The following is a 115343-nucleotide window of genomic DNA, read 5'->3' on the forward strand; positions in this document are numbered from 1 at the left end:
CATCTCTGAAGCGTTTTTACAGAAACACCTAATAATTCAGCAAAATCTTTTGGTTTATAATTTGTGATATTTGATGTATTCATAATATACCTCCATAAGTACATTTAAACACATTTAATATCTTTTTACAATATATTTAGTTACTTATATCATCCTCCTGCACTCACCCAGCCTCCGAACAGTTCCGGTGCAAGGTCGATCTCACAGGCATCCAGTACATCTTTTAGCTGTGAAGGATTGCTGACACCGGTTACAGGCACAGTCTGGAATGGCTGATGGAAAAAGTATGCCAAAGACAGGGCCTGCAGGCTGTGGCCGGTTTCTTTCTGCAGCTTTAACAGCTTCTGATAGGTACGAAAGTTTGTCTCGTTCCAGTAGGATCTTTTCATACTTTCTGAAAGACCTGTGATCTGTGTTTCCTTCTCCCTCATCCAGGATGCATCCACCTCTGCATCTGTAAAGGAAAGCCCCATTTTCTGAAGTTTTGAAAAAAATCCCATTGCAGTGGAAGAAAACGGAACGGCAGCAGCGCCTGTCTCACAGTGCCACTGATATTCTTCCCTGGAAAACTCCACAAGTGTAGGATCCGGATTTGTATTTCCTCCGGGATTGATTCCTGCAAGACTCCACTGATTGGATACTGCTGTGATCCCTGAAAGATTTCGTTCTCTCAGACACTGAGCAATTTCTTTCAGCCTCTCTGTGCGGTAATTGGAAAATCCATAATAACGGATCCGGCCTTCTTTTTTCAATTCTTCCAGAATATCCACGATTTCCTCCGCCGGTTTCTCCGGATCATCTCTGTGAAGCCAGTAAAAATCCATCTCATCTTTTCCCAGTGTGCGGCAGCTCTCATCCAGGTCCATGCGGATATCTTCTTTGTTCACTCTGCTGCGGCCCGGATCCTCAAAGGAATAGTGCGCGCCCTTCGTTGCCACAATAACTTTTCCCTGCATGCCACTCTCTTTCAGCCATTTTCCTATGATCTGCTCACTGCAGTTTCCATGTCCTTTTAGCCATTTGCAATAGACATTTGCCGTATCAATAAAATTTCCGCCTGCCCATACAAAGGCATTCAGAATCTCAAAGCTTTTTTCCAGGTCTGATTTATCTCCAAATCCTGCTGTTCCGAGGCAGATAGGACTGATGTTCAGCTCTGTATTGTTCAGCTGTATATATTTCATCTACGTAACCTCCCGTATTCATATATATCTTTTTCTATTATAACTTTTTTCCGTAGATCCGAACAGTATATTTCCCAACTATCCATATACTATGGCACAAAAAAATCCTCCGGCACATGCATGCCGGAGGATTTGATATTCCGTTATCTTAACAATATGATTTATTTGTAAAGTGGTCCATAGTTCTTGCAAGCGCGGAAGTCTGCACCCTCTTTTTCCATACCGAATGCGTTCCAAGCTGCCGGACGATAGATATCCTTCTCAGGAACGTTGTGCATGGATACCGGGATTCTCAGCATAGAGCACATTGTGATCAGGTCTGCACCGATGTGTCCGTAGGAGATCGCACCGTGGTTAGCACCCCAGTTGTTCATTACATCGTAAGCTGTTTTGAACGGTCCCTCTTTGCCATCGCATCTTGGAGCGAACCATGTACATGGCCATGTGTAATCTGTACGTTTCCAGAGCTTGTCAGATACCTCTTCCGGAAGGGCTACTGTCCATCCCTCTGCGATCTGAAGAACCGGTCCAAGTCCTTTTACAAGGTTCAGACGGATCATAGTTGCAGGCATCTGAGCACGTGTCTCATAACGGCTGGAGTATCCGCCTCCACGGAAGTATCCGTTGTCGGCCATACACCACTCTGTATTGTCCATGATTGCTTTCTGGTCTGCCTCTGTAACATCCCACCACTGTTTCATAACTGGTGTTCCGTCAGCCTCTTTAGCCTGTCCGTTAGCATCCAGACAAGCAGCACCGGAGTTGATCAGATGAAGGAATCCGCCAGCTTCTTTGGCAACACCCTCAAGGTCATATCCTGTAGCTTTCTTAACTGCCTCCGGGCTCCAGTATGTACGAACATCAGCGAAGATCTGAGCACGTCCTGTAAGAAGTTTCATGAACAGCATTCCAAGTCCGTTGAGAACGTCGTTCTCTGTAGCAAGGATGTACGGCTCACGAGCGCCATTCCAGTCGAAGGATGTGTTCAGCATAGCCTCTGCGAAGTCACCGTTCGGATAGAAGTCTGTCCACTGTCTCTGGCCCTGGAATCCAGCTGCAAGAGCATTGTGTCCGATTGCTTCCTCGGAGAATTCCGGAGCAAGATTATCACAGCCGTTCATCAGCTCTTTGATGATAACTGCCATCTTAACAACAAACTCGAACTGCTCCTCTTTCTTCTCTGGTGAGAACTGAAGCTCTTCCGGGTTCTTGTCCCAGCCGATCTTGCAGGTCTCTTTTGCCCATTTGAGAGCTTTCTCAAACTCTTCGTGATCGTAGATACCCTCTGTCATACGACGGATGATCTCTACCTCATCAACAGACTCAACTCTCATTCCGAGATAGGACTCGATGAAATCAGAATCGATGATAGATCCGCCAATACCCATTGTTACAGAACCGATCTGCAGGTAGGATTTACCTCTCATGGATGCAGCTGCAACTGCTGCACGACCGAATCTTAACAGTTTCTCTTTAACGTCTTCCGGAATGGATGTGTCGTCAGCTTCCTGAACGTCATGTCCGTAGATACCGAATGCTGGAAGGCCCTTCTGTGCATGTGTAGCAAGAACGGATGCCAGATATACAGCACCAGGTCTCTCTGTTCCGTTGAATCCCCATACAGCCTTGATGGTCTGTGGATCCATATCCATGGTCTCAGCTCCGTAGCACCAGCATGGTGTAACTGTAAGAGTGATATCTACACCCTCTTTACGGAATTTATCCGCACATGCAGCGCTCTCACCAACACGTCCGATGGTGGTATCAGCAATAACAACTTTTACAGGCTCACCATTTGAATATTTCAGGTTCTCCTCGAAAAGCTTTGCTGCGGATTTGGCCATGTTCATAGTCTGATCTTCCAGAGATCCTCTTACATCGAGGGCTCCTCTACGTCCGTCGATGGTTGGTCTGATACCGATAACCGGATAGCTGCCTACTAATCTGCTCTTTGCCATAGTAACAATTACCTCCTAAATTTATATTCACTATTATAACTTACTGTTTTTTTACGTTCCAACAACTCCTGTCTGAACTATGCTTTTATTATACGATTGCATCTTTTAAATTACTTGTGTTATAATAGCAAAAAACAGTACAATATTCACTTTTTCATATGAGTTCCTAAAAAAACTATAAAATTTAAGAAAGAAGGGTTGTATTTTGCACGATCTTGGAAGAAATGAGGACAGACTTCGAGGTACCTATGAATTTCCTTTTGAATTCCACCACATTGACAGCAGCCATCCACGCTATGTCATGTCCTACCACTGGCATGTAGAATGTGAAATCATGCGTGTATTACAGGGCACTCTCACCGTCACTTTAGACGAAAAAAGTTTTACAGCAAAAGCCGGAGATGTGATTTTTGTCAATAGTGGAGTTCTGCATTCCGGAATTCCTCAGGATTGTATCTATCAGTGCATTGTTTTTGATATGAACATGTTTCTGAAATTTAATTCCGTCTGCACAGAATATATGCAGAAGATCAGCCACCAGGAGCTGCTGATCTATCACCATTTCACCGAAAAGCAGCCTGATATCCAGAGAGCGGTGAACTCTCTTTTTGATTCTTTCTGGCAGAGGAAGCCAGGATATGAGCTGGTTGTGTTTGGACAATTTTACCACTTTTTCGGATTGGTTTTTGGTAATCATTACTACCTGGAAAGCCTGCGGAAAACCAGACGAGATTACAAGCGCATTGTCCAGCTGAAGCAGGTCGTGGAATTTATTGAAAAGAACTATGCCAGCCCCATTACCCTGCAGGAGCTTTCCGCTTCGGTTTCCATGTCTCCCAAATATTTCTGCCGGTTCTTTTCCGAGATGACGCATCAGACACCAATGGATTACCTCAACCGCCAGAGGATCGAGCAGGCCTGCTGCCAGCTGGCTACCACCGATGATTCCATCACAGAGATTGCCTATCGGAATGGCTTTAATGATCTGAGCTATTTTATCCGTACCTTCAAAAAGTACAAGGGGATCACCCCCGGCAAATATAAAAGACGCTGAAATATTTTTCCACGTCTTAATGGCACATATCAGAGTATTACATGACAAAAAGCAGGATCTCGCACATATTGCGGATATCCTGCTTTTTGAGGAATTGGGCTGTTTTATGTAAATACAGCTTTTTCGGCCTGGCGGAGAACAGTCATGCCGGAACGGATTCCCGTTTTGCAGACGGGCTATGTTCATGTCTTTATGAATACATGCTACTCTTCTGTATGAGAAAAAAAGCCGGCAGGGCAGATTTTCTGCATGAAAAAGCCGACGCAGATCGTGAAGGAGCCTGATCTCTGTTTACGCAGTGACCAGCACCAGATTATGTCTTAATTGAAAGCGGATACGATCATCCACCTCACTGCTTGCTTCTGACCAACGGATATCTCACACAGTCGGTCCATCTACTCGAAGGGATTCCACTGCTGCATAGAACTCTGCTTGCGAAATGCCTGTACGCTGCACCGGAACATGCAGCAGAAATATGATACAGTTAAAAACGATCCGGCCGCATTATAGCCGCCGGATGTTTCCTGCTTGTCTTATTCTAACAAATGCCTCTTTAAAATGCAAGAAATTTCAGAACATTTCGCTCTTCATTTTCCGACGGCAAAAGTCTATTTCCTACAGATTTTTCACCGCGTCTATAAACCTTTTTCCGTATTTTTCGTACTTGTGCCTGCCGACTCCTGTCACATTCAGCATTTCCTCCTCGTTTCCAGGCTTTAGAATGCACATATGGATAAGGGTTTTGTCGGAAAAGACCATATAAGGGGGGATTTTTTCCTCTCTGGCGATTTCCAGGCGAAGAGCACGGAGCTTCTGAAAAAGGGGCTCATCCTGTTCTCCCAGCTCCCCGACTGCAGATTTCGGAAGTCTGCTCCGTTTCTCTTTTTTCTTCGTCTCCAGCTCTTTTGACATTTTCATTGTGAGGATATGCGCCTCCTCCAGAAGTGACCTAGAAGCGGCAGTCAGCTTCACAATCGTATATCCGTCATCCGTCAGATAAAGATATTCCTTCAGTACCAGATAATTAAAGATCTGCCGCAGCCGGTGTGCCGGAATCTTTGCACAGACTCCATATTCCGGATTTCCATCCATCTCATACTGCCGGATCTTCGCCGTAGATGCGCCGCGCAGAGTATCCAGGATCACGTTCACTCCGTATCTCTGACCACTGCTTTCCACGCACCGGATCATTGCCCTGGCCTCCTGGCTCACATCCTGCTCTTCAAACTCGGTCTGGCAGTTCAGGCAGTTTCCGCAGTAGCTTTTTCCGTATTCCCCAAAATATTTCAGGATGTACTCACGCAGACAATCATGGGTAAAGCAGTAAAAGGTCATCTGCTTCAGCCTCTCCCGATCACGCTCCCGGACAAGGCGCCAGGCTGCCGCTTCCATTTCCTGGTTATCCTGTCCTCTCTCGATAAGATACTGATTGGTAACCACATCCTTCCCGCTGTAAAGCAGGATACATTCCGCAGGATCGCCGTCACGGCCCGCACGGCCTGCTTCCTGATAATAGCCTTCCATGTTCTTCGGCATATTATAATGAATGACATAACGCACATCGGACTTGTCGATTCCCATTCCAAATGCATTGGTGGCTACCATCACACGACAGCGGTCATAAATAAAATCATCCTGATTGTTCCGGCGTTCCTCATCAGAAAGTCCTGCATGATATCTGGTGGCCGTGATGCCGTCACGGATCAGCTTTCCGCAGACCTCCTCCACCAGCTTTCTGGTGAGACAGTAGATGATTCCACTGTCGTCCGGATGCTCCAGTATGTAATCGTGTACTTCCTTATATTTATCTTTCGGTGTTTTCACTGCAAAATAAAGGTTTTCCCGATCAAATCCTGTGGTTGTGCAAAAGGGATCCTGAAGCCCCAGAAGTCTTGCAATATCCTCTCTGACCTCCTTCGTGGCTGTAGCTGTAAATGCACCGATCACCGGTCTTTTTGGAAGCTGTGCCACAAACTCTGCGATCTTCAGATAGCTTGGCCGAAAATCCTGTCCCCACTGTGATACACAGTGTGACTCATCCACTGCGATCATGGAAATATCCGCGCTCAGCGCAAAATCCAGAAACGCCTCTGTGGTAAGCCTCTCCGGTGCTACATAGATGATCGGATATCGTCCTGCCTTTGCATAGCGCAAGGCTGTGAAATACTGCCCCTGCGTCAGAGAGCTGTTGAGGTATGCTGCTGAGATGCCGACCTGGTTCAGGCTTCTCACCTGATCCTTCATAAGGGAGATCAACGGTGATATTACCAGTGTGATCCCCTTCATCATCAGTGCCGGTACCTGATAGCAGATGGATTTTCCTGCGCCGGTTGGCATCACTGCCAGAACATCTTTTCCTGCAAGAAGCGCATCGATCACCGCTTCCTGCCCTTCTCTGAATGTATCATACCCGAAATGGGTCTTTAAAAGTTCCTGTTTCGTCATAAATCGACATGATCCTTTCTGTTACGTTCCCATCGGAACTGTAACGCTTCTCTTTTTCATTGTCGAATCGCTGCTGTTTTCCGAATATTTTATTTTAACACATTTACAGATAAATTGCCAATTGATACAAAAAAATCACAATGCACTTCCTACCTGGTTTCCTGTTATAATGATATAAGAGAAAGAGTCTGTTTATACTGTTCCGCAGCAGAGGACCATGAATTCATGGAGTACCCGGGCCTCTGTTCAGTAACAGCCGGTATACTCATAAAAAAAGGAGGGTTTGTTATGTGTAAAAGAAAAATAAAAACCATCGAAACAATTTTTTTCCTGATTCTTTTTTCCTTTATTGTGCTCCTGCTTCCCCAGGATGCTCACGCCAGAGTCCGGGTCGTGACCAAAGGAACCACTTCCACTATCCGTGATACCGACGGTGTGATCGAAGATGAGTCTTCAGACATTAATTTCCCGATCAACATCAAAAATGCAAACTGCCAAAAACGGATCTATGCCGTGACAGTCCGTGTAAGCTTTTATTCACCCAAGGGAGTCATCCCAAAAAGCACCACATTTTCCATCGATGGGATCAATGTGGTTAAGCTGAACACTTCAAATTATACACCGCTGGCATACAAGGAAACCTTTTTCACCTACGATGACAACATAGAGGATGGCTACCTGGAGTTCGATTTCGGCAATAAAGAATGTCCGGTACCGGTAGACTGTGACTATGAGGTCACCATCAAACAGGCAGTACCGGAAATTTTTATCACCAACAACAATTATCTGAACCAGAGCATCCGAACCGGAAAAACCACTTCCATCGGAATTGAGATTTCTGATCCCTACATAAAAACCATCAGCAAATCAAAATTCAAGGTTACTTCTTCCAACAGCTCTGTTCTCAAGGTACAGAGCATCACTCAGGATTCCAAAAAACGCAGCCGTTTCACAGTCACCCTGAAGGCTCTCAAAGCCGGATCCGCAAAGATCACTTTATCCTACCCAAAGGCCACAGCCTGTAAGCTGACCGGAAAAGTAACCTCTCCTTCAAAAACCGTAGCAACCTTCCGCGCTTCCAAGACTACACTCAAGGTTGGCTCCAAAGTCAGCATGCGTTCCCTCATCAATCTGAAGGGCGGTACCAGTCTGACCATCAAAAATGCAAAATCCAGCAAGCCTTCCGTACTTGCCATTTCCGGAAACTATCTTATCCCAAAGAAAAAAGGGTCAGCCACGGTTACCGCAAACTTAAACGGTGTCAATCGTAAGATCACTATTACCGTATCCGCACCGGCCGCCAAACCTACCGTCAAAAATCTGAAGATCAGTGTTGCCGGTATCAAGTATGGCCCCAATGACATGAAGACCTATTATACCTTAAAATTCACCAATACTTCTGCAAAAACCATCACCACCGCAAAAGTACAGATCACCACAGGTTCCGGTATCTATGACCAGATGTACTGGACCAAGAACCTGACACTGAACCTAAAGCCCGGAAAATCCATGACAAAGACCTATTTCATCCAGAACATGGTCCAGGCGCCGGAAAAAAGTGATATTTCCGTTAAATGCCTGAAGATTAGCTGGAAGTAAATAATTCAAAAGGGGCGTGCCGCAGTATTGATTTAAAAATCATCACTGCAACACGTCCCTTTTATTTATTCTCTCTGAGCTGTCTATACGTTTTGTTTTTATCCTGTATCCTACAGTACCTCATTCAGTACCTGCAGTCCATACTCTGCAAGGCTGTTATCCTCTTCGCCGGTACCGCCGCTGATACCGAGACCGCCGATGATGGTGTCTCCAACCTTCAGGGGTACACCGCCTCCGAATATCACAATATTGTCACTCATTTTTCCAAGACCATAAAATGTCTGGCCCGGTTGTGTCAATCTGGAAAGCTCCATGGTGGACATCTTCACTGCAACCGATGTATAAGCCTTCTTCAAAGCCACCTCAAAGCTTACAAGAAAAGATCCATCCATCACATGAACCGCAACCGGATTTCCATCCGGGCTGCATATCGCAATTACAGAAGGCTTGTTTCTTCTCAAAGCTTCCTGCTCGATCTTCTCGATAAGCCTCTTGGCAGAATCCAATGTGATACGCCCCTGGATACCCATACGCTTCAGCACTTCCTGGATCATCGCCGTGTTTGCTGCCATACTGTCATTCTGTGCCATCGCCGTATTTCCTCCCACTGCTGTCGTCACAGTCCCATTCTGCGCATTAAAAGTCTGTACATCCCTTTTCTGCACCATCTGCGAATCCTGTGCTCTTACATCCACCGCTGATGTACCCGCTGCAACATCTGCACTACTTCCAACAGTTCCTACAGCCTCTGCCCCAACATTAGCTACAATCCCAGCAGTTTCTGCTTTCACAGATTTCTGAACACTTTCAGAAATATCTGTCTTCTTCTCTTCAATCTTCGCAACATCCACATACCTTGCCAGCACATAAAAATAATCTGACAGACGGTTCATATATTTCTTGGCTCCGGTATCAGATCCAAACTTCACGCTGACCAGCGCAAGCTCTCTCTCAGCCCTCCGTGCCACAGCTCTTGTCACATCAATCTCAGCCGCAACTCGGGAATCCCCCGGAAGAATCGGAAGCCTCTCTCCGGAAAAAATCTCTTTCATCCGGCCAATCTCCTCCTCCAGAAGCTCCGTCCGGTCTTCACTGACCTTAAACTCCCGATTATAAGGATCAGAAACCCCATCTATGATCTTCTTCAAAGTCTCCGAGATTTTCTCCAGCATCCGGACAACATCCACATCATCAACCAGAACCCGCACAAGCCCAATATGACTCATCAGCTCCTCAACTGACCCCATCAGACAAATCCGATCATCCGACTTTGAAACATTCTTCGTATGGGAAAGATCCGTCATCCCCTTATCACCATACCCGGTATAAACCTCCATCCCAGCTCAACCTCCCAGCAACTCCTGATAAATAATCCCACCCATATCAGACCAATTTTACAATCCTCGAAATGCTACGCATACCACACGTACGTAAACACACACCACAACCATCCCGGCAAACCAAGCGCGGCGTTCACAAACGCGCCAGCCCCTGCCAACAACGTCACACATTCAAGGCGCCCACAGCGCCCCATCGGCACAACGTTCAACCCGGAACAACCGCAGCATACAGGCACAAGTCAATAACCTTTCCGCCCGCCACAGTCAAGCACTCTAAAAAAAGCCCGAGGGGTGTGCAGAGGGGCCGCGGCTTTGCGGCCCCTTTGCGGTTTTCATCTTTTATCAAAAAGACCAAAGTTTAGTATAAATCTTAATAATATCCTCTTTCTTCGGTACACGCGGATTTGCCGCTGTGCAGGCATCCGCAAGTGCCATATCCGCCATCTTATCAACCGCCGCAAAATAAGCATCCGGTGTGATCGTCTTCATCTCTTCGATGGTAAGCGGGATATTCATCTCTTTCTGCATAAACTGGATCCAGTTTACAAGAGATCTTACGCTCATAACTTCGTTATAATTGCTCAGTCCAAGAAGATGTGCAATATTGGAATATCTCTTTACTGCCGGAAGATATTCTTTCTGGCTTCTGCTGCGTTTGTTGATATTTGCATTATATTCAACAATATGCGGCAACAGCATCGCATTAGCTCTTCCGTGAGGAATATGGAAAATAGCACCCAGCTGATGAGCCATACTGTGAGTAATTCCAAGACCTGCTGCATTGAAGGAAAGTCCTGCCAGACAGGACGCTACATGCATCTTCTGTCTTGCATGCATATCATTACCGTCAACATATGCACGATAAAGATATACGCCACAGATCTCGATTGCTTTCTCTGCAAGTGCAGATGTAAACTCATTATGGTTGATGCTGACATAAGACTCAATTGCATGAGTCAGAACATCCATACCTGTATCTGCTGTAATCGCAGGCGGAACACTGCGTACAAGCTCCGCATCCAGAATTGCCTCATCAGCGGTCAGGCTGTCTGAGATCAGCGGATACTTCACATGTGCTTCTGTATCATTTACAACTGCAAAAGAAGTAACCTCGGAACCGGTACCACTTGTTGTAGGAATGGCAACCAGTCCGACTTTTCCGTAATTATTGATCTTCAGGGCAAACTCACGGATTGCCTTGGAAGAGTCGATGGCAGAACCACCACCTACTGCAACAATAGCTTCCGGCTGATACTGAAGGAATTTCTTAACTCCTTCGGCAATTTTTCCAACCGGTGCATCCGGAACAACATCACAGAAAATATCAAATTCTTTTCCACCTGCCTGAAGCGGTTTTGTGATCATATCGATCATTCCGCTTTTTACAACAAACGGGTCTGTGATAACAAGGACTCTTTTGTATGGAATATCTCTCAGTCTTCCCAGGGCATCAGCTCCAAAATGGATGGCTGTTTTCATTTCAAATGTATTCATAGAAACTGCTCCCTCTCGTCAAACCGAAACACAGTTCTCTTTTGTCTGTCTGTGTTCGGATAAAGTAAAGCGGATCTCCGCATTCCGCATACACTGCATGCTCATGAACATAATCGTTTCACAATATATGTTCCGTCTATTTCGGGTAGATGCATTCGATCTTATGCCTGTTGAAATGATCCAACCACTTTTCAGACGGTTTTTTGTCTGTGATGATCGTCTCGATATCCCGCAGCTGTCCTGCCACGGAAAAAGCAGTCTGATCAAATTTCGTGCTGTCTACCACCAGAATACGCATTTTTCCGGAATTGATCATGGCTTTTTTGGTTGTTCCAAAGGCTTCTTTAGATTCCATGATCCCCATATCCTCGTTTAATGCCTTACAGGAAAAGATCACCTTGTCCACATAATAAGAACGGATCACTTCCTCGGTCCTGGCACCAAGAAATGCAAGATATCCTTCCTTCATCACTCCACCGGTGGAAATAATATTCCAGCCGGATACATCCGAGAGCTCCAGAAGGATCTCCATAGAATTGGTAACAACGGTAAGACGTTCCTTTTCTTTCAGAGCCTTGGCTACAAAAACTGCCGTTGTGCTGGCATCCAGAAAAATGTGATCTCCGTCATTCACCATGGAAGCAGCAATCTCCGCCATTTTCTGCTTTCCCTGTACATTCTGGTTTTTACGAACATTAAATGGTAAATCAATACCGACATCTTCGTTGATCACCGCACCGCCATAACTCTTTGTGGCAAGTCCCTCTTTTTCCAGCTTGTCCAGATCACGGCGGATGGTTTCTTCTGAGACACTGTAAAGCTGGCTTAGTTCACTTACAACAACCCTTTTCTCTTCCTGTAATTTCTCGAGAATCAGATTTCTTCTCTCTAATGCTAGCATAAGATGCCTCCTTTTCAGATGTCATTGCAGGGATACCCTTCAAAAGGATATCCCTCAGATATAAAGACAATATTAAAGGATCGTATCGATCATTCTCTTGTCCGGATGAGCGATCACTGAGGAATCCATGTACATTCCTTTTTCAGCTACCAGCTCTTTTGCTCTTTCGATAGAAGCCTCCACTGCAGAAACCTCGCCGGTAAGAAGCATGTATGATTTACCGCACATACCCTTGGCGATACGAAGCTCGATCAGATCAACGATAGCTGTCTTAGCTGCCTGATCTGCCGCCTCGATGATAGATGCTGCATCATAGGTCTCAAGAATTCCCAGGGCACTGATCTCCTCGACCTGTGTGGTTCCGTAGATTGCCGGGAAAATGGACTCATGTGGATTGCCCAGTACAAAACTGTCAATACATTTGTCCTCGTATGTTGTTACAGCTGTGTCTACAGCAGCTTTTACTGCGCTTAAATCTCCGGTGATAATTGCAATATATTTTCCCGGACATACTGTCTGCGCCTCCACGATCTCTACTTCAGATGTCTTAACCATGGCATCTGCTGCAGTGATACCAGCTGGTGTGGTTTTAAACTCAATCATTCCGATTGCTCTACTCATTTTGTGCACGTCCTTTCTAATTTCTTGCAATTACAACATGGCGGTCTGTCACTTCTGTAACCTTACCGCTGATGGTTGCATGGATTCCGACACTTAATCCCTGTGCAGGCTGTGCGATCATCTGGCCTTCTGTTACCATATCGCCTACATTTACGATTGCCTGTGCCGGTGCACCGATATGCTGGCTTAAGAGAACCTTTACCTTCGATACGTTTACAAGTTCTTCCTGAAGCGGTGCATCCTTGTCATATTTGGTAAGTCCCAGACGTGCCATCAGACGCTCCTCAGGAACCTTGCGGTATTCTCTGGACTCCTGAACCGGCTTCGGCTGAACACCCTGAGGTGGTCTGATCCCTGCCTTACGAAGTCCGCCCTTCATATCTGCAAGCAGTGTTCTCGGAGCCAGGCTCTGCGGACACGCATACATCTCGCAGACACCACAGGAGCTGCAGAATGCAGAATTGATATAAGGATTTACATTTCTGAAATCCTGATTGGATGCTGCCATCATGAACATTGCCGGATCGATCGGGTGTCCCAGATTATGTCTCGGGCAAAGATCTGTACATGTATGGCAGTGGCAGCAGATCGATGCTGCTCTCTTCAGATCTATAGAAGAAGTCCGCTGCTTCTTCATGACAATAACATGGTCCTTTGGAAGAACCAGGATTGCATTCGTTGTTTTTGTAACCGGGTCTGAACCATTTCCGATACGTCCCATCATCGGGCCGCCAACGAAATATACAGGATCCTTTACAGTTGTACCGCCTGCCTGGGCAACAACCTCTTCCAGTGTACATCCCAACGGAACCTTCACTGTAACAGGGTTCTCAACCTCAGCAACAACGGAAACATATTTACATGTGACCGGTTTATGTTCTTCTACCGCGCGGTATACATTGTAGAGAGTCTCTACATTAAATACGGCTACTCCCTGCTCGATCGGCAGTCCTCCGGGCCGTACCACACGTCCGGTTGCCTCATAAATAAGAACAACCTCATCACCCATCGGATAAACCTCATCCAGAAGATGGATCTTAACCCTCGGGAATTCTTCAATATGCTGATTTAAAGCATTGATCGTCTGTACATAAGACTTTTTGATTCCGATAATGGCCTGTGAAGCTCCTACCGTCTCCGCAACCATATCGAATGTTTTCATGATCTCGTATGCGTGCTTCTCCAACAACTGTCTGTGAAGTTTCAGTAATGGTTCGCACTCTGCACAGTTCATAAGAATGGTATCCGCTTTGTCTGTCAGTTTCATGTATGTAGGGAAACCTGCTCCACCTGCTCCGACAACACCATTCTCCTGCATAATTTTCTGTAATTCTTTGATATCCATGGCGTTACTCCAATCCTGCACCGTCGTCTACGATACCGACGATGGCGGCATCTACCGGTGCTGTTTCTACGCCGCAGCCAATTCTTGCTGCGCTTCCTTGTGCCACCAATACATATTCGCCGATTCCCGCACCGATGATATCAATAGCGACAATCTGGCTGTGCTCGGCTTTCATATGATGCACCGGCTCCACGATCATGAATTTATTTCCTATGAGTTTTTCACTTTTTCGTGTGGAAACAATACTTCCAACTACTTTGCCTACGATCATATGAGCCTCCGTTTTTCTCTATATCCTCTGCTGGGGATGCCGGAAACGGCATCCCCGAAGGAGGAATATTATTTGATTATGGTAACTGTATTGCCTGTGGCAATTCTTGCTGCATTTGCTTCATCTGTATCAATATGCATTTCCAGTGTAAAGCTGTCATCAACACGGATCTTAACCTGATTAAAGATCGTTCCGCGCTCATTGTCAGCTTTAACGGAAACAACATCACCATCATGTACACCCGCAGCCTGGGCATCCTTCGGAGCCATGTGAATGTGACGCATAGCCACAATACATCCCTCTTTCAGATAAATGGCACCTTTCGGTCCGACGATGGCGATCGGTGCACTTCCTGCAAGATCACCGGACATACGTACCGGAACCTTCATTCCCAGCTTGATCGCATCTGTTGCGGAAACCTCAACCTGTGATTTACTGCGGACAGGTCCGAGGATCCTTACATTCTCGATCGCACGGAGCTTCAGTCCCACAATGGTAACTGTTTCGTTGGATGCAAACTGTCCGCCCATCAGATCCTTTTTCTTTGTGAGCTGATAGCCTTCTCCGAACAGCGCCTCCACATGCTCCTGTGTCAGGTGAATATGTCTTGCGGAAACTCCGATAGGAACAACGAAACCATTGCCCTTGTCTTCGTTTTTGTTGATCGCATCGATCACCATTTTTGTGATCATTTCAATATTATTCGTTTCCAAGAGTACACCTGCTTTCTTTCGGTTTCATGACTGAACTTAACTCAAAACACACCGGCCGGAAGCCTTAATGGCCCTCAGGCCGGTGCGTCTTGGAACTGATCAGTTAGATTATTTAAGAACCGGAAGGATTTTCTCTACGTCTGTATGAGGTCTCGGAATTACGTGTGTAGCTACAAGCTCTCCAAGTCTGGATGCTGCTGCGCTTCCGCTCTCTACTGCAGATTTAACTGCTCCTACATCTCCACGAACCATAACTGTTACAAGACCGGAACCGATCTTCTCTGTTCCTACCAGAGCAATGTTAGCTGCTTTACACATCTGGTCAGCTGCCTCGATAGCTGCTGTAAGTCCTCTTGTCTCAACCATTCCTAATGCTTCCTGTGTCATGATCATATCCTCCTTGTGGATTATAAATGCTTTATTTGTTCTGTTTACTTCTGACTATTTTGGTGCAGCAGCTTATTTTTTGCTGCTGTTTTTGCTTTCCAGTGCTTCTTCCGGATTTTCTTGCTGTCTCTTTTTCCATCGGCTTGCACTCAGCTCAACCAGTTTGACGATTTCCTCGTGGGGATTGGCAATTACCGCATAGCTGGCAGGCTTCTTGATAGCCTGCTCTACTGCTGCGTTGACAGCTGCTGTAACTGCTGATACATCGCCTTGTACGATCAGGGTCACCAGTCGTCCGCCCAGCTTACGCTCCCATGACGCCAGCTCAACGTCTGCCGTTTTGCACATGATGTCCAGGGCATTGATCGCCGCAACTACACCAGTGATTTCTATAAATCCATATGATTTTCCCATGAGCGAACTCCTTAATTAATTTCCGTTCCTCTCAAAGCCTGAATCAGAGCTTTGGAAGGATTTTCTCTACGTCTGTATGAGGTCTCGGGATCACGTGTGTAGCTACAAGCTCTCCAAGTCTGGATGCTGCTGCGCTTCCGCTCTCTACTGCTGCTTTTACAGCGCCTACGTCTCCACGAACCATAACAGTTACAAGACCAGAACCGATCTTCTCTGTTCCTACCAGAGCAACCTCTGCTGCTTTTGTCATTGCATCTGCTGCCTCGATCGCAGCTGTGAGGCCTCTTGTCTCAACCATTCCTAATGCTTCCTGTGCCATGATTCTATCCTCCTGAATCTTATCTTCGTTACATTTTTATCATATATGATTCCGCCACTTTTGTAAAGTGAACTTCGGAATCCTCTTAATCTTTATCCAGGGCGCTGATTTTCAGCATTTTCTGTGTACCTGGTTCCGGGTTGGGGATTATGTAATGCTGTACCACGCCTGTCATGCTCTCTGCGACTTTCATGCCGGCTTCTACCGCTGCCGTGACATCTGACACGCTTCCGCGGTACTTGATGCAGACAAGAAGCGGTACTGGCAGGCTGTCCGCATTCGCCGGTTTATTCTTATCGAATACCTCCAGGTGGACATTTGCAGCCTTGCACCCGGCGTCAGCTGCCACAAAGGCTGTCGCAAGTCCGAAGACCTCCAGAATTCCTACAGCTTCTGCCATGTTGCTTCTCCTTTCCCGTTAAGGTTATTTGTTAACAATCGCGATCTTAAGACCTGTCATTGCCAGGTTTGTCTCAAGTGCCTCGTTGATCTCCTCAAGCGGGAACTTGTGTGTGATCAGCTCAGACATTGGAAGTCCGATTGCTTTTGCTCTCTTAAGGAAATCAAATGTTGTTGCATAGTCTCTGAGGTTGTATACCCAGGAACCAACAAGGTTGATCTCTTTGGAGCAGAGGTCGAAGTGCGGGTTGATGGTAGCGTCTCCACCGTTGATGAAGAAACCAAGCTCGCAAAGACCGCCGCCGTTGCGGATAAATTTGTAGATGTTGGAGTGTGCATGAGGATTTCCAGTACACTGGAAAGCGAAATCTGCAAGATGTCCGCCCTGAGCCTCTTTAACAGCCTCAGTAAGTGCCTCAATGCCCTTGAAGTTCATGAAGTTAACGGTTGTGTTTGCTCCCATTCTCTTGGCAAACTCAAGACGTTTCTCATTTCCGTCTACTGCACAGATATTATGAACGCCCATTGTATGGAGAACTGCGATGCAGATAAGACCGATCGGTCCGCAACCCTGAACAACAACTCTGCTGTTGAATTTCAGGATTCCTGTTGTTTTTGCTCTCTCTACAGCATGTACAAGTACTGCACATGGCTCGATGAGGATACGGGAATCAAGATCCAGGTCACTTACATTAAAGAATGTAGAACCGAATTTTCCGCCTCTGATGAAGATGTAATCAGCGAACCAGCCGTTGAATTTAACGTCGTCATCCGGAAGAAGTCCATATACGTCAGCGCCGCCTACGTTCTTCTTGTTAAGGTCGAACATTGTGATTTCCGGATCATCTTTGAAGATCATACAGGTAACGATCTTGTCGCCGACTTTAACCGGTTTACCAGCTGTATCAACTTTAACGTTTTTACCCATTTTTACGATCTCACCGGTTCCCTCATGTCCGAGAACTACTGGGATAAGACCAAACGGGTCATTTTTGTACTCATGAGCATCTGTTCCGCAGACGCCGCAGCCCTCAACTTTAACGAGGATGTCGTCGTCACCAACTTCTGGAAGATCATACTCCTGAAGCTCAAAATGTTTCTTCTCTGTCATCATTGCTACTCTTGCTTTTTTTGGAATTGTGTTTCCTGCCGGAGCAGCCGGAGCGCTTGTTGCAGCAGCTGCTGCAGGAGCGTTTCCTGTCATGCCGGAGAGAACCTGTTTAACGATTTCTTCGATATTTACATTGTTCATATCCATTGTTTCTGTTCCTCCTGATTAACGAATGCAAAGGCTGTCTGTCATTACGCAGCGTCTTCTCTTTGTGAATGTGCTTGCGCTTGTAAGTCCCTCACCGGTACGGCTTGCAATTGTGAATGTACAGAAACCTTCTCCGCCAAATCCAAGTGCGGAATAGGACGGGCCGTTCTTTACAAGGATTGCGGTATCAATTGCTTTCGCATATTTTGTAATGTTATCAATATTCTTGGAATGAATATGTGCGGAATGACGGTTGCCATGCTCAAGCCATACAGCCTGCTCTACAGCATCGTCAAAATCCTTAGCTCTTACGATTCCGAGGATTGGCATCATAAGCTCTGTTGTGATGAGCGGATGTTCCTTCGGTCCTTCGAAGATAATGCAGCGGGTATTTGCCGGTGCCTGAACTCCGATCATGGAAAGAAGTGTCTTCGCATCACGTCCTACACATTTACGGTTCAGCTTGCCGCCTGCAAGTACAGTCTCAACAAGCTTATCCTGCTCCTCCTTGGATGCAAGGTAGCAGTCATTTTCTGTAAGCATGTAGTGCATTAACTCATCAACTACGGAAGATACTGCAACAACTTCCTTCTCAGCGATACATGGAAGATTGTTATCGAATGTACATCCGTTTACGATATCCTGAGCTGCCTTACGGATATCAGCAGTATCATCAACCAGTGCCGGCGGGTTTCCTGCTCCTGCACCGATTCCTCTCTTACCGGAGGAAAGAACTGCTGTTACAACACCAGGACCTCCTGTTGCTGCGATCAGATGGATATCTTTATGTTTCATCATAATATTGCTTGTCTCAAGAGTTGGTTTCTCAACTGTGACAGCGATATTATCCGGGCCGCCTGATTCCAGGGAAGCCTCATTTAAAAGATTGATTGCGTAAATAGAAGTTTTAACTGCTGCCGGATGTGGGTTGAATACTACTGTATTTCCACCTGCCAGCATACCTATTGTGTTGCAGAGAACTGTTTCACTCGGGTTAGTACATGGTGTGATCGCACCGATAACACCAAACGGTCCCATCTCGATCAGAGTCAGTCCTCTGTCTCCGGACCATGCAGTTGTTGTAATGTCTTCTGTTCCAGGTGTCTTGTCTGCTACCAGGTGATGTTTCAGGATCTTATCTCCTACATTACCCATACCAGTTTCCTCAACACCCATACGTGCCAGTACTTCCGCATTTTCTTTGATCTTCTTGCGGATGCAGGTGATGATCTTTTCTCTCTGGTCCATAGACATTGTCTTAACTACCAACTGAGCCTTCTTGGCTGCTTCGATAGCATCATTCATATCCTTGAAAACGCCATGTTTTCCGGCCGGAGCATCTGCGATCTGCATTTTTGCCATAACTTCCTGTACAATTTCCTGTACCATATTCTCACTTATTGGCATGAGATGTCCTCCTTAATATTCCGTCAAAAAATTATTTCAGGCCAAGCTGAGCCATAACCTGTTTTGTGATCTGAGCAACAAGCTCTGCGTCATTCTTTGCTGTATCTGCTGCAGGAGCTGCATCTTTATCACAATCACAGTCTTTTCCAACGAAATCATACTGATATCCTGGGAACTGTTTGTAGTCCTCGCTGTGGCATGCACCGCCGCAGTTGTGGCAGTTCTTGCCGTCTTTGTTCAGGCAGAGGCTTGCCGGATGTTTTCCAGGCATACCGAATTTACGACGGATCGCATAGAGCTTCTCGATGTTCTCTTTGTCAAATTCCTTCGGTCCGCCAAGGAGCTTGGTCTGATACAGAAGCTGTGCATAGAACTCTACAGACTCCATCTTCATATATGCAGCGTTAAGGTCTGTGCTCCATGTAAGTGCTCCATGGTTCTCAAGAAGTACTGCATCGAAGTATGGAAGGTATTTCTCAAGGTTGTCCGGAATCTCCATTGTGGAAGGTGTGCCGTACTCAGCGATCGGAACACATCCAAGAGCGATAACTGCCTCAGGCATGATCGGCTGTGTAAGCGGGATACCTGCGATTGCGAAAGATGTAGCATAGATTGGATGAGCATGTACAACAGATCCTACGTCCGGTCTCTTCTCATATACTCTCATATGCATCTTGATCTCAGATGATGGTTTGAATCCCGGGTTAGCCTGGATCACATTACCCTTGCCATCTACTTTACAGATGAACTCTGGTGTCATGAATCCTTTGGATACACCAGTTGGTGTGCAAAGATATTCATTCTCAGCTATCTTAACAGAAAAGTTTCCGTCGTTAGCTGCAACCATGTTACGGTTGTAGATTCTCTTACCGATGTCACAAAGCTGTTTTTTGATTTCAAACTCGTTTACCATGCTTAATTTCCTCCTTGAGCATTGGATTGCACTATTTTGTTTCTGAGAACATTTTACCCCATACCACAAAATAAGTCAAGGACAATCCGTTGTTTTATGTTGGTTTCTTGTTGTATTTTGTGTTGTTTTTATTGTTTTTTATATTTTCTGTTTGTAAAGGATCTTTTTTCTGTAATCCTGTATCTCTCAGCCGCCGATCTGGCAGTCCAGGCTGCATACCGCATGCACTGCATTCTTTAACATCTGCATATGTTCTGCTGTAGGCGGAAGGATTCCTTCCATTAAATAGGGTCTGCCAAGTCCTTCATATTTATCCTGCCCCAGTCTGTGGTACGGAAGAAGATGGATCTTGTTTACGCCCGGAAGGGATGCTGCAAATCTTGCGATCGCCTGGATCTCTTCCACAGAATCATTAAATGTGGGGATCACCGGAACGCGGATCACCAGTCTAGTTTTTCCGTAGAGCGCAACCCTTCTTGCATTCTCCAGCATCAGTCCGTTGGCCCGTCCTGTGAATTCTTTATGTTTTTCCTGATCCATATGCTTGATATCCATCAGATATACATCCAGATAGGGAAGTACCTGTTCGATCTTTTCCCATGGGGCACAGGCCATACTTTCTACCGCTGTGTTGATTCCTCTCTCCTTTGCCGCGCGAAGAAGATCTCTGGAAAAGTCCGCCTGGCACATACATTCCCCCCCGGAAAGGGTGATCCCGCCTCCGGAACGGTAATAATAGGCACGGTCTTTTTCCACCTCTTCGATCATCTCACGAACTGTCACGTCGCGGCCGATCACTTTATCTTCTCCCAGAACCTTCATGTTCTGGATCCGGTATTCCTGTGATTCCGGATTACAGCACCAGCGGCAGCGAAGAACGCAGCCCTTCAGGAACACGATGGTACGGATACCCGGTCCATCGTGTACTGAATATTTCTGAACATCAAAGATCCTGCCCTTTGTATCCAAATAGTCCATTCGTTACTCCTTTAGAAGCCCTGCTCAGTACGTCTGATGATATCGTCCTGCAGAGATCTGGAAAGTGTAGTGAACAATGCGCTGTAGCCTGCAACACGTACAACCAGATGTTTGTACTTCTCCGGATGCTTCTGTGCATCCAGAAGTGTTTCTCTGTCAACAACGTTAAACTGCATATGCATACCCTTCTGATCAAAATATCCGCGGATCAGTGCTACGAATTTCTCCAGTCCTTCTCTTCCTGCAAGTGCTGACGGATGGAATTTCTGATTAAACAGTGTTCCGTTGGATACGATAAAATGATCCAGGCGGGATACAGAAGTTGCCGCAGCTGTCGGTCCCTTCACATCCTTGCCGGCTGACGGGGAAACGCCATCTGCTACCGGAGTATGTGCGTAACGGCCATCCGGTGTTGCACCGGTCTGTCCGCCAAGCGGAACGTTTGCAGATACAGGATAAAGTCCTGCCTGATAATGTCCGCCTCTTGGGTTCATATATTTCTGAAGCGGTCTTGTGTAAGTATAAGCCACATCCCTTGCAAAGTAGTCCACATCCGGGATATCATTTCCAAACTTCGGAACCTCCTCGATCATCTTGTGGATCTCTTCGAATCTTGCCTTTTTCTCCGGAGATGGCTCTGTTCCGAGAGCTGCTGTCATAACAGCTGTTGCGGTCTGCTCATTTACGCTGATGCCATTCTCCTGAAGCTTCTGCATAACGATGGTGGTGATATCTGCTGCAGACTGTGCATCGATACCCTTGCCATAGTTCCATGCCAGAGCCTCCTTCAGCTCTTCCATGGTCATCTTCTTTTCTTCATATACAAGCTTGCGGATCGCATACAGAGAATCTGCCATGTTTGCAATACCAAATCCCTGAGGACCTGTAAAGTTATAAACAGCTCCGCCTTCCTGAACGGATTTGCCCCGTTTCAGGCAGTCATCCACCATACAGGAAAGGAATGGAAGCGGACATCTCTCCGCATGTGCCACATCAATGGCATTATCAGCATTTACAAGCAGGGAAATGAAATATTCCATCTGTTTCTTATATGCATCATAGAACTCATCGAAGCTCTTCATCTCTGTGACATCGCCGGTCTGGACACTGATCTGTACCCCTTTGTCCATACCATTAGAGAAAACCATCTCCAGCGGACGGCACATGTTAAAGAACGCAGCGTCATGCCAGCCCTCTGTCTTACCTGCCTTCTGCGGTTCTACACAGCCGATGATGTTATATTCTCTGGCATCTGCAAGAGAAAGGCCGCGGTTCTGCAGTGCAGGAATGATAACCTCATCATTGTAATAAGCCGGAAGTCCGATTCCTGTTCTTGTAAGCTCTGCAGCCTTGATCAGGAATTCATGTGGTGATCCGTTCCATACTCTTACAGAAAGAGACGGTGCCGGAAGGTGCACATGCATAGACGCCTGGATGCACATAAAGGAGAGATCATTGGTCACATCCTCGCCATCCTTGTTCTGACCACCTGCGATCAGGTTCTGGAAAAGGCTGTAGCCTGCAAAGCCTTCTGCAGATGCAGCATCACGGCATTTATTCAGGTCGTTTAATTTTACCCATATGCAGTCCATCAGTTCCTGGGCAAATTCTCTGGTAAGATTGCCTGCTTCCATATCACTCTTGTAATACGGATACATATACTGGTCAAAACGTCCCGGAGAAATAGAATGTCCGCTGCTTTCCATCTGGATCAGCTGCTGTACAAACCAGAAGGACTGGCACGCCTCATAGAAGTTACGGGCGCCCTTCGCCGGTACGCGTGTACAATTGGATGCGATCTGAAGGAGTTCCTGTTTTCTGGTCGGATCCTGACACTGATATGCCATCTGCTCTGCGAGCTCGGCATAGCGATGTGCATAGTCGATAACTGCCTGACAGCTCATGATAACTGCTTCCAGGAAACGAGATTTCTTTGCGTAATCACCATCTCCTACATTACACTCATCCAGTTCCTTCTGAGCTTTGGCAATGATCCCTTCATAACCGATCGCCAGAACTTCTTCATATTTAACGGTTACGTGTCCTACACCATTGTAGAAATAGTTTCCGGGTGTAAAAATATTGTGGTCAATGGCAAGAATCGCTTCCGGTGCCATATAGGAGGTTGCAAGCTCACTGGTAGTCTTGCCTTTCCAGTATTTATGTACCTCACGGAGCTCCGCCTTGGTTTCCTCCGCAATATAAAATGGATCGGCTGTTCTGGTAGCCACTGTATCCAGCTCATCCTCCAGCCACTGGAAAGAATACTCCGGAAACGTCTGACAGCCTCTCGGCGCCAAAGTGCTGCTTCCGACGATCAGCTCCTCATCACGGATGATGATCGGAATGTTGTGCAGGATGTGGGCAAATGCCTTGGCTCTGCGGGTGATGATCGGCTCGTCTTCTGTTGCTTTGTAAGACTCTGTGATCAGTTTTGCTCTGGCAGATTCGATCACCGGCATCTTTGCATAAAGATTATCTACAAGATGTGTGATCCTGTCTGTTTTCGGAACATCTGCTATATGAAATTTCTCCATGATTCTCCTTTCTCATAACCGGTTGTTTCTGGTGATCTGTCTGCCTCTACGCTTCCAGAACCGCTCCTGTCCGGCTATGTGCTCATGTAGTTTTATTATACCTTACCCCTACTTCGATGTCAACGAAATCCAACATGTGTTTCTAGCTGTTTTTGTGGTTTTTATCGGTTGCGCCCTGTTGATTTTATTTGTTTTTTGTATTTTTATGTTTTTCTCTATTGACTTTGTTTTTCTGCTCTGCCATACTTGGATTTATATAGGAATTCCTTTGTTTTTCAGAAAAAATTTATGCAAAGCGGACATTCGTATTCCGCTCTGTCACATGTTCTCAAACAGTAAAAGAGGTGTATTTTTATGTATCTTTCTGATATGCATACCCACTCCATCGCCAGTGGTCACGGCACGGAATGTACCATCACAAACATGGCACGCGCAGCTGCCGAGAAAGGTCTCCGGCTTCTCGGGATCACTGATCACGGTCCCGGCACTCTGGCAGCCGGAACTTCCTCCTATTTCCGCAGCCTTACCTATTCTCCCAAAAAACATTTCGGTGTAGAATTACTCTACGGAATTGAACTGAATATCCTTGACCGCAGCGGAACGGTAGATTTAGATCAGGAATTATTATGTAAACTTGATTACGCCATTGCCAGCATGCATGCCTGGAATTACCGCTGCGGTACCAGAGCCGAAAACACAGAAGCTTTTATCAATGTAATGAAAAACCCCTGTGTAAAGATCCTCGGACATAGTGATAACACTCATTACCCGGTTAATTATGATGCGCTTGCAAGGGCTGCCAGGGAAACCGGCACGATCTTTGAGATCAACGAAGCTTCTCTTGCACCTTATGGCTATCGTGGCGACACAAGAGAAAACTGTTTCGAGATCCTTCGATGCTGCCGCAAATATGATCTGCCGCTGCTTCTTTCCAGTGACAGCCATGGCCCGGAGCATATCGGAGATTTTACCTGTGCTGCTGAGTTTGTTCATCAGGCCATGTTTCCGGAACAGCTGATCCTCAACAACCAGATTCCCAGACTCAAGGTTTTTCTCCAAACCAGAGAATGATCTTCTGTATCTTTTCCGACAGATAACAGATATTGTCCCCTCAAACAAAACAGGCCAGTTCAAACACAGGAATATATATTTCCCTGTATCTGAACTGGCCTGTTTTTTATTTTTCCCGCTGCTTCCGTACAATTTCCGCAAGCTCGCTATATTTACCTGTAACATATCCGAAATTTTCTCTTCTGTGAGGAAGCTTGCATTCGGTGCAGTCTTTGATCCCGCTTTCCGTAAAGCGGAAATTACCACCACATTTATCTCCCAGTGCATATAAAGGACAATAGCAGAACAGACAATTGAAGTTCTCCGGATCTGCCCCTTTATGGCACGGAAAATACTCACAGTTTTTGTGGCTGAAGTAAGAGTATTCTTTGCCTTCCCAGTATGGTTTCTCCATGGCTCTTTTCTCCTCTCCTGACATCCACACATAATTTTTTCCTATAAAAAAGAGGTAGCGATGCCACCCCGGGGTAGAAATATAATCCGTTCATGAGTGCGCGGAGGGAACGAATGTATCCGGAGTAGTATCGCCTGCCATTTAATCATGTATAATTCATATGAACAGGCGCATTCCATAAAAAAATGCCTACTCTCGTAAAAAAGTAGACAACGTCCCAGGGGTGCGGAGTCCCTGAAATGGTTGTTACACTTTACACGGAAGTTTAACCTCGCCATAACAAGCAGGTTTCCTGGCTCCGGGATCATGGCTCCTCTCTCCTTCTCATACATACGTACAATGGACTATGAGATTCGCTCCTCCGTTACAGTGACCGGATCGCTCAGGTTTCACACCTGATTCCCTTTTCTGTGGACTTCTGATAATCAATATATAACTGTCAGCTATCCTCAGCACTTGCTATGTTCAATATGGAATTATACTGACATTATAATAACATCCTGTTAATTATATGTCAATACTGTTTTCAATATTTATACATTTTTGAGCATATTTTATTGCTGTTCAATCCGTTCCATGGGTTTTCAATATTTTTTCCGACGTCAAAAACAGCCCGACAAACTACTGTCGGGCTGCTGTATTTTTATTTTCTGTTGTACGTTCTTATTATACAAGACGTCTTACAGATACAATTGTTCTGTATGTAGCATCATTGCTGATCTTGATCCCGTCCTGAGAGTTCGATGCATGAACGATCTGGCCATTACCCATGTAAATAGCCACGTGTCCGCCATAGCAGATCAGATCTCCCGGCTGTGCATCTGCGTAGGATACTTCTGTACCTGCATTCTGCTGCTCATAGGAGGTTCTCGGAAGGCTGACTCCGAAGTTCGCATAGACACTCTGTACAAATCCGGAGCAGTCTGCACCATTGGTAAGGCTTGTTCCACCCCATACGTAAGGATTTCCCACAAACTGTGTAGCATAATTCACAACAGAAGATCCGGAACCGCTACTGTAAGAAGAACTGTCACTGTCTGAAGATGTATCCTCTGCATTAGATGTGTCCTCTGCACTTTCTTCAGATGCGTCTGTGCTGTTATCGTAATCTGCGTCTGCATTATCCTCTGTATTCTCAGTATCCTCGGACGCATCATCATTCTCACCATTGTCTGCATCTTCATCCACATCCTCGGTGTCATCTTCTGCAGTATCCTCATCTGCATTCTCGATCACGTCGCCGTCCTCATCGTACTGTCCGTCTTCGCTCTCGTCTGCCTCATCCTGCTGTGCTTCCTGCTCTGCCTGGCGTCTTGCTTCCTCTTCTGCCTCAGCCTGTGCTCTCGCTGCTGCTTCAGCCTCGGCCTGACGTCTTGCCTCTTCCTCTGCTGCAATACGCTCAGCCTCTAATCTCTGAAGCTCTGCAGTCTGCTCTGCAAGAAGGTTTGCATAATCTGTAGCCTGCTGCTGTGCGTAGGCGATCTCATTATCATAATCTGCGGATGTGGCACGCTTCTCATCCAGCTGTGCCTGCAGGTTCTGGGACTCTGCCTCATATTCCTGCTTCATTCCCTCCAGCTCTGCCTTCTCCTGTGTGTACTGTGCCTCCAGGTTTGCCACCTGCTGGATCGTATTGGAATATTTTTCAAGACTCTTACGGTCCTGCTCATAAGTCTTCTGTGTGTACTCTGCTCTTGTAAGAAGGTCAGACAGGTTCTCTGCATTCAGCATCATCTGGAACCATGCATCGTCTCCACCCTTCTCATAGAGATACTGGATACGTTTCTTCATTGCCTCATACTGTTTCTGCTTGGCATTTTTGGCCTTCTCAAGGTTGGTCTGTGTAGATGCAATGTCGGCTTCCTTATTGGAGATATCTCCCTCCAGTGTCTGGATCGAAACCATCACGTTTACAAGATTGGCATCAAGAGTTGAAATCTCGCCTTCAATCTGTGACTTCTGTGAGGAAAGCTCATCCAATCTGGAATAAGTCGCATTCAGCTGTTCGTTAGTCGCATCCATCTCCTGCTGAAGTGCTGCCTCTTCTTCTCTTGTTGCGCTTACGCTGACTACCTGTGCTCCGCTGATGATGAGCGCCAGTGTCAGACATAATATCCTTTTCTTCATGACTGTTCACCCTCGCAATCTGATTCTAATTTAATACAGCGGATCTGACCATCCGCTTCGTTGGTTTTCTTTGTAATACTTTTGCAATATCTTGTTTCAATCTTTTTATATATTAACACAGTGTTATTTGGATTGCAAGGATTTTCTATTAATTAGTTTAAAACTTTGTAACATTTATTAATGATTTTGACATTAAAAAAGGAGAACCCGGGTTATCTCAGGTTCTCCTCTCACGTTTCTTATTTCTATTTGTTACATACAAATTTCTTTCAGCATATCCTGATCAGAAAAGATCTGCAAGGATCTGATTGGCTGTCTTGTTCAGATATCCGTTGGGATCGGAAAGAGTGCTTCTGTTCCATCTGAAGTATGCACCGTTTCGGATATAGTTACCACTGGATTCATGATAGTCATATTTGCTGGCTCCAGGATACCTGGACATGTAAGTTTCTGCCAGCTTGATCGCCTGGCTTCCGTAAGTTCCGCTTGGTGTCGGTGTTCCGGAAATCTGTACGCCGGCATTCGGTGTACAGTGGAGGATCACGACACTCTTATCGGAACACTGTCCGAGAACGATCCAGGTATGTCCGCTGTTGTATCCGATATCCCCAGGATAAAGCTTCCAGTTTGAGCTTGCCAGCTGAGCCTGGGAAACAACGGTACCCATTCCCTTGCCGGAATACAAAGATCCAAGATTTCCGGAAACATCCGTGTACATAGGTCCACCGGATCTGCTCTGCATGATCTGATATACAGACCATCCTACAAAGCCGGAGCAGTCAAGGCCCTTCTGTTCTGTAGCTTCACTGAGATCCATATAATATCTGTAATTATAGGAGCTGGAATTGCTGTCATACCATTGTTTCCATTTTGGACTGATGCCCTTTCTGGTCGCATCCGACCAGTTGTGGCCGCCGCCCCATACGTAAAGAGTCTTTCCTACCGGAAGTAATGCATTGGCAAGGAAATTCTTGATAGTCCTGGAGCTTGTCGCTGTAGTAGTACTTGGGTTGGTATCCAAGACACCATTGCTGCCAAATGTATACTTCTTGCCATCGATCGTCTTCGTTCCCGTAGCCATGACACCGGTTGACGGATCGAAATAATATTTATATCCTTTTTTGGAATTTGTGACCCAACCGGTAGCCATCACGCCGCTCTTGCTGTAAAAATAATAGGTATCGCTGCCGATCTTCTTGAAGCCCTTATACATAGCTCCCGTGTTTGGATCAAAATAACGCTTCTGCTGTTTCTTATTCGTTGCCCAGCCCTTTGCCATAAAGCATTTGCTGGTAAAATATCTGGTCACATTCTTCTTGTCTGTAAGGAATACACTTCTGGCTGCAGCACCACTGCCTCTGTAAAAATAATATTTCTTATTACTGATCGTGGCCCATTTCGTTGTCATATATCCGCTGGTGGGATTAAAATAGCGGGTATTGTTCTTACTGTCTGTAAGCCAGCCTGTTGCCATATAGCCCTTGGCACCGTTGACATTATAAAAATATCGTTTGCCCTTGGAATCCTTAGCCCAACGCTTCATCTGCACGCCTGTGGATTTATTAAAAAAATATTTCTTCCCGTTCAGTGTAAGCCAGCCTTTTACCTTCTGTCCATTCTGATAATAATAGGACTTTCCTTTTTCTGTTTTAAAGCCGTTTTTGGTCGCAGCCTGTACATCTGTTGCCGTTGTATGTACAGTTGCTCCGGCTGCAAAGAACATCAGAACAAAAAAAAGTCCCCAGAGTTTCCATTTTCTGCTTAATTTTCGCATACATACCTTCCTTTGATAGATAGATCATTGATATTTACTATTTCTTAAGTCCGACTGATCGTAAACGTTACAATTTTGTTACAATTTTACGTCCATATTATATAACATTCTTTACGGTCCGTCAACTCTTTCCTTTTCTTTCAGAAAAATCATCATCCAGGTATTACCAATGTTAATTTTATGCAGAAAAAAGCCCCGAAACATCAGAAATATTCACCGATGCTCCGGGGATATGATCCTTTATGCAGTTTTGCTCCTGTCTGTTACGGATCCTTACAGAAATTTTTTGCGAAGCTCTGCCCCATCAAGGGCACTTAAATATGCAGGTGCAACATCAAATACTGTCTTGCATCCCTTCTGTCCTTCCTGGTTCATGCGGTATGCAGCTCTTGCATAGGCAACGATCACAGAAGATGTGAACTCAGGATTGGAATCCAGCTTCAGGCTGTACTCGATCACATGGCTGTTCTCATTGTTCCAGCCTGTTTTTCCGCTGCGGATCACAAAACCGCCGTGTGGGATACCGCTGTGGTCACGATTCAGCTCTTCCTGGGAAATGAAATGTACCGTTGTATCATACTCGTCAAAGTAGTTCGGCATGGTCTTGATCTCTTCCTCGATGCGTGCAAGATCAGCACCTTCCTCAGCAACTACGAAGCACTCTCTTGTATGTTTCTGGCGTGTAGTAAGCTCCGGATTTTCTCCGTTTCTTACTGCCTCAAGTGCAGCTTCTACCGGAATGGTGTACTGCTTTGCATCCTTTACGCCTTTGATGCGGCGGACTGCATCAGAATGTCCCTGGCTGACACCCTTGCCCCAGAATGTGTAGTCGTTTCCATTTGTAAGGATCGCATTTGCATACATACGGTTCAGAGAAAACATTCCTGGATCCCAGCCTACGGAAATGATTCCTACATGTCCACTCTCTGCTGCTGCCTTGTCAACATTTGCAAAATGCTCCGGGATTTTCTTATGTGTATCAAAGCTGTCCACAACATTGAAATATTTTACATACTCCGGTGTCTGAACAGGAAGATCTGTCGCACTTCCTCCACAGATGATCAGGACATCGATCTCATCCTTCAGCTTCTCCGCATCTTTTACAGAATAAACCTTTGCGGTCTCTGTAAGGATCTTTACAGTCTCTGGATCACGTCTGGTAAATACTGCAACCAGCTCTGTATCCGGATTATGCTTGATGGCGCACTCCACGCCGCGTCCCAGGTTTCCGTAACCTAAAATACCAATTCTTATACTCATAACGATTTCCTCCTCTTTTTCTCTGCAGTATGACATTTTCCGGACAGCATTGTGAATTTCTGTCAGAAAAATCCCTCTGCGATCTATATCGCAAAACGGATCTGCAGGATCCGCCTTACAAACATATGGATATGCTGCCTCAGGATATTCCGATTCTCAATTCCGGGATATCGATGACCGCTTTGTTCCTGCATCAGCAGCAGAAAAAGCCGCCCGGCCAGCACATGAAACAGGCCATGGTCCTGCAGCAGGCATCACACATATCTCCTCCTGCGGTCGGCATTCCCCCAAAGGGATCCTGCCGCTGCTGATACCAGCCGCCACCGCCTTCCATTCTCTGGAGCAGCATACGGTACTGCATATTATCCGGTTCCTGACGGACTGCTTCACGGATCTGATCCAGAGCTGTTACATTATTTCCCATTCCCATATTTGCCATAGCAGCCAGGTAATACCATTCCCCATTTTTCTGACCAAGAGAATCCAGTACATTCATAGCTTCCTGAAAATGACCGCTCTGCACATAATTGGCGGCCGCCCTTCTGCGCATACTTTCCTCATCCTGATAGGCACTGGAACCGGCATTTCCGTAATTTCCAAAACCACCGTAATTTCCGTAGCCGCCATAGCCATTCTGGGAACTACTTCCGTACTCACGCTCTTTCATGATCTGCTCGTAAGCCTGCTGCACTTCTTTGAATTTTTCTTCGGCCTGATCCTTATTCGGATTATTGATATTGGCATCCGGGTGATACTTTCGGCTCAGCTTCCGGTATGCCTTTTTTATTTCATCATCAGATGCGTTTCTGGGAACTCCCAGCACGCTGTATGGATCTAACATTTTTTCTCTTTCTCCCGTTCTTCCCTGCGCTTCTGTCCGATCGCCGCAAAGCGGCACCAGACGCCGGAATATAAAATATTTCGAAGGATATCTCCGTATCGGAGGATCGGCAGCTTTTCAAATTCTCTGCAGCATTCTGCAAGCATCATCATAAGAAGCCGACGTACCTCTTCCTCGAACCCTTCTATCTTATATTTTTCAAGGAAAGGATTGTAATTTCCGTTTTCTGCATCTTTTTCCACATCGTCATAAGCATCCAGGATGTAGATAAATTTTCCGAGATAAAATCCCAGACGGCGCAGGGACGATTCCCAGACATCCTTACGGAAGGCCAGAATCTCTTCCATGATACGTCCGGAACATCCGGCTACACGGTCCACATCGGTTTCCCCCTGTTTTTCCAGGGAAGAAAGCTCCTCTAGTGCGTTTCGGATCCTTTGGATCTTCTCCGGATAAGCGGACATATGCATATTTCCGCAATTCTTCAGAATTCCTGCATATGCATAGCGCAGTGGTTTGTGTTCATCCTGCCAGTCATCCATACATTTGTAATAGGTAAGGATCACATTCATATCCGCACAGTACTCAGTTACTGTATTTTTGCGCACCGGCTGGGGCTTCAGCGGATGGACCACACACCTGGAGGTTCCCTTCTTCGTTGGCGGTTCATAAAGAGCGCTTAAAAGAAGGACCACAAATGTCATATCATAAGTCAGTGAGATCTGTCCCGGTATCCCGTATCTCTCCCGCAATTCTCTGCAAAGACCGCAGTAAAAAGAACGGTACACATCAAAATCCTTGAATTTTATTTCCGGTTTATTAACGGTCACATATCCGAACATGTCAGCTCCTTTTTACGAATTTTGTGTGGCATTTCGGACATTCGATCTCGATCTTGCCCTTTCCCTTTGGAATACGTATCTTCTGTCCGCAGCCCGGACAGCTGTAGATGTGATGGGTCTTTCTCTGCTTCATCAGATCCTTTTCTTTATTAAAGCGAAAACGGAACTTTGACGTCATCTGAAGGAATTTCTGATTTTCGGCATAACGCTGCTGGATATTTCTGGAAAAAATACGTATATATGCATATACGATCGCTGCGACCCCGAGAATGTCAAGGGTGCTGCCGACAGTTCTGCTGAATATATTGGCAAACATTGCCAGAATGATCAGAACCAGTGCGACTCCCATGGTGAACCTGGAAAGATCATCCACTCCATAACGTCCCTGCATAAATTTATTGAATTTGTCTCTCATATGATCTGCATCTCCTTTTCACTGCCATACGGCACTGCCCAAAAATTTCCGTAAAAAAATCCGGATGGCAGTTCCTAACGGTCATTGCATACCTGGAAAATGTAGAATTTCAGATAATAGGACTCATCTGCTGACCAGAGGATCGGATGATCCGGTGCCTGTGTACGGTACTCTACCTGGCGCAGTCTCTTATGGACATTCTTCGCTGCCTGACCGATGGTCTGTGTAAACAGCTCATACGTCATAAAATGAGAGCAGGAACAGGTTGCGAGAAATCCGCCGTCCTTTACAAGACGCATTGCACGGAGATTGATCTCACGGTATCCCTTGATGGCATTTTTTACAGAGCTTCTGGATTTCGTAAATGCCGGAGGATCCAGTACCACAACATCAAATTTCTCTCCCTTCTCCTCAAGCTCGGGAAGAAGTTCAAAAACATCCTCACAGAGGAATTTCACTGTTCCGTCCAGGCCGTTCAGACTGGCGTTTCGTCTTGCCTGCAGGACTGCAGTTTCCGACGCATCCACACCGAGAACACTCTGTGCCCCTGCAATTCCCGCATTCAGGGCAAAAGAGCCGGTATGTGTAAAGCAGTCCAGAACCTTCGCCCCCTTGCAGAGCTTCTGGATAGCAAGACGGTTATATTTCTGATCCAGGAAAAATCCGGTCTTCTGCCCGTCCCTGATATCTACTTCATATTTCACACCGTTCTCTTCAATCTGAACAAGTGTCGGAAATTCTTCTCCGATAAATCCCTTGGTAAGTTCCATTCCTTCCTGGCGGCGTACCTTTGCATCACTCCGCTCATAGACTCCACGGATCCGGATCCCATCCTCAGCAAGGACTTCCTTCAGTGCATCTAGGATCGTTTCTTTAAGACGGTCGATTCCCAGTGCAAGAGACTGTACAACAAGCACATCTGAAAACTTATCCACAACAAGACCCGGAAGAAAGTCTGCTTCTCCGAAGATCACACGGCAGCTTCCGGTATCTACTACCTTCTTACGATACTCCCATGCGTCGCGGACACGTTGTTTCAAAAATTCCGGACTGATCTCTGTACGCTCATCTCTGGTAAGCATACGGACTGTGATCTTGGAATTGGTGTTGATAAATCCTCTTCCCATCGGATATCCGTCAAAGTCCCGGACAAGAACGATATCTCCGTTCACAAAACTTCCCATGATGCTTGCGATCTCATTGTCATATACCCAGAGGCCTCCTGATTTCAGGAATCTGCCTTCGCCTTTTTTTAATGTTACTACTGCCAGGCTCATAAATTCTACCTTTTCCCTTTCTCGTTTCCCTATCACGGTTTGCGATGTATGAGTCCACAAAACCGATTTACGGTCAATTTTATCACAGAAAACTCCATTTTTCCAGTGCTTACACAAATCCTTGTCGTAAATCACAAAATTTTCATGATATCTTTCCGGCACGACAAAAAATACCGCAGCAGAGGTTGTTTTCTCTGCTGCGGTATTTTTTATCTCTTTTTCTGTAAATCTTTTATTCTGCTGCGGATTCCTCAGAAGAGTCCGTGTTCTCGCCGTAAAGACCTGCCAGATATTTCATGGTTTCTTTATAAAGTGTCTGCTTATCTTCCTGGGGAACATCTGCAAGAATAGCTGCTGTCACGTCTGTGGCCTCTGTGTCCTCCTGGGAACTGTCAATACCGAACAGCTTCTTCAGCTTCTGATCCATCATATTCAGCTCTGTACTCTGATATTTTTCTGTACCATCTGCCTCATAGGATTCTGTACCATCCTTCAGGATATCATAATAATCCTTCTCAACAGTTTCTGCCACACTCTTCGCTGTCTGCTCATCCAGTGTTACCGTTGCCACTGCCTCTGTATCCTCCGTTGCAGCGAGAAGGGAATCTGCATCTCCCTCATACTCGCCTTTTACAAAGAGGACAAATTTGTCATAATTGTTCTTTGCTTCTTCGCTGAGCACGGAAGTATCGTTTTCTGCACTGTCTGCCTGGTCTGAGCCGTCTGTACTTTCTGAAGATTCTGTATCTTCTGTTGCCTCCGGGATTCCGGTCTCATCGGATGCAGCCTCGTCAGAAGTGCTTTCATCTGTGCTGCTCTCGTCAGATGCACTATCCTCTGTGCTGTTCTCGTCAGATGCACTTTCGTCTGTACTGCTCTCGTCGGATGCACTTTCATCTGTACTGCTTTCGTCCGAGCTTTCCTCATTGCTATAGGTTCCGTCGTCGGTAGCATCCGGGATTCCGGTCTCATTGCTTGTATCCTGAGAATCTGCTCCTGTTTCTTCCTCAAGACCCGGATCCTCTGTGGAGCTCTGGATCACATCGTCACCAAGAATGCTGTCATTTACATTGTTGACGATATCATCAGAAGAATCTGCATCCACATCTACGGTTTCATCACTGCTCTCGCCATCCAACGTATCATCAGAGGAAGAGGTCTGGCCTGTGGTATTGGCATCTACCTGCTCCAGTGTTTCCTTCACATCATCATAATTGTAATCCTGCTGTGAGATCTGCTTCAGAAGAGACACGATCCTGTCAATATCGTCCTGGCTTACGGAAATATTGTTCTGCTCAGCCACATTGATTACAATATTCTGAATCTCATCTGCATTCTGTACTCCGTTCTGGATCACATCCATCTTGGACTGGTTTACAACTGTTGTCGCCTCATTTTTACCAACCTTATCTGCAAGCTCACCGGTGGTTACGATCTCCTGGTTGGCAAGCTTCGTCTTGGTCTCATCCAGCTTCTCTCCACTGGCCTTCTCATATGCCATCTGGATGCCGGTAAGTGCGCCTGTTCCGGATACTTCCATCGGGCAGGCAGCAACTACTTCACAGTTCTTCACACCGGATGTGGAAAGTGTCGTTGCGATCATATTACCTGTCACCCAGTTCAGATTTGCTGTGCGGACCTTAATCCCGCCGGACTGTGTAGGCTTCACATAGGCACAGCTCAAAGTTCTGGAACCGATCTGGGACTGTGGTGCGATATTATCCAGGTGTTTATGCTCATCCTCATTTGTAATGGTCATCACCTGCACCTGATCGGAGCTTACATTAAAATATTTCATCATTGTCTGCTTCTGAGCATCCGTAAGATCTGCTCCAAGTGTTACTACCTTCGATGCATCTGCAAATACGGGATTTACACTTCCTGCCACAAGGCATGCACTGCAGAGCAGAGCTGCGATCATGTTTCTTTTTTTCATTGATCTTCCCTCCATATATTTTTTCGGATCGATTGTATCTGCTTAACTTTTGCGGTGTAAAGCGGACATTCCTCTTCGTTACTTACATCTCCACGAATGCGAGCGCTTCACGATCTGTCGTTCTTGTCATATTATAACACAGCTGCTGAAATATTTGTAATTTATATTATATAAAAAACGCTGCCGGAAATTATATCGTTACTGTTCACTCCGTTCTCAGCAACACGCTTCGCGATGCACAGGATTTATGCTAATCGCATAAATCCGCGCGGTATGTCTCGGGTTTTCTGTGACCTTCGCTCACAAAAAACACCTCGCGGAATATTACCAGTGAACAGTAACATTATATCACTCATTTCTGACAGCATTTTATTGTTTTTCTCATTTTCCCAGAGAACTTATCTGATCTGGTTTAATTTTCCGGTTTCTTTTGCTTTTTTCAACAATTCCCGGTTTTTTTCATTCATGATACCAAAATCCTTCAGCGGACAGTACACTTTTTCACATTTTCCCATGAACTCCAGTGCTTCTTCAAAGGCAGACTCCGAAATGCATTCAAAAGGCTTCTCCGTGATCACTTTTGCAGCCAGTTCTTTTGCCACCTGATAATCTGCATCATTGGTATGGAGAACTCCGGTCACAAAAGGAATCCCCTGTCGCTGCAGCTTCCGATATACCGGAATCCCACTTCCATTTCCTCCGATCACAAACACCTCCGGTTTTCCGGCCGGAGGTTCCATTTCCACGCAGCCGAATTCTGCATTATAGCTTCCACGGGTGATGCCATAAAGCTTCCGAATATAATCGGAAGTAAAGATTTCCTCCGGTGCACCATATTTCTCAATGTGATCTCCATGAACACAGATCACCTGGTCAGAAATCTTCTGGGCAAGATCCAGCTCGTGAAGGGACATGATCACCGTCATCTGTTTTTCCAATACCATCTTCTTCAAAATGGCAAGAAGCTCCAGCTTATGCCGGATATCCAGGAAGGAGGTCGGTTCATCCAGGATAATGATCTCCGGTTCCTGGCAGATGGCGCGTGCCAGAAGGATACGCTGTCTCTGTCCGTCACTGATAGCTGTAAAATCCCGGTCCTTCAGATCCCAGGCGTGAACCATCTCCATGGCACTTTTAACTTTTTCCTTGTCCTCTGCGGAAAGGATCCCGAGAGTTCCGGTATAGGGATATCGTCCGGTGGATACCACATCCTCACAGGTCATAAGCTCCGGTCGCATGCGCTCGGTAAGTACTACAGCCAGTTTTTTTGACACTTCCCTGTTGGTCATCCGGCTCATCTGTTCCTGTTCCAGATATACCGTTCCGCTGATCAGGGAAAGCTGTCTTGTGATACTCTTCAAAATAGTAGATTTTCCGGCACCGTTGGGACCGATCAGTGTCAGGATTTCTCCTTTATTCAGCTGAATATTGATTTCTTTGATCAGCGGTTTTCCATCATAGCCTACGGTCAGCTGATCTGTATAAAAAAAATATGATTTCATCGTTTATATCCTCTGCTGTCTGCGAATCATGATATAGATAACTACCGGTGCTCCGAAAACTGCTGTCACAGAACTGATGCTCAGCTCCGTCGGTGCAAATACAGTTCTTGCGATCAGGTCACAGAACAGGCAGAACACTGCACCGCCCAGAAAACAGGCCGGGATCACAAGCAGGGGTTTGGCAGTCTTCAGGAGACTTTTTGCAATATGAGGCACAGCGATCCCCACGAAGGAGATCGGCCCTGCAAAAGCAGTCACACAGGCAGAAAGAATACTGGAAAGCAGGATCAGAAGTATCCGGAAAGCCTTGATATTAACTCCCATATTCTGCGCGTAAGTCTCCCCCAGCTGATAGGCGCTGATCGGTTTTGACATAAAAAATACGATCACCATGGTAAGAAGTACCACAGCAGCCATAGTCTGCACATTCCCCCAGGTCATACCGGAAAAGCTACCCAGTGACCAATTGTGAAGATTGACTATGTTGGAATCATCTGCAAAGGTCACCACAAAGTCTGTGATGGCCGAACAGATATAGCCGATCATAACACCACTGATGACCAGCATGGACATGTTGTGGACTTTTTTTGCCACAAGGAGCACAAAGCCCATGGAGATCATTGAGCCTGCAAAAGCAGCCAGGATCATGGCACCGGAACCGATGGACACCGATCTGCTTAAAAAAAAGATCATCAGAAGCGCCACGATCAGCTTGGCACCGGAAGAGATTCCCAATACAAAGGGTCCCGCGATAGGGTTGTTAAAAAAGGTCTGCAGCAAAAATCCGGAAACAGAAAGTGCTCCGCCAAGGATGATCACTGCCAGTATCCTGGGAAGACGGATCTCCCAGACGATATTATAAGAAGTTTCATCTCCCTGATGCCGGAATATGATATTCAGGATCTCCTTCACAGAGAGGTGGATACTTCCGGAATTTACATTCCATATAAATAAAAAGATTAAAAGTACCGCAAGGATCACAAAAGAGATCCCGTATCGGACTGCGCGTTTTCTGTCATTCATTTTTTCTGGTACACTCCTCTTCTGTTTTGTTATCCTGTCCTTTCGTTTCCTGCTCACAGGTGGAAACTGGCAAAGGAGTTAAAGCGAACACTGGAATTTATTTCAGTTTATGCATATAGGTCAGCTCATCCAGAGAATCATCATCTGTAGTCAGCATGGTGTGGATATCCTCGATCATGGTTCCAAGTCCGGTAGTTTCCTGGAAGAGATTTTTACCTGTGCACCAGACATTTCCGTTCTTCACTGCCTTGAAATCTGCAAGAAGCTTACTTTTGGAAAGAAGCTCATCAATGGTCTTAAGTTCCCCGTCGATCGTACTGTTGTAGATGATATAGTCTGCATCCTTCGCCTTGGCATAAAACTCCTCCATCTGCATATTCATGGTGGAAAGAGCATTGTCATTTACTCCCGTATCCTCCGGAACATAATTTCCCCCTGCAAGAGAGATCATTTCTGAAACATAGTCGCCGCTTTTTCTTATATTTACCGCACCTACGGAGTTGATATAAAAGAACGCTACGGTCTTGTCTGTTTTATCTGCTGTGAGAACCTTATCCAGCTTGTCCGTCTGCTCTTTGAAAACCTTTTCTGCTACATCTTCTTTTCCCAGAAGAACTGCGTAAAGCTTCATCCACTCGGTCCTTCCAAGAGGATGACTCTCATAGCTGGAACGCTCTACCATTACAGGGATCCCGAACTGCTCCAGTTTCTCCTGTACCTCCGGATTGTGATGGATCATGGTGGATTCAATGGCAAGGTCACAGCCCTCGTTCAGGATCAGCTCGTAATCCGGAGCATTGTACTTGCCGGCATAGATCATCTTTTTCTGTTCCATGGCGTCCTTTGCTTCCTGGATATACCATCCGTCTTCCTTGGTTCCGGAAAGCTTGATGCTGTCAATCCCGTCGATAGCGCGGAAAAGATCCATGGCCGAGGTTGCTACCAGATAGATATTGTTTATGGGCTGCTGCAGAACCGCAATGTCAGGATCCAGCCCCTCCGGTGCTTTCTTGCCTTCGGGAACTACAAGAAACTGTCCTTCCTGATCAATGGTGAGCAGCGCATAGCCATCGTTGTAGTAATCCACATTAAATTCCTTTGCGTAGGAAAGATCCATACTGTGGTCAAAGGTAAGGCCTGGAATATCCGCAGGCTTATGTTCTGTCTCTGCTGCCTGCACTGCAAAAGCACACCCCAGGATCAGGGTCAGCGTCAGAAATATGTATGAAATTATTTTTTTCATTTTTCTTCCTTTTTCATGCTTGAAGAATCAAAATTCAGGGTATACTCAATCTCGTGAGGAGTACTCATGGCTACAGTATCTGCAGTCACTTCCATTTCTGCGTCAAAGACTGTGACCGGGATCTCAAATGTGGAGTTTCCGTCTTTGTTCACCGGCTCATATTTTTCGCCGTCCACGATCATGTAATCATAATTCGGACTGCTCCAGATGATGGTTGCCGTAGCTTCTTTGCCCTTGATCTCTACTTTAGCTGGAGATTCTACAGATGCTCTTCCTGTTCCGCCTGTAAGGGTTACATCCGTCTCATAGGTTCCGTCCTCCAGCTTCAGCTCTTCCGGTTTTTTCCCTTCGGATTTTTTGTCGTCAGAGGTTTTTACAGGATTCTTTACGCTGACTTTATGGTCGTACCATTTGCCTTTTTCTCCCAGGATCGCCACGTTAAATTCCTCACCAATGGCCGGTACCGGGATATCAAATCCGTAAACCTCCTCTGTATAACCATCGCTGTACTTCACTGTATCTGTGGTCGGCTCAATGATCTCTGCTCCGTCCTTCTGGGCATCCTCGGCAGTTCCCGCAAACAGGTTAACGATCTTCTTGGAAACCAGACTTACGTGGATGGTCATTTTACCATCTTTGACCGTGAGCTCTCCTTTTTTGTCATTGGCCTCATTTACATGAAACATGCTACTGTCTGTCTCAAACTCTGCTGTATAAACGCCATCTTCCAGGGTATCTGCTTTGGCTGCATCTGTATCCTTTTCTTCGGAAGCTTCTGCTTCCTCACCGGACTCTGTTTTTGTTTCATCTGTTTTTGCCATCGCAGGCACAGAGCCCAGCACCAGGACTGATGCACTTGCCATTGCAAGAATTAAGTTTACATAGCGTTTTTTCATGATAATCTTCTCCCTTCCATAGATACAGCAATCTGCCCGGAAAACAGTCTTCCTGATCTTTCCGGGCAGTTACATTGATTTCTTATAGGTATCTGAACTCACTCAGATATTTTTATATTTATTATTCTGCGGACTCCTCAGCAGAATCAGCCTCTGTATCTGCTGCTGCATCAGAATCTGCGGACTCCTCAGTGCTTCCCAGAGAATCGATGGCTGCCTTTGTATGCTCTACATAAAGCTTCTCAACTGCTTCGATTCTTCCAAGACCCTCGATCTGGCAGTCAACCTTATCGAAGTTTCCGGATGCTACAAACTGGCTCTTCCAGGAATCCTCCTCATCACCGGCCATATCGTTATTTGCATGGTCTCCGGCAACAACCATCAGCGGACGAAGAACAACGTTCTTGTATCCTGCTTCTTTTACCTTCTCGATAACCTTGTCGCAGGCTGTATCTTCCGGCTTACCCTCTACAGTACCGATGAATGCGTTCTTCAATCCAAGGTTTTCCATCTGTGTCTGCATCTGATCGTATGTAACGTTAGCTGTATGAGATGTTCCATGTCCCATGAATACGAATGCTGTGCCAGCCTCAGCTGCTGCATCCATGCTGTCAAATCCGGCCTCTTTGCAAGCCGTATCTGTGATTGCCTGAGCAACGGCTTTCTTGTCATCATTGATCACAGTTGCATCGTCTCCAACCTCACCGAGCATTGGCTCTGCGATAGCTACAGACTCGAATTTATCTTTATAGCCATTGATCGCTTCTGTCATCTCATCGTACTCAGCACCATGCATCAGATGGGTAGGCTGTACAACCAGATTCTTAACACCATTCTCTACTGCACGGTCAAGAGCCTGCTGCATGTTATCGATCACTTCATCATCTCTTGCCTCTACATGGTTGATGATGATCTGTGCTGTAAATGCTCTTCTTACAGACCAGTCCGGATAAGCTTCTGCAAGAGCATCCTCGATTCCCTTGACATCCTCTGCACGGCTGTCATTGAAGGAAGTACCAAAGCTTACAACAAGAAGTTCATTCTCGCCGATCTCATCCTGGTTACGCGGATCGTCCTTGGAAGCATCTCCTGTGTCACGTCCGAAATAATCCGGATCTGCATTCTCACCCTCTACCAGTTCTTTCTGAGCATCTGTCAGAGCATCCCATGCTTCTTTGGCTGCCTTGCAGTCCTCATCTGTTGTGTCGTTTCTTTCCTGTACATAGATCTTGTCGATCAGAGCTGCTACATTATCTGCTGCTTCCTGATCTGCATCAGAAGCCTCTGTGGTATCAGCTGCCTCAGCGTTCTCTTCTGTAGCAGAATCCTCTGCTGCCATTGCTGTTGTAGCCGCACCCATAGAGCATGTCATGGAAACTGCGAGCATCAGAGCTAACATTGTTTTTCTTTTCATTTCTCATTGTCCTCTTTTCATGTATTTCCAGAATACTGATATGTACAAAAAAGCAGCAGCTCTCTGCGGCCGCCTGCTCACACATGATTCTCTGCGCAATACAAATACATAAAAAGAAGTTCTGTATTGTTATGGAGAATACCGATTCGTAAACCGCGAATCCCTGAATCTCACAATAAGGCAGTTCTCCTGACTTGGTTCCACGCTGCTTTCCCTTCCCGGTCTCCCAGTGGTTGTAAAAGCAGCTCCCCTTTCACAGTGACGGTATCGTTCCGGATTCTCACCGGATTCTCTTTTGCACATCCGACTGGATGCAACCTTATCATTATAACATTTGCACATATTTTCTTTTACCTGGTTATTTAACTTTTACCACAAACTCATAAATTTGTCAAGATTGATGTCAGACGATTCACGGTTTTCTGTGATCTTCGCTCACAAAAAACACCTCGCGAAATATTACCAGTGAACAGTAACCGGTTTTCTCCCTGTATCTGTCAGTTATTATCAGAATACTTTCTCCAATATTCATGCACATCCTGCATAAAAAACAGCCCCTTTCTGTCATCACCCTGATATCAGAAAAGGACTGTCTTACACTGGATATTCGCAATCCGCTTCGCTACTTGCTCATAACAGATAAACTGCTTTGCAGTTTATCTGTTAAAATACTCCTGCTCCAGGTATCTGGCTACGTAGATTCCGCTGGCAGATGCATGGGAAAGAGAGTGTGTCACGCCGCTGCAGTCTCCGATAACAAAAAGACCCTTGTGGCAGGTTTCCAGATTTTCGTCGATCTCAACCTCCATGTTGTAGAATTTAACCTCCACGCCATAAAGCAAAGTATCGTCATCTGCGGTTCCCGGTGCGATCTTGTCCAGGGCATAGATCATCTCGATGATGCCATCCAGGATACGTTTCGGCATAACAAGACTTAAATCTCCCGGTGTCGCAGAAAGTGTAGGTGTTACGAAACTTTCCTCAATACGGGCTTTTGTGCTTCGTCTTCCGCGGATCAGATCTCCAAACCGCTGTACCATAACACCACCGCCAAGCATATTGGAAAGTCTTGCAATGCTCTCACCGTATCCGTTGCTGTCATGGAACGGCTCTGAGAAATGCTTGGATACCAGAAGGGCAAAGTTTGTATTGTTGGTATGCTTTGCCGGATCTTCGTAGCTGTGACCGTTTACTGTGATGATACCGTTGGTATTTTCATTCACGACAACACCTCGCGGGTTCATGCAGAAGGTACGGACCATATCCTCAAACTTCTCAGTTCTGTAAACGATCTTGCTCTCATAAAGCTCATCTGTCAGACGGCTGAAAACCTCTGCCGGAAGCTCCACACGGACTCCAATGTCCACACGGTTGGAAAGAGTCGGGATCTTAAGCTCTGTACATACCGTCTCCATCCATTTACTTCCGCTTCGTCCTGCGGAGATGATACAGTAAGTTCCCTCGTAACGCTCATCTCCTACAAAAACTGCATAACCGTCTTCAGTTTTTTCTACTTTGTCAACAGATGCGTCAAAATAGAAGTCCACATGGTCTTTCATTTTTTCATAGAGGTTCTGAAGCACCACATAGTTGATATCTGTTCCCAGATGGCGGACTGATGCATCCAAAAGATGCAGGCCGTTCTGAAGGCAGAGCTTACGGATCTCGCTGTTTGTGGTAGAATAAAGTTTGGTTCCCTCACCGCCATGCATCAGGTTCAGTTTATCTACATATTCCATCAGCTCTGTGGCTGTATCCTTGCCGATATGCTGGTACAGAGTTCCGCCAAACTGATTGGTGATATTATATTTTCCGTCGGAGAAAGCGCCTGCACCGCCAAATCCCTTCATGATCGCACAGGTTTTGCAGTGGATACAGGATTTTACTTTCTTTCCGTCGATGGGACATTTTCTTTTTTCCAGAGGATGACCAGCTTCAAAAACCGCGATCTTTTTCTCCGGATCATTATTCATCAGTTCATAGGCCGCAAAGATTCCACCGGGACCTGCTCCTACGATCAGTACATCATATTTCATAAATAAAAACTCCTTATCTTGTATTGCACATTTTCAGTACTTTGTTTTTGCATAAACCCTGTCTATTCTACAACAAGTGTGTTCAAAAGTCACCTGTTTTTTCGGAACCTTCCGATCTTAAGCTTTTTTCCATCTGTTTCCACGGTAATAGCACCGTTTTTCATGGTGTATTCCACCTGACTTCCGGCCGCTTTAAGCCGCTCTACGGTTTCCGGTGACGGATGTCCGTAGGTATTAGTGAGCGAACAGGAAATGATCGCCACTTCCGGCTTTATTTTCTCAAGAAATGCTTCTGTGGTAGAATAACGGGAACCGTGATGTCCCACCTTCAGACAGTCAACATCCTCAAGTCCCCCGGCTGCCAGAAGCTTTTTCTCCGTATCTGCACCGATATCTCCGGTAAAAAGCATCTGAAAATCTCCAAAAGACAACTCCATCACCATAGCTTCCTCATTCACATCTTTTCCTGTGGCATTTTTCTCCGGCCACAGAACAGAAAAAGATACTTTTCCGCAAGGCAGCTCATCCCCTTTTCCTGCTGTCATGACCTTAACTCCGGCTGTTTTTGCTGCCTCTGCAAGCTCCCTCCACGCATCTGGTCTTTCCGCCCAGGCAGGCAGTATCAGATATCCGGCCCGGATGGTTGTAAGACCTTTTCCCATATATTCCAGAAGCTCCTTCACACCGTTGATGTGATCCTGATCTGTATGGGAAATAAAAATCCCATCCAGCCAGGAAATCCCCCGACTTTTCAATGCCGGCAAAAGGCAGTATCTTCCAAGCTCCGACTGGCTGCTGCTTCCTCCGTCGATCAGAAAATGGTGATCTTCCGGGGTCTCCACAAGGATACCGTCACCTTGTCCTACATCCAGGCAGATCACCTTCAGACTTCCTGTTGGATGATATTCCAGTATCAGGATTCCGACTGCCAGAAAAATACCGGCTGTTATCCGGATAGCATATAGCTTCCAACAACCTGCTTCCGCCCGCTCCTCTGCTAGCTCCGTTTCCTCACAGACTGCTTTTTTCTTCCGGAGCTGTTCTTTTATATACTGTCCCATAAATAGAACTGTGATCAAAAAGCCATAATATACCAGGATCTGCCATATTTCCGGCTCCCCTCCGATCCAGGTACTCCATCCTGATCTTCCTGCCAGACTGCAGAGATATTCATAAAAAAGCAACAGTACCCTTGCCGGCAGGATTACCAGTTTTGCCGCAGGAATACTGAGAATTCCCAGCAGCAGCGCCGCCATTCCTCCAGTCAGCACTACCCCCACACTTGGAAGCACCAACAGATTCAGGATAAATCCGGCAATAGAGACTTCTCCGAAAAACTTCAGCATCACCGGCAGAGTCACAAGCTGAAGAGCTATAGGACTTACCAGTGCCTTTGTCCATTTTTTCTCCGCTCCTGCAAGGGCACAGATCTTTTCCGCAGCGAGCCCCATTCCCAGAACACAGCCAAAGGACAGAAGAAATCCACTGTCCAGGAGATAGGCCGGAGATTCCACAAGGATCATCATGGCAGTTACGGAAAGAGCACTCATCATATCATAGATCCGTCCGGTGATCCTGGCTCCCATGGCGATCAAAAACATAGTTACTGCACGCATGGTGGAAACACTCCCTCCGGTCATGATCCCATACTGCAGCATCACTCCCAGAGAAAAAATCCCGGCAGGCCAGATTCCCAGTCCCATCTTCTTTAGAAGGTTGTAAAGCCCCATTCCAAGAATACTGATATGAAGTCCGCTGATGGCAAGGATATGTATGATTCCGGCCAGCTGATAGCGCATCTGTGTTTCCGGATCCAGTTCCTGTTTGTCTCCAAGCGTTATGGCACAAAAAACAGGCGCATCTTTTCCTGCAGCTTCCTTCAGGATCTGTCTGCAGCTTTCTTTTATCTCCAAAAGGAGCTGCCTGTAGCCGGAATACACTGCTGTTTTCTTTTGGAGCACAGCGTTCTTCATAAAATAATAAATATGACGACAGGCATAAAAGTGTTGGCTGTCAAAGCCCCCCGGATTCGCAGGACCTTCCACTCTTTTCAGCGTTCCCTTGACCAGGATCCGCATTCCCGGTTTCAGATCTTCTTCTTTTTTGAGAAATATTCTTACATTTTCAATTGGAAATTTTTTTGACTGATGGATAAGATATGTTTTTTTCAGATAAACAGACTGGGAAAATTCTGTGTTTTCATACTGTTCCACCTCCCCGCAGATCATGGAACCAGGGTGCGCTTCGATCTGCTCCTGCACATTTAACGGAAGGGGATTCCCCTTGATCAGAGGAATCCCCATAAGCTCCAGTACGCAAAGACTCAGCACCATAAGAAAACACAAAAGACACATCGGCCTTTTCGCCATAAATGTTCTCCCGTTTTCTGATATTTTGAAATGTTTTATTTTTTCTATTCTTTTTTAGCCTTTGTGTGTGCCAGCAAGCTGTCGTTCCATTCATAGAACTTATAAAGCTGCATATTCTGGCCAAAGGTCACTTCCTTGTTTCCTTCGATGGAAATCTCAACTTTGTCCACATCCGTTGCCGCGATCAGCGTATTTACCACCGAATACACGGCAATCTGTTCCGAAACATCCAGCGCATAATCCTGAAATACGGAATTATAATCCACATAGCAGATTCCGTTTGCTCTCGTCAGGGAAAGTACCTCTGAATTCTCCGGTATTGTAGGATAATGTCCTTTTTCCAGCGGACCTCTTGCAAGCTGCTCCAAAACCACCGTAGCCTTCGGAAGATTTCGTCTGTAGCGGACACTTCTCTGTTCCGCTACCAGTTTATCTCCGTTTTTATTTGTGAAATACAAAGTAAAGGTGTCATAGCTGTACACATCCCCATCGGACCCGGAAAACTCCACAAAGGTGTCGTTGTTCATGGCTCCCACTTCTTCACCCCTGGTATCTGTCAGCGGCTTTTTACCCACATAGATTTCCACAGAATCTACTCCTGGAACCTGTAAAAAGATCTTCACTATACCTGCCCGCACCAGAAGTTCCCTGGTACGTGACATTTTATCATAGGCCTCATTGAATTCTACGTTCAGGACTCCATCCTGTATAGAATAAGAAGAAATCTTTACCCCATCCGGAAAAAGTGAGATTCCGTCTTCCCGGGTCTCACGGTTATTCAGACTCTCGGAAAAATTGCGCAGCATCACTTCTGTTGTTTCCTTCTCCGGAGTATATTTTTCTTCTTTCAGTCTCGTTTCATCGCTGTTGATATAATAAAATCTATACTGCTGTTCTTCGTTTTTATTTCTTCCCGACAAACCTATGAAAGCAACCAGACCAAAAAGGATGCAGGCAGCGGCCACACAGATGATCAAAATCGTTTTTTTCATGCTGTACCTCCTAGGACGGGATATAGGACAGCGGGATCTTCACGGTAAATGTGGTTCCCTCGCCCTCTTTGCTGGATACCTTGATGATCCCATGATGCATGGCTATAGAACTTCTTGTAATAGCAAGTCCAAGACCGGTTCCGCCGATTTCTCTGGAATGGGATTTATCCACACGATAAAAACGCTCAAAGATCCGTTCAATGGAATCTTCCGGTATTCCCAGGCCGGAATCTGCAACCGTCACATAGAAATCCTTATGATCCGCATCCAGTGTTACGCGGACCCATCCCTCATCTACATTGTATTTGATACCATTTTCGACCAGGTTACTGATGGCAAGGGTAAATTTCACCTCATCCACATCTGCGGTTACCGGTCGGAACGAATCCAGGATCAGGTCAATCCTTCTCTGATCTGCAATAGGACGGAGACGCTTCAGAATATTCTCCAGCAGCTCATTGATATTCATATTGCTGATATTCATATCTGCTGCTTTTTTGTCCATTTTTACCAGGGAGAGCAGATCGGTGATGATCTTGTTCTCTCTGTCAATCTCTTCTGTGATATCAGAAAGAAATTCCTGATACAGTTCCTCCGGAACCCCCTGCTGTCCTACCAGCGAATCCGCCAGAACCTTCATTGAAGTCATAGGTGTCTTCAGCTCATGAGACACATTGGATACAAACTCCTGTCTGGATTCATCCAACGTCTTCATTCTGGAAAGCATCTTGTTAAATGCATCTGTGATCAAAGCTGTCTCTGTATAATCCGGTACCGAGATCTCCTCATTCTGATATCCGTCTGTAAGGTCCTCGATTGCTTTCGTTACCCTGGCAAATGGCTTCACCAGGATCGTGGAAAGAATATACCCCAGAAAAATGGCCAGCACTACAATGATACCGATGATCAGAATCCCTTTCTGCTCCAGTTCATGGATAGTTGCTGTCACCTCACTGGAAGATGCCATGATCATCATGGCACCCTGCACCTGTTTTACATCCGGACTTTTTACCGGAACTGCCAGGATCAGCTTCTGGCTGTCAGAATCATATTGGTAAGCATCTTCTCCTTTAAAACAGTTCAATACTTTCTGGGAAACCAGAGTCCTGCCCTCATCCACGCCATAGGTATCCTTGATGATCCTGAAATCCCTGTCTACAATGAGAATCCTGCCACCATAGCTGTTGGACAGTAATTCCAGCTTGCTGTTCACCGTCTGAGAGCTGGTGTCATTCAGATAATTCTCCTTGATCAGCAGGTCGCACATGATGTCACAGATGTTCTCCATGCTCTGCACACGGTTGGCAATGGCACGATCTTCATAGTTGGCAATGACCATTTCCGTTACGATGACACTCGGTACGATTCCCAGTATGATCAGGATGATCAGAATACGAAAGCGGAGACTTTTGAAAAATTTGCCGTTCTTTTTGAACTTCACAGGTTATGCCTGGAAATAGTAGCCCACACCCCATTTGGTGTGTACATATTTCGGCTCACTGGGATTGGCCTCGATCTTTTCTCTCAGGCGGCGGATATGTACATCTACGGTACGGACATCTCCCGGATATTCATAGCCCCATACGATATTCAGAAGATTTTCTCTGCTGTATACCTTGTTCGGATTGAATACCAGCAGTTCCAGCACATCAAATTCCTTGGCTGTGAGGTTGATCTCTTTTCCGGAGATAAATACGCGGCGTCCTTCGCAGTCCAGCTTCAGTTCTCCGACTTCCACAGTCTTGGCCTTCTCCTGCTTGTCCTGTTTGCTGCCTGCACGGCGGATGATCGCCTTGATGCGGGCTTTGACTTCTAGGATGTTGAAAGGCTTGGTGACATAATCATCAGCTCCGTATTCCAGACCCAGGATCTTATCCATATCTTCTCCTTTTGCTGTAAGCATGATGATCGGAACATTGGAAAATTCACGGATCTGCTGGCATACCTCAAGACCGTCCATTTTTGGAAGCATCAGGTCAAGAAGGATGATATCGTACTCTCCTGCTTTTGCTTTTTCCAGTGCTTCCTCTCCGTCATAGGCACAGTCCACTTCCATTCCGTCCTGCTCCAGACTGAAGCGAAGTCCCTTGACAATCAGTTTCTCATCATCTACTACCAATACTTTCCTGCTCATTTAGCGCTCCTTACTTTATTGCTATTTTATCCTTTATCTTCTCATAGGTTCCTTCTTTGATGCCTGGTACATTCATGATATCCTCTGCTGAAGTAAAGGGACCGTTCTCTTCCCTGTAAGCGATGATCGCCAGGGCCTTGGACTCCCCTACACCTGTGAGAGTAGTAAGCTGGGATACATCAGCGGTGTTCAGATCGATCTTCTGCTCTGTGGAAGATGCAGTCTCGGCTTCACCGGAATCCTCTCCGGCGGATTTCTGTCCGCTCGCCGTTTCGGTACTGTTTTCTGCTGTGACTTCCGATCCATCCTGGGTAGCTGCGATCCGCTGGCTGTCCACTTCCGCCTGGGTAGGCACATAAACCTGCTGTCCATCGGAAAGTCCCTTAGCACGGTTGAGATAGCTTGCCGCAGCTTCCGGAAGATATCCTCCGGCCTGCTCGATAGCCTGAAAAACACGGCTGCCATATGGAAGCTCATAGACTCCCGGGCTGGTCACTGCTCCACATATATCTACATAAATGGTCTGAGGGGTGTCTGAGATCTCCGGCAGCTGTTTTTCAACCTCCGGAGCCGGTTCCTCCGCAGACTCATTCTGTTTCTTCTGTGATATATCTGCCGCAGCCCCTGCGGATGCCTTCCCGGATACTTCACTTTCCGTATCCTTCGGTTCTTCCTGCTCTGCATCCATTCCGGATGCTTCCGTACTTTCTTCCTGCACCAGTTCTTTCTCCAGAAATTCTGTTCCGTCATCCTTACAGCCTGTCAGCCCTGCCAGGATCTGTAACAAAAATATGGAAAAAACAAGCCGAACACTTCTGATATGTGATCTTATTTTCATAGGTAGGCGGTTCACTCCTTTCCGCCGATGTGGCGGCAGGTGCCCCGTTACTCATGCAAAACCATACCTTATTTTAACGAAGTATTACAAATATTACAATACTTTTATTTCTATTTCCATTTGAAAATAACCACACCTGCAATACAGATCAGCATTCCCAACAGCTTTCTCCACTGAAAATCTGCTCTTTCCACACCGAAAATCCCCAGCAATTCTATAAGATAAGCCACCGCAAGCTGAGAAATGACAATAAGCATAACCGCCCGCGCAGGCCCCAGACTTCCCATACTCCGGATCACTGTGATAGTGATAAATGCACCGATCACTCCTCCGAGTAAATTATATTTATCCTCTACCTGCCACAGCATGCCGATACTTTCTCTGCCTGTGAAAAACCATGCTGCCACACAGACCAAAAATGCAGAAAACTGTACCCAGCCGGTTGAAACCCACAGACTGGTCTGTTTTGTTACATTTGTGTTAAATACCCCTTGAATACTCATCAGTGCACCTGAGATCAGTGCTGACAAAAATCCCCACATAAAAATCCCTCCATATATACTCCATTTCCGGTATTACTGCCGGAAAAAGGCGCTGCATATTTCTGCAACGCCTTTACGGTTTCTTATAATTTAGTTTATGTGATTTTCCTGCAATTATACACACTGCTGCCCTGTTTTCTCATCCGCATAATATTTATATACATGATCACGAAACGCTCTTTATTCCGGAAAATATTTTCTGAGATATATCCTTCCGGAAAACGCAATATGCGGCATCTCATAAAAAATGGCTGTTTTCGGACAGATCGGACGATAGAGTGGGTCTGCCACAATGATCCTGGCTGTTTTCAGCTTTTCTTCCATGGCTTCCTCGCCACAGATGGCTTCATCTCCCTTGCGCAAAAGTCCCTCTGTGATCTCCAGCGGACAGAGCAGCTGAACCTTTTTTCCGTATTTCTGCTCTATGACTGCTGCCAGGGAGCCCATGGTAACCGGTTCTCCGATGATGGTAATGTCCGGTGCGGAAAAAAACACCTCATTTTTGTCGGGCATTTTCCTGCTTTCTCCTGAAAGATCAGATACTGCTGACAGACTGTTCCTTCCCTGAAAATAGATTACCTGCTCCGGAGTTACTTTCCACAGTTCCTCCTGTTTCCCTAAGATCTGCCCTCCGCTTTCCTCTGCGGAGTCATCCTTCTTATTTACCCACTCTCCACAGGAGCTATCCGCGATCCGCTCAAGTGCATCTGAAATCTGCCCCTCATAGCCTTCCACAGGAGTCCCCACGAGAAATGGCGTACCGAATTTTTCTTTCAGCACATTGGCCGCCGGGATTCCCACAGAGGATACCACAAGGTTTACCGCTGCTTCACCGGCACAGGACAAAGCTTCCAGCGTATCCCCCATAGCCCAGGTGGAAAGTATCTCCCAGCCATAGTTTTTCAGACGTTTTTTCATGGCATCTACTGCAGACTGCGGGCCAAAATCAAGGGGTGTTGCTCCAAGAAGATTTAATTTCCTGCTTCTCTTCTCTGTAGATCTTTCCGCAGATCCTGTGGGTGCTTCTGAACACCTTCCGGTTTTCTCTGCAGCTCCTGTGAAATGTCCGGCGATCTCTGCCAGCGCCAGCCCTGCTCCGTATACATAGTCATGCATGCCGCTGGTCGGAACCGAAAATACCGGAATTTCGGTCCTTGCTGTAAGTGCACGGGCCAGTCCCTGAAAATCTGTTCCGTTCATAAAGGGGATCGGTGAACTTGCAAGTGCAATAAATTTCGGTTTCAGCTCCTTTGCCGCCTCTTCGATATCTTGAAGAAATTTCTCATCATTTCCCATAATGGCATCGATATCCGTAAGACCTGAGATAAAGATCAGACTGTCCTGGTCGTACCACCGGATCTCATCATGGGTATTATAGGTAGAATTACAGCCGGAGGGATCATGCATCACTGTCATTCCTCCAAGCTCATACAACGCGGAGCAGACACCAGACACGTCTGCCGTGTAGATTGGTATGATCCGATATGCCTGTCTCATATGCAGCTTTCGCACCCCCATCCCTTTCGAACGATCAGATCCTCCGGAGCTTTTTCCTCATTAAATGCCTCCAGCATCAGCTGTGCAGTACGTCTGATCCCGTCAAAGCCCCAAAGCCCGCCACCCTGTACCATATTGACAAAATTCCGGCTTCCGGTAAACCAGGCTGCTTTTTGTCCGACGGCAAGGATTTTTCCGGAATGCTGCCGTGGCCGCACTCTCATCTCCGGACGGACAGTCGAAATCAACATGAGTTCCGGGTAATTCTCCTGAAGCCAGAAAAATACTTCTTTTTCTTCCGGGCTGATACTGTCCATAAAAACGGACTGTACCTGAAATCCATGGGTAAGGAGAAGCTTTGCAAGTCCCAGAGGTCTTGGATGAAAAAGATAATCCACAGCTATGGGAGTGTCACCGATGATCTGGTGTGCATGGGAAAGAGCCTCCTCGCATTTTCGGATCTCCGTTTTGATATCCAGGCCATTTTTACCGCAGCTGTGCTGATCCAGCAGCTCCAGCAAATGCTTTTCCTGTGTCTCTATCTCCTCATAGTCAAAGCTTCCGGGCAGGTATAAAAACGGCCTTCCAAGTCTCTCCGCCTGCTGCTGTACTCCGAATTTTCCTGCCGGATAACAGTTAAGGATCAGGCTTCCCTCTCCCAGGCTCTGATAATCCTCCCAGGTCTTACAGGCCGGTGCTTCACGGAGACGGATTCCGTTCTTTTTCAGGATCCGGCAGATATCTGCACTCTCATCCAACACAAAATCACTGCCCAGGACTGTGACACATTCCGGATCAGCTTTCCTCTCCGGTACTGCATCATACATGGCACGGCGCAGCTTCTGATCCGGAGTCGGACCTGTTTTCTGCATGACAGGATCCATAAAGCATCGCATAAAAAAGATCTCCGGAAATCTTTCTTCCAGTTCTCCGTAGATGCGGTCCAGATCACTTCCCAGAAAATGATGAAGACACACGGTAAAAAGCAGGACTGCCTTTGGCTTCTCATCCAGCCGGTTCAGAATATCCGTCACTCCTTCAATGGTCACATCCTCCAGATTTCCGCCCAGAAGATCCTTTTCCTCCACGATCACAAAGGAAAAACGGTCTGCCGCATTCATCTCTGCGGCAGTCAGCACAACGCCACGCATGCAGTTATCCGCACAGACGTAGATCTGCCTTGCTTCCGGAACCAGCATTCCCGTATGTACGATATTCCAGTTTCCATGGACTGGTGAATTAAATTCCAGCCCCGGCTGAAAGGGAACCGGAAAAGAGGCTTCCTTTATAAATATTTCTGTTTTTCCCGAAAGCTCTCTGTTACCAACTCTTTTTAACATGAGTCTTCCTCCCTGCATGCATTCAGGATCTGCTCGGCCAGTGTCCGGTACTCCTCTGCCATCTCACAATCCGGATAAGCTTCCAAAAGAGTTTTTCCTCGATTCTCTGCTTCCAGGACCAGTTCACTTCTGGAAAGCGTTCCCACTACCCGCGTATGAAAATCCTCTGCCAGCTCCCGGACTTTTTCTTCCTCTCCCGGCACGTTCCGCCGGTTCAGGATCACGCCGCCAAGAGATGCATATCCTCTGTTTCTGAAATTATCCACTGCCATGGCAATATTTGCCCCTGCATGGATGGCCATGTTTTCTCCGGAGGTGATGATAAATACCTTATCTGCATACCCCTTTCGCATGGGCATGGAAAATCCACCGCAGACAACATCTCCCAGTACGTCATAAAAAACAATGTCCGGTTTATAGGTCTCATAGGCTCCGTTTTCCTTAAGCTTCTCGAGAGCAGTAATGATACCTCTTCCCGCACATCCAAGCCCCGGTGCAGGACCGCCGGCTTCCACACAGACTACACCCCCATATCCGATCTGCACCATATCCGTAAGCTTCAGCTCCTGGCGTTTTTCGTTATACAGCTCCAGCACTGTGGGAACCTTTTTTCCATGCCTGAGAAGGATCGTGGAATCTGCCTTGGGATCACAGCCAATCTGCATCACTTTCATTCCTTTTTCCGCAAGGGCTACTGCCACATTGGAAACCGTAGTAGATTTTCCGATGCCGCCCTTTCCGTATACCGCAACTTTTATCATTTTCTGTCCTCCGCTTTTGTGATCACATTGGAATATGCCGTTTTGGCGGAAACTCCACTGAGGTGGCCGATCTTTCCGGATAAGGAGCTGATCACATCCTGTGGTGCGTCAATGGCAATACTGATGATATTGATGCCTTTTTCCCGGTAAGGGATCCCCATTCTCCCGATAATATATTTTCCCGCTTCATGAAGAAAACGGTTGATATCATCGATCACGTCATTGTTTTCCACAATGATCGAGATCAATGCCACTCTTGTCTCCATAAGATCTGACTCTCCTTTCCGATATTATCAGCAGATCCTCGGCAGAAGCTCTCCTCCCGGCTGCGGAAGAAGTGCCTGCGTTCCGATCTCCGTAGTCATGACAACCTTTCCCGGCTGGTCTTCCGTAACTTCACCGATAATGGCTGCGTCCCTGGAATAAGGACATTTACGCAGTGCTTCCACGATCCTTCCTGCCTCTTCCTTTGGTGCCATGATCACCATTCGTCCCTCACATGCCAGATAAAGCGGCTCCAGGCCAAGCATGCCGCAAACACCCTTTACCTCCGGAGCTACCGGAACAGCTGCTGCATCCAGGCGGATCCCTACGTTACTCTGTCCTGCGATCTCGTAAAGAACCGTTCCGACACCACCTCTTGTGGCATCACGGATCACATGAATGTTATGGGTGGCATCCAGTACATCTTTTACAGCTCCCCACAGCGGTGCGCAGTCACTTGTCACATCTGCGTCAATGCCGAAATCCTCTCTTGCCAGAAGAATGGTGCATCCATGTCTTCCCACATCACCGGTTACAATAATGGCATCTCCCGGTTTTGCCAGCTCACCGCCTACCTGAACGCCCTCCTGGATCTCACCCATTCCGGTTGTTGTGATAAACACACCGTCAACCTGACCTTTTCCTGCCACCTTAGTATCTCCGGAAACAATACGCACTCCGGCTTCTTTTGCTGTTTTTTCCATGGCTGCGGCGATCTCCTCCAGCTTCTCCATGGGAAAACCCTCCTCAATGACAAAAGCGCAGGTAAGATACATCGGTTTTGCTCCCATACAGGCAAGGTCATTAACGGTTCCGCAGATGGAAAGCTTGCCGATATTTCCCCCCGAAAAAAATGCCGGAGAAACAATAAATCCATCGGTGGATACTGCCATTTTTCCTGCAGGCGGAACCAGCACGGCCGCATCATCGGCTGTGAGATCCGGGTTTGCAAAATGCGCTTTGAATACTTCATCGATCAGTTCTGAGGTCTGACGGCCTCCGGCACCGTGTGCCATGGTCACTGTTTTATTTTCCATAATATTATCTTCTTTCTATGCTGGGTCAAAGGAATTTCATATCGGTTTCATCCTGTCAGATTTTCCGGATACGATCCTTCGTTTGTACTATATGTAATGTATCATGTTTCGCAGTCCATTAAAGCGGACATCAGTTTCCGTACATAAAATATGCGGAACATGCTCCTTCATTGGATACCATACAGGCACCTACCGGATGCTGCGGGGTACAGACCTTTCCGAATACCTTACAATCTGATGGCCTGCATTTTCCCTGAAGCACATCCCCACAGCGACAGGCCGGATTTGGCCTGCCCTGGATCGACGGCACTGCATATTTTTTTCTGGCATCAAAGGCTTCCCACTCCTTCCGGAGCACCAGCCCGGACCCCGGGATCACACCCAGACCGCGCCATTCAGAATCGCAGGGCTCCATCAGTTCATCGATCAGCTTCTGTGCCTCCGGGCTTCCCTCACTTTTTACCACACGGGGATAGCAATTCACAAAGAACGGTTTTCCTTCCTGAAAACGTACCAGTGCAACAGCCAGTGCCGTAAGCAGCTCCTTCGCTGTAAAGCCTGCCACCACACCACTGATGCCTTCCTCTGCCAGATGCTCGCAGAGCGCAGTTCCTGTGATCGCATTGACATGTCCGGGATAAAGGAACACATCCGCACTGCTCTTTAATGCCTGATAAGCCTGGGGCATGGTCTTGTTTGCCACAAGGAGCGAATAATTGGAAAGTCCGTCCTCTCCGGCCTTTTTCACGGAAAGACAGCCAGCAGGCGTGGTGGTCTCAAAGCCAACGGAAAGAAATACCACCTGCTCTTTTGGATGCTCTTTCGCATATTTTTCTGCATCTGCCGGTGAATAGACGATCCGTATCCTGGCGCCTTCTGCCCTGGCATCTGCAAGGCTTTTCTTTGTTCCCGGTACGCGGACAAGATCACCGAATGTGCAGATCGTCACCTGTTTTTCCAGAGCAAGATAAACGGCCTCGTCAATAAACCCTACCGGTGTTACACAGACCGGACATCCCGGTCCTGAGATCAGCTCCACCTGCGGCGGCAGAAGCTTGCGGATCCCCAGACGGAAGATCTCGTGGGTATGTGTTCCGCAGACCTCCATGATCCGCACCGGCGGCCCCTGATATCCTTCTATGATCTCTCTTGCTGTTTTTTTCCTCTCTTCCATCACAGCAGTTCCTCCATCAGCTGGTCTGTCTCTTCCTCGTCATCATCGGTGATCTTTGCAATGGCAACACCTGCATGCACCATCACATAATCCCCCGGCTCCAGGTCTCCCAGGAGCTGGGCGGAAACCTCTCTCTTTGCGCCGCCTGCATCCACCACTGCTGTTCCGTCACTGATCTTTACTACTTTTGCTGATAATCCTACACACATATCTGTGCCTCCCATCCTGCATTTCTGCTGTATGCTCCATGCGTTATCATAAAACATTTTTGATCCGTATCTGCATGATCTCGTCTATATTTATCTGTGCCGCTGCACATAAGCCATCCCATACACCGCCTGTCCCAGTGCGATCCCTCCGTCATTCGGCGGGATCAGGCTGTGCTTCAGAACTTTAAACCCCATTTCCGTAAGGCCGTCATCTACCAGCTCCAGAAGCAGCCGGTTCTGAAAGACACCGCCACTTAATGCCACTTTCCGGATTCCGGTCTGCCTCTCTGCTTCCTCACAAGCTGCAAGGATCTTATCTGCCAGTGCCCGGTGAAATCCATAAGCCAGCTTCCCGGGATCCTCTCCTGCAAGCCTTGCCCGGACCAGATATGCAACGATCTCACCTGTATTTAAAATAAATTTTCGTTCATCTTCAGACGCTTCTGAGATGCCTGTGCCTTCCGGAATGTCTTCCTTTTCTGACATCCGTATCTTCAGATTTTCTTCCGGATTTTTCTTCTGCATCTCCCGCTGCTTTCTCCAGGCCTCCGCCGCAAATTCCAGTGCTGTGGACGCTTCTCCCTCAAAGGTGGACGCTCTCCGGATCCCCAGGATCGCACTGACTCCGTCAAAAAGTCTTCCTGCACTGGTGGAAGTCACGGCATTGATCTTCCGCTGTGCCATAGTCACCAGTACCTTTGCTTCCTGACCTGTGCAAAGTCCCAGTTTACGGACAGTGTCCAGGGTTTTTTCCAGATTTCCCGTATTCTGCCAGATCAGGGAAACGGCGATCCGCCAGCCTTCTTTTGCGGAAATATCTCCGCCAACCTGGACAAAGGGTTCTATACTTCCAAGCCTTGTAAATCCTTGACAGTCTGCAACCAGGAGCTCTCCGCCCCAGATGGTTCCATCGGTTCCATAGCCTGTTCCGTCAAAGGAAACCCCTATCACCTTTTCTTCGCAGTCATTTTCTGCCATGCAGGATAAAATGTGTGCATAATGATGCTGCACCCTCAGAACCGGAAGCCCTAACTCCTCTGCCACCACTGTGGAATTATATTTAGGGTGAAGATCACAGACCACTACCTCCGGCTGCACCTCCAGAAGTGTTTCCAGCCGCCCGATCGTTTCCTTCAGGGCTTTTACCGTTCGAAGATCCTCAAGATCTCCCACATAAGGGGAAGGATAAAAACGGTTATCCACACCAATGCAGAAGGTGTTCTTAAGTTCTCCACCTGCTGCGATCACCTGGCCCTTCCAGGGTGTGGAGACCATAAACGGAAGAGGCGCATACCCGCGGGAACGGCGGATCATATAGGGTTCACCCTTATAGAAATCCATCACCGAATCGTCGGCCCGGATACGTATCTTCCTGTTGTGGGAAAGAATGCAGTCACAGAGATGGGAAAGCTCCTCTGCCGCCTCCTCATCATCTCTGCAGATCGGCGCCCCGGAAGTATTTCCGCTGGTCATTACCAGAAGCCCGGGCATCCGGATCCCATCATCGTAATGAAAAAGAAGCAGCTGAACCGGTGCATAGGGAAGCATGACACCCACCTTGGGATTCCCGGGTGCAATGCTCTCACAAAGCCCCGTTTCTCCCGGCAGCTTATCCAACAGCAGGATCGGCTTTAGATGACCGGTAAGGATCTTCTCCTGTTCCTCGCTGACCTTACAGATCTTCTTCACAGCTTCCATATCCTGTGCCATCACTGCAAAAGGCTTCACCGGACGCCGTTTCCGCTGCCGCAGCCGCTGTACAGCCTCCTCACTGGTAGCATCACAGCAAAGGTGAAAACCACCGATCCCTTTGATGGCCACGATCCCACCGGAAGCAATGATCTTCCTTGTATAAGTGATAGCCTCCCGTCCCCGTTCCTCTCTTCCCGCCAGGTATACCTCAGGGCCGCAGTCATTACAGCACACCGGCTGGGCATCATAGCGTCTGGTATCCGGGTTATGGTACTCATCCGCACAGGAGGGACACATAGGAAATTCCTTCATACTGGTCCGTTCACGGTCATAAGGAAGTGAATCCAGGATCGTCAGTCTGGGACCGCAGCAGGTACAGTTGATAAAGGGATGCAGATACCGCCTGTTTTCCGGATCAAACATCTCCGCCTTACATTCATCGCAGATCGCGATATCCGGGGAGACAAAGATTTCCCCCTTTGTCTTCTCACTTTCGATGATATCAAACTGTGTAAATTTCTCCGGCTCCTCCACCGGTTCTTCAAGAAGCTTCAGGATAGCTGCACGCTTCGGTGGCTTATTCCCGATATCTGCGATAAAGGCATCCACATCCTGCTGCTTACCCTGAGCAAAAATCTCCACATAGGGTCCTTTATTGGATACACTGCCACGGATTCCTCTTGCCATAGCATGACGACTCACCGTAGGGCGAAATCCCACTCCCTGTACGATCCCGTAAACACGGATCATTTTCGTAATTTCCCGCTCCATATGTTTCTCCATTCCCTGCAGCTGTTTCCACTGATCCGGCTGCAGCATGCATGTAACTTTATATCCTGCCCTTATGGACTACCTGCATTTTCCGGATACCGCAAAATGCACTGTATCCACAAACACTCCTGAAAAAGCCTTTGTCATCCGCTTCATACATGGATCTGCAAAGATCACGTCATATCCGCCCTTCTCTGCCAGTTCCATGTAATCTTCCTCATCCCTTAATGACACATCGCCCTCCTCCAGGAGATTTTTTTCCATGGAAAACCAGCTTGCCACGGTGAGCTCTCCGTCCGCACCACGTTTCCGTAGCTCCTCTCTTATGGAACCGGCCATCACCTGCTGCTGCACGATGAGAATCTTTTTTCCTGTATAATCCATATCAGGAACCAGCTCTTCCGCCAGAGGATATCCCACCTCATAAGGTGTTCCGAAGGTTTTCTCCAGATATCTGGCACATTCCAGTGCCGCAGGAGAAACCACGATATTTTTTTCCGCAGAGGAGGCTTTTTTTACCTCATCAAGCCCGTCTCCCATTCCGTAGCAGACTGCTCTCTGTCCTCTGGCACGGAATTTTTCACGGATCTTGTCTGCTGCTTTCAGGTCACTGACATCCTGAGGTGTCATTCCGAGAATTCCTGTCTTACCAGCCTCCACAGGCAGCTTTTCCCGGGCAAAGGCTTTAAAAAGCTCCAGATAAGCCTTCCGCTCTCCCGCATCATAAAGCTCCATTCCGTTGGTATTTACTGCAAGCACCGGAAGATCTGTTTTCTTCTCGCACATCCGCCGCAGTGCCTGATGATCCGTTCCGATCACAGCAGGTACCGGTGTTCCGATAATGGCTGCAAAGCCTGCCTCCACCTTTTCTGCTGCATCCACAAGCTTGGCAACCAGGCGGTCATCCCGTCCCAGGATGGCATCCATATCCCGAAGTCCTGCGCTGAATACCGCACTTTTCTGTTCAAACCATCTCGGTTCATCAAAGCCGCAGACATTTCCCGCACATCCTCCTGCATCACAGATCACGATGATCCCGCCAAGCTCATACAGCACTGACACGGCTCCAGACTGATCCGGCGCAAAGGGTGTCAGATATTTCCGAAGTCCTCTCATACCTTTTCTCCCTTCTGCAAAACTTTCTCTGTCAGTGTTTCAAACAGCCTGCGTACCCCCGCATAGCCATAGGGCTGCCGGTCCTGATTCCACACGGCATTTGGCTGATCCCGGTGATAATATCCTGCATCCTTTCCTATAGTAAGGTTCACTCCACTCCCGGACGGATCGTAATACAGCATGGTGGGTTCCATATTGGAAAAAACCTTTGTATCCGGACTCAATTCCGCAAGATGCCGTATGTATACAAAATTCTCGGCTGTGATAGTTCCGTAGATCTCCGGCACCTGGAAACCATACCGCACCAGGGCCAGGGCCAGCTCAAAGGGATCTCCGTTCATGCACTCCCCTACTGCAAAGGACGCATCCGGACAGACCTCCCGGAATCTCTCCACTGCCTCTTCTGCTGCTTTTTTATACACTTCCTGGTCAAAAGAGACTCCAAGAACCTGTCCCAAGGCACGATACTGATTTTCGATCTTATCTGTCTGGTAGAGCCTCCGAAGCTCAATAAAAGGAATCTTCAGCCGGTCATGAAAATCCTCCGCTGCAAACCTTGCTTCCGGATGAAGCACCAGATTAAAATTGGCCTGTGACATGGTCTGATATTCTTCATAATCCTTACATCTTGAGATCTCATGGATGGTCTTTACGCCTGCCTGCTGCAGCAGCTCATACATCTCGCAGTCATCAACCAGCGGCGAAAAAAATCCCAGAAGATTGACCACATTTCCCTTTTTCTTCTGTGGCTCAAGGAGGGAGTATAAGGACTGGCGTACATGGACCATAGGCGGCTTTCTGCCCTCACGTGTCAGTGCGTACATGTAACAGGGACGCACCGGAATATCCACCTTTTCCTCTGCCTTCCGGCAGACACGTTCCATATCCGTTCCCAGAAGTGCATCCACACAGGTGATACAGATCATCACCACAGACGGCTTCTTCTCACAGCAGTCGCAGATCTCTTTTACCGCTTTCGGGATCTTTTTCAGGTGACGGCCTGTAACAATATCCGTCTCGTCCATCATCAGATAAAAAAATCGATCATTGTACTCCGGCATGGAGCTGATAAGAGAAGTATTTCTTCCGCAACATCCCGGTGCCACGATCAGCATAATGGAATCCGGCACTGCAAGCCCGGCCCGCTTTACGCCAAAGCCCTCCGCTCCCGGAGAGTTAAATGCCAGAGTTGCCGGAGAGCTATAGATCAGATGCTTCCCGGAGATCATCTGCGGAGGGATCGCTTCCAGCCCGCCCCGGGCCAGTTCTTCTGCAGTTGCAAAATATGCTTCCTTTTTCATATATCCTCCTTCTCCGCTTCTTCACTTTCCAATAGCTTCCTCGCCAGTGCAAAAAATTTCTCACTGATCTCAGAATTCTCGTCTCCCTCGATTACCGTTTTGCCCTGATCCTCCCATCGGATGATCTCGTCACTTCTCGGGATCTCACCCACGATCGGGATATTATTTTTTTCTGCAAAAGCATTTACTTTTTCCGTTTCATTCTCCACATTCCTGTGATTCAGCACGATCCCGAAGATTCTCGCATAGCTTCGATCCTCAAAATTCCGCACAGCACTGGAAATATTATTGGCTGCATAGAGTGCCATTTTCTCTCCGGATGTGACAATGAGTACTTTTTCCGCATAGCCCTCCCGGATCGGTGCCGCAAAACCGCCGCATACTACATCTCCAAGAACATCGTAAAGCACTACATCCGGCTTCCAGGTCTCAAAAAGCTTCAGATCCTCCAGAAGCTGAAAGGTTGCGATGATACCTCTGCCTGCACAGCCAAGTCCCGGCGTGGGGCCGCCGGTCTCAATGCAAAGGACTCCACCAAAGCCCTCCTTTGAAATATCCTCCAGCTTTTCCGGCTCCTCATCCTCTTCCCGCATATAATTCATTACCGGCCGCAGAGGTTCTCCCCCAAGAAGATTGATGGTGGAATCCGCCTTGGGATCACAACCGATCTGGATCACTCTCTTCCCCATGGCTGCAAAAGCCGCCGCCAGGTTGGACGTCACTGTAGACTTTCCGATACCGCCCTTTCCGTATACTGCTACCTTCAGCATAAAATCCTCCCTAATTCATTCTGTTCGCTCCCGCAGGTATTTTTCATAAAAAAAGCTCTTTCACGCACAAGGTGAAAGAGTCCCGTATTCCGCTCACAAAACAAAGTCAAGCGGATATTCGCGATCCGCATTTGCTGCTTGTTCATAACCGAATAACTGCTTCGCAGCTGATTCGGTTAAGCTGTGCCGGATGAACAACGATTCCTGCTCGGATATTCCTTGCCGTCAAAGTCTGTTTCCTGCTGTATTTTGTTTTAATGCCTCATCCGGATAGAAAGAAAATATTTCGTTCCGTCTGAATTTTTCTATTTTTATTATACAATGGTGTACATTAGTGAGTCAATTGCAACTCTGACTTTTTATACAAAAAAAGGCCCCAAGGCGAAATATTTTTAAGCATTTCGCCGAGAAGTCTCTTCTCTGATCTGCCGGCTCAGAAGCCGCGGCAAAGTTATTCTTATGATAAAGCTTTACTGGATAGAAACTACGTGATATCCTCTGTCTTCCACTACTTTCTTAAGCTCTTCGTTGGAGATCTCTCTGTCGTAGGAAACCACTGCCTCACCTTTTTTCAGGCTTACTTTTGCTGCCGCACCGTCAATGCGGTTGATCGCTCTTGTGACGCTGGCCACACAGTTCTCACAGTGCATGCCTGTGATCTTCATGGTTTTCTCACCCAGCTTGGTTCCATCCAGCTTCTTCTTCGGGATCTCCGGCTTGCTGCCGCCTCCGCAGCAGGCGCCTTCGCCCTTCAGATGTTTATATGCGCCTTTTCCGGCAAACAGCATAATGATGATAACAACGATGACAACAATTGCATTTGCCATGATTTCTTTCCCTCCTGGTTACTTATGCATTCCACTACAGCCGGAGCAGCCGGAACAATGACCGGAGCAGCTGCCGCCACAGCCACCTGTATGTGTGTTACCGGCACAGCCGACACAGCTGAGCCCCTGTTTCTTTCTTGAATAGAGATAACTGATCACAAATACGCCATATGCGATCACCAGTGCCAGTACAATAATATCCGCTATCATACTCATATCTGTCACCCTTTCTTTCGCTGTACAGCCTGTGAACTGCTGCCAGCCTCTGATGAATACTTTTGTAAAAAAACTTCCATATTTCTTCAGGCTTATTATAGCACAGAAGACCAGGTATTTACATCCCCGGTCTCCTGCATTTCTTATCATTTCAACTGTTCTTACAGCATCATTTCAAAGCTATCATATGTACCGGATCGTTACTGTATGACCGGTTTTCAATTACTCTGCTGCCTGTACAGATCTCTTTGTAACATCGTTCTGGTTCTTGTACGGATCTGGTCTGAACAGAAGGAAGAGCAGGATCGCTGCAAGGATCAGCGCTACGATCGTTCCAATTCCGAAGGAACCGGCACCTGTGACAACAAGACCGATCTGGTATACACAAAGTGTTACAACATAAGCAAAAATGTTCTGGAAGAGAATTGCAAACCAGAACCATTTTCTGGACTGCATCTCATGTGCCATTGTAGAAATAGCTGCAAGGCACGGAGAGTCAAGCAGGTTGAACAGCAGGAAAGAAAATGCTGCTACTGCTGTCGGGAACCATGCTTTGATCGCTGCACCAACGATCATGGTATCCTCTGCATCATCACCAGCTACGTTTGCAAGAACACCCATTGTACTTACGATGGACTCTTTTGCGGAGAATCCGGAGATGGAGGCTGCAACCGGCTGCCATTTGCCAAATCCAAGAGGAGCAAAGATCGGAGCAAGGATACCACCAAGGATAGCCATGATACTGTCGTTGCTGTCCTCAACAAATCCGATTCCGCTTCCTGTATTTCCGATGCTGGAAAGGATCCACATGATAACAGTTGCAAGGAAAAGAATGGTACCGGCTTTGATGATGAAGCCTTTCAGTCTCTCCCAAACGTGAAGCAGAACTGTCTTTGCAGACGGAATATGGTACTGCGGAAGCTCCATTACGAACGGAGCAGGTTTACCGGAGAACGGTTTTGTTTTCTTCAGGATGATCGCAGATACAAGAACTGCTACAACACCGATGAAGTACATCAGTGGTGTGATGAAACCAGCAGCTACATAGTCACCGGTTGCATAAGCAGTCATGATACCGCCCATAAGAGCGATAACCGGAAGCTTGGCACCACATGGGATAAATGTTGCTGTCATGATCGTCAGACGACGGTCATTATCTGCCTCGATCGTTTTGGAAGCCATGATTCCAGGGATTCCACAGCCGGAGGAGATAAGAAGCGGGATAAAGCTCTTTCCGGAAAGTCCGAAATGACGGAATACACGGTCCATGACGAACGCGATACGAACCATGTAACCGCAATCCTCAAGGATGGAAAGGAACAGGAACAGGATCGCCATCTGCGGAACGAATCCAAGCACTGCACCAAGACCACCGATGATACCATCTGATACAAGGCTCACCAGCCAGTCAGCAACACCGGCATTGCCGAGTCCATCCGACACAACACTCTGGATGGTTCCCACAAAGCTGTCGTTTGTCCAGTCTGTTACCATGGTACCAACTGTTGTTACCGATACATAATAAACGATGAACATGGTAAGGATAAAGATCGGAAGACCGAGAACACGGTTTGTTACGATACGGTCGATCTTATCGGAAACTGTCATCTTATTTCCGCTTCTCTTAACGTTTGCAGAAACAACCTTCTGGATGTACTGATATCTTCCATCCGTTACGATACTCTCTGTATCATCATCCTCTGCCTTCTCAAGGCCAGAAGCAATCTCCTCGATCCTAGACTGTGCAGAAGCCGGAAGGTTCAGACCTTCTTTTACCTTGCTGTCTCTCTCAAGAAGCTTTACTGCATACCATCTCTTGTTCTCCTCAGCGATGTTTGCAGGAACAAATCCCTCGATCTCATTTACAGCTTTTTCTACTGCTTTCGGAAATTCCATCTGCTTCGATGGTACTCTGTGCTGGTTCGCACATTTGATTGCCTCATCAACAACCTCTTTAAGGCCTGTTCCTTTAAGAGCAGAGGTCTCAACGATCGGGCATCCAAGCGCGGAGCTTAAGCCTTTTACATTGATATGGATGTTGTTCTTTTTCAGAAGATCCACCATATTAAGAGCGATAACAACCGGGATACCGATTTCAAGAAGCTGGGTTGCAAGATACAGGTTTCTCTCGATGTTTGTTGCATCCACAAGATCGATGATCACATCCGGTTTCTCTTTCAGAAGGTAATCACGGCTGACAACCTCCTCAAGTGTATACGGGGAAAGTGAATAGATACCCGGAAGGTCTGTTACCGTTACATCCTTCTGGTTTTTCAGCTTACCCTCTTTTTTCTCTACAGTAACACCTGGCCAGTTACCAACGTACTGGTTTGCGCCTGTAAGAGCATTGAACATTGTAGTCTTACCACAGTTCGGGTTTCCGGCAAGAGCTATTGTTACAGACATTTTGTATCCTCCTTTTTTCAGGTCAGAGCCTGACGCTCTGTCATTTTTCGAAGCGTATTTACTTTACTTCCACACATGCTGCGTCATGCTTACGCAGGGAAAGCTCATAACCTCTGATGGTGATCTCAACCGGATCTCCAAGAGGAGCTACCTTTCGGATATAAACCTCGCTGCCTTTTGTGATTCCCATATCCATGATACGGCGCTTGTAAGCCGGGTCGCCGGTGATCTTGGAAACAACTACTGTAGAACCTACTGCTGCATCACGTAAAGTCATTTCTCTTTTCCTCCCTGTTCATATTCCAATTCCTAATCTATCCTCAACTGCGCCTTCCGCAGTTTGGGGCAAATCCACTACCGGTCACTGCCGCACAGTCCGGTCACACCATAATGTGTCTGGCCATTTCCTTATTGACTGCTACTCTGGAATCCTTGACATTTACGATCAGATTGCCGTCAAACTGAGAAATAACTGTCACTTCCGCATTCTCAACAAAACCAAGGCCTGCAAGAAATCTTCTTGTATCCTCCGCTCCGGAAATACGCTTGATCGTGCCAGTATCACCTGACTGTAAAAATAAAATCGGCTGCATGGAATCCCTCCGTTTCTTTCTATTAATTAACTCAGTCTAATTAGTCAGCCCTAACTCATAGGTTAGTTTATACTAAGTTTTTTCGAATGTCAATCCCCTAAATGAAAAAAGTTAATCAAGATTAAGTTTTTATAAACAACATATAAAAAAAGTTCCTGCATTCTGAGGTATTTCTGTCTGGCAGAAGGTTACCTCAGAATGCAGGAACTCTGTTCTGATTCTTTTTCTGTTTGCAGCCTGTTAAGCTAAAAACCCCTTCCGGAACTTTTTCTTTCTTCCGTGCTGCTCATATTTTTATCTCTTAGTGGATCTGATCATTCAAAAGCTTCAGGATCAGATTCTCCGTTTCATTGATTCCGTAGCTTGCACTGTTGATACAAAGATCGTAGTTATCCGGCTTGCCCCACTGAGCTCCGCCGTAAAAATTGTAATACCGTCTGTGCTGGCTGTCCATCTTCTTCAGGAAACGGACTGCCTGCTTCATATTCATCTTCCGTACATCCATAACATGCTGCACACGGATAGCAAAAGGAGCTGTGATAAACAGACTGATATGCGGAATGTGGTTGTTCTTGAGGATCGCATCCGCACACCTTCCCATAATGATGCAGTCCTCTTTTGAGGCCAGATCGCAGATCAGGTCACTCATGTTAAAGAATACCGCATCCTGTTTCGGAAGACCATGGTAACGGTTGAATTCCCGGAACCAGCCCTTGGGATCAAATTTATGCTTCTTCTCATATTTATTGAAATCCGCAAAATATTCCGCATCGTTGACCGCGCCCTTTTCCGCCTCAAGACGCCTTAATACCTGATCAAAGATCTCCACATCATAATAGTTGATCCGAAGCTTGTCTGCCAGTCCGAAACCGATATCATTACCGGCACTTCCCTGTGTACGGCTGATGCAGATGACCAGATGGTCATTCTCAGAGATTTTTTCCCTGTGCTTGATCATATGATTCAGCGCCACACGTTCCTTATCCATGATATCCGTAGCAACAAAAGTCTCCGGCAGCGTCAGGATCTCCTGAAAGATCTCATCATATTTCTTCATGAGACGGCTTTTTTCTTCTTTATCCTTGATGGTCCTGGCCATGTTGCTGATCAGTGCCATCTCGCTTCGAAGAAGATGTCCGTCCGGTTTGGTATACATCAGAGCACTTAAGTTCCGGATAGTGCCTTCTCTGTCACCGGTGAAGGTACGTCCAAGGGAAGATCCTACGCTTTCATAAACCTCGCCATCCAGTTCATAAAGCCTGGTGGCAAGCTCTCTGCATTTCTCTCGAATGTTATTATCCTGCATATTGATCCTCCTCCCTTATAAAAAGAATACCAGCATATCGATGATGAACACCGGTACCAGGAAACAAATGGACCATGCCATATATCCGAAGAAGGACGGCATGTTGATACCATTTTCGTCAGAAAGTGTCTTGACCATAAAGTTCGGAGCATTGCCGATATATGTATTGGCGCCCATAAATACAGCACCGCAGGAAATCGCAGAAAGCAGCTTTACAGGAACCGTTCCCAGCGTTGTTGCGATTCCGTTTGTAAATCCAAGAGTTCCTGCTGTTGTCAGAAATACCAGATAGGTCGGCGTATTATCCAGGAAGCTGGACAAAGCTCCGGTCGCCCAGAACATCTGGTACGGCTCGGTGATACCAAGATTCGGTCCTACTGCTTTCAGAAGCATCAGGGCCGGCTGCATGGTGATAAAAATACCGATGAAAAGTACTGCAACCTCCTTGATCGCACCCCAGGTAAAATGGTTCCGCACACGGATCCTTTTATCCGTTGTCTTAAAGGACAGAAATGCAGCTGCCAGGATCAGGACGATCTCAATGATCGACGGGAAGCTTAAAGTAACCTCACCGAAAATATGAATCCCCTTTACATTTCCGGCTGCATCCTGGAATACAGGCATACCTGGAAGCATTCCGCTTAAGATAACACCCACAACGATCATCACAAGGAAGATGATATTATGAAGACCCTCGATCTTAAACTCGGTACCCGGTTTGCTGATATCCGGTTTACGTCCCTCTGCGATATCCTTCTTGTAAGAGCGCATATCCAGATGATAGAACACAAACAGAAGAATCACCATATTAAGGATCAGTACCGGAAAAAGATGAAGACTCCAGAAGAACGGAACTCCTCGCATGAAGCCCATCAGAAGCGGCGGATCACCGATCGGTGTCAGGCAGCCCCCCATGTTGGATACCATAAAGATGAAAAAGATCATAATATGACCTTTTCTTTTTCTCCAGGAATTCATTTTGATCACCGGACGGACCATCAGCATGCTGGCTCCGGTAGTTCCGATGCAGCTGGAAAGCAGGGTTCCCAGTGCAAGAAGTCCTACATTTACTCTTGGTGAGCCCGCAAAATCACCCTCAACTGTAATGTTACCGGATACACAGAACAGTCCGAATAACAGGATGATAAATGTAAGATAGTCATTGATCACGCACTCCAGTACTGTTTCCGCAGTTTTTCCGGCACCGTAAACAACTGCAAACGGAATGATCATAAGAACGATCCAGAATGCAACCACAACGGGCTGATGTGACTCCCACCACTCACCCTTTACCAGCGGCATCACTGCAACACACAGAAGAAGACCCGCAAAAGGGATACAAAGCCACACCGGCACACCAGATCCTGTCCCACCGTTTCCGGCTGCCCATACACCCACAGGACATGCCAGAAATACTGTCAGAAAAGTACACATGACGGTTAATAATTTTTTCAAAATTTTCACCCCTCACATAAATTTTTTTACCAGTGAAATTATAACATATGGCGTTCTAAAATCAACTGTGTAGATGTGCAATTTATACTCGAACCCCCTCTCTTTTTTGTGCATTTTGTCGGTGTATCATAGCAGTTTTTGTTTGTTTTCAAACACACGACCAGATTTTCGGATACTGTTTTCTATATCTGTTATATAATTTATATACATTGTCTCTCTGAAAAAAAAGCAGCCGTATTCTCCATCGGCACACTACCCTTTCCGGAAAATACTGCTGCTTTTGTATCTGTTATTTTTTTATTATTCCATACACTCGTCAAGAATCTCTGCCATCTTGTCGATATCCTCTTTTGTGATCACAAGAGGTGGAACAAGGCGGAGAACATCACTTCCTGCTGAGATCACCAGAAGGCCCTTTGCAAGAGCTTTTTTCACCACGTCTCCTACCGGACGCCCCTTGATCACGATACCCTGCATGAAACCTTTGCCTCTTCTTGTTTCTGCACAGTCATGCTTTGCAACCAGTTCGTCCAGCTTCTCCTCAAAATACGGAGTAAGTCCCTGCACATGGGAAAGGATCTGATCTTTTTCAAAAATGTCAAATACCTTGCTGACTGCTGCACATACGAAGGGATTTCCACCGTAAGTGGTTCCGTGGTCGCCTGGCTTCAGGGAAGCTGCAGCTGCTTTTTTGTTCAGCACAAAAGCACCTACCGGAACACCACAGCCAAGTGCTTTGGCACAGGTCATGATATCCGGCTGTACTCCATATGCCTGCCATGCAAAATAATGTCCGGTACGTCCCATACCGCACTGGATCTCGTCCAGGATCAGGATGATATCCTTCTCATCACAAAGCTTACGTAAGCCTTCCAGGAACTCTTTTGTAGCCGGATAAATACCTCCTTCTCCCTGTACGGTCTCGGTGATGATGGCACAGGTCTTATCTGTGATCTGAGCCTTTACACTCTCAAGATCATTGAAATCTGCAAATTTCACCCCACCCATCAGAGGCTCAAAGGGTTCTCTGTAATGTGCATTGCCTGTCACGGAAAGAGCGCCGATGCTGCGGCCGTGGAAGGAATGGTTCATGGCAATGATCTCATGGTCTGCATGGCCATCTCTTTCGTAGGCATATTTCTTGGCAGCCTTCAGAGCACCCTCAATGGCCTCTGTACCACTGTTTGTGAAGAAGGCCTTTTCCATATGGCTTGCCTGTACAAGTTTGGCACCTGCCTCAATGATCGGCTCATTGTAGTACAGGTTGGAAATATGCATCAGCTTGTCGATCTGGGATTTCAGTGCTTCGTCATAGCCCGGATAATGATAGCCCAGGGCATTTACTGCGATACCTGCCGCAAAATCCAGATATTCCTTTCCTTCGGAATCATAGAGGTAACAACCCTCGCCTTTTTCAAAAACTACCGGAAAACGGTTATATGTATGAAGAATACTGGCTTCAGATTCTTCCATCTGTTCATTCATGCTCATTGTAATATTTCTCCCCATCATCTTTTAAAATTGCAGTACCAATACCTTTGTTTGTAAAGATCTCAAGCAGTAAGCTGTGCGGGATCCTTCCATCCAGGATATGGACTCTGTTTACACCATGCTCGATAGCGTCGATACAGTTTTTCAGCTTCGGGATCATACCGCCGCCCACAGTACCATCTGAGATCAGATTCTCAGCCTCATCTACACGAAGCTCGGAGATCAGAGTGGAGGGATCATCTGCATCCCTGTAAACGCCCTCAATATCGGACAGGAAGGCAAGCTTCTCTGCCTCAACTGCCTCTGCAATGGCGCAGGCTGCATCGTCCGCATTGATATTGTAGGAATCAAAATTTTCATCAAAGCCGATTGGGAATACGATCGGAAGGAAATCTCTTTCCAGAAGGTCATGAAGGATCTTCGGATTAACCTTTGTAACCTCACCTACGTAGCCGATGTCTTCGCCTTTGGAAAGCTTCTTTTTGCACTGGAGAAGACCGCCGTCCTTACCGCTGACACCTACAGCCTGTACGCCGAGAGATTCTACCAGAGTAACAAGCTCCTTGTTTACTTTTGCAAGAACCATCTCTGCGATCTCCATAGTGTCTTTGTCCGTTACACGGAGACCGTTTACAAAATGCGGCTCCATGCCGACTTTACCGACCCAGCGACTGATTTCCTTGCCGCCGCCGTGAACAATGATCGGTTTGAAACCGACTAATTTCAGAAGGACTGCGTCCTTGATGACGTTACGCTTTAATTCTTCATCAAGCATGGCGCTTCCGCCGTATTTGATGACTACGATCTTGCGGTTGAACCGCTGGATGTATGGCAGGGCTTCTATGAGAACCTCTGCTTTGTCAAGATATTTCTGATTTACCATGTGGGTGTCTCCTTTTTTTGAAAAATGATATGGATTGAAAAAGGTTTTGTTGTTGTATGTTGGAGGGATTTCTTTTTTATTATAATTTTGTCTCAGCTGACAGCTGTGGATTTGCGAGGAGGGGAGGCACTCGGAGTTCCGAAGGCCGTTTCCCCTCCTCGCGCTCCTCCCCTCCGGCCACGGGGAACGGGCTGTTGCCCGCGTTGCGGGCAAAGCGCCTGCTGCGGACAGGCTGTCGCAGACAGCCGCTTCCGACGCGCTTTCGCCGAAGGCGAACAGCTCGTCAGTCTGCCTTCAGCGACTGACGTCTAACCCGACATAACTTCCGGGCTCCCGCTCTGAGGTTTCTCACGTTCGTCACTCAGTCTTCGTCGACTGAAGTTCTACATGCCACAGCCAAGCGTGCCCAACGGAGGGGGTTCTTAGGGGGAGCGTGCGGGCTTCGCAACTTTGAGCTCGCTCCCCCTAAGGGTTTTCTCAGCTTACAAACTGAAACAAAACTACAACTAAAATCCACCATAAAAAACATTCTACAAAGCTCTTACATCAAGAACGATAATCCGCATTGATCTTTATGTAATCATAGGTGAGGTCGCATCCCCACGCAGTTGCGGATGCATCTCCCATCTTCATATCCGCGATGGCTGTCACTGCCTCTTCTGAGAGGATCTTAGTTGCTTCCTCTTCGCTGTAGCCTGTAGAAACTCCATTTTCAATGATCTTGATCTTTCCTGCTTTGCTCTCAAAGTAGAGATCTACCTTTTCCGGATCGAACTGGACGCCGGAGTAGCCGAGGGCGCAGAGGATTCTTCCCCAGTTTGCGTCGTGGCCGTAGATGGCTGCCTTTGTTAAGGAAGAGGTTACTACGGATTTACTTAAGGTTACGGCTTCTGCCTTGGTGGCTGCGCCGATGACCTTGACCTCGAAGAGTGCAGTTGCGCCTTCTCCGTCACCTGCGATCTTTTTGGCGAGGGTTGTGTTTACGTAGTTAAGAGCTTTTTTGAACTCTTCATAATCTGCGTTTTTCTCTGTGATCTTCGGATTACCGGCCTGGCCGTTTGCAAGGAGAAGGACAGTGTCGTTTGTGGAGGTATCTCCGTCAACGGATACCATGTTGTAGGTGTCCTTGATATCCTCGCTGAGTGCTTCCTGAAGAAGTTCCTTTGAGATATCCACATCACTGGTGATAAATCCAAGCATCGTGCACATGTTGGGGTGGATCATTCCGGAGCCCTTGCACATACCGCCTACCGTTACGGTTTTTCCACCAATCTCGATCTCTACCGCTGCCTCTTTCTTCTCGGTGTCTGTTGTCATGATGGCTTTTGCTGCCTCAAGGCCTGCCTCGCGGCTTCCCGCAAGCTTCGGTGCCATGGCTTTTACTCCGTTTGCGATACGGTCGATCGGAAGCTGCATTCCGATGACACCTGTGGATGCTACCAGTACGCTGTCTTCCGGAATCCCAAGGCTTTCGGATGCTGCCTTAGCTGTTTCCCTGCAATAGCCGAATCCTTCCTCACCGGTACATGCGTTGGCGATTCCGCTGTTGCAGATCACAGCTCTTGCACCCGGGTGGTTGTATACAATGTCCTGATCCCATCTTACAGGAGCTGCTTTTACCACATTGGTCGTGAAGGTTCCTGCAGCCACACAGGGAACCTCACTGAATACCATGGCCATATCGGTACGGCCTTTATATTTGATCTCTGCTGCAGTTGACGCTGCCTTAAAACCTCTTGCGGCTGTAACGCCGCCGTCGATGATCTTCATATTATATATCTCCTCTCAATGGTGATGCCAGATCGAATATCGCAGTTCATTCGTTTAAAGTCCTTCGGCATCCCCCATATTTTATTTGTGATCTGCCTGTTTTACGGACACATCGGAATCTGTTTCAGTCCTTCGTTCTCGTCAAATCCAAACATCAGGTTCATGTTCTGAACAGCCTGTCCTGCTGCACCCTTTACCAGGTTGTCAATAGCGCCCATCATGATGACTCTCTTTGTTCTCGGATCGATCTTGAAGTTCACGTCCACAAAATTGCTGCCTTCTACATTTCTTGTCTGCGGGCATACATCCTTGTTCAGGACACGTACAAAGAACTCGTCTTTATAATATTTGTCATAGGCTGCTTTTACTTCCTCATAGGTAACATCCTTGGTCAGGGAGGCATATGCTGTTACCAGGATTCCACGGTTCATCGGAACAAGATGCGGGGTAAAGTTGATCATCACTTCCTGTCCGCATGCATATCCAAGCTGATCCTCGATCTCCGGTGTATGTCTGTGTGTGGCAACACCGTAAGCTTTGATGCTCTCGTTTACCTCACAGTAGAGATTCGGAACCTTGGCTCCTCTTCCTGCTCCGGAGGTTCCGGACTTGGCATCAATGATAATGGTATTCGGATCAATGAGGCCTTCCTTTAACAGCGGATAAATAGACAGTGTGGAGCATGTCGGATAGCATCCCGGGTTGGCGATCAGCCTTGCATTCTTAATATCCTCACGGTTGATCTCGCAGAGACCATAAACAGCTTCCTCGATAAACTGCGGAGCCTTATGCTCGATTCCGTACCACTTCTCATATTTTTTCACATCTTTAATACGGAAATCTGCGCTTAAGTCGATCACCTTACATTTGGAAAGGATTTCTTCATTAATAAGGGATGCACAAAGGCCCTGTGGTGTTGCGGTAAAGATCACATCCACCTCATCTGCAAGTGCAGCCATGTTGTCATCCATACATTTGGCATCCACCAGCCTGAAAAAATTCTGATAAATATCTGCATACTGCTGATCTATGTAGCTTCGGGAGCCGAACCATTTGATCTCAACGTCCTTGTGTCCAAGAAGAAGTCTTACGATCTCATTTCCTGCGTATCCTGTCGCACCGATAATTCCTGCTTTAATCATCTTTCACATTCCTCCTCTGCCGTTTTTTCTACGGCTTAATACACCCTGCAGAAGCGCTTGCTATTCTTATTTATGCCTCTTTTTTATGTCTTCTGATATCTGAACCTTCTGCCCAGGTCAGACGGACATCTTAAACCTGTCTGTACTGCCAGCTCATATGTCCATCTTATCAATGGATAGATTATACATCTTCTCTGCATATTATGCAATAGTCATTTTCTTTGATTTTTCACGGTCTTTTCTGTTTTTCCTGTATTTTCTTATAATACCGCCTACTTTTAGATGTATTTTTATGCAAATTTTTTTTCATATTTTTCAAATTATCTCTTGCATATTTATAAAATCTGGTGTATATTAAGCCATGTCGACAGGACAGCCGAAAATTTTGTTTTGTTGTACATGAATATTTATTCACTCTGGTAAAGTTATAAAACAGCATAATTTTTTTCCAGATAACGTAAAAAAATTCACCGTCCCGGAAATGTCCGGAGCGATACAAAATCAAAAAAATCCCAGGAGGACATATATTATGAAAGAAAAAGTTGTTTTAGCGTATTCCGGTGGTCTTGATACCACAGCCCTTATCCCGTGGCTGAAAGAAACCTTTGATTATGACGTTGTCTGCTGCTGTGTAAACTGCGGACAGGGAAACGAGCTGGACGGTCTTGAAGAGAGAGCAAAAATGTCCGGTGCTTCCAAATTATATATCGAGGATATCGTCGATGAGTTCTGCGATGATTTCATCATGCCGTGTGTAGAGGCTGGTGCTGTATACGAGCATTCCTATCTTCTCGGAACTTCCATGGCTCGTCCGGTCATTGCCAAGAAGCTGGTTGAGATCGCACGTAAAGAGGGTGCCGTTGCTATCTGCCATGGTGCTACCGGTAAAGGAAATGACCAGATCCGTTTCGAGCTTGGCATCAAGGCTCTCGCTCCGGACATCAAGATCATTGCTCCATGGCGTATGACAGATCTGTGGACCATGCAGTCCCGTGAAGATGAGATCGAGTTCTGTAAGGCTCATGGCATCACTCTTCCATTTGATGCAAGCCACAGCTACAGCCGCGACAGAAACCTCTGGCACATCAGCCATGAGGGACTTGAGCTTGAGGATCCATCCCAGGCTCCGAACTATGATGACATGCTTGTATTAAGTGTAACACCTGAGAAGGCTCCGGATAAAGAAACTGAGATCACCATGACATTCGAGCAGGGTGTTCCGAAAACACTCAACGGAAAAGCAATGAAGGTTTCCGAGATCATCACAGAGCTGAACAAGCTTGGCGGTGAGAACGGCATCGGTATCGTTGATATTGTTGAGAACCGTGTTGTTGGTATGAAATCCCGTGGCGTTTATGAAACTCCTGGCGGAACGATCCTGATGGCAGCACATGACCAGCTTGAGGAGCTGATCCTTGACCGTGAGACAATGGAAGCCAAGAAAAAGCTTGGCAGCCAGTTTGCACAGGTTGTTTACGAAGGAAAATGGTACACACCTCTCCGTGAGGCTATCCAGGCATTTGTTGAGTCCACTCAGAAATATGTTACCGGTGAGGTTAAATTCAAGCTTTACAAAGGAAACATCATCAAGAATGGTACAACCTCTCCGTACAGCCTTTACAATGAGTCTCTTGCTTCCTTCACAACCGGTGATATGTATGATCATCATGATGCAGACGGATTCATCACTCTGTTCGGTCTGCCGCTGAAGGTTCGTGCCATGAAGCTTGCAGAAGTTAAGAATAACCAGAATCAGAACTAATTTTGTTGGACATTGTTCCGACAGATCATAAGAATGCCCCGGGAAGCTATATAAGTTCCCCGGGGTCTTTTGTTATATACTTCTTTGATCACATAATACCTAATAAACGAAAGGATTTTTTATCATGAACTCACAGAAAATGCCTCTGAAAAATTCTCTCTGCCTGCTTCTGGCCGCAACGATCTGGGGAATCGCCTTTGTTGCCCAGAGTGTGGGCATGGAATATGTTGGCCCCTTCACCTTCAACGGCGTCCGTTCCCTGATCGGCGCCGCTGTCCTGGTTCCGGTGCTCTTTATCCTGAACCGTTCCGGAAATAAATCCTCTGCTGCCACAGACTCCGCAATACCGGAATCCTCATCAACACCTTCAGAAAAAGCTGTATCCCCCACGCCATATAACAGCCGTGACCTGTGGCTGGGCGGCATTGCCTGCGGATTTGCTCTTTTTGCTGCCAGCAGCTTCCAGCAGTTTGGCATCCAGTACACAACAGTAGGAAAAGCCGGCTTCATCACCGCCTGTTACATTGTCATCGTCCCGATCATCGGAATTTTCCTGAAAAAGAAATGCAGTCCCTTTATATGGGCAGCCGTTGTCATGGCACTGGTCGGACTTTATCTTCTCTGCATCACAGACGGATTTTCCATTGGCCTCGGAGATATTCTGGTGCTGGTATGTGCTTTTCTCTTCTCCCTGCACATTCTGGTGATTGACTATTTTTCCCCGAAGGCAGACGGTGTAAAGCTTTCCTGTATCCAGTTTCTGGTCTGCGGGATCCTGTCCATGATCCCGGCACTTATTCTGGAACATCCGCAGATTTCTTCCATTCTCACTGCCTGGCTGCCGATCCTGTATGCTGGTGTGATGTCCTGCGGTGTTGCCTACACCCTGCAGGTCGTAGGCCAGAAAAATGTGAATCCCACAGTTGCTTCTCTGATCCTTTCTCTTGAATCCTGCATCTCCGTGCTTGCAGGCTGGGTGCTCCTGGATCAGAAGCTTTCCATAAAAGAGCTCCTTGGATGTGTCATCATGTTTGCAGCCATCATCCTGACACAGCTGCCGGAAAAAGAAAAAGATAATAAATAAAAAACAGGCAGCCGGTTTGGTATTTTACCTTCCGGCTGCCTGTCTGCATGTTTCTTAGTCTGCTGTTTCTTCCTTCTTAATAAAGTTATTATAATGTGCCTTGATCTTCTCAAAGCTCTCCTGGCTGATGTCGTGCTCCATCTTGCAGGCATCCTCCATTGCGATCTCTGCCGGAACCCCAAGTCCCTCCAGCATCCTGGCAAGAACAATGTGACGCTCATAAATCTGATTGGCAATCTCTGCCCCCTTCTCCAGAAGTGTCACGGTACCGTAACGGTCCATAGCAATATAACCATCCTCACGAAGAAGCTTCATTGCGTGACTGACGCTTGGCTTGGAAACACCAAGTCTGGTCGCAATATCAATGGAACGGACTCCTCCGCCTTTTTTGGATAAAACCAGAATTGACTCAAGATAATCCTCCGCTGACTGTCTGATTTCCATATAAAATCCTCCCTGCAAAAATTTAACTCTATATAGACCCTCTAAAGGGATCTGAATCCCATTTCTTCCCTGTTCTACAGGCGAATATTAACTTTTAATATACCGCTTAAAGGATGTTGTGTCAAGCATTTCGCACATGTTTATCTTGACATTAAAAATAATTTCCCCGATAATAGTAGCTGAACAATATATCTGTTCTATAGCAGCCCGGAATCCTTTCCAGTAGTGCTGTCTTTTGAACAGTAAAGAAAGGAGATTTTTTATGCTCAAAACCCTTCTGGCCCAGGTCAGGGAGTTTAAAAAGGCATCGTTTCTCACGCCTTTTTTCATGATCCTGGAAGTTCTCTTTGAGACTCTGATCCCCCTGGCCATGGCTTCCATCATTGATAAGGGTGTGGAAGCCGGAAATATCGGCCATATCTATCGGATGGGTGCAGTTATGGTAGCTCTTGCCCTGTGCGGACTCTGGTCCGGCGTCATGGGAGGAAAATACGGAGCACTGGCCTCCACAGGCTTTGCCAGAAACCTCCGAAAAGCCATGTACACCAATATCCAGACCTTTTCTTTTTCCAACATCGACAAATACAGCACTGCCGGCCTGATCACCCGTCTTACCACAGATGTGACCAACCTGCAGAACGCCTATCAGATGATCCTTCGTATGTGTACCCGTGCACCGGCCAGTCTGATCTGTGCCATGGTCATGGCATTTCTTATCAATGCAAAGCTTGCAAGCATCTACCTTGTCGCTGTTATCTTCCTGGGAGGCTGTCTGATCTTTATCATGAGAAAAGCAACGGTATATTTTCAGGCCGTATTCCGTAAATATGACGACCTGAACGCAAGTGTCCAGGAAAACATCGGCGCTGTACGCGTGGTCAAGGCCTATGTCCGCGAAGACTACGAGATCAGCAAATTCCAGAAAGCCTGCAACAAAGTATACGAAATGTTCTTAAGTGCTGAGAAGATCGTTGTCATGAACATGCCCCTGATGCAGTTTACCGTTTATGCCTGTATCCTGGGGATCAGCTGGCTCGGCGCCAAAATGATCGTAGGCAGCGCCCTTACTACCGGTGAGCTTATGAGCCTTCTCACCTACTGCATGAACATTCTCATGAGCCTTATGATGCTTTCCATGGTTTTTGTTATGGTAACAATGAGTATTGCCAGCGCAGAGCGTGTTACGGAAGTCATCAATGATACTGCTGACATCACAGATCCGGAAGATCCAGTAACAGATGTCCCGGACGGAAGTATCGTCTTCGATCATGTAAATTTCAGCTATAAGAAAGACAGTCAGGAACCCGTTCTGAAGGATATCAATCTCTCGATCCGCTCCGGCGAGACCATAGGGATCATCGGCGGTACCGGAAGTGCAAAATCCAGCCTTGTCAACCTGATCAGCCGTCTTTATGACGTAACGGATGGTTCTGTTTCCGTAGGAGGCATTGATGTCCGTAAATACCATCTGGAATCTCTCAGAAATCAGGTTTCCGTTGTTCTTCAGAAGAATGTACTCTTCTCAGGAACCATTCTGGAAAACCTCCGATGGGGTGACAAAAATGCCACTGAGGAGGAATGCCGCCGCGCATGCCAGCTTGCCTGTGCCGATGATTTCATCGAAAAAATGCCTGACAAATACAATACCTTCATTGAACAGGGCGGCTCCAACGTTTCCGGAGGTCAGAAACAGCGTCTCTGTATCGCACGTGCCCTTCTGAAGAAACCTAAGATCTTGATCCTGGATGACTCCACCAGTGCGGTAGATACCGCCACAGATGCAAGGATCCGCCGTGCTTTTGCCGAAGAGATCCCGGATACCACCAAGCTGATCATTGCTCAGCGTATTTCCAGTATCCAGAACGCTGACCGAATCATTGTCATGGATAACGGTGAGATCAACGGCTTTGGCACTCATGAGGAACTTGTTAAGACCAACGCCATCTATCAGGATGTATTTAATTCACAGACCGGCGGTGCCGGTGATTTTGACGAGGGAGGTGATCCGGCTTGAAAAAACAGAACATGAAAGGTCCGGGTGGTCCTGGACCGAAAGGCATGGGAGCGCCGGAACAGCCAGGAAAACTTCTGGGACGCCTTTCCCGTTATATTTTTAAGAACTACAGTATCCATATCGTGATCGTGGTGATCTGCATTTTTGTCAGCGTTCTTGCCAATGTACAGGGAACCATGTTCATGAAAACCCTGATTGACCAGTATATCACGCCTCTTCTTAAGGCAGATACACCGGACTTCGGGCCTTTAACTGCTGCAATCGCACGTGTGGCATGTTTTTACGCCATCGGTGTTATTGCCACCTATACTTATAACCGTATCATGATCAATGTTTCCCAGGGAACTTTACGTAACCTCCGAAACGACATGTTTGCAAAAATGGAAACACTTCCCATCAAATATTTTGATACCCACGCACACGGTGATATCATGTCCATCTACACCAACGACATTGATACCCTGCGCCAGATGATCAGCCAGAGTTTCCCACAGCTGCTTTCCAGTGTGATCACCATTGTCAGTGTTCTTGTAAGTATGCTGATCCTCAACGTTCCGCTTACTTTCGTGACTCTGCTTATGGTTGCCATTATGCTGACTGCCAGCCGGAAACTTGCGGGCCTGAGCGGAAAATATTTCCTGGAACAGCAGACAAACCTTGGTATTGTCAACGGCTATATCGAAGAGATGATGGAAGGACAGAAAGTTGTCAAAGTCTTCTGCCATGAGGACGAAAGCATCCAGAAATTCGATGAGCTGAACGACCAGCTTTTTGCCAGCGCAGACAACGCCAACCGTTTTGCCAACATCCTGATGCCTGTAGTTGCCCAGCTTGGAAACGTCAGCTACGTGATCTGTGCCATGGTTGGCGGTATCCTTGCCATCAATGGCATCGGAAACTTCACTCTTGGCGGACTTGCCAGCTTCCTGACTTTCAACAAGAGTTTTAACATGCCCATCAATCAGGTCAGCCAGCAGTTCAACAGTATTGTTATGGCCCTTGCAGGTGCCAAACGTATCTTTGATCTTCTGGATGAGAAATCCGAAGTGGACGAAGGCTACGTTACTCTTGTCAACGCAAAAGAGGAAAACGGCGTTCTCACCGAATCCGAGAAACGTACCGGCCGCTGGGCATGGAAACATTTCCATAAAGCTGAGGGTATCACGGATTATATCGAGCTGAAAGGTGACATGGTTCTGGAGGATGTGGATTTTGGTTATAGCTCCAACAAGATCGTTCTTCATGACATCAACATGTATGCACAGCCGGGCCAGAAGATCGCTTTTGTAGGATCTACCGGCGCCGGAAAAACCACCATCACCAACCTTCTGAACCGTTTTTACGACATTCAGAAAGGTAAGATCCGTTACGACGGCATCAATATCACCAAGATCAAAAAAGACGATCTTCGCCGTTCCATGGGCATCGTTCTTCAGGATACCAACCTGTTCACGGCAACCGTTATGGAAAACATCCGCTACGGAAAACTGGATGCCACAGATGAAGAGGTCATCGCCGCAGCAAAACTTGCCAACGCTGACGGTTTTATCCGCAGGCTTCCACAGGGTTATAACACCCTTCTCCGTGGAAACGGTGCAAACTTGAGCCAGGGCCAGAGACAGCTTCTCTCCATCGCCCGTGCAGCTGTTGCAGATCCGCCTGTCCTGATCCTGGACGAAGCCACCAGTTCCATTGATACCCGTACCGAAAAACTGGTACAGGATGGTATGGATAAGCTGATGGAAGGCAGGACAACCTTCGTGATCGCCCACAGACTTTCCACAGTACGCAACAGTGACTGTATCATGGTCCTGGAGCAGGGACGTATCATCGAGCGTGGTTCCCATGAGGAGCTGCTTGCTCAGAAGGGCCGGTATTATCAGCTGTATAATGGCTGATCCTGGCTCACAGTTATTTTCGATCTAAAATATTCAATACCAAAAACATGCAGGGTGTATCTTTTCTGATAGTCCTGCATGTTTTTTTATGCTATAATCTTTGATTGAAATCTATTTTTCCGGAAAGGAGTCTCCGTATTTTTATATATGAAACAAACTGAAGAATATTACTACGGCAAAATGTCGAAAGATAAACAAAACGTGTACCGTGCAATGCTTCACGGGCTTATGGAGCTTTCCGACGAGTTCCTGATCCCGCAGGTACCAACCACCGATGGAAACTGGCTCTATGATGTATTTTTCCAGCTTCGTCTGGATCACCCGGAGATTTTCTGGGCTGTGGGGTTTAAATACCGTTATTACAAGGACTCGCCAAATCTGATACTGATTCCTGAATATATCTTCGACAAAAATAAAATCCGGGAGCATCAGAAAGCCCTGGGAGCCCGCGTAGACAAGCTTGTGCGCACCGCCATGAAGTTTTCCGAGTGGGATAAGGAAAAATATGTCCATGACTTCATCTGCGAAAATATCCGCTACGACAAACTGAAAAAGCCATATTCCCACGAGATCATCGGGCCTCTGGGCCATGGTGTCGGTGTCTGCGAGGGAATCGCCAAATCCGTAAAGGTCCTCTGTGATGCCCTTGGTGTATGGTGTATTATCGCCATCTGCGGGAACAATCCGGAAAAAGGGATCAAATACCGTCATACCTGGAACATCGTCCGGATCAACGGACAGTACTATCATCTGGATGCCACCTTCGATAATACTCTGGGCAAAAACGAAGACGGCTTAACCAGTATCCGTTACGATTATTTTAATCTGGATGACAAAAACATCTTCCGTGACCATGAACCACTGATCGCTCCGGCACCTCCCTGCCCGGATGGAAACCACTTTTATTACCGCGAGAAAAAGCTGTCCTTCACCAAATTGGAAGACGTATACAAACGTGCCCTCCAGGCCGCAAAAAAAGGCCGCGAATTCACCTTCCACTGGCGAGGCGGATATCTCACCCGCGAAGTCCTCGCAGACCTTGTAGATCAGATCCAGGCCGCAGGAAAGACACGGGACAAAAAAGCCATCATCACACTCAACTGGCCTCAGGCTGTACTGCGATTTCATTTTGCGGAACAGCAGGCGGAAGGGAAGGTGTTTATTGAGGAAGTGAATGAAGGGGAGAAACTGTAACGTCATTTAAGAAATTCGATAGAGTCAAAATGCCACATATCATTATGCATATGTGGCATTTTTCTGTGAATATAATTCTAAAAATTAAAAGACTTTCCATAAATCAGATTTATAGAAAGCCTCTTAAGCACTGCGGATAACAGGACTTGAACCTGCACGGTTGCCCACTGGTACCTAAAACCAGCGCGTCTGCCAATTCCGCCATATCCGCATATTCAATTATATTTTCATCCTGTCTGATGATAAAAAAATAACGGAAAGCAAATGCTTTCCGCTAATGAGGCATCGGGGATTCGAACCCCGGACAACTTGATTAAAAGTCAAGTGCTCTACCGACTGAGCTAATACCCCATAAAAAGGACTGGGCTAGCTGGATTCGAACCAGCGAATGCAGCAGTCAAAGTGCTGTGCCTTACCGCTTGGCGATAGCCCAATGGGCGAAGGGTGGATACAGGGATTCGAACCCTGGGCCTCCAGAGCCACAATCTGGCGCGCTAACCAACTGCGCTATACCCACCACAACGTGCCTGAAGGGATTCGAACCCCCGACCCACGGCTTAGAAGGCCGTTGCTCTATCCAGCTGAGCTACAGACACATGCTCTCTTCTCAGAGAAGCGGGTGATGGGAATCGAACCCACGTATCCAGCTTGGAAGGCTGGTGTTCTACCATTGAACTACACCCGCATGCTTGCGGTAATAAGTTTACAGCAGTCGGGGTGACAGGATTCGAACCTGCGGCCTCCTGGTCCCAAACCAGGCGCTCTAGCCAAACTGAGCCACACCCCGATGTACCATTTACTTATGGTTTTTATTAAGTTGTTGTCGTCTTCGTTTGTGTTTCGTTTTCGTTTCCTGCCTGACGACAAGTGATATTATATTATAGCAATCTACAAATGTCAACACCTTTTTTGAATTTTTTTAAAAAAACTTTTTTTCACGTTTTTTCCGCCTATTTAAAGGTTTTCTTGTCATTTGCGACTGGCTTATGGTATCATGAAACCATAATTAAAGTCAAGAAAAAAAGCAAATAATAAGGAGATGTTTTTATATGGATATAAAATTATTTCAGCAGAAGCTTAATGACATCTGTGCCATCGCTGAGGAAAACAATAAGCAGCTCTCCCAGCAGCAGATCCGTGATCATTTCGATGAATCGGATCTGAGCACTTCACAGCTTGTAAAGATCCTGCAGTATCTCAAATTAAAGGGGATCACCATCGAAGGCGCCGATGAAGCTGCCGGCGCTGCCAGAGCAGATGCTGTTTCATCCGAATCCAGCGACAAGGACGAGCTTCCGGGTACCCGTGCTGCTCTTACTGCCGAAGAACAGGCTTATCTCAGTGACTATATGGAAAGCTTTTCCCCGGAAGGACTTGATCCGGATGATCTTGCGTCCCTCTTTCATGCCTTTGCAAAGGGTGACACTGCTGCCGAAGGTGCACTGACACAGTTCTACATGGCTCAGGCAGCCCAGATGGCCGCTGAACTGAACTGTGAGGAAATCCACCTGGCCGATCTCATTCAGGAGGCAAATCTGGCCCTTCTGGCGTCTCTCAAAGAAACTGCCCCACAGGAGAAAAACGATACCTGGATGCGTGGTCGTATCCGCAGTGGGATCCTTCATGCCATTGAGGAACAGACACAGCAGAAATTCCGTGACGACTATCTGGTATCCAAGGTAGAAAACCTGGAGGCTGCGGTTAAAGAACTCACAGACGATGATGACGCCACCAAATTCACCATTGATGAGCTTGCCGTGATCCTGGATATGAATGTGGATGAGATCCGGGATGTACTTCGCCTTACCGGAGATGATAAATAAAGCTTTCTTCATATTCTTCACAAAAACGGGTCTGACATAGCTTGTCAGACCCGTAATCTTAATATTCTTTATGCTTTTTCTTCCCGTTTCAGCTCCGCCGGTTCTGCCAGATGGATCTTTCCTTCCCGAAATATGTGGATAAATACCTCCGCCATATCCGGATCGAACTGTTTTCCTTCCTCTTCTCTTATGATCCGAAGAGCTTTTTCCACTGGCATCAGTTCCTTATAACAACGTTTGGATGTCATGGCATCAAAGGAATCTGCGATGCAGAGGATCCTTGCAGATGCCGGGATATCTTCTCCCGCGATCCTCCTTGGATAGCCGTTTCCGTCATAACGTTCGTGATGACCGATAACCGCAGGGATAACATAATCCAGCGACGGAAGGTGACGGATGATCCCGATGGACGCCTCCACATGACCTTTCATGATCTCATACTCTTCATCCGTAAGCTTGCCTTCCTTGTTCAGGATATGCTCCGGGATCCCGATCTTTCCAACATCATGAAGAAGCGCCGCCTGACGGATGATCTCCACCATTTCCGTTGTATAGTTCAGCGCCTTCGCAAGACTTGTTGCGTAATAAGCCACATTGTTGGAATGTCCGAAGGTATAATGATCTTTGGTATCAATGGCTGCAGTCAGCGCATAGATCGTGGATTCATAGGACTGATAAATATGTTCATGATCGGATTTCTTACCCGCATTTTCTTCATCCAGGCTTTCCTTCAGCATGGTGTCAAAAATCTCGATGCCGTTTTTACCGCTGCGCTTTACATGATATACTGCCAGGTCCGCATTATCCAAGAGCTCCTTTGCTGAGCGTGCCGCATAAGGCGCCGCACTGATCCCCACGCTTACCGTAAGGATCTTCAGCTTGTAGTCTGCAGAATCGTTGCGCATATGCAGGATCTGCTTCTGTATGGATTCTGCCAGATTTCTGGCGGAAAAAATATCGTAATTTGGCATCAGGACCGCAAATTCCTTGGCACTGTGACGTGCCACATATCCCTGTTCTCCCACACTTGCCTGGATGATATCTGCCACCTTTCGAAGTGCAACATCTCCCTGCTGATTTCCGTACAGCTGATTGTACAGCTTGAAATCATCAATATTGAACAGGATCAGTGCAAGCGAACCCTCTTTATTTTTTTCGTATTCCTCATCCAGGATCTCATAAAAATATTTCCGGTTCAGAAGGCCCGTCAGTTCATCGGTCCTTGCCTCAGTCCATGCCGCCTCATAAAGTCTGGCATTTTTGATGGCAATGGAAGCTACCGAACTGACCGAAGACAGCATGGCCAGATCATTATGGTTCAGATTTCTGTGTCCGTCACCGGAAATCGCAATAATCCCGGCCAGATCATCATTCTGGCGAAGACCTGCACAGTATTCGATACCCAGCTCTGAAAACATATGTTTTTCCGACTCCCACATGGATTTGTAGGCTGTGGAAGAACGAAAATCCCGGATCACCACACAGTCCTCATTTCTGGTAAGCCAGGTGACCACCGGATTATCCGCTTTCAGTGAAAAGGTCAGATCGTTCAACGGACGGTTGCTGTAAACAGCCTGATATTCCCCTGATTTTTTGTCTCTCAGACAAATATAGATCCGTCCTGCATTGGTAGTTTCCTTCAACACATTTACCGTATTGCGCAGGATCTCTCCTACCCGGAGTGTCCTGGATACTGACTGGCTAAAATCTTTCAGCTCCTGAGACTGCTGGATCTCTTTTTTGATAAAAACATTGTTCATCAGACATTTCCACAGCACTGTGACCAGCCATGCAGATATAAGAAAAACGAAAGAAAAGATCAGCACATGATACTCACTGGCTGCAGGGAGCAGCATTCGGATATAACTCATCAGGTACGGTGAAAGATTGATAAACAGTACTACCGTCAGGACCACGCCCACACCAAAGCAAACCCCATCTGACGCAAGACGGCGCATCTGGAACAGCCGTCTTCTGGTCAGTGCATAAAGCATCAGGACAGCATTGATCAGACCGCTGATAATATCGATGGGGAATCCGGAAAATACCGGCACTGCCAGCGCAAGGTTTCCCACAAAAATGATCAGTATCCCCACAAGGATCGGTTCGATCTGTTTGCGGTATCCGGGATGTCTCCGGCATCCGCGGTACATGGTGATAAAGATCTGAATAATGGTGATTCCTGCCACCACAAAGAACAGAAGGAACCAGGGTGTGATCTTATAAACAAAATGCGCACCACCGTTTTTACGGATCAGATCCGGCCAGCGCAGGATGATCCCGCCCGGGATGTTGATTGCAAAAAGCAGCAGCATCAAAAGCAATGGGATCTTGCTTTTTCTGCCCATACGCACTCCCATGAATTCACTGATGAACACATAGTAAAAATATGGCAGAAACAGGATTCCGGCCAGAGACACATAATACCACAGGATGTAAGAGGGTCCTGCCTCCATACGCATCAGAAAAGAGCCCAACGTCCAGCAGAGCATTCCTCCCAGCACACACATGAAACTGTTGATGATCCGGCTGCGCTTACCAGCCAGAAGAGTCAGTATCATAAATGTATAGAAAAAAACTGAAATGATTGAAAATGATATATAGCTTTCCATAGTTACTTCCTCATATTCCCGAATCCGATTTCATCCTGCAGTCTCAAAAGTTCCGCCACCTCATAATAAGGAGTGCTCATATGCCGTGGTTTCCGTCCTTTTCTGGACTCATACAGATGAAAGGTACCACAGCGCAGGATGGTCACCACAAGGGGATCCATTCCCAGGATTTTCTTCAGATCCCGGTAATCCTGATCGATATATTTGAAATACGTGGTCAGAAGTTCTTTCAGAATATCCGTGCTCATAGCCTGATACATCAGCGCTTCTTTTTTTACTTCTATATAAAGATGCAGATATGGGCGTTTTTTCTCATTATATTCTTTCACTGCGATCCAATCCGTAACCGGCTGCCCGGACAGCTGGATCACACTTTTGATACCATTTTCCGAAATCCTGGTAAAGCCTGCGATATCAATGATCCACGGAACACGGTCTATGTACTCAAATCTTGGGATCTGTGTCCGATCCTCCTGGTTGGTAAGACCCACGCATCGATACATATCTCCCACACGGTACCTGGCAAAGGCTCCGCCCTTCAGCACAGTGATCACAAGCTCATATTTCTCCCCGGGAACAACCTCATCCATAAGATAGGTCGGAGGAGTGAACGTGGGATCCTCATAATTATGGAGCATATCCTTTTCGGTGATAAATTCATAAAAGCAGGTATCCGGGAAAAAGTACATTCCGTTCCTGGTCCAGGTCTCGGTTCCTATAATGGAAGGTTCCGTTCCTGCAAAAAGCTCCATGGGCCGAACTCCCCACATTTCCTCCAGATCATCCTTATAGCACTGGTTGTCGGTTCCTGCCACCATAAATCCCTTCAGGTGAAAAAGGTCTTTCGGAAGAAGCTCCCGTTTCTCCTTCTTACAGATCTTTTTGGCATTCAGGATCCTTTTCAGCATCTTTGGTTTATACTGCAGAAGTTCCGAAAAGGAGGTTTTGCTTTTTCCTGATGATACGCTTCCGGTGAGGCTCTGGCTTACTGCATAGGCCACACTTCCAAGTCCGAAGAAAAATTCCACGTCCTGTTTCATGGCCATCTTGAAGCCCTCTTTGTTCCGCTCACCAAAGCTCATATTTACCGCATCTTCCACTTCCGGAAGAAAACGGATGTCGATATCCTCTTTCAGCGCCAGTGGAAAAAGGCCGGTAGCAAAAGGCAACGGTGCCAGTCCGTAAAGGATCTTGTCCGTTTCCTCCACATCAAATTTGCCCTTTTCACGGCTTGTAGCTAATATGAGGCAGGCAACTACATTGTTCCTGTAGGTATCCAGCATACTTCTTGTGTATGGTGCTACCTTTATCGGATGGCGTCCGCCTTCCCAGGTCGTCTGTATCCAGATGATCGGATTCCCCGGAAGAGTTTCACTTCTCTTCTGGAGGAGCATATCCGCATAATCCTCATAAGTGGTAAGAGGTACCAGCCGACGGAACTCGTCGATCCCGGACGGTCTCCTGCCCTTCAGAATGCTTTTGCCCAGTTCACAGTCTGACCAGAGCTGGATCTGCTCTTCCATCAGACGATTCTGGATCTTCATGTAATCCTGCATTGTCAGATCAAGAAATCCGCAATATTCTTTCCAGATAGCATCATACTGCTGTTTTCGAAGCTTTTCGCCAAGACTCACCGCCTTTTCCCCCCTTTTCGCCATGTTTTTATGCAGGCAGCTGTACTGTTTCGGTCTGGGATCAGAAAGGGAGTTGTCTGCTGATACGCTCCGTAATTACTGAATGTTTCCGGAAACACGATCCTGTCCTGGTAAAAAATGTACAATATGTTCCACACAATAAGGACCCCAAAAGCCCCCATTGCCTTCCCGGATCCCAGAAATCCGGCCAGGCAAAAATAAAATCCGGCGAACCACAGAACGCCAGGATGTCGGCAGAGTGCATAAACACCCTCTGTATAGGCCAGCCTTTCATGATTTTCTTTGACATATGTCTCATCAAAGGGCAGCGCAAAAAACAATGTATAGATCAACAGTCCCAGAAACAGGATCGCTGCTGTCAGAAAAACAGCAGAAATAAAAAAAGAACTTCCCCGCCGCGGCCAGCAGCTCCGGATCACCAGACCTGTTGACACTGCGATCAGGAAACATCCTATGCTAAAAAACGGATGAAGAAAGCTTTTTTTCAATCGGATACTGTTATGATCATACAGGAAGCAGCATAAAAAGCCGATACTTCCTATAATAACCGCAGTCATGCGTATTTTCCCCCTTCATTTATGTAAAGCGGACCTTCTCATTCCGCTCTGCTGCATTCTCAGGAACGAGACCCATTCATGGTCAGTACCCTAAAGAATGCTCTATATTACTAGAAAACAACTACTTGTTCATTATATAGCACATAGCTGACTTTCGCAATCGTTTTTGACTAATATATGCTGAATATTGGCACAAATTTTATCAATTATGACAGTTTATTTGTTTTTTCTGCCGGAATCAGAGGTAACGGATCTCTACGTGCATTTCGCCCTTTCCATCTGTCTCCATTACTGCATAGCTTGGACGGCGTCCCCGTTGTCTGGGATAAGCCAGACTTCCGGGATTTACCAGAAGCACACCTGCTTCCTTTTCAACAACCGGTACGTGGATATGTCCGAAAAAAGCCGCATTGCATCCCCTTGAGCGGGCAGCTTCTGCCAGCTGATCAAAGGCCATAGATACACCGTAGTAATGACCGTGAGTTACCAGAATCTTATTTTCCTCGACCTCGATCACATCTTCTCTCGGAAGATCCGAGAAAAAATCATTATTTCCGGACACAATACTGCAGGGACATTCTGCAAGGGCTTCGATATAAAATTCTCTGCCTTCCACATCGCCGCAATGTACCAGCATGTCAAAAGGAACCTCCCGGTTTACCGCGATCTCCAGGTTTTCATCTCTTCCGTGGGTATCGCTTACGATCAGCACCTTCATACAAGCTCTTCCTTTATAAGGCAAAGAGCTTTTCCACGATGGCTGATCCTGTTCTTTTCTTCCATGGAAAGCTCTGCGGAAGTACAGCCATATTCCGGAAGATAAAAGATCGGGTCATAGCCAAAGCCATTCTCCCCTTTTTCCTCGTAGCCGATGCGGCCTTCCATGGCAGCACGGACTGTCTTTCTTCTGCCATCTGGGAAAGCTGCCGCAATAGCACATACAAAACGTGCAGTACGTTTCTCATCGGGTACACCTTCCAGACGCTGGATCAGGTTTGCGTTTTTAATATGATAAGAAGTATCCTCACCCATATAGCGTGCGGAATAGATTCCCGGCTCTTTGTTCAGATAGTCGATCTCCAGACCAGAATCATCTGCCAGAACGATCTCGCCAGTCATTTTACTGATTGCTTCTGCCTTGATCATGGCATTTTCTTCAAAGCTTTTTCCATTTTCATCAATATCCGCATGGATCCCGGCATCCTTCAGGGAAAGGATCTCCAGAGAAGGATCCGCAAGTATCCTTCGGATCTCCTTCATTTTATCCTCATTTCCGGTAGCAAAAATGATCTTTTTCATTCTTTAATACTTCCTTTCTTCGGCGGACGTGGTCCAAGAAACTGGTAATAGTAGGTTTTCATCATTCCGTTATAGATCTTACGGTTTTTATCTGCTTTTCGGCCGATGTCATTCTCTGCCTTGTCATAGGCAGTGATCAGATACATGGACCAGCGATCCAGCCCCTTATAGCTTTCACCGATCTCACGGTACAGTGCAGGGAGATTGGATTTTTCTTCGATCCGTTCACCATATGGCGGATTTGTCACGATAAAACCAAAGGGTTTGGAATGGCGGAGTTCACTGACCGGGCGCTGCTGGAAATGGATCAGTCTGTCCACTCCTGCCATTTTTGCGTTGGCGCGTGCTGCCTTGATGGCAGCTGCATCGATATCAAAGCCCTGGATATCGGTTTCAATATCAAGATTTACACGTTCTCTGGCTTCTTCTCTTGCATCCTCCCAGCATTCCTTCGGGATCAGATGCTCCCAGCTCTCGGCCAGAAAATGACGGTTCAGTCCCGGCGCCATATCCGCTGCCATCATTGCCGCCTCAATAGGAAAGGTGCCGCTTCCGCAGAACGGATCGACAAGAATACGATCCTTTTTCCAGGGGGTGAGCATCAAAAGAGCGCTGGCAAGAGTCTCGGTGATAGGTGCCTTGACAGTCATCTGGCGATACCCTCTCTTATGGAGGGATACTCCTGAAGTGTCGATTCCGATCAGAGCTACGTCTTTCATAAAGGCCACACGGATAGGAAATTCCGGACCATCTTCCGGAAACCAGGAAATCCCGTAGATGCCTTTGAGACGCTCTACAATGGCTTTTTTCATAATGGACTGGATATCAGATGGACTGAAAAGCTTACTTTTGATGGAGTTTGCCTTGGCTACCCAGAATTTACCGTTTTTCGGTATGTAATTCTCCCATGGGAGGGCCTTGGTCTTTTCAAAAAGCTCATCAAAAGTCTCGGCCTTTACTTCGCCTACTTTCAGAAGCACACGTTCTGTGGTACGAAGGAACAGATTGGCGTCTGCCACACCCTGGGCATCAGCCTCAAAGGTTACTCTTCCGTCTTCCACCCTGGTCACTTCATAGCCAAGATCCAGTATTTCACGTTTCAGCACCGCCTCTGTTCCAAAATGACAGGGCGCCGTTAATTCCCACAGATTCATAAAGTGATCTCCCGTACTGTATTTCCTTCAAAATCTTTAATGGTAAAAATTCCGTTCTCAAGGATTGCATAGGTCGGCGGGTTACCTTCCTTTGGAATGGATACGGAACCTGGGTTCAGAAGGATATAATTCCCCATATTTTCTGCCTTCAGCACATGTGTATGGCCGTGGATCAGAATGTCTCCGTCCATCATCGGCGGAAGATTATCCTTATTATAGATATGACCGTGTGTGGCGTACATCGTTTTTCCTTCGATGGCAAGGATACAGTAATCTGCCATAACCGGGAAGTCCAGGACCATCTGATCCACCTCTGCCTCACAGTTTCCGCGTACTGCATAGATCTGGTTTTTTCTCTCATTTAAAAGGCGGATGACTTCCTTTGGTGCGTATTCCTTCGGAAGGTCATTTCTTGGTCCGTGATAAAGCAGATCTCCCAGAAGCACCAGTCTCTCCGCCTTCTCCTTGTCATATGCTTCCAGCATTTTCCGGCAGTAATATGCCGAACCATGTACATCGGACGCAAACATATATTTCATAAGCTTTTCTCCTTGTAATTTGTGTTGGTTTTTATCTCTGTTCTTTACATTATCATGATTTCCTTTAAAATACAAGATTTGTTACAGATATGCATTCGCAATCTGATTTGATATTGTCCGTTTTTTTTATCCGCGTACAAGATTTCTCCCTCTGTAGGCTGCAAATCCACCAATCACGGACCTGGTACGACAGCCCTGTCTTGCCAGGCTCCGGGCAGCCTGCATGCTGGCGCCGCCGCGGTCGCAGTAAAATATCAGCAGCTTATCTTTGGGAAAACGATATTTCTGATCCTGTTTTTTCTCAAGATATTCCTCCAGCTCTCTGTATGGAATATTTACCGCGTTCCGGACATGTCCCCTTCTGTAGGCGGCAGAATCCCGGAGATCTATGATAACAGCGTCGCTGCGCTCCACATAATAATCCAGCATTTTTGCAGAGATAGTTTCGATCTGAAACATGGAAAAAATCTCCTCTTTTTGGTATATTATATGGAAGCTTCCGGGTGAATGTTCCCTTATATGTATTTAAGCGGGAAAAGCCATCTCTGACTTTTCCCGCTTTTCTTATCCTTTAATATCTGTCAGAGCCTCTGTCCTTCTCAGAATCATATTCATCGGAAATTTTGTTTCCGTAGCTGCTTTTGGAACTGTTTCTGGAAGAATTTCCCAAACTGTTCTTAGAGCTGTTTTTTCCGCAGTTTCTGGAAGCACTTTCCCCGTGATTTTTTCCTGCATAATTAGACTCATTTCTGTCTGTTTCGTAATTTTTCGCCATTTGAATTACCTCCTGATGAAGTTGATTTTACGGCTTTCCGAAGCTTTCTGCCGCTTTTTATTACAGGAAATAGTATCCCAAAAAGTTTGGAGATTATTCGCCAAAATCATATTGCTTTTTTTTCCAGTTTATATTATAATCATTCTTGTAAAAAGAATTTACCCTTCAAAAATTTTTTTTACATAACCCCTTATTTAATTATTTATACTCCCCTCGAAACACCCGGTAGCTCCCCTACCGGGTGTTTCTCTATACAAAAACAAGCCGCCGGATTGACGATCACAGTCGCTCCGGCAGCTTGTTTTTTATCCGTTGATCGGATTTACATGCACCATACAGTGCTTTACATCTTTGAATTTATTCTCGATCGTATGATGTACATTTTCCGCAATATCATGTGCATCAAAAAGGGAAATATTTCCATCTGCTGCGATTTCGATATCCACATACATCTTGGATCCGAAAAGACGGGTTTTAAGAAGGTCTACTCTTCTGACGCCCGGTACCTTGAGGATCTCTCTCTTCATGGATTCCTCAGTTTTTGCATCACAGGAATGATCTACCATCTTGTCAATGGCATCCCTGAAAATGTCGATCGATGCCTTGGCGATCATAACGCAGATCACGATACTGGCGATCGGGTCCAGGATCGGGTATCCCAGTCTTGCACCTAAAATACCGACAAACGCTCCGATAGATGAAAGTGCATCTGAACGATGGTGCCATGCATCTGCCATCAGGGCTCCTGAATTGATCTTCTTTGCAGCACCTCTTGTATACCAGAACATCCACTCTTTTACCACAATGGATACCACTGCTGCAATCAGTGCAAGTGTTCCCGGAATGGCAATGGTTCCGCCGGATGTGCTTTTTACGATATCACGGGCACCGGTAATTCCGATCCCGAGACCAGTGACAAGCAGCATTCCTGCAAGGACAATGGAAGAAACACACTCCATTCTTTCATGTCCGTACTGGTGCTCTTTGTCCGATTTCTTTGTAGAAAGACGGACACCGATGATCACGATGAAGGTGCTTCCCACATCTGATGCAGAATGAATGGCATCCGAGATCATCGCTCCTGAATGTGCCACAATACCTGCGATCAGTTTAAATACAGATAATAAAAGGTTTACCAGAATACTGATCCCGGATACCTTCATTGCTGTCTGCTGTTCCCATGAAGCTGTTTTTTCTGTATCATGTATAATTGTTTTGTTTTCTGTGTGTTCCATAAACAGAATCTCCTTTTAAATATATGATCAGGTTCTTCTTATGGCACAACATTTTCCGTGAAAAAACCGGCGGTTCCTTCACTACTCGCTACAGTGCGATTTTCCGCCGGTGTTCTTTCTTTTCTGTATAGGGATATCCCAGCTTCTACCTTCTGTTCCATCCATATTTTGCAGTAAAAAAGACATACCTGCGAAACATACACTGTCCCGCAGATATGTCTGAAAGCAAAGTCACATTCTGCTTCACCTCATATTCCGTGAATGCAGGTTCTTTGCAATTACGTTTAAATCCATATCCGCTGCCGCTTCCTGCGGCCCGGCCCCATGCCTTCGATAAATATTTTCGATTCCGAAAAGCATCGCCTGCTCAGTTTGTACTGTTGATCTCGCATCCTGTTCGAATGTAATGCAGTGCAAAGAGAATTTTTACAGTCTTACGGGTCTCCCGCTTAACTTCTCAGAAAGGATACACCATGTGCCCTCTGTTAGTCAAGCCAAAGTTTTTTATTTTACAGGTAGATATCTTCAACTTTCTGTTTATTCCATGTCCGGAAACATGCTTCGCACTGCACAGTTCTATATCAAATAATAGATCCTCAGTTGTTTGTCAAAAAACCGGGAGCGGATAAATCCGCTCCCGGTTAAATCTACGATCTGTATTCAGTTGGAATGACTGATTATGCCTGCGGGCCGGCTGCAACGAGTGCTTTACCAGCTGCATTTCCTTCATATTTAGCAAAGTTCTTAACGAATCTTGCAGCAAGATCTTTAGCCTTTGTCTCCCACTCTGCAGCATCTGCATATGTGTCACGTGGGTCAAGGATTGCAGGATCTACGCCCGGAAGCTCTGTCGGAACCTCGAAGTTGAAGAATGGGATCTTCTTTGTCGGAGCTTTAAGGATAGATCCGTCAAGGATAGCATCGATGATACCACGAGTATCTTTGATGGAGATACGTTTTCCAGTTCCATTCCATCCTGTGTTAACGAGGTATGCTTTCGCACCGCTCTTCTCCATTCTCTTAACGAGCTCCTCAGCATATTTTGTCGGATGAAGCTCAAGGAATGCCTGTCCGAAGCATGCGGAGAATGTAGGAGTAGGCTCTGTGATTCCACGCTCTGTACCAGCAAGCTTAGCTGTGAATCCGGAAAGGAAGTAGTACTGTGTCTGCTCCGGTGTCAGGATAGATACTGGAGGAAGTACGCCGAATGCATCTGCGGACAGGAAGATAACCTCTTTCGCTGCCGGTGCAGAAGATACAGGGCGAACAATGTTCTCGATGTGGTTGATCGGATAAGAAACACGTGTGTTCTCTGTTACGCTCTTGTCAGCGAAGTCGATCTTGCCCTCAGCATCAAGTGTTACGTTCTCAAGAAGAGCGTTTCTCTTGATCGCATTGTAGATGTCCGGCTCAGACTCTTTGTCAAGGTTGATAACCTTAGCGTAGCATCCACCCTCGAAGTTGAATACTCCGTTGTCATCCCAGCCATGCTCGTCATCACCGATCAGAAGACGCTTAGGATCTGTGGAAAGTGTTGTCTTACCTGTTCCGGAAAGACCGAAGAAGATTGCTGTGTTCTCTCCGTTAAGGTCTGTGTTTGCAGAGCAGTGCATGGAAGCGATGCCCTTCAGCGGCAGATAGTAGTTCATCATGGAGAACATACCTTTCTTCATCTCTCCGCCGTACCATGTATTAACGATAACCTGCTCACGGCTTGTAATGTTGAACATTACAGCTGTCTCAGAGTTAAGTCCTAATTCTTTGTAGTTCTCAACTTTAGCCTTGGATGCGTTGTAAACAACGAAATCCGGCTCAAAGTTCTCAAGCTCCTCAGCTGTCGGCTGAATGAACATGTTTGTTACGAAGTGTGCCTGCCATGCAACCTCAACGATGAAACGGATAGCCATACGTGTGTCTTTGTTAGCTCCGCAGAATGCATCTACTACGAAAAGTTTCTTGTTGGAAAGCTCCTTCTTGGCAAGATCTTTAACTGCATTCCATGCTTCCTGAGTTGCCGGATGGTTATCGTTCTTGTACTCATCGGATGTCCACCAAACTGTGTCCTTGGAGTTCTCATCCATAACGATATATTTGTCTTTAGGGGAACGTCCTGTGTAGATACCTGTCATTACATTGACAGCACCAAGCTCACTGACCTGACCCTTCTCAAATCCCTCAAGCTCCGGTTTGGTCTCTTCCTCAAATAATGTCTCGTAGGAAGGATTGTACACGATCTCAGTTGTTCCGGTAATACCATACTTTGTTAAATCGATTTTTGCCATCTTAACATTTACCTCTCTTCTTTAATAGTAATTATGATAGCCACCTACTGCTGCAGGTTTTTGTCATCCTGCCATAGGAATTGGTCATTCCAACATCCCTATCCACAATTATACATAAATTGTACGTAAAAGCAACCAAAAAAATTCATTTTCCGCAAAAAAATGATAAATCTTTAACAGTGACGTTTTAGCACTGTCAGATTTTATTTCATCTACGCTTGACTTTTTCAGAATAATAGCTACAATATATCTGATTATAGTTATTATATATATTTATAATAGCAACTATATGATTTTAATATATAGAAAGAAGTGATTTCTATGTCAGATATTCTGATCAAACGTAATCATATGGAAATCCCCTGGCACAACTACGTAAGTACCAGGAACAGCCAGCCCATTACCGAAGCTTCTCTTTCCGAAAAAGCTTCCCTGATCGGCCGTACAGGCATGATGCTTCTCTCCTGTGGGACCGGTGCCTGGCGGGTACGGAGTTCCATGAATACATTGTCAGAAGCACTTGGTATCACCTGTTCCGCAGATATCGGACTGATGTCTATAAGCTACACCTGCTTTGACGGTGAGAGCAGTTTTTCCCATGCACTTAGTCTGACTACCACCGGCGTAAATACTTCCAGACTGAACAGGCTGGAACATTTTGTCAGTGATTTTCCTGCGGAGGGTATCCATATGAGCGGTGAAGCACTGCACAGTCAGTTAGATGAGATCGAGCGGATCCACGGGCTTTATTCCCCTGCAGCCCTGGGACTGGCTTCTGCACTGGCCTGTGGTGCATTTACTTTTCTTCTGGGCGGTGGCCCGCTGGAAATGATCCTGGCTTTTGCAGGCGCAGGCATCGGAAACGCCATCCGCTGCAAGCTTGGCAAGCATCATTTTACTCTGTTTATGTGCATTGCAGTTTCTGTTTCCTCTGCCTGTCTTGTATATGCAAGCTTCCTGAAACTGGCAGAGCTTCTGTTCCACATTTCCGTCCAGCATGAGGCCGGATACATCTGTTCCATGCTGTTTATCATTCCGGGCTTTCCGTTTATCACAAGCGGGATCGACCTTGCCAAGCTGGATATGCGTTCCGGACTGGAACGACTGGCCTACGCCATTATTGTTGTAATGGTGGCTGCTGTCTCTGCCTGGCTAATGGCACTGCTTCTTCATCTGAAACCTGTGGATTTCCTGCCTTTGGAGCTTTCGGCAGCTCAGAGGATCCTGTTCCGGCTTCTGGCAAGCTTCTGCGGGGTATTCGGCTTTTCGGTCATGTTCAACAGCCCTGTCCGTCTAGCCGCAGCTGCCGCCTTCATCGGCGCACTGTCCAACACTTTACGTCTGGAGCTTGTTGATCTTGCCGGTTTCCCCCCTGCTGCCGCGGCTTTTTTCGGAGCACTGACAGCCGGACTTCTGGCCTCCCTCCTCAAAACAAAAGTGGGATATCCCAGGATTTCCATTACCGTACCATCCATTGTGATCATGGTTCCCGGACTTTATCTCTACCGGGCGATCTACAATCTGGGGATCATGTCCCTGAATGTTTCCGCCTCCTGGTTTGCAGCTGCGATCCTGATCATCGTTGCTCTTCCTCTGGGCCTTATTTTCGCCAGGATCCTTACGGACAAAATGTTCCGCTACTGCACCTGACGGGCATACAAAAAGGACTGCTTTCTGTAGCTTCCGGTCATCAGCTATCCTTCTGATAACCGGAGCAATACAAAAGCAGTCCTTTTTTGTACATTCTATTTCATTACGATCTCATCAGCGATCCCGATCATTTTTTCCAGGCGGTCCGCAAATTTATGGATGGGGAGAAAAACGCCCAGTCCGTCATAACGTTTTCCACCATCCTCCACAGAATCCTGCCCATAATACACAAAAGCTCTTGGAAGCTTCTTCTGAATTGCCATCATGATATCCCATACAGCCGCATAGGCCTGTGCCTCCGTTTCCTTTTCCCTTACGCTGTCCGGAAGCTCATACACCAGCAGCACACCGATATGTTCGCCCATTTTGTACTCTTCTACTTCCATGGTAGCTTCATCATAGGCATGTCGCTTCCGGTAGCCATACGCCAAATACATCTTTACACCCTGCTTCTCCCTGTATATCCTGCGGAACCGGTCGTAATCCCTGTCACTTACATGAATTCCCTTTTCCCGCAGAAAATTTCCTTTTTCATCTGTGAGAAACACCGGATTCTCCTGTCCATCTGCATTGAACCTGAACGGTGCCAGAAAAGAATTTCGCAGAAGATCAAACATACTGTTCTGGCAGATTGCCATAAGGAGAGCTGTCAGATCACGGTTTTTATATGCGTCCAGCAATGCATAGGCGAATTTTTCCGGAGGAAGATATCCGCATTCTATGTCTGTATCCGCATCCATGGATTCATAGAAGGTCTCCGTCAGCCGTCTGCACGCCTCCGGATCCTTCAGGATCTTTTCAAATAAAAGCTCCGCCTTTTCCTCTCTTGGGAATAATGTGCTGTTTTCCACAATTCCTCACCCTTTCTAATCTCTATGTTTACTGGAAAACATCAGAATAAAGCTGATCAGAAGCAAAACATCCGATACCCAGATTGCCGGGATCCCCAGCCTCATGGACAGATTTCCTCCGCCACCGGCTCCAATGGCAAAAAAGAAAATTATTCCGAAATAATAAAGAGCCTGCTTCAGCTGTTCCGGACGTTTTTCACGACAATACACGGACAACGCCGCCGTGCCGCTTCGTAAATTTCCGATGCACATAGTGCTTGCATAGGAATAACCGCCCACCTTCCGGAAGGTCTGTACCTGCATGGCGCAGGAAAAGGATACCAGTACGGTTGCCAGCATATCCAATTCTCCCGGCATAAATCCCACCACAAAAAGGATCAGGATCTCGATCAGCAGGATCATCTGCCTCCAGTGAAGTTTTTTTGCATATTTAAAGGTACTCTGGATCCGCTCCGCCGCTACAACACCAATGGCAAAGGCTAAAACAGGAAACAGATACCTTAAACCGTCTCCCCACTGTCCTGTCATAAAATTATGGCTCATCAGAACCACGTTGCCTGTCTGGGCGTTGGAAAACACCTCATCTCTTGTAAAGTATGTGTAGGCATCCTGAAATCCGCCGGACATTGCCAGAAATACACTTGTGATAAAAGCTTCTGACATCTGCCGGTCCGCATTTTGCAGCTTTCCGCCTCCTGAAACCACTCTAAATCACTCCTGTCATTGATTTTTTTCCTCGGGTGTATTATAGTTTGCTCAGAAGCAAATGTAAAAAGTATTATTAATATCGTAAACATATTAAAATCATATCACAGGATGGAGACAATACATGATCACTTACGACTACTACCGGATCTTTTATTATGTAGCCCAGTATAAGAGCTTTACCAAGGCAGCAAGAGCTCTTCACAACAACCAGCCAAATATCACCCGCTGTATGAACAACCTGGAGCAGGAGCTGAAATGTACGCTCTTTCTCCGCTCCAACAAGGGAATCGCACTTACACCGGAAGGCCGCCAGCTTTATGAACACGTTGCCCTGGCTTTTGAGCAGCTGTCCATCGGCGAGGAGGAAATCCGCCAGAACGGAGAGCTGGAGCATGGTCTGGTTTCCATCGGCGCCAGCGAAAATGCCCTGCGTCTGATCCTTCTGGAAAAGCTGGAGCTGTTCCGCGAGCAATATCCCCATGTTCGCCTGCGCCTCTTTAACCATTCTACTCCTCAGGCAGTACAGGCACTGAAAAATTATGCGGTGGATTTCGCTATTGTCACTACTCCGATCTCCATCCGCAAGCCTTTACAGAAAAAAAGTCTCCTGCGTTACCGGGAAATTCTTGTATGCGGAAGCAAATATAAGGATCTGACCACTGCCCCTATCAGCATCCATGAGCTTCAGGATCTGCCCTTTGTAGGTCTTGCGGAAGGGACCAGCACTAGAGAAATGTATATGAATTACTTTATGGAAAACCGTGTTTCTTTTCATCCTGACATCGAGGCAGCAACTACAGACCAGGTCCTTCCCATGATCGTCCACAATCTGGGAATCGGCTTTTACCCCGAGCCCCTTGCCCGGGAAGTGATCAATGACGGGAAGATTTTTGCCCTTCAGCTTAAGGAGCCGCTCCCTCAGAGAGAGGTCTGCTTAGTCACAAACAGCAGTACTGCCATGAGTACTGCTGTCAAAAAAGCTATTGAATTTATTGTGTAAATCCCTGAGGCGGATCAGCCATTTACATTTATTGTTCCACTGTCCGCTCAATATGCATGGCAAGATAACCAATTTCAATAGGATCCAGCTCTTTACCCAGGCTTTTGCCCAGGCTCTCACAGACATCCTCCGCGATCCTGTAGGATTCCGGATATTTTTCTTCTATATATTCATTCATATCCAGCTTCAGTGTCTCCCCTGTGGAGACACGGGCTACCATATATTTGATATGGTTCATCATACGGTTGTAGGACAGGGAGATCACATCGATCTTTCTTCCTGTGGCCATCTCGATCATGGCGATGCATTCCCGTACCGTTCTTGCTGTCTGCATGGCAACAGACACCTTTTCATCTCCAAGTGCTGAGTGAATATGAAGTGCCACATATCCCACCTCATGCTCGTCGATTTCAATATCCATCCGCTCCTTCAGGATCTTCTTCAATACCTCCGCCACCTTGAATTCGCTGTAAAAAAGCACCTTGATATCATCCGTCAGAGGATTGCTGATCTGCTCATGATTCCGGATACGTCCCACTGCAAAGGAAATATGATCAGCAAGGGGAAACAGGATCCTTCTGTCTATGGTATCCCCAAAGGTCTTCTCAGCTTCTCTCAATATCTCATCTGCGATCTCCAGAAATTCCGGTGCTATGCTCTTTGCCAGTTCTTTTGCTGAGCCACGTTCTGTCTCCTGAGCCAGCCTGTAAATAGTACAGTCTGCCGGAGCCTCAAAACGCTGGCTGACCTTCTTTCCAAATCCCACACCTTTTCCCAGAAGTACATATTCCTGGTTTTCTTCCATATTTATGGCAATGATGCCGTTATTGTTCAATACCTTGCTCACTCTGTACATCTTTTTCCCCACCATTTTTATATATCCTGCTGCTTTTCCACATTCCACCACTGTCTGCCCCGGATTTTCAGTCGACATTTTTGTCTGCAGCTGTTGATTTTCTTTATCGTAACAGAATCTTTCTTTTGTGTAAAGCCCTTCTGACAGACAGTTATTTTCTTTGCCACAGGAAAAGCGCGCCCGGGCATTAGGCGCGCTTTTCACAAAACCAATCTTCTATATTATTGCTGAAAAATTTCCTATTCTTCCACAGTCTCTACTGCGAACAGCGGCTCTCCTGCCTTGATCTCTCCATTGGCAAGAAGGCGTACTCTCTGATTATCCTCGATCTCTGTGCAAAGGATCGGAGAACATAAGGACGGAGCGTTTTCTATAAGATACGGGATGTCAATCTTCATCAACGGCTCGCCTTTTTTTACATGCTGTCCCTGCTCTACCAGGATCTCGAAGCCTTTTCCTTCCAGCTTTACAGTATCAATGCCGATATGGAGGAGCATAGGAAGATCTGTATCTGTCTGGAATCCGATGGCATGCTTTGTGTCAAAAATAAACTCTACCTCGCCGTCTTCCGGAGCACAGATCACCGGGTCCTTCGGTGTGACTACAGCACCCTCTCCCATCATTCCTTCCGCAAAGCCTTCATCCGGCGCTGTGGAAAGGTCTGCGGCGATACCGGTTACCGGGCTGTAGACAATCGCTGTTCTGAGAACCTTTTTCTCTGGCTGCGTGCTGGCTTCGGATGTCGGAGCTGTGTTCTGAGTAGCCTCACCTGTACTTTCTGCTGTACGCTCTGTATCAGACTGAGCCTGATTTTCCGCATTGTCTGTTTCTTTCTCATTTGCACCTTCAAAATATTCATTCGGCGCTGTCTCCAGATAATCCTCCAGCTTGGATTTGATCACAGTTACCTGCGGACCGTAGATGATCTGGACACCCTGGCCTTTTTTCACGATTCCTCTGGAACCTGTTGTTTTCAAAATATCGTCGTTGACTCTTGCTGCGTCATGGACGGTGATACGGAGTCTTGTTGCACAGCAGTCCACATCACTGATGTTTTTCTTTCCTCCAAGGCCGGCTGTGATGGCTTCGCTTACCGGGTCTGCAGATGTACTTCCTGCTGCTTCACCGGCTTTTCCGGCTTCTTTTCTTGCGTTTACATCTGCTTTTGTATAAAGCTTTGTTTCTGTGTCGTCATCCTCACGTCCCGGAGTCTTAAAGTTGAACTTTTTGATCAGGAAGGTGAAAATCACATAATAGAGAATAAAGTAAATGATACCTACCGGGATAATCCTGAACCAGCTTGTCTTTGCATTTCCCTGAAGGATTCCGAACAGGAACAGATCCAGGAAACCGCCGGAGAAGGTAAGTCCTACTGCAATGTTCAGCATATGTGCGATCATATAAGCCGCGCCTGCAAGAACAACCTGTACTGCAAACAATGCAGGAGCTACAAACAGGAAGGAGAACTCCAGTGGCTCTGTGATTCCTGTAAGCATACATGCAAGGGCTGCTGAAAGAAGAAGTCCGCCTGCTGCTTTTTTCTTCTCAGGCTTTGCACAGCGGTACATGGCAAGAGCAGCTCCCGGAAGACCGAAGATCATGAAAATGAACTCTCCGGAAAAATATCTTGTTGCATCAGCACTGAAATGCGCTACATTTGCGGAATCTGCAAGCTGGGCGAAAAAGATGTTCTGTCCGCCCTGTACCATCTGGCCTGCAACCTCCATAGTCCCGCCAACGGCTGTCTGCCAGAATGGCATATAAAATACGTGATGAAGTCCGAATGGGATCAGCGCGCGTTTGATAATACCGAAGATCAGGGTTCCGACATAGCCGCTGCCTGTTACAAGACCGCCCAGAGCATAAATACCGTTCTGGACTGCCGGCCATACGAAATACATCAGGATTCCCACAAACATATATACAATGGTGGAAATGATGGGCACAAATCTGGAACCACCGAAGAAGGAAAGTGCGTTTGGAAGCACGATCTTATGAAAACGGTTGTGCAGAGCCGCAACACCAAGGCCGACGATAATACCGCCAAACACACCCATCTGCAAAGACTGAATGCCGCAGACAGAAGTTACAGTACCTTCCAGAACGCTTTTTGCGATCTGTCCGTCTGCTGTGATCTTGTCATTTACTACCAGCATACCGTTGATGGCTACGTTCATAACGAAGTAAGCGATCAGTGCGGAAAGAGCTGCTACCTCTTTCTCTTTTTTTGCCATACCGATGGCCACACCTACTGCAAAGATCAAAGGCAGGTTATCAAATACCGCACTTCCGACTTTGTTCATGATGACTAGGAGTGCATTTAAGATGGTTCCGTCTCCCAGAATCTTCTGAAGTCCATAGGTTGCAATGGTCGTTTCATTTGTGAAGGAACTGCCGAATCCAAGAAGCAGGCCTGCCACAGGAAGGATTGCGATGGGGAGCATAAAGGAACGTCCCACACGCTGCAAAACTCCGAAAATTTTGTCTTTCATGTTCTCTCTCCTTTTCTTTCGACGTTTTGGAGCGGGAATCTTTTAAGTGGGCAACAAAAAAAGACACCAACCCCCATAAACGTCAAATAAAAATAATAACATTTATGACTGGTTAATGCCTGCTTATCAGTTACACACCAAATCTGAAATACACTATACGGGTTTTGTTCTTCTGTGTCAAGGAGTAATTTGATTTTTTCCAAAAAATATCTCCTCATATCACTATCCGCTCCGTTGCCAACAATCTCTTGCGGAATATTTCCTGTGAACAGCAGCCATATAGTTCCTGTTCTCAGAAAGTATACAGAAACGAAACAGGCCAGAAATTCACTTATCTTGACTTTATTCTCACTTATGATAAGATGAACATAGAATGTCCGGCAGCAATATTTTTTGCTCAGACAACACTATACATTTCATAAAAACGGAGGTACTTTTCCGATGAATACCATCAAGAAATTCATCCACTACTACGGCCCGTACAAAGCGGTCTTTTTTATTGACCTGATCTGTGCAGCCGTTATCAGTCTGGTAGATCTTGCTTATCCCCAGATTCTTCGTACTATGACAAAAACTCTCTTTACACAGGATAAGGATATGATTCTTCATGCCCTCCCTGTGATTGCAGCTTCTCTTTTTGTTATGTACATTGTGCAGAGTCTCTGCAAATATTATGTAACCTATCAGGGACATATGATGGGTGCAAAGATGGAACGTGATATGCGCCGGGAGCTTTTTGACCATTACCAGGAGCTGTCTTTTTCCTATTACAGCAGGAATAATTCCGGTCAGATGATGAGCAAGCTGGTCAGTGACCTTTTTGACATTTCCGAGTTTGCACATCATGGTCCTGAGAATCTTTTTATCTCTCTGGTAAAGATCGTCGGTGCTTTTATCTTCCTGTTCTTTATCAACAAAAAACTTGCACTGCCGCTGATCCTCCTGGTGATCGTGATGTTTGTGTTTTCCTTCCGCCAGAATGCAAAAATGCAGGAAACCTTCATGGAAAACCGGCGTAAGATCGGAGATGTAAATGCCAGTCTTCAGGATACGCTTTCCGGAATCCGCGTGGTGCAATCCTTCGCAAACGAGGACATCGAACGTGCCAAATTTAAGAAAAGCAATGAAGCGTTCCTTGTTTCCAAAAGAGATAATTATCACTGTATGGGAAGCTTCATGAGTTCCAATCTTTTCTTCCAGGGCATGATGTACCTGGTAACTCTTGTTTACGGCGGCTATCTGATCGCTCAGGGTGAAATGCAGACTGCAGATCTTGCCATGTATGCCCTGTATATCGGAATCTTTATCAGCCCCATCCAGATCCTGGTGGAACTTGTGGAAATGATGCAGAAGGGTCTTTCCGGTTTCCGCCGTTTCCTGGATGTGATGGAAACAGAATCCGAGATCAGGGATGCAGACAACGCTGCGGAGCTTACGGACGTGAAAGGACATGTGCGTTACGACCATGTTTCTTTTCATTACAACGATGATGAAACTCCTGTGCTTTCCGATATCTCTATTGATATCCCGGCAGGAAAATCCATTGCCCTGGTGGGACCTTCCGGAAGCGGAAAAACCACGATCTGCTCTCTCCTGCCCAGATTTTATGATGTGACCGGCGGTTCCATTACTGTAGACGGAAAGGATATCCGCGGGCTGACTCTTAAGAGCCTTCGAAGCCAGATCGGTATGGTACAGCAGGATGTCTATCTTTTTGATGGAACCATCAAGGATAATATTGCCTACGGAAAGCCCGGAGCTTCCGATGAAGAGATCATCAAAGCCGCCAAATGTGCGAGTATCCATGACTTTATCATGGAGCTTCCGGATAAATACGACACTTATGTCGGAGAACGTGGCACACGCCTTTCCGGCGGACAGAAGCAGCGGATTTCCATTGCACGTGTATTCCTTAAGAATCCTCCGATCCTGATCCTGGATGAGGCCACCAGCGCTCTGGATAACGAAAGCGAACGTTGGATCCAGAAGAGTCTGGAGGAGCTTTCAAAAAATCGTACTACCATTACGATCGCGCACCGGCTTTCTACGATCCGTGATGCGGATGAGATCATTGTGATCACGGAGGAGGGTATCGCCGAAAGAGGCACTCATGCTGAACTGCTTGAGAAGAATGGATTGTATGCTGCATATTACAATATGTAGAAAGATACGAGGGAGGCGCTTCGCTGTCCCACTGAGATTTTTATAGGGCAAAATAAAAGGCTACTGTATACCTTATCAATAGTGATATAGATATATAGCAGTCTTTTTATTTGTCAATTACTATCTTTTCAAAAAATTCAATCAAAGATTACAGCAGATAAACCGGAAGCTCGTCTTTAATTCCTACTGGCTGGTTGTTGTCCGGCTCATCTTTCTTTGGGGTGAGGAATTTGGCCTGGAGTTCGTCGGCGTTTCCTCCGCTGATCACGTTCTGGGCTACAGTTCCTGTTGTTTCTGCTGCAGCTGTTTTCTTTGCTGCGGTTTTACGTGCTGTTGTTTTTCTGGTAGTGGTTTTCTTTGCTGTTGTTTTTGTTGCGGCTGCTTTCTTTGCTGTGGTCTTCTTTGCAGGAGCTTTGGCTGCTGTTTTCTTTGCTGTAGTTTTTTCTGCCGCTTTTTCAGCTGTTTCAGCTTTTACCTCTGACGGCTTCTCTGCTGCTTTAACCTCAGCCTCTTTTACCTCTGTTTTTGTTTCTGTTTTGGATGCTTTTTCTGCATTTACTGCTCTTGCGATGCTTGCTTTACCTACTGACACGATTCATTACCTCCTCTGCCAATGCTATGTACTCTTTTGCGCTGCGGCTGCTTTTTTTGAACTCCACAACTGGTTCACTGCTGTCCTGGGACCATTCGATGGAGCTGTCTACACGGATAAAAGATTCGAAAAGATAGATTCCTTCCATTTCTTTCAGTGTTTCCATAGTCTGTTTGAAATAATTCTTTCTGGCATCTGCCTTGGTTACTACGATTCCCAAAACCTTTAAATCCGGAGCGATCTCCCTGACTTCATTGAGGAAATCAAACATATTTGCAAGACCAAACATACCCCACGGACTTGCCTCTACCGGAACAAGAACATAATCGGATGCACATAAAATATTCATCACCCAGCCGCCAAGAGTAGGCGGTGCATCAATGAGAATGTAATCGTACACTCCGGAATCTTTAACCTTCTGCAGACATTTCCGCAGGATAAACTCTCTCTGCCATTTTGTAAAAAGCTCATATTCCACGGAGCTCATCAGCGTAGACGACGGAACCAGATCCAGATTCTCATACTTCGTATGCACGATAAAATCGCTGAGATCCGACTGATGACCGATAGCATAGTAGAGATTCTTTTCCCCTGCTGCCATCTCAAGCACTTCTTCCTCCGAAAAAAAAGAAAGGGAAAGATTCAGCTGCATATCACCGTCTACCATCAGTACCTTCTTACCCATGCCGGCCAGTGCCGCTCCCACATTGGAACAGCTGGTGGACTTTCCGCTGCCGCCCTTATTATTTGCAAAACAGATCGTTACTGTATTTCCCATTACAGCCTCCCGACAACATAATTTCGTATTTTCTGTCACTTGCCCTTATTATAATATAACGTTCTCCTAAAAACAAGCACATCCCCCATAAAACCACGAAAACCGACAAAATAACCTCACATAAAACAACAGTATATACACCCAAAAACAGCAGGTTCCGGATCACTCCGAAAACCTGCTGTCCTGATTCGCTGACTATTATTATTTTACGATAAAAGATTTTCTCTTGCTGACAACATCGAAGATAACCGCTGCCAGAAGAACCATACCTTTAACAACCTTCTGGATATTCTGGTCAATACCCATGATACTCATACCAAGATTCAGAACACCCATCAGAAGTGCACCAATGATAACACCAGGAACTGTACCGGTACCACCATAAGCAGAAGCACCACCAATAAAACAAGCACCGATCGCATCCATCTCAAAGTTTGTACCAGCCTGCGGGTTGGAAGAATTCAATCTGGCCATTGTCACCATACCTGCGATAGCAGCCAGAAGACCCATGTTCAAGTAAGCAAGGAAATAAACTTTGTTCGTATCAATACCGGAAAGCTTTGTTGCCTTCTCATTACCACCAACTGCGTAGAAATAACGGCCTGTTGTAGTCTTGGAAGCAATGTATGTATAGATCGCGATGATCACTGCAACCCAGAGAAGAGAATTCGGGATACCTTTGTACTGAGCAAGTCTGAACATGAATGCAAGAACAACTACACAGATCAGAACCATCTTCACTGCAACACCACCGAAAGACTCAACACTGTAGCCTTTTTTTGCACGGTCTGCACGGTTTTTCATAACAAGTGCAACATAGACGATGCAGACAATAATGCCAACTACGAAACATGTTCTGTTAAATCCTTCACCTCCACCAAGGAAGTCCGGAATATAGTTATTGAACAGAGCCAGATAAGCATCCGGCATCGGGGCCAGGGTCTGTCCTTCCAGAACTACGTTGGAAAGGCCACGAAAAGCAAGCATACCTGCCAGAGTAACAATAAATGGAGGAATTCGTACATAAGCGATCCAGAATCCCTGCCATGCACCAATGGCAATACCCACAAGAAGCATCACGATCATAGTGAGATACGGGTTCATACTGTTGAGAACCATCATCTTACCACCGACAGCAGCAACAAAGCATACAACAGAACCAACTGACAGATCGATGTTACCACCTGTTAAAATACAGAACAGCATACCGGTTGCAAGAATAAATACATATGCATTCTGGGCTACCAGGTTATTTACATTCTGCGGAAGAAGCATAACGCCCTTTGTGTTCACAGAAAACATGATCACAACAAATACCAGAACAATGACCATGGTATATTTTTTTAATATTTCTGAAAAACTAATCTTTTTCTCCATCTTCTTACTCTCCTTTACCTGACTTCACGATCCTGGACATGATCAGCTCAGATGTAGCTTCCTCACCACTTACCTCTCCTACGAATCTGCCCTCGTTCATGATATAGATTCTGTCTGACATTCCAAGCACTTCCGGAAGCTCAGAAGAGATCATGATCACAGATTTTCCTGCTGCGACCAGGTCATTGATGATACAGTAGATTTCATATTTGGCTCCTACGTCAATACCTCTTGTAGGTTCATCCAAGATCAGAATATCCGGCTCTGCAAACATCCATTTTGCAAGAAGGACCTTCTGCTGATTACCACCGCTCAGGTTTCCGACATTCTGCTCAACTGTCGGACACTTGGTTTTCAGTTTCTTCCTGTATTCCTCAGCAACTGCGTATTCTTTATCCGTATCGATCACTTTTCCATTACTGATACCAGACATGTTTGCAAGCGTAGTGTTCATCTTTATGGACTTGGAAAGGATCAGCCCGTTTCCTTTTCGATCCTCTGTAACATAAGCAAGCTTGTTGTCGATGGCTTCCTGAACTGTATTCAGCTTCACTTCTTTTCCGTTCATGAACACCTGTCCAGAAATTTTAGTTCCATAGCTCTTGCCAAAAATACTCATAGCCAGTTCTGTACGTCCTGCTCCCATCAGTCCTGAAATACCGACAACCTCTCCTTTATGTACTTTAAAGGATACGTTATTTACCACCTTACGTTCTGTATACAGCGGATGATAAACATTCCAGTTTTTAATCTCCATGGAAACATCGCCGATCTTTACATTTGGACGTTTCGGGAACCGATCTGTCATCTCACGTCCAACCATTCCCTGAATGATCCTCTGCTCAGAAAAATCGTCTTTCTTTTTATCCAGTGTTTCAATGGTAGATCCATCTCGGATAACTGTGATCTTATCTGCTACATAGGAGATTTCATTTAATTTATGGGAAATGATGATAGAGGTCATTCCCTGCTTCTTGAATTTCAGAAGAAGATCCAGAAGAGCTTTGGAGTCATCTTCATTCAGTGATGCGGTAGGCTCATCCAGAATGAGCAGCTTTGCATTCTTTGCAAGTGCCTTTGCGATCTCAACCAACTGCTGCTTACCTACACCAATATCCTTGATCAAAGTTCTGGAGGATTCCTCCAGTCCTACTATTTTCAAATATTTATCTGCTTCTCCATAAGTTTCATTCCAGTTGATGGAAAAGCTTTTGCCTCTTTCATTACCCAGATACATGTTCTCCCCGATGGTCATGTACGGGATCAGAGCAAGTTCCTGGTGGATGATTACAATTCCTTTATGTTCACTGTCTTTGATAGTGTTAAACTTACAGATCTCACCATCATAAATAATATTTCCTTCATACGAACCGTACGGATAAATACCACTTAATACATTCATCAATGTAGATTTACCGGCACCGTTTTCACCTACCAGTGCGTGGATCTCGCCTTCCTCGACCTGGAGATTAACATTATCCAGTGCCTTTACACCTGGGAAAGTTTTGGTGATATTTTTCATTTCCAGAAGTATCTTAGCCAACTCAATTTCCCTCCCTTTCCACTGTTCATGCAGGCGGTTATATTCCCCGCCTGCATGTGATAAATTTCTTTCTTAAAAATTCTGATTATTTGATCTGATCCTCTGTGTAGTATCCGGAGTCGATCAGGATCTCTTTGTAGTTATCTGTTGTAACAACAACCGGATCGCAAAGATATGTCGGGATGACACCGGTTCCGTTATCATAGGATTTTGTATCGTTCACTTCCGGCTCCTCACCTTTCATGATGGAGTCAACCATTTTTACTACTGCAGATGCAAGAGCTCTTGTATCTTTGAATACAGACATTGCCTGTTTTCCGGCTACAAGGTTCTTAACGTTTGGTGTGTCACAGTCCTGACCAGTAATGATCGGATATTCTCCTGTGTAGGAAGCTGCCAGTGCATTCTCAACACCAAGGGCTGTGGAATCGTTGGAGCAGAGAACTGCGTCAAGGTTTGTTCCGTCAGAGTAGTTACCTGCGATGATAGTATCCATTCTATCCTGTGCTTTTGCACTGTCCCAGTTAGCTGTAGCAACCTGCTCGAACTCTGTCTGACCGGATTTTACTACCAGCTTACCGTCATCGATGTATTTCTGGAGAACATCCATTGCACCACCGAAGAAGAAGTTACAGTTGTTATCGCCAGGATCTCCTGTGAACAGCTCAATATTGAATGGTCCGTCCTGATTGTCAAGATCCAGTGCATCTACCAGGTACTCGCCCTGTTTCTGACCTACTTTGTAGTTATCAAATGTTGCATAATAGGTTACTGCATCGGAATTCATAAGAAGACGGTCATAAGAGATAACCGGAATTCCTTTTTCTTTGGCCTGTTTCAGAGGCTCGCCAAGGCTGCTTCCATCGATGGATGCCACAACCAGAAGGTCACATCCGTTTGCTACCTGGTTCTCAAGCTGGGAAACCTGTGTGCTTACATCATTGGATGCATACTGAAGGTCTACCTCATATCCTGCTGCCTCCAGCTCTTTCTTCATGTTATCGCCATCCTGGTTCCATCTCTGGAGATCCTTGGTCGGCATGGTAACACCGATCAGTTTCTTGTCTGCTGCCTGTGCTGTTGCTGCCGGAACTACCACCATACCAGCTACCATTGTTGCGCAAAGAAGTGCAGATACCATTTTTCTTTTCATTGTAAAATCCTCCGTTTCATTATTTGTTTTTGGAATCACGTTTCCTTTGATGATGTTACTATAACACAGGACTGTCTGGACATAGTTGGCAAGGACAGAGACATTTTTTTGCAAAAGAAAAATGCCCTGCATCAGGCAAGACATTTTTGCACCAAAAATCTGCTATTGATTTTTGTCATAATTGTGTATTATTGCGCATATGGATACACTGCCACATTACTTGCAGAATTTCACTGCCACATATATGCCGGTATGCAATCTGTTCTGCATTACTCTGTATCGTAATCTATATTGAGATATACTTCATCTCGTCTGTGGAAACCGCCGTCAATGATCACCTCATCAATATTATCCCTTGTAACGGCAACCGGTTCCAGCACCTTCGCCGGGATATCATAGCTTCCATCGCTCATGGTATCTGTCACATCTGACGGAATCTTTCCCTCTTCTGCCATCTTCACCGCATATTCAGCTGCCTGGCGTGCCAGATCTTCGATAGATTTAAATGCTGTCATGTACTGGGTTCCTTCCACAATACGCTGACATGCAGCCAGATCACCATCCTGGCCTACCACGATCACCTGTCCGGCAAGCTGGTTTTCCGCAAGAATCTGTATCACCTGGCTGGCAATATCATCATTTCCGCACATGATTCCCTTTACATCAGGATACTCTTCCAGTGCTTCCTCCACATAATCTGCTGCCAGCTCTGCGATCCAGCCCTCACAGTTGGCTTCGTAAACTACCTTCAGATCACTGTTTTTCAGAGTGTCTTCAAATCCCTCTTTTACCATGTCCACATTGTTATCTGAAGCAGAGCCCTGGATCATAAAAATCTTTCCGCCATCAGGGATCGCTTCCATCATGGACTGTGCCATGATCTCTCCGACTTTCCGGTTATCAAAGGAAATATACATGTCTGTATCCGCATCATTTACCATGCGGTCATAGGAGATCACCCTGATTCCTGCATTGTGGGCACGCTCCACAGCCTCAGATAATGCTTTGCAGTCTCTGGCAATGATCACGATCACGTCCATATGCTTCTTGATAAAATAGTCAATCTGGCTGATCTGCTCTTTTGTATCTGCTCCCGCATCCTGAACATTCACTTCCGCTCCCAGCTCCCTTGCTGTTGCCACGAATACATCCCTGTCACGAATCCACCTCTCAATAACAAAAGAATCCACTGTAAGACCGATCTGAATTTTCTTTTCACCACTGTCTTCCTCTGTATCGTTTTCCTGTGCAGCTGTCTGCTTTGTTTTTTCGGAAGCGCAGCCATTCAGCATCAATGTCAACAGACACAGCAAGATCAACAGCTTCCTAATCATTTTCCCCCCGCTCATATTGTCTACCTCAACTTCTCTCTGAATTCACTTGGTGTCACGCCTTCGTATTTCTTGAATATCCTGCTGAAATAATTGGGGTCGCTGTATCCGGATTCCGCACAGATCTCCTTGATGGAAAGCCCTGAATCCTTGAGAAGTTCTCTTGCATTCCGAAGCCGCACTTCTGTAAGATACTCGATAAAATTTCCTCCGGTCTCCTGCTTAAAAAGCTTGCTGAAATAATAAGGGCTGATATCCACCTCCCGTGACACCTCATCCAGTGAAATATCTTTTTTGTAATTGTCCCGAATATAGGACTTTGCTTTTTCGATAATAGAAACCGCTTCTTTTTCCCTTGCACTTTCCATGTTACTGCAGATTTCTGATGTTTTGCCCAGGAACCATTTTTTCATTCCTTCTATATCTGTATATTCCTGGATCTCATGAATATAATTTCTGCGGCAGCTGATCGCATATTTCACGGTACCTGCAAAAAAGGCCTTTTTTTCCACTCCCATCACAAGCTCCAGGATCTTGATGCGCATGTCCTCCAGATCTACTCCCGGCTGCTTCTCCATCCACCGGATAAATTCCTCGGCACAGCTTAAAGCTCCTGCCACATCCTTATCCATCACCCGCTTTTCATAGCGACGTTCCAAATCTCTTGGATATTCGCCGTCATATTTCTGTGCAGCCGGAACATCCTCAATATGTATAACATGGCTGGTGCTTTCCCGAAGTGCGATCATGGCCTCCTTGAAGGATTCTTTCATGGTGCTTCCCATCTCCTTCACCCGGCCGATACCACAGCGAAATTTACTGTCGATCCTGCTTTCCAGCTTATGTACCATGTTTCTGGTTCTTGTTACAACCTCCACACGTTCCTCATAGGACTCCCTGGAATTACGGTATGGAACAAGCAGTACAATACGGTTTCCCATAATGGGTCCTACCAGACATTCAAAAAATCCCTGAGCGATTTCCCGGAATGTGGAATAAAATTTGTTTGCCTTCACACTGGCCCCCACCGCATTGGTAAGAACGCCATTTTCCGTGGAATCCCCGAATTCAGCCACGATCATATATCCATATTCTTCCCGGATATCCAGAAGCTCCCTGTAATTATCCTGATATGTCTGAAAATCATCCTGCAGAAGAATATTATTGATATATCCGCTCTCAATCATGGGCACAACTGTCTCCAGCTTTTCACGGATACGGAGATCATCGCTTCGCTTCTGTCTTGTAGAATCTACCTTTTCCATAGCTTTGGAGCATATTTCCAGAATCACCTTTTTGTTTACCGGCTTGGTAAGAAATTCCATAACTCCAAGATTTACCGCTTCCTTGGCATAATTAAATTTATCATAGGCTGTAATGATCACAAAGACCACAGATCTGTTAAATTTCTGAATTTCCCGGATTGCCTGGATTCCACTTAAGCCCGGCATCTGAATGTCCATAAAGCAGATATCCGGCGGATATTTCTCCGCCTCCTCCACAACCACACGGCCTGTCTTGGCTGTATGGATCTCACATTCATTTCCATAGTTGGAACTTATAATATTTTTCAGGGATTCCAGCATGATCCCCTCATCATCAGCAATCAGGATTCTGTACATTTTTTTCGCTCCTCTCCAGAGGAATATTGATCACTACCTCTGTTCCCATTCCTTCACCTTCACTGTATATTTCCATTAATCCGTCCCGCTCATAATACAGTTCCAGACGGCTGATCACATTATTCATTCCGATTCCCGTGGAATCACCCTCGCCTGAACTGCTGTGGACTTTTTTTGACAGTACTCTTTGTATCTGTTCTCCGGTCATGCCCAGTCCGTTATCCCGAACACTGATCTCAATATGGTCGTTCCATCTCTCCACACTGAGATCAATATGTCCTTCCCAATCTATATTCCGGATTCCATGATTGACTGCGTTTTCCACAACCGGCTGCAGGATCATACTGGGAACACGTACATTTTCCACATCACATTCCACTTTTTTTGAAAAATGGATGTCCCCGGCAAACCGTACA

The 115343-nt window shown here is 46.4% G+C and carries 98 protein-coding genes, 7 tRNA genes and 3 riboswitches (1 of these 108 running past the window's edge); of the genes, 12 read left to right on the plus strand and 93 right to left on the minus strand.

The window, feature by feature from the left end; all coding sequences use genetic code 11:
* Window positions 1-149: 149 nt before the first annotated feature.
* Together ABCM67_RS03495 and ABCM67_RS03500 are read right to left on the minus strand one after the other, a co-directional pair.
* Complete coding sequence (locus ABCM67_RS03495; protein WP_129974565.1) at window positions 150-1184, minus strand: aldo/keto reductase; 1035 nt, start codon at window positions 1182-1184, stop codon at window positions 150-152.
* 161 nt (window positions 1185-1345) lie between these two features.
* Window positions 1346-3142, minus strand: coding sequence for an L-fucose isomerase (locus tag ABCM67_RS03500; protein WP_015525941.1), 1797 nt, complete (start codon window positions 3140-3142; stop codon window positions 1346-1348).
* Window positions 3143-3347: 205 nt separating this feature from the next.
* On the opposite strand from ABCM67_RS03500, the gene ABCM67_RS03505 reads away from it, so the two are divergent.
* On the plus strand, window positions 3348-4196 hold the full coding sequence (locus ABCM67_RS03505; protein ID WP_021651531.1) for an AraC family transcriptional regulator: 849 nt from the start codon (window positions 3348-3350) through the stop codon (window positions 4194-4196).
* A 615-nt stretch (window positions 4197-4811) separates the two neighbouring features.
* Here ABCM67_RS03505 and recQ read toward each other — a convergent pair.
* Window positions 4812-6641, minus strand: a complete 1830-nt coding sequence (recQ, locus tag ABCM67_RS03510; RefSeq protein ID WP_178016118.1) for a DNA helicase RecQ — start codon at window positions 6639-6641, stop codon at window positions 4812-4814.
* Between the two features lie 288 nt (window positions 6642-6929).
* Here recQ and ABCM67_RS03515 point away from each other — a divergent pair, with 288 nt between their 5' ends.
* Window positions 6930-8240, plus strand: a complete 1311-nt coding sequence (locus ABCM67_RS03515) for a hypothetical protein (RefSeq protein ID WP_178016119.1) — start codon at window positions 6930-6932, stop codon at window positions 8238-8240.
* Between the two features lie 110 nt (window positions 8241-8350).
* On the opposite strand, the gene ABCM67_RS03520 is transcribed toward ABCM67_RS03515, so the two are convergent.
* From ABCM67_RS03520 to ABCM67_RS03595, 16 genes are all read right to left on the minus strand, one after another.
* Window positions 8351-9577: a cob(I)yrinic acid a,c-diamide adenosyltransferase gene (locus ABCM67_RS03520; protein WP_288162040.1), complete on the minus strand. Its 1227-nt coding sequence runs from the start codon at window positions 9575-9577 to the stop codon at window positions 8351-8353.
* 345 nt (window positions 9578-9922) lie between these two features.
* Window positions 9923-11074 carry a 1-propanol dehydrogenase PduQ gene (locus ABCM67_RS03525; protein ID WP_015525945.1) on the minus strand — a complete coding sequence of 384 codons (1152 nt, stop codon included), beginning with the start codon at window positions 11072-11074 and terminating at the stop codon, window positions 9923-9925.
* 136 nt (window positions 11075-11210) lie between these two features.
* Window positions 11211-11975 carry a DeoR/GlpR family DNA-binding transcription regulator gene (locus ABCM67_RS03530; RefSeq protein WP_022426929.1) on the minus strand — a complete coding sequence of 255 codons (765 nt, stop codon included), beginning with the start codon at window positions 11973-11975 and terminating at the stop codon, window positions 11211-11213.
* A gap of 72 nt (window positions 11976-12047) precedes the next feature.
* The gene (locus ABCM67_RS03535) at window positions 12048-12596 is read right to left on the minus strand and encodes a BMC domain-containing protein (protein WP_015525948.1); all 549 of its coding nucleotides are present in this window, start codon (window positions 12594-12596) and stop codon (window positions 12048-12050) included.
* Between the two features lie 16 nt (window positions 12597-12612).
* Window positions 12613-13941: a 4Fe-4S dicluster domain-containing protein gene (locus ABCM67_RS03540; protein ID WP_015525949.1), complete on the minus strand. Its 1329-nt coding sequence runs from the start codon at window positions 13939-13941 to the stop codon at window positions 12613-12615.
* 4 nt (window positions 13942-13945) lie between these two features.
* Window positions 13946-14212, minus strand: a complete 267-nt coding sequence (locus ABCM67_RS03545) for a EutN/CcmL family microcompartment protein (RefSeq protein WP_015525950.1) — start codon at window positions 14210-14212, stop codon at window positions 13946-13948.
* Between the two features lie 68 nt (window positions 14213-14280).
* Window positions 14281-14925: a phosphate propanoyltransferase gene (locus tag ABCM67_RS03550; protein WP_044961540.1), complete on the minus strand. Its 645-nt coding sequence runs from the start codon at window positions 14923-14925 to the stop codon at window positions 14281-14283.
* A gap of 108 nt (window positions 14926-15033) precedes the next feature.
* Window positions 15034-15312 carry a BMC domain-containing protein gene (locus ABCM67_RS03555; RefSeq protein WP_342992507.1) on the minus strand — a complete coding sequence of 93 codons (279 nt, stop codon included), beginning with the start codon at window positions 15310-15312 and terminating at the stop codon, window positions 15034-15036.
* 72 nt (window positions 15313-15384) lie between these two features.
* A complete protein-coding gene (locus ABCM67_RS03560; protein WP_118368606.1) occupies window positions 15385-15726 on the minus strand; it encodes a BMC domain-containing protein in 342 nt (113 codons plus the stop codon).
* Between the two features lie 43 nt (window positions 15727-15769).
* Complete coding sequence (pduA, locus tag ABCM67_RS03565; RefSeq protein ID WP_015525952.1) at window positions 15770-16045, minus strand: propanediol utilization microcompartment protein PduA; 276 nt, start codon at window positions 16043-16045, stop codon at window positions 15770-15772.
* 85 nt (window positions 16046-16130) lie between these two features.
* Entirely contained in the window at window positions 16131-16445 is a 315-nt protein-coding gene (locus tag ABCM67_RS03570) for a BMC domain-containing protein (protein ID WP_015525953.1), read from the minus strand.
* Between the two features lie 24 nt (window positions 16446-16469).
* Entirely contained in the window at window positions 16470-17702 is a 1233-nt protein-coding gene (locus ABCM67_RS03575; RefSeq protein WP_015525954.1) for a zinc-binding dehydrogenase, read from the minus strand.
* Between the two features lie 18 nt (window positions 17703-17720).
* Complete coding sequence (locus tag ABCM67_RS03580; RefSeq protein ID WP_279031090.1) at window positions 17721-19109, minus strand: aldehyde dehydrogenase family protein; 1389 nt, start codon at window positions 19107-19109, stop codon at window positions 17721-17723.
* A gap of 31 nt (window positions 19110-19140) precedes the next feature.
* Window positions 19141-20022: a class II aldolase/adducin family protein gene (locus ABCM67_RS03585; RefSeq protein WP_015525956.1), complete on the minus strand. Its 882-nt coding sequence runs from the start codon at window positions 20020-20022 to the stop codon at window positions 19141-19143.
* 186 nt (window positions 20023-20208) lie between these two features.
* A complete protein-coding gene (locus ABCM67_RS03590) occupies window positions 20209-21000 on the minus strand; it encodes a glycyl-radical enzyme activating protein (RefSeq protein ID WP_059086811.1) in 792 nt (263 codons plus the stop codon).
* An 11-nt stretch (window positions 21001-21011) separates the two neighbouring features.
* Window positions 21012-23537: a glycyl radical protein gene (locus tag ABCM67_RS03595; RefSeq protein WP_173758835.1), complete on the minus strand. Its 2526-nt coding sequence runs from the start codon at window positions 23535-23537 to the stop codon at window positions 21012-21014.
* 354 nt (window positions 23538-23891) lie between these two features.
* Between ABCM67_RS03595 and ABCM67_RS03600 the strand changes: the two genes are divergently transcribed.
* The gene (locus tag ABCM67_RS03600; protein ID WP_021651550.1) at window positions 23892-24608 is read left to right on the plus strand and encodes a phosphatase; all 717 of its coding nucleotides are present in this window, start codon (window positions 23892-23894) and stop codon (window positions 24606-24608) included.
* A 106-nt stretch (window positions 24609-24714) separates the two neighbouring features.
* Here ABCM67_RS03600 and ABCM67_RS03605 read toward each other — a convergent pair whose 3' ends face one another.
* The 43 genes from ABCM67_RS03605 to argC all read right to left on the minus strand — a co-directional run bounded on the left by ABCM67_RS03605 (window position 24715) and on the right by argC (window position 74484).
* Window positions 24715-25002, minus strand: a complete 288-nt coding sequence (locus ABCM67_RS03605) for a cysteine-rich small domain-containing protein (protein WP_173723397.1) — start codon at window positions 25000-25002, stop codon at window positions 24715-24717.
* A 264-nt stretch (window positions 25003-25266) separates the two neighbouring features.
* A riboswitch (cobalamin riboswitch) is annotated at window positions 25267-25437 on the minus strand.
* A 231-nt stretch (window positions 25438-25668) separates the two neighbouring features.
* Entirely contained in the window at window positions 25669-27129 is a 1461-nt protein-coding gene (locus tag ABCM67_RS03610) for a C40 family peptidase (protein ID WP_147603251.1), read from the minus strand.
* A 283-nt stretch (window positions 27130-27412) separates the two neighbouring features.
* Complete coding sequence (locus ABCM67_RS03615; protein ID WP_227588551.1) at window positions 27413-28903, minus strand: N-acetylmuramoyl-L-alanine amidase family protein; 1491 nt, start codon at window positions 28901-28903, stop codon at window positions 27413-27415.
* Window positions 28904-29176: 273 nt separating this feature from the next.
* A complete protein-coding gene (locus ABCM67_RS03620; RefSeq protein WP_044961542.1) occupies window positions 29177-30163 on the minus strand; it encodes a diaminopimelate dehydrogenase in 987 nt (328 codons plus the stop codon).
* A gap of 193 nt (window positions 30164-30356) precedes the next feature.
* A complete protein-coding gene (locus tag ABCM67_RS03625; protein WP_021651556.1) occupies window positions 30357-31004 on the minus strand; it encodes a J domain-containing protein in 648 nt (215 codons plus the stop codon).
* Window positions 30998-31846, minus strand: a complete 849-nt coding sequence (locus tag ABCM67_RS03630) for a DUF5685 family protein (protein ID WP_015525968.1) — start codon at window positions 31844-31846, stop codon at window positions 30998-31000. The genes ABCM67_RS03625 and ABCM67_RS03630 overlap by 7 nt, the downstream gene beginning before the upstream one ends.
* 1 nt (window position 31847) lies before the next feature.
* The gene (locus ABCM67_RS03635; protein ID WP_015525969.1) at window positions 31848-32261 is read right to left on the minus strand and encodes a hypothetical protein; all 414 of its coding nucleotides are present in this window, start codon (window positions 32259-32261) and stop codon (window positions 31848-31850) included.
* Window positions 32262-32335: 74 nt separating this feature from the next.
* A complete protein-coding gene (locus ABCM67_RS03640) occupies window positions 32336-33538 on the minus strand; it encodes a class I SAM-dependent rRNA methyltransferase (protein ID WP_059086808.1) in 1203 nt (400 codons plus the stop codon).
* Window positions 33539-33770: 232 nt separating this feature from the next.
* Complete coding sequence (locus tag ABCM67_RS03645; protein ID WP_059086807.1) at window positions 33771-35474, minus strand: DUF1002 domain-containing protein; 1704 nt, start codon at window positions 35472-35474, stop codon at window positions 33771-33773.
* Between the two features lie 398 nt (window positions 35475-35872).
* Window positions 35873-36976 carry an ABC transporter ATP-binding protein gene (locus tag ABCM67_RS03650; protein ID WP_059086806.1) on the minus strand — a complete coding sequence of 368 codons (1104 nt, stop codon included), beginning with the start codon at window positions 36974-36976 and terminating at the stop codon, window positions 35873-35875.
* Between the two features lie 3 nt (window positions 36977-36979).
* A complete protein-coding gene (locus ABCM67_RS03655; protein WP_044961544.1) occupies window positions 36980-37999 on the minus strand; it encodes an iron ABC transporter permease in 1020 nt (339 codons plus the stop codon).
* Window positions 38000-38096: 97 nt separating this feature from the next.
* Window positions 38097-39242 (minus strand): ABC transporter substrate-binding protein, encoded by a 1146-nt coding sequence (locus ABCM67_RS03660; protein WP_059086805.1) that lies wholly within the window; start codon window positions 39240-39242, stop codon window positions 38097-38099.
* The gene (locus ABCM67_RS03665) at window positions 39239-40138 is read right to left on the minus strand and encodes a hypothetical protein (protein ID WP_173758558.1); all 900 of its coding nucleotides are present in this window, start codon (window positions 40136-40138) and stop codon (window positions 39239-39241) included. The genes ABCM67_RS03660 and ABCM67_RS03665 overlap by 4 nt, the downstream gene beginning before the upstream one ends.
* 121 nt (window positions 40139-40259) lie before the next feature.
* Complete coding sequence (locus tag ABCM67_RS03670) at window positions 40260-41552, minus strand: sirohydrochlorin cobaltochelatase (protein ID WP_015525974.1); 1293 nt, start codon at window positions 41550-41552, stop codon at window positions 40260-40262.
* 161 nt (window positions 41553-41713) lie between these two features.
* A riboswitch (cobalamin riboswitch) is annotated at window positions 41714-41889 on the minus strand.
* Window positions 41890-42208: 319 nt separating this feature from the next.
* Window positions 42209-43588: an FAD-dependent protein gene (locus ABCM67_RS03675; RefSeq protein ID WP_110103334.1), complete on the minus strand. Its 1380-nt coding sequence runs from the start codon at window positions 43586-43588 to the stop codon at window positions 42209-42211.
* Window positions 43589-43677: 89 nt separating this feature from the next.
* Window positions 43678-45957 carry a DNA internalization-related competence protein ComEC/Rec2 gene (locus ABCM67_RS03680; RefSeq protein ID WP_342992508.1) on the minus strand — a complete coding sequence of 760 codons (2280 nt, stop codon included), beginning with the start codon at window positions 45955-45957 and terminating at the stop codon, window positions 43678-43680.
* A gap of 44 nt (window positions 45958-46001) precedes the next feature.
* Window positions 46002-46949 (minus strand): GerMN domain-containing protein, encoded by a 948-nt coding sequence (locus ABCM67_RS03685; protein WP_021651566.1) that lies wholly within the window; start codon window positions 46947-46949, stop codon window positions 46002-46004.
* Window positions 46950-46959: 10 nt separating this feature from the next.
* On the minus strand, window positions 46960-48390 hold the full coding sequence (locus ABCM67_RS03690; protein WP_022426407.1) for an ATP-binding protein: 1431 nt from the start codon (window positions 48388-48390) through the stop codon (window positions 46960-46962).
* A 3-nt stretch (window positions 48391-48393) separates the two neighbouring features.
* Window positions 48394-49083, minus strand: coding sequence for a response regulator transcription factor (locus tag ABCM67_RS03695; protein WP_015525979.1), 690 nt, complete (start codon window positions 49081-49083; stop codon window positions 48394-48396).
* A 10-nt stretch (window positions 49084-49093) separates the two neighbouring features.
* A complete protein-coding gene (locus ABCM67_RS03700) occupies window positions 49094-49921 on the minus strand; it encodes a ComEA family DNA-binding protein (RefSeq protein ID WP_059086802.1) in 828 nt (275 codons plus the stop codon).
* A gap of 110 nt (window positions 49922-50031) precedes the next feature.
* Entirely contained in the window at window positions 50032-50463 is a 432-nt protein-coding gene (locus ABCM67_RS03705; RefSeq protein WP_118513181.1) for a DMT family transporter, read from the minus strand.
* A 180-nt stretch (window positions 50464-50643) separates the two neighbouring features.
* Window positions 50644-51960 (minus strand): nitrogenase component 1, encoded by a 1317-nt coding sequence (locus ABCM67_RS03710; protein ID WP_147603254.1) that lies wholly within the window; start codon window positions 51958-51960, stop codon window positions 50644-50646.
* A complete protein-coding gene (locus ABCM67_RS03715) occupies window positions 51957-53300 on the minus strand; it encodes a nitrogenase component 1 (protein WP_147603255.1) in 1344 nt (447 codons plus the stop codon). Before ABCM67_RS03715 ends, ABCM67_RS03710 begins: the two co-directional genes overlap by 4 nt.
* Window positions 53294-54061 carry a nitrogenase iron protein NifH gene (locus tag ABCM67_RS03720; protein ID WP_147603256.1) on the minus strand — a complete coding sequence of 256 codons (768 nt, stop codon included), beginning with the start codon at window positions 54059-54061 and terminating at the stop codon, window positions 53294-53296. The genes ABCM67_RS03715 and ABCM67_RS03720 overlap by 7 nt, the downstream gene beginning before the upstream one ends.
* On the minus strand, window positions 54058-54327 hold the full coding sequence (locus ABCM67_RS03725) for a TM1266 family iron-only hydrogenase system putative regulator (RefSeq protein ID WP_021651574.1): 270 nt from the start codon (window positions 54325-54327) through the stop codon (window positions 54058-54060). The genes ABCM67_RS03720 and ABCM67_RS03725 overlap by 4 nt, the downstream gene beginning before the upstream one ends.
* Window positions 54328-54354: 27 nt before the next feature.
* Window positions 54355-55362, minus strand: a complete 1008-nt coding sequence (hypE, locus tag ABCM67_RS03730; protein ID WP_147603257.1) for a hydrogenase expression/formation protein HypE — start codon at window positions 55360-55362, stop codon at window positions 54355-54357.
* 130 nt (window positions 55363-55492) lie between these two features.
* The gene (gene hypD, locus ABCM67_RS03735; RefSeq protein WP_147603258.1) at window positions 55493-56536 is read right to left on the minus strand and encodes a hydrogenase formation protein HypD; all 1044 of its coding nucleotides are present in this window, start codon (window positions 56534-56536) and stop codon (window positions 55493-55495) included.
* On the minus strand, window positions 56536-56745 hold the full coding sequence (locus tag ABCM67_RS03740; protein ID WP_022426401.1) for a HypC/HybG/HupF family hydrogenase formation chaperone: 210 nt from the start codon (window positions 56743-56745) through the stop codon (window positions 56536-56538). Before ABCM67_RS03740 ends, hypD begins: the two co-directional genes overlap by 1 nt.
* 90 nt (window positions 56746-56835) lie before the next feature.
* The gene (hypF, locus tag ABCM67_RS03745; protein WP_147603259.1) at window positions 56836-59208 is read right to left on the minus strand and encodes a carbamoyltransferase HypF; all 2373 of its coding nucleotides are present in this window, start codon (window positions 59206-59208) and stop codon (window positions 56836-56838) included.
* A gap of 78 nt (window positions 59209-59286) precedes the next feature.
* A complete protein-coding gene (locus ABCM67_RS03750) occupies window positions 59287-60324 on the minus strand; it encodes a nitrogenase component 1 (protein ID WP_147603260.1) in 1038 nt (345 codons plus the stop codon).
* Window positions 60321-61625, minus strand: a complete 1305-nt coding sequence (locus tag ABCM67_RS03755) for a nitrogenase component 1 (RefSeq protein WP_059086796.1) — start codon at window positions 61623-61625, stop codon at window positions 60321-60323. The genes ABCM67_RS03750 and ABCM67_RS03755 overlap by 4 nt, the downstream gene beginning before the upstream one ends.
* The gene (locus tag ABCM67_RS03760) at window positions 61622-62395 is read right to left on the minus strand and encodes a nitrogenase iron protein NifH (protein WP_114002191.1); all 774 of its coding nucleotides are present in this window, start codon (window positions 62393-62395) and stop codon (window positions 61622-61624) included. The genes ABCM67_RS03755 and ABCM67_RS03760 overlap by 4 nt, the downstream gene beginning before the upstream one ends.
* 470 nt (window positions 62396-62865) lie before the next feature.
* The gene (locus ABCM67_RS03765) at window positions 62866-63222 is read right to left on the minus strand and encodes a heavy metal-associated domain-containing protein (protein WP_021651583.1); all 357 of its coding nucleotides are present in this window, start codon (window positions 63220-63222) and stop codon (window positions 62866-62868) included.
* An 18-nt stretch (window positions 63223-63240) separates the two neighbouring features.
* Window positions 63241-63588 (minus strand): FeoB-associated Cys-rich membrane protein, encoded by a 348-nt coding sequence (locus ABCM67_RS03770; protein ID WP_021651584.1) that lies wholly within the window; start codon window positions 63586-63588, stop codon window positions 63241-63243.
* Between the two features lie 72 nt (window positions 63589-63660).
* The gene (gene feoB, locus ABCM67_RS03775; protein WP_021651585.1) at window positions 63661-65844 is read right to left on the minus strand and encodes a ferrous iron transport protein B; all 2184 of its coding nucleotides are present in this window, start codon (window positions 65842-65844) and stop codon (window positions 63661-63663) included.
* Between the two features lie 58 nt (window positions 65845-65902).
* On the minus strand, window positions 65903-66121 hold the full coding sequence (locus ABCM67_RS03780) for a ferrous iron transport protein A (protein ID WP_015525998.1): 219 nt from the start codon (window positions 66119-66121) through the stop codon (window positions 65903-65905).
* Window positions 66122-66224: 103 nt separating this feature from the next.
* The gene (locus ABCM67_RS03785) at window positions 66225-66437 is read right to left on the minus strand and encodes a FeoA family protein (RefSeq protein ID WP_015525999.1); all 213 of its coding nucleotides are present in this window, start codon (window positions 66435-66437) and stop codon (window positions 66225-66227) included.
* A 301-nt stretch (window positions 66438-66738) separates the two neighbouring features.
* Window positions 66739-67743, minus strand: a complete 1005-nt coding sequence (locus tag ABCM67_RS03790; protein ID WP_021651586.1) for a cytidylate kinase-like family protein — start codon at window positions 67741-67743, stop codon at window positions 66739-66741.
* Window positions 67744-67758: 15 nt separating this feature from the next.
* Window positions 67759-69198 carry a sodium:proton antiporter gene (locus ABCM67_RS03795; protein ID WP_114002193.1) on the minus strand — a complete coding sequence of 480 codons (1440 nt, stop codon included), beginning with the start codon at window positions 69196-69198 and terminating at the stop codon, window positions 67759-67761.
* Window positions 69199-69498: 300 nt separating this feature from the next.
* Window positions 69499-70683, minus strand: a complete 1185-nt coding sequence (locus ABCM67_RS03800; RefSeq protein WP_342992525.1) for an aspartate aminotransferase family protein — start codon at window positions 70681-70683, stop codon at window positions 69499-69501.
* The gene (gene argB / locus ABCM67_RS03805; protein WP_022426393.1) at window positions 70676-71572 is read right to left on the minus strand and encodes an acetylglutamate kinase; all 897 of its coding nucleotides are present in this window, start codon (window positions 71570-71572) and stop codon (window positions 70676-70678) included. Before argB ends, ABCM67_RS03800 begins: the two co-directional genes overlap by 8 nt.
* Before the next feature lie 546 nt (window positions 71573-72118).
* Window positions 72119-73342 carry a bifunctional glutamate N-acetyltransferase/amino-acid acetyltransferase ArgJ gene (gene argJ / locus ABCM67_RS03810; RefSeq protein ID WP_147603261.1) on the minus strand — a complete coding sequence of 408 codons (1224 nt, stop codon included), beginning with the start codon at window positions 73340-73342 and terminating at the stop codon, window positions 72119-72121.
* Between the two features lie 101 nt (window positions 73343-73443).
* Window positions 73444-74484 (minus strand): N-acetyl-gamma-glutamyl-phosphate reductase, encoded by a 1041-nt coding sequence (gene argC, locus ABCM67_RS03815; RefSeq protein WP_015526006.1) that lies wholly within the window; start codon window positions 74482-74484, stop codon window positions 73444-73446.
* A gap of 529 nt (window positions 74485-75013) precedes the next feature.
* Here argC and ABCM67_RS03820 point away from each other — a divergent pair.
* Together ABCM67_RS03820 and ABCM67_RS03825 are read left to right on the plus strand one after the other, a co-directional pair.
* Window positions 75014-76246, plus strand: a complete 1233-nt coding sequence (locus ABCM67_RS03820) for an argininosuccinate synthase (RefSeq protein WP_015526007.1) — start codon at window positions 75014-75016, stop codon at window positions 76244-76246.
* Window positions 76247-76370: 124 nt separating this feature from the next.
* A complete protein-coding gene (locus ABCM67_RS03825; RefSeq protein WP_342992510.1) occupies window positions 76371-77330 on the plus strand; it encodes a DMT family transporter in 960 nt (319 codons plus the stop codon).
* Between the two features lie 54 nt (window positions 77331-77384).
* Here ABCM67_RS03825 and ABCM67_RS03830 read toward each other — a convergent pair whose 3' ends face one another.
* The gene (locus ABCM67_RS03830) at window positions 77385-77774 is read right to left on the minus strand and encodes a metal-dependent transcriptional regulator (RefSeq protein ID WP_021650299.1); all 390 of its coding nucleotides are present in this window, start codon (window positions 77772-77774) and stop codon (window positions 77385-77387) included.
* Window positions 77775-78036: 262 nt separating this feature from the next.
* Between ABCM67_RS03830 and ABCM67_RS03835 the strand changes: the two genes are divergently transcribed.
* From ABCM67_RS03835 to ABCM67_RS03845, 3 genes are all read left to right on the plus strand, one after another.
* Complete coding sequence (locus ABCM67_RS03835) at window positions 78037-79788, plus strand: ABC transporter ATP-binding protein (RefSeq protein ID WP_342992511.1); 1752 nt, start codon at window positions 78037-78039, stop codon at window positions 79786-79788.
* Window positions 79789-79799: 11 nt separating this feature from the next.
* Window positions 79800-81686 (plus strand): ABC transporter ATP-binding protein, encoded by a 1887-nt coding sequence (locus tag ABCM67_RS03840; RefSeq protein ID WP_342992526.1) that lies wholly within the window; start codon window positions 79800-79802, stop codon window positions 81684-81686.
* A gap of 147 nt (window positions 81687-81833) precedes the next feature.
* Entirely contained in the window at window positions 81834-82880 is a 1047-nt protein-coding gene (locus ABCM67_RS03845; protein WP_147603263.1) for a transglutaminase domain-containing protein, read from the plus strand.
* Window positions 82881-83011: 131 nt separating this feature from the next.
* Here the strand turns inward: ABCM67_RS03845 and ABCM67_RS03850 are convergent.
* The 7 genes from ABCM67_RS03850 to ABCM67_RS03880 all read right to left on the minus strand — a co-directional run bounded on the left by ABCM67_RS03850 (window position 83012) and on the right by ABCM67_RS03880 (window position 83667).
* Window positions 83012-83091, minus strand: a tRNA-Leu gene (locus ABCM67_RS03850).
* A gap of 67 nt (window positions 83092-83158) precedes the next feature.
* Window positions 83159-83231 (minus strand) — tRNA-Lys (locus tag ABCM67_RS03855).
* A 10-nt stretch (window positions 83232-83241) separates the two neighbouring features.
* Window positions 83242-83313: transfer RNA gene (locus tag ABCM67_RS03860), tRNA-Gln, on the minus strand.
* Between the two features lie 10 nt (window positions 83314-83323).
* A tRNA-His gene (locus ABCM67_RS03865) sits at window positions 83324-83397 on the minus strand.
* 5 nt (window positions 83398-83402) lie between these two features.
* Window positions 83403-83476, minus strand: a tRNA-Arg gene (locus ABCM67_RS03870).
* An 18-nt stretch (window positions 83477-83494) separates the two neighbouring features.
* Window positions 83495-83565 (minus strand) — tRNA-Gly (locus ABCM67_RS03875).
* A gap of 27 nt (window positions 83566-83592) precedes the next feature.
* Window positions 83593-83667 (minus strand) — tRNA-Pro (locus ABCM67_RS03880).
* Window positions 83668-83929: 262 nt separating this feature from the next.
* Between ABCM67_RS03880 and ABCM67_RS03885 the strand changes: the two genes are divergently transcribed.
* Window positions 83930-84703, plus strand: coding sequence for a hypothetical protein (locus tag ABCM67_RS03885; RefSeq protein WP_015526012.1), 774 nt, complete (start codon window positions 83930-83932; stop codon window positions 84701-84703).
* Between the two features lie 68 nt (window positions 84704-84771).
* On the opposite strand, the gene ABCM67_RS03890 is transcribed toward ABCM67_RS03885, so the two are convergent.
* The 11 genes from ABCM67_RS03890 to pckA all read right to left on the minus strand — a co-directional run bounded on the left by ABCM67_RS03890 (window position 84772) and on the right by pckA (window position 96811).
* Window positions 84772-87315: an HD domain-containing phosphohydrolase gene (locus ABCM67_RS03890; protein WP_342992512.1), complete on the minus strand. Its 2544-nt coding sequence runs from the start codon at window positions 87313-87315 to the stop codon at window positions 84772-84774.
* Window positions 87316-87317: 2 nt separating this feature from the next.
* On the minus strand, window positions 87318-88949 hold the full coding sequence (locus ABCM67_RS03895; RefSeq protein WP_114002198.1) for a GH3 auxin-responsive promoter family protein: 1632 nt from the start codon (window positions 88947-88949) through the stop codon (window positions 87318-87320).
* The gene (locus ABCM67_RS03900) at window positions 88946-89527 is read right to left on the minus strand and encodes a hypothetical protein (RefSeq protein ID WP_118608104.1); all 582 of its coding nucleotides are present in this window, start codon (window positions 89525-89527) and stop codon (window positions 88946-88948) included. Before ABCM67_RS03900 ends, ABCM67_RS03895 begins: the two co-directional genes overlap by 4 nt.
* A 238-nt stretch (window positions 89528-89765) precedes the next feature.
* Window positions 89766-90245 (minus strand): metallophosphoesterase, encoded by a 480-nt coding sequence (locus ABCM67_RS03905; RefSeq protein WP_147603264.1) that lies wholly within the window; start codon window positions 90243-90245, stop codon window positions 89766-89768.
* Window positions 90242-90826, minus strand: a complete 585-nt coding sequence (locus ABCM67_RS03910) for an XTP/dITP diphosphatase (protein WP_110103311.1) — start codon at window positions 90824-90826, stop codon at window positions 90242-90244. Before ABCM67_RS03910 ends, ABCM67_RS03905 begins: the two co-directional genes overlap by 4 nt.
* Entirely contained in the window at window positions 90823-91980 is a 1158-nt protein-coding gene (locus ABCM67_RS03915) for a class I SAM-dependent RNA methyltransferase (protein ID WP_021650290.1), read from the minus strand. Before ABCM67_RS03915 ends, ABCM67_RS03910 begins: the two co-directional genes overlap by 4 nt.
* Window positions 91977-92519 (minus strand): phosphodiesterase, encoded by a 543-nt coding sequence (yfcE, locus tag ABCM67_RS03920; protein WP_022426532.1) that lies wholly within the window; start codon window positions 92517-92519, stop codon window positions 91977-91979. The genes ABCM67_RS03915 and yfcE overlap by 4 nt, the downstream gene beginning before the upstream one ends.
* Window positions 92520-92645: 126 nt before the next feature.
* Window positions 92646-92978: a rhodanese-like domain-containing protein gene (locus tag ABCM67_RS03925; RefSeq protein ID WP_015526020.1), complete on the minus strand. Its 333-nt coding sequence runs from the start codon at window positions 92976-92978 to the stop codon at window positions 92646-92648.
* A 112-nt stretch (window positions 92979-93090) separates the two neighbouring features.
* Complete coding sequence (locus tag ABCM67_RS03930; protein ID WP_147603265.1) at window positions 93091-93294, minus strand: hypothetical protein; 204 nt, start codon at window positions 93292-93294, stop codon at window positions 93091-93093.
* A 305-nt stretch (window positions 93295-93599) separates the two neighbouring features.
* Window positions 93600-94529, minus strand: coding sequence for a cation diffusion facilitator family transporter (locus tag ABCM67_RS03935; RefSeq protein ID WP_059086782.1), 930 nt, complete (start codon window positions 94527-94529; stop codon window positions 93600-93602).
* A gap of 200 nt (window positions 94530-94729) precedes the next feature.
* A riboswitch (NiCo riboswitch) is annotated at window positions 94730-94910 on the minus strand.
* A 296-nt stretch (window positions 94911-95206) separates the two neighbouring features.
* Window positions 95207-96811 (minus strand): phosphoenolpyruvate carboxykinase (ATP), encoded by a 1605-nt coding sequence (gene pckA / locus ABCM67_RS03940; protein ID WP_015526024.1) that lies wholly within the window; start codon window positions 96809-96811, stop codon window positions 95207-95209.
* 321 nt (window positions 96812-97132) lie between these two features.
* On the opposite strand from pckA, the gene ABCM67_RS03945 reads away from it, so the two are divergent.
* Window positions 97133-98461 (plus strand): threonine/serine exporter family protein, encoded by a 1329-nt coding sequence (locus ABCM67_RS03945; protein ID WP_147603266.1) that lies wholly within the window; start codon window positions 97133-97135, stop codon window positions 98459-98461.
* Window positions 98462-98556: 95 nt separating this feature from the next.
* On the opposite strand, the gene ABCM67_RS03950 is transcribed toward ABCM67_RS03945, so the two are convergent.
* Both ABCM67_RS03950 and ABCM67_RS03955 read right to left on the minus strand, forming a co-directional pair.
* On the minus strand, window positions 98557-99312 hold the full coding sequence (locus ABCM67_RS03950) for a DUF4866 domain-containing protein (protein ID WP_173722818.1): 756 nt from the start codon (window positions 99310-99312) through the stop codon (window positions 98557-98559).
* Window positions 99313-99327: 15 nt separating this feature from the next.
* Complete coding sequence (locus ABCM67_RS03955; RefSeq protein WP_147603314.1) at window positions 99328-99975, minus strand: YoaK family protein; 648 nt, start codon at window positions 99973-99975, stop codon at window positions 99328-99330.
* A gap of 166 nt (window positions 99976-100141) precedes the next feature.
* Here ABCM67_RS03955 and ABCM67_RS03960 point away from each other — a divergent pair, with 166 nt between their 5' ends.
* Entirely contained in the window at window positions 100142-101020 is an 879-nt protein-coding gene (locus ABCM67_RS03960) for a LysR family transcriptional regulator (RefSeq protein WP_015526026.1), read from the plus strand.
* Between the two features lie 28 nt (window positions 101021-101048).
* Here the strand turns inward: ABCM67_RS03960 and ABCM67_RS03965 are convergent, their stop codons facing one another.
* Entirely contained in the window at window positions 101049-101876 is an 828-nt protein-coding gene (locus tag ABCM67_RS03965; protein WP_147603315.1) for a PRD domain-containing protein, read from the minus strand.
* 239 nt (window positions 101877-102115) lie between these two features.
* The gene (locus ABCM67_RS03970; RefSeq protein ID WP_015526027.1) at window positions 102116-104368 is read right to left on the minus strand and encodes a PTS transporter subunit IIABC; all 2253 of its coding nucleotides are present in this window, start codon (window positions 104366-104368) and stop codon (window positions 102116-102118) included.
* A gap of 441 nt (window positions 104369-104809) precedes the next feature.
* Between ABCM67_RS03970 and ABCM67_RS03975 the strand changes: the two genes are divergently transcribed.
* On the plus strand, window positions 104810-106531 hold the full coding sequence (locus ABCM67_RS03975; protein WP_147603267.1) for an ABC transporter ATP-binding protein: 1722 nt from the start codon (window positions 104810-104812) through the stop codon (window positions 106529-106531).
* A gap of 148 nt (window positions 106532-106679) precedes the next feature.
* Here ABCM67_RS03975 and ABCM67_RS03980 read toward each other — a convergent pair whose 3' ends face one another.
* The 8 genes from ABCM67_RS03980 to ABCM67_RS04015 all read right to left on the minus strand — a co-directional run.
* A complete protein-coding gene (locus ABCM67_RS03980) occupies window positions 106680-107123 on the minus strand; it encodes a hypothetical protein (RefSeq protein WP_021650455.1) in 444 nt (147 codons plus the stop codon).
* On the minus strand, window positions 107110-107901 hold the full coding sequence (locus ABCM67_RS03985) for an AAA family ATPase (protein WP_015526030.1): 792 nt from the start codon (window positions 107899-107901) through the stop codon (window positions 107110-107112). Before ABCM67_RS03985 ends, ABCM67_RS03980 begins: the two co-directional genes overlap by 14 nt.
* Before the next feature lie 201 nt (window positions 107902-108102).
* Entirely contained in the window at window positions 108103-109278 is a 1176-nt protein-coding gene (gene mmsB / locus ABCM67_RS03990) for a multiple monosaccharide ABC transporter permease (RefSeq protein WP_092070224.1), read from the minus strand.
* Between the two features lie 4 nt (window positions 109279-109282).
* Entirely contained in the window at window positions 109283-110821 is a 1539-nt protein-coding gene (gene mmsA, locus ABCM67_RS03995; protein ID WP_044960730.1) for a multiple monosaccharide ABC transporter ATP-binding protein, read from the minus strand.
* Between the two features lie 85 nt (window positions 110822-110906).
* Window positions 110907-111935, minus strand: a complete 1029-nt coding sequence (gene chvE, locus ABCM67_RS04000) for a multiple monosaccharide ABC transporter substrate-binding protein (RefSeq protein ID WP_227588556.1) — start codon at window positions 111933-111935, stop codon at window positions 110907-110909.
* Between the two features lie 308 nt (window positions 111936-112243).
* Window positions 112244-113287 (minus strand): substrate-binding domain-containing protein, encoded by a 1044-nt coding sequence (locus ABCM67_RS04005; protein ID WP_242826998.1) that lies wholly within the window; start codon window positions 113285-113287, stop codon window positions 112244-112246.
* 41 nt (window positions 113288-113328) lie between these two features.
* The gene (locus tag ABCM67_RS04010; RefSeq protein ID WP_015526037.1) at window positions 113329-114927 is read right to left on the minus strand and encodes a response regulator; all 1599 of its coding nucleotides are present in this window, start codon (window positions 114925-114927) and stop codon (window positions 113329-113331) included.
* Window positions 114905-115343 carry the 3' portion of a histidine kinase gene (locus ABCM67_RS04015; protein ID WP_021650429.1) on the minus strand. The gene runs 1070 nt beyond the window's last position, so the window shows 439 of its 1509 coding nt (coding positions 1071-1509); the start codon falls outside the window, past its right edge; it ends in the stop codon at window positions 114905-114907. The genes ABCM67_RS04010 and ABCM67_RS04015 overlap by 23 nt, the downstream gene beginning before the upstream one ends.

Origin of the sequence: Blautia sp. 2227st1_G12_2227SCRN_220401, from assembly GCF_039062885.1 — a bacterium.
GTDB classification, from domain to species: domain Bacteria; phylum Bacillota; class Clostridia; order Lachnospirales; family Lachnospiraceae; genus Blautia_A; species Blautia_A fusiformis.

Bases quoted from the DNA above. Each gene is read 5' to 3' on its own strand.
- ABCM67_RS03495 (WP_129974565.1), bottom strand. From the start codon at position 1,184: ATGAAATATATACAGCTGAACAATACAGAGCTGAACATCAGTCCTATC.
- ABCM67_RS03500 (WP_015525941.1), bottom strand. From the start codon at position 3,142: ATGGCAAAGAGCAGATTAGTAGGCAGCTATCCGGTTATCGGTATCAGA.
- recQ (WP_178016118.1), bottom strand. From the start codon at position 6,641: ATGACGAAACAGGAACTTTTAAAGACCCATTTCGGGTATGATACATTC.
- ABCM67_RS03515 (WP_178016119.1), top strand. From the start codon at position 6,930: ATGTGTAAAAGAAAAATAAAAACCATCGAAACAATTTTTTTCCTGATT.
- ABCM67_RS03520 (WP_288162040.1), bottom strand. From the start codon at position 9,577: ATGGAGGTTTATACCGGGTATGGTGATAAGGGGATGACGGATCTTTCC.
- ABCM67_RS03525 (WP_015525945.1), bottom strand. From the start codon at position 11,074: ATGAATACATTTGAAATGAAAACAGCCATCCATTTTGGAGCTGATGCC.
- ABCM67_RS03530 (WP_022426929.1), bottom strand. From the start codon at position 11,975: ATGCTAGCATTAGAGAGAAGAAATCTGATTCTCGAGAAATTACAGGAA.
- ABCM67_RS03535 (WP_015525948.1), bottom strand. From the start codon at position 12,596: ATGAGTAGAGCAATCGGAATGATTGAGTTTAAAACCACACCAGCTGGT.
- ABCM67_RS03540 (WP_015525949.1), bottom strand. From the start codon at position 13,941: ATGGATATCAAAGAATTACAGAAAATTATGCAGGAGAATGGTGTTGTC.
- ABCM67_RS03545 (WP_015525950.1), bottom strand. From the start codon at position 14,212: ATGATCGTAGGCAAAGTAGTTGGAAGTATTGTTTCCACACGAAAAAGT.
- ABCM67_RS03555 (WP_342992507.1), bottom strand. From the start codon at position 15,312: ATGACACAGGAAGCATTAGGAATGGTTGAGACAAGAGGACTTACAGCA.
- ABCM67_RS03560 (WP_118368606.1), bottom strand. From the start codon at position 15,726: ATGGGAAAATCATATGGATTTATAGAAATCACTGGTGTAGTTGCGGCG.
- pduA (WP_015525952.1), bottom strand. From the start codon at position 16,045: ATGGCACAGGAAGCATTAGGAATGGTTGAGACAAGAGGCCTCACAGCT.
- ABCM67_RS03570 (WP_015525953.1), bottom strand. From the start codon at position 16,445: ATGGCAGAAGCTGTAGGAATTCTGGAGGTCTTCGGACTTGCGACAGCC.
- ABCM67_RS03575 (WP_015525954.1), bottom strand. From the start codon at position 17,702: ATGGATATGAACAATGTAAATATCGAAGAAATCGTTAAACAGGTTCTC.
- ABCM67_RS03580 (WP_279031090.1), bottom strand. From the start codon at position 19,109: ATGCCAATAAGTGAGAATATGGTACAGGAAATTGTACAGGAAGTTATG.
- ABCM67_RS03585 (WP_015525956.1), bottom strand. From the start codon at position 20,022: ATGGTAAACGAGTTTGAAATCAAAAAACAGCTTTGTGACATCGGTAAG.
- ABCM67_RS03590 (WP_059086811.1), bottom strand. From the start codon at position 21,000: ATGGACTATTTGGATACAAAGGGCAGGATCTTTGATGTTCAGAAATAT.
- ABCM67_RS03595 (WP_173758835.1), bottom strand. From the start codon at position 23,537: ATGGAGAAATTTCATATAGCAGATGTTCCGAAAACAGACAGGATCACA.
- ABCM67_RS03600 (WP_021651550.1), top strand. From the start codon at position 23,892: ATGTATCTTTCTGATATGCATACCCACTCCATCGCCAGTGGTCACGGC.
- ABCM67_RS03605 (WP_173723397.1), bottom strand. From the start codon at position 25,002: ATGGAGAAACCATACTGGGAAGGCAAAGAATACTCTTACTTCAGCCAC.
- ABCM67_RS03610 (WP_147603251.1), bottom strand. From the start codon at position 27,129: ATGAAGAAAAGGATATTATGTCTGACACTGGCGCTCATCATCAGCGGA.
- ABCM67_RS03615 (WP_227588551.1), bottom strand. From the start codon at position 28,903: ATGCGAAAATTAAGCAGAAAATGGAAACTCTGGGGACTTTTTTTTGTT.
- ABCM67_RS03620 (WP_044961542.1), bottom strand. From the start codon at position 30,163: ATGAGTATAAGAATTGGTATTTTAGGTTACGGAAACCTGGGACGCGGC.
- ABCM67_RS03625 (WP_021651556.1), bottom strand. From the start codon at position 31,004: ATGTTAGATCCATACAGCGTGCTGGGAGTTCCCAGAAACGCATCTGAT.
- ABCM67_RS03630 (WP_015525968.1), bottom strand. From the start codon at position 31,846: ATGTTCGGATATGTGACCGTTAATAAACCGGAAATAAAATTCAAGGAT.
- ABCM67_RS03635 (WP_015525969.1), bottom strand. From the start codon at position 32,261: ATGAGAGACAAATTCAATAAATTTATGCAGGGACGTTATGGAGTGGAT.
- ABCM67_RS03640 (WP_059086808.1), bottom strand. From the start codon at position 33,538: ATGAGCCTGGCAGTAGTAACATTAAAAAAAGGCGAAGGCAGATTCCTG.
- ABCM67_RS03645 (WP_059086807.1), bottom strand. From the start codon at position 35,474: ATGAAAAAAAGAAACATGATCGCAGCTCTGCTCTGCAGTGCATGCCTT.
- ABCM67_RS03650 (WP_059086806.1), bottom strand. From the start codon at position 36,976: ATGAAATCATATTTTTTTTATACAGATCAGCTGACCGTAGGCTATGAT.
- ABCM67_RS03655 (WP_044961544.1), bottom strand. From the start codon at position 37,999: ATGAATGACAGAAAACGCGCAGTCCGATACGGGATCTCTTTTGTGATC.
- ABCM67_RS03660 (WP_059086805.1), bottom strand. From the start codon at position 39,242: ATGAAAAAAATAATTTCATACATATTTCTGACGCTGACCCTGATCCTG.
- ABCM67_RS03665 (WP_173758558.1), bottom strand. From the start codon at position 40,138: ATGAAAAAACGCTATGTAAACTTAATTCTTGCAATGGCAAGTGCATCA.
- ABCM67_RS03670 (WP_015525974.1), bottom strand. From the start codon at position 41,552: ATGAAAAGAAAAACAATGTTAGCTCTGATGCTCGCAGTTTCCATGACA.
- ABCM67_RS03675 (WP_110103334.1), bottom strand. From the start codon at position 43,588: ATGAAATATGATGTACTGATCGTAGGAGCAGGTCCCGGTGGAATCTTT.
- ABCM67_RS03680 (WP_342992508.1), bottom strand. From the start codon at position 45,957: ATGGCGAAAAGGCCGATGTGTCTTTTGTGTTTTCTTATGGTGCTGAGT.
- ABCM67_RS03685 (WP_021651566.1), bottom strand. From the start codon at position 46,949: ATGAAAAAAACGATTTTGATCATCTGTGTGGCCGCTGCCTGCATCCTT.
- ABCM67_RS03695 (WP_015525979.1), bottom strand. From the start codon at position 49,083: ATGAGCAGGAAAGTATTGGTAGTAGATGATGAGAAACTGATTGTCAAG.
- ABCM67_RS03700 (WP_059086802.1), bottom strand. From the start codon at position 49,921: ATGAAAATAAGATCACATATCAGAAGTGTTCGGCTTGTTTTTTCCATA.
- ABCM67_RS03705 (WP_118513181.1), bottom strand. From the start codon at position 50,463: ATGTGGGGATTTTTGTCAGCACTGATCTCAGGTGCACTGATGAGTATT.
- ABCM67_RS03710 (WP_147603254.1), bottom strand. From the start codon at position 51,960: ATGAGACAGGCATATCGGATCATACCAATCTACACGGCAGACGTGTCT.
- ABCM67_RS03715 (WP_147603255.1), bottom strand. From the start codon at position 53,300: ATGTTAAAAAGAGTTGGTAACAGAGAGCTTTCGGGAAAAACAGAAATA.
- ABCM67_RS03720 (WP_147603256.1), bottom strand. From the start codon at position 54,061: ATGATAAAAGTTGCGGTATACGGAAAGGGCGGCATCGGAAAATCTACT.
- ABCM67_RS03725 (WP_021651574.1), bottom strand. From the start codon at position 54,327: ATGGAGACAAGAGTGGCATTGATCTCGATCATTGTGGAAAACAATGAC.
- hypE (WP_147603257.1), bottom strand. From the start codon at position 55,362: ATGGAAAATAAAACAGTGACCATGGCACACGGTGCCGGAGGCCGTCAG.
- hypD (WP_147603258.1), bottom strand. From the start codon at position 56,536: ATGGAAGAGAGGAAAAAAACAGCAAGAGAGATCATAGAAGGATATCAG.
- ABCM67_RS03740 (WP_022426401.1), bottom strand. From the start codon at position 56,745: ATGTGTGTAGGATTATCAGCAAAAGTAGTAAAGATCAGTGACGGAACA.
- hypF (WP_147603259.1), bottom strand. From the start codon at position 59,208: ATGGAGCGGGAAATTACGAAAATGATCCGTGTTTACGGGATCGTACAG.
- ABCM67_RS03750 (WP_147603260.1), bottom strand. From the start codon at position 60,324: ATGAGAGGACTTCGGAAATATCTGACACCCTTTGCGCCGGATCAGTCT.
- ABCM67_RS03755 (WP_059086796.1), bottom strand. From the start codon at position 61,625: ATGAAAAAGGAAGCATATTTTGCAACTGCAGAAGAACTGGCCCGGGGC.
- ABCM67_RS03760 (WP_114002191.1), bottom strand. From the start codon at position 62,395: ATGCTGAAGGTAGCAGTATACGGAAAGGGCGGTATCGGAAAGTCTACA.
- ABCM67_RS03765 (WP_021651583.1), bottom strand. From the start codon at position 63,222: ATGGCAAATGCAATTGTTGTCATCGTTGTTATCATCATTATGCTGTTT.
- ABCM67_RS03770 (WP_021651584.1), bottom strand. From the start codon at position 63,588: ATGATAAGAAATGCAGGAGACCGGGGATGTAAATACCTGGTCTTCTGT.
- feoB (WP_021651585.1), bottom strand. From the start codon at position 65,844: ATGTCTGTAACAATAGCTCTTGCCGGAAACCCGAACTGTGGTAAGACT.
- ABCM67_RS03780 (WP_015525998.1), bottom strand. From the start codon at position 66,121: ATGACTTTACGTGATGCAGCAGTAGGTTCTACAGTAGTTGTTTCCAAG.
- ABCM67_RS03785 (WP_015525999.1), bottom strand. From the start codon at position 66,437: ATGCAGCCGATTTTATTTTTACAGTCAGGTGATACTGGCACGATCAAG.
- ABCM67_RS03790 (WP_021651586.1), bottom strand. From the start codon at position 67,743: ATGCAGGATAATAACATTCGAGAGAAATGCAGAGAGCTTGCCACCAGG.
- ABCM67_RS03800 (WP_342992525.1), bottom strand. From the start codon at position 70,683: ATGAATGAACAGATGGAAGAATCTGAAGCCAGTATTCTTCATACATAT.
- argB (WP_022426393.1), bottom strand. From the start codon at position 71,572: ATGGTAAATCAGAAATATCTTGACAAAGCAGAGGTTCTCATAGAAGCC.
- argJ (WP_147603261.1), bottom strand. From the start codon at position 73,342: ATGAAGATCATCGACGGCGGCGTTACAGCCGCAAGAGGTTTTAAGGCA.
- argC (WP_015526006.1), bottom strand. From the start codon at position 74,484: ATGATTAAAGCAGGAATTATCGGTGCGACAGGATACGCAGGAAATGAG.
- ABCM67_RS03820 (WP_015526007.1), top strand. From the start codon at position 75,014: ATGAAAGAAAAAGTTGTTTTAGCGTATTCCGGTGGTCTTGATACCACA.
- ABCM67_RS03825 (WP_342992510.1), top strand. From the start codon at position 76,371: ATGAACTCACAGAAAATGCCTCTGAAAAATTCTCTCTGCCTGCTTCTG.
- ABCM67_RS03830 (WP_021650299.1), bottom strand. From the start codon at position 77,774: ATGGAAATCAGACAGTCAGCGGAGGATTATCTTGAGTCAATTCTGGTT.
- ABCM67_RS03835 (WP_342992511.1), top strand. From the start codon at position 78,037: ATGCTCAAAACCCTTCTGGCCCAGGTCAGGGAGTTTAAAAAGGCATCG.
- ABCM67_RS03840 (WP_342992526.1), top strand. From the start codon at position 79,800: ATGAAAGGTCCGGGTGGTCCTGGACCGAAAGGCATGGGAGCGCCGGAA.
- ABCM67_RS03845 (WP_147603263.1), top strand. From the start codon at position 81,834: ATGAAACAAACTGAAGAATATTACTACGGCAAAATGTCGAAAGATAAA.
- ABCM67_RS03885 (WP_015526012.1), top strand. From the start codon at position 83,930: ATGGATATAAAATTATTTCAGCAGAAGCTTAATGACATCTGTGCCATC.
- ABCM67_RS03890 (WP_342992512.1), bottom strand. From the start codon at position 87,315: ATGGAAAGCTATATATCATTTTCAATCATTTCAGTTTTTTTCTATACA.
- ABCM67_RS03900 (WP_118608104.1), bottom strand. From the start codon at position 89,527: ATGACTGCGGTTATTATAGGAAGTATCGGCTTTTTATGCTGCTTCCTG.
- ABCM67_RS03905 (WP_147603264.1), bottom strand. From the start codon at position 90,245: ATGAAGGTGCTGATCGTAAGCGATACCCACGGAAGAGATGAAAACCTG.
- ABCM67_RS03910 (WP_110103311.1), bottom strand. From the start codon at position 90,826: ATGAAAAAGATCATTTTTGCTACCGGAAATGAGGATAAAATGAAGGAG.
- ABCM67_RS03915 (WP_021650290.1), bottom strand. From the start codon at position 91,980: ATGAATCTGTGGGAATTAACGGCGCCCTGTCATTTTGGAACAGAGGCG.
- yfcE (WP_022426532.1), bottom strand. From the start codon at position 92,519: ATGAAATATATGTTTGCGTCCGATGTACATGGTTCGGCATATTACTGC.
- ABCM67_RS03925 (WP_015526020.1), bottom strand. From the start codon at position 92,978: ATGTTTCAGATCGAAACTATCTCTGCAAAAATGCTGGATTATTATGTG.
- ABCM67_RS03930 (WP_147603265.1), bottom strand. From the start codon at position 93,294: ATGGCGAAAAATTACGAAACAGACAGAAATGAGTCTAATTATGCAGGA.
- ABCM67_RS03935 (WP_059086782.1), bottom strand. From the start codon at position 94,529: ATGGAACACACAGAAAACAAAACAATTATACATGATACAGAAAAAACA.
- pckA (WP_015526024.1), bottom strand. From the start codon at position 96,811: ATGGCAAAAATCGATTTAACAAAGTATGGTATTACCGGAACAACTGAG.
- ABCM67_RS03945 (WP_147603266.1), top strand. From the start codon at position 97,133: ATGTCAGATATTCTGATCAAACGTAATCATATGGAAATCCCCTGGCAC.
- ABCM67_RS03955 (WP_147603314.1), bottom strand. From the start codon at position 99,975: ATGTCAGAAGCTTTTATCACAAGTGTATTTCTGGCAATGTCCGGCGGA.
- ABCM67_RS03960 (WP_015526026.1), top strand. From the start codon at position 100,142: ATGATCACTTACGACTACTACCGGATCTTTTATTATGTAGCCCAGTAT.
- ABCM67_RS03965 (WP_147603315.1), bottom strand. From the start codon at position 101,876: ATGTACAGAGTGAGCAAGGTATTGAACAATAACGGCATCATTGCCATA.
- ABCM67_RS03970 (WP_015526027.1), bottom strand. From the start codon at position 104,368: ATGAAAGACAAAATTTTCGGAGTTTTGCAGCGTGTGGGACGTTCCTTT.
- ABCM67_RS03975 (WP_147603267.1), top strand. From the start codon at position 104,810: ATGAATACCATCAAGAAATTCATCCACTACTACGGCCCGTACAAAGCG.
- ABCM67_RS03985 (WP_015526030.1), bottom strand. From the start codon at position 107,901: ATGGGAAATACAGTAACGATCTGTTTTGCAAATAATAAGGGCGGCAGC.
- mmsB (WP_092070224.1), bottom strand. From the start codon at position 109,278: ATGGAGAAAAAGATTAGTTTTTCAGAAATATTAAAAAAATATACCATG.
- chvE (WP_227588556.1), bottom strand. From the start codon at position 111,935: ATGGTAGCTGGTATGGTGGTAGTTCCGGCAGCAACAGCACAGGCAGCA.
- ABCM67_RS04010 (WP_015526037.1), bottom strand. From the start codon at position 114,927: ATGTACAGAATCCTGATTGCTGATGATGAGGGGATCATGCTGGAATCC.